This is a genomic window from Streptomyces kanamyceticus (genome assembly GCF_008704495.1).
Lineage (GTDB): Bacteria > Actinomycetota > Actinomycetes > Streptomycetales > Streptomycetaceae > Streptomyces > Streptomyces kanamyceticus.
The window spans coordinates 8561575-8676917 of record NZ_CP023699.1 but is presented as its reverse complement, the minus strand read 5'-3'; the positions used below and the strand labels follow the sequence as shown (position 1 = coordinate 8676917).

Sequence of the window (115343 nt, the reverse complement as noted above, 5' to 3'; positions counted from 1 at the left end):
CGTCGCGGCGGGCGCCGTCGTGGTCGCCGCGGGCGTGACGGGGTTCCTGGTGCTCGGCGGCGACAAGGACGACACCGCGAAGCCGGACCCGACGCGGTCCGCGTCCGGCGAGCCTTCGGCGGACGCCTCCGACCATTCCAACCCCCGGACCGGGGACGACGGCGAACCCGAGCCGACCGTGCCCGGCTGGAAGGTCGTCATCAATCCGAAGCGCGGCCTCGCCTTCGACGTGCCTCCGGGGTGGGCCCTGGAGTCGAGGGACTGGGCGGGCGGCGTCGTGAAGGAGGGCGACGAGACGGAGACGTACCTCGCCGCCTTCGCCGCCCCCGCGTTCTACCAGCGGAAGTGGTGCGCGACCGACGAGGACAAGGACGGCAGGCCCGACTACACGTCGCTCGCCTCCGCGGGCACCAGGGGCAACAGGGGCGTCAAGAGCACCGAGCAGGCCGCGCGGAACGACGCGACCATGTGGGTCTACGGGGCGTACACGCAGCCCGACAAGGAGAAGGTCACGACCGGCGCCGTCGAGTCGTACACCACCAAGTCGGGCCTCAAGGGCAGCCTGGCGAGCGCCAGTTCGGCCGGTGTGGACAAGCAGGCCAAGTGCGCGTCGGACGGCAAGGCCACCGTGTTCGCCTTCAAGGACTCGGGCGGCGAGTTCGCCTCCTGGTCCTTCCACGGCGCCAAGGGCGTCAAGGACGAGGTGCCCGACGCGACCGTGCGGAAGATCCTCTCGACGGTACGCGAGTACGACGTCCGCAAGGACTGAGCGCGGGCCCCGGGAGCTGTCGTCCGGGGTGGCTGTGATCTTGGGCGTGGCGCACCCGTATCGTGGCCCGCCATGTGGCCAGGACAGCAGCCGCCCGGGGGCGAGCAGAACCCGCGGGACCAGAGTCAGAACCCGTACCAGCAGCCGGGCTACCAGCAGCCGAATCCCTATCAGCAGCCGGGATACCAGCAGCCGGGATACCAGCAGCCGGGCCATCAGGCACCGAGTCCGTACCAGCAGCCCGCGCCGGGCGACGGCGGCCAGGGCGCGGGAGACGGCGGGCAGGGCGGGCCCGGCGACCGCGGCAGATCCAAGGTCATCCCCATCGTGGCCGCTGCCGCCGTGCTCGTGGCCGCGGGCGTGACCGGATTCCTGGTCCTCGGCGGCGACAAGGACGACGAGGACACCAAGGCCGACTCCCCCGCGGGATCCGCGGCCAAGAAGCCAGACTCCACGCCGGGCACCGATGGCGGCGGCAGCGACGGCAGCGACGGCAGCGACGGCGACAGCGAGCGCGGTACGGACAACGGCCTCAAGCCGACCGTCAAGGGCTGGCGCGTCGTGGTGAACCCCAAGTGGGGCACCGCCTTCGACGTACCGCCGGAGTGGGACGTGCAGAATCCCGGTTCGGCGATCGCCTTGGAGGACCACAAGACCGGCAAGCCGCTCATGACCATGTCGGCTCCCGCGTACCTGAAGCCCAAGTGGTGCGTCGCCGACGACAACAAGGACGGCAAGACCGAGGACCACGAGCTCGCCGCCGTGGGCACCAAGGGCGCCAACGGCGCGAAGAACACCGACGAGGTCGCGGTCAACCAGGTCTCGTGGTGGATCTACGGCGTCTACACGCAGCCCGACAAGAAGAGCCTCGGCCCCGAGGAGAAGCCGGTGCCGTACACCACGAAGTCCGGCATCAAGGGCAGCATCTCCCGCGCCAAGTCCGTCAACACCCCCATGAAGGGCAAGTGCGCGACGGACGGCAAGGCGATCAGCTTCGGCTTCAAGAACGCCGCCGGTGAGTACGTCGTGTGGAGCCTCTACGGCGCCACCGGGGTGAAGGACGAGATTCCCGAGGAGACGGTGATGAAGATCCTCAGCACCGTGCGCACCCAAGGCGACCCCACGGAATCCTGACGTTTTCCACCCCTTCCTCCCGTCTCCGGAGCCCGTCCCGAGGCCCGTCCCGGGGCCCCGTGTCCGCCCCACCGGGGGCGCCCATGGCACAGGGGCCCCACCCCCCTCTATGGTTACTGGCCATGTGGCCAGAACAGCAGCCGCCCGGGGGCGAGCAGAACCCGCAGGACCAGAGTCAGAACCCGTACCAGCAGCCGGGGTACCAGCAGCCGAACCCGTATCAGCAGCCGGGATACCAGCAGCAACCGCCGCAGCAGCCGGGTGGCTATCCGCCGCCTCCCGCGCAGCCGCAGCAGCAGCCGCCGCAGCCGGGCGCCTTCTCGCAGCCCGAGCAGTCGCACTGGGCGGCCCCGACGCCGCCCCCGATGCCGACCGTGCAGCAGGGCGGCGCCGGTGGCGGCAACGGCGGCGGTGACAAGAAGACGAAGGTCACCGCGATCGTCGCCTCGCTCGCCGTGCTCGCCGCGGCCGGCGTCACGGCGTTCTTCGTCCTCGGCGACGACAAGGACGACAAGGTCGACAGCGCGGGGCCCGCGAAGCCCTCGAAGTCCGCGACCAAGGACCCGAGCCCGAAGCCGAGCGGCGACAACGAACGCAACGCGGAGGGCGACAAGCCGACCGTCGACGGCTGGCAGGTCGTGGTGAACCCCAAGTGGGGCACCGCCTACGACGTACCCGCCGACTGGAAGGTGGAGACGCCCGACACCCTCATCGGCTTCGAGGACGAGAAGAAGGGCGACGGCAGCGCCCTGATCATCATGTCCGCGCCCGCCGTCCTCAAGGAAAAGTGGTGCACGTCGGACAGCAACAAGGACGGCAAGGAGGACGACACGTCCCTCGCCGTCGTCGGCACCAAGGGTCAGAACGGCGCGAAGGACACCAAGGACGTCGCGCGCAACGACTCGGCCTGGTGGGTGTTCGCCGGGTACACCGACCAGAAGAAGGCGGACAAGAAGAAGATCAAGATCGGCAAGATCGAGGACTACACCACCAAGGCCGGCATCAAGGGCAGCCTCGTCACCACCGTCACCGAGGGCGCCGCCGGATCCGGCAAGTGCGACACGGAGGGCAAGGCCACCACCTTCTCCTTCAAGAACGAGTCCGGTGAATACGTGGCCTGGACCCTCTACGGCGCCAAGGGCGTCAAGGACGAGGTCCCCGACGCCACGGTGAAGAAGGTCCTCAACACCGTCCGGTGGAGCAAGGGCAGCGACGAGTCCTGAGCCCCGGGGCGCGGGGCCCGGTTCCGAGCCACCTGGGCGGGCCCTCCTGGGCAGGCTCTCCTGGGCAGGCTCTCCTGGGCAGGCCGCAACTACACGCCGCTGACCGCCGCTGACCGCCGCCGCGATCGTGACGAACCTCGGAAGCCACGGGGCGTTGATCGCGGCGGCGTTCGCGGTTCTCGACGCCGGTGGCGACGCGGGGACGTCGGACTCGCCTCAGCCGACGCTGAAAGCCCCGTCGGGCGGCTCGGGTGAGGCGACCGCGTCCTCGTCGCGCACGGGCTTCGCGTCACCGATCAGGCGCCGCAGCGCCGCCCCGTGCTCGACCCTGGCGGGAAAGGCGTCGGACGCCGCGCGCCGGGTCAGGGCCGCGATGTCGAGCGGTTCGTGCGAGGCCACGAGCACCGCGTTCCCGAAGCGGCGGCCGCGCAGCACGGACGGCTCGGCGATCAGCGCGAGCTCTTCGAAGACCTCGGCGAAGGTGGCCAGTTGGGAGCGGAGGAAGGTGAAGGGCGAGCCGTCGGCGAGGTTCGCGGCGTAGTGTCCGTCCGGCCTCAGGACGCGGGCCGCCTGCCTGGCGTAGGCGACGGTGGTCAGGTGCGCGGGCACCCGTGAACCGCCGAAGACGTCGGCGACGACGATGTCCGCGCTGTCGTCCGGCGCCCGGTCGAGCCACGCCCTGGCATCCGCGCCGTGCACGGTGACCCCGGCGCCCTCGGCCAACGGCAGGTGCTCGGCGACCAGTTCCAGCAGGGCGCGGTCCGCCTCGACGACGTCCTGCCGGGATCCCGGCCGGGTGGCCGCGACGTAGCGGGGCAGGGTGAGCGCGCCACCGCCGAGGTGGAGGACGTCGAGCGGCAGGCCGGGTTCGCCGGTGGTGTCCAGGACGTGCGCCAGCCGCCGCGCGTACTCGAACTCCAGGTGCGTGGGCGCGTCCAGGTCGACGTACGACTGCGGGGCCCCGTCCACCGTGAGCAGCCAGGCCCTGGCCCTGTCTACGTCGGGCATCAGCTTGGCGGTGCCGTGATCGACGTCCCGGGTCACCGGAATCGCCTCGTCACCGGCTCCGCCCTCGAACTCGTGCTCGTCCACCCGCCCATTGTGCCCGTCCGTCGTCAGCCCTTGCCCCCGGCCGTCGGCGGGCCCGGGGGAATCTCGGCCTCGATCTGGGCGAGCTGAGCGGCGAGGATCTCTTCGAACGCGGCGCCGCGTTCGACCCCGAGGGGGCGGACGTCGCGGGCGAAGTGGGCCAGGGCGGGGAAGCGTTCGGGGTCGGCGCCCAGCGCCGCGACGCGGAACAGCTCCATGCCCTGCTCGTACTCCTCGGGCGTGATGCTGCTGACCGCGGCCTCGGAGGAGATCAACGCGACGATGAGGACCACGATCCGGTGGTAGCGCGCCGGGATCTCCGCGTCGGGCAGTCCGGACGCGCGCAGCGCCTGAAGGAGCTCCTCCATGGCCAGCCGGGAACCGGTGCCGCCCGATGCGTAGCGCCCCCAGACCGCGGCGAGTTGGGGCTGCTGCCCGAAGGCCTCTCTCGCCCGCAGGGCCAGGGCGGTGACCCGCTGCTTCCAGTCGCCCTCGGGCCGGTGGTCGGCCATCGCGGTCAGCAGTATCCGGTCGGCGACCGCGCGCAGCAGCTCGGTCTTGCTGCGGAAGTGCCGGTAGAGGCTGGAGGAGTCGGTCCCGAGGGCCGCGGCGAGCTTGCGCACGCTGAACGAGTCCGCGTCGCTCGTGCGCAGCAACTCCGCCGCCGCATCCAGGATCTCTTCGGTCGACCAACGCCTGCGGCCTGCCATGTTGCTCCTCTCGCCGGGACCCAGCGTACCTATGCACTTGGTGTTGCACGCACCGCGTGCATAATGAGGACATGAGGCTGCCGGTCGGACCGGCATGCCGCTCGTGCCCTGTTGTCCGGCTCGGGTGCCCCCCTTGCGGCGCCCGCCCCGGGGAAGACGAAAGGACGCATGACGTGAAGAACTCGCCGAATTCCACGGAGCTGAACTCCGCGGAGCTGAATTCCACGGGGCTGAACTCCGCGGAGCTGGACTCGGCCATCGAGAACGTCCACCGCGCCGGTGTGCCGGGCCTGTTCGCCGAGGTACGGGACGGTGACGACGTCTGGCGCGGCGCCGCGGGCGTCGCCGATGTCGCCACCGGCCGCCCCGTCACCGCCGACATGCGCCACCGCGTCGGCAGCGTCACCAAGACCTTCACCGCCGCCGCGGTCCTGCGGGAGGTCGAGGCCGGTCGGATCGGTCTCGACGCACCGATCGGCCGGTACCTCCCGAAGCTGGTGCCCGGCGAACGCGGTGACGCGATCACGGTCCGGATGCTGATCAACCACACCAGCGGCCTCGCCGAGTACCTGCCGTACGCCTACCCCTCCCTCAAGGCGTTCCCCGATTTCGCCGCCACCGGGCCTGAGAGCCTGGACGACCACCGGTTCACCCGGTTCGATCCCACCGCCCTGATCGAGATGGGGGCCTCCGCACCCGCCGTCGGCGTCCCCGGCGGCGCTCCGGGCTTGTACTCCAACACCAACTACCTGCTCCTCGCCCAGCTCCTCGAACAGGTGACCGACACCCCGACCGAGCAGCACATCACCCGGAACGTCATCGAGCGCGCCGGGCTCCGGGACACCGGATTCCCCACCGGACCACACGTCGAGGGGCCGCACTCGCTGCTCTACGAGTCATGGCTCGGCAAGATCGACCCGCCGCGCGACTACAGCGTCTTCGACATGTCGTTCGCGGGCCCTTCGGCCTCGCTGATATCAACCGTCTCGGACCTCAACCGCTTCTACGGCCTGCTCCTGTCCGGCCAGATCGTCAGCCACTCGTCGCTGGCGCAGATGCGACGCACCGTCCAGATCGTCTCCCAGGAGCAGAAGACGATCGACTACGGCCTCGGCCTGTACCCGACCGAGGGCCCCGGCCAGAGCGTCTTCTGGGGCCACGGCGGCACGGTCTGGGGTGGCGGGACGCTGGCCATGACCCGCGCCGACGGCAAGCGGCAGCTGGCGGTCGCGGTGAACCTGCAGCGGTGGAACAAGCTCGATTCCGCGGGCAGGCCCGAGCCCCACCCCATCGACGAGGCGCTCGCGACGCTGTACCGCGTCGCGATGACGTAGGCGTACTCCTCGCCGGGGCGTGGGCCGGGGCGTGCGCACGAGTGCGTACACCCCGACCCTCCGGGCGGGCGCGCCCGGGCACGCCCCGTCAGGCGACCTCCGTGACCGTGCCCGCCCCGACGGTGCGGCCGCCCTCCCGGATCGCGAAGCCGAGGCCCGTCTCCAACGGCACGTCGCGGCCCAGCTCGACCGTCATCGTGACCGTGTCGCCGGGCCGGGCGACCGCCGCGTCACCGAGGTCGACGTCGCCGACCACGTCCGCGGTGCGGAGGTAGAACTGCGGCCGGTAGCCCGTGGCGATCGCGGTCCTGCGGCCGCCCTCGCGCGCCGAGAGGACGTACACCTGCGCGGTGAAGCGCCTGCTCGGAACGACACTGCCGGGCGCCGCCACGACATGACCGCGGCGTACGGCGTCGCGTGGCAGACCGCGGAGCAACAGCGCCACGTTGTCCCCCGCCTGCGCCTCCTCCATCGGCTTGCCGAACGTCTCCAGGCCCGTGACCACCGTCTCCGTGTCGGCGCCGAGCACCTCCACGCGGTCACCGACGCGCACCGTGCCGCGCTCGACGGCGCCGGTGACCACGGTGCCACGCCCGGTGGGGGTGGTCATCTGGGGTTCCTGAACGGCGCGAATCGCCAAGCGGGGATCGATCCGCCCTTCCACGAGCAGTGGCGGGAGTGGCCGGGAGTGCGGCACCGGTGTGGATTCCGCATCGGAAAGCCGTGAGCACCGGCACTCGTCGCGACCGATTCCGGAACCACGCGGTCACCGAGCAGTCACCTGTGCGCGACCGCGCCACTGCATGGGCACAGGTCACCCGGACATGCAAAAGGCGGTGAACAGGATCGGTGCCATCACGGGTGACCTCCACGGTCATCGCGGCTGGGACACGATCAGGACACCGGCAACTCCGGAAGAGCGGACCACCCCTCTCACGAGGACTTTCGAGCACTTTCACCGCCCCATTACCAATGGGGGTCGAGGCGGCCCGCCCTCTGAGACCTATTACGTGCCCTTGTCCAATGCAGCCCTTGCCCATGAGGTTGCAGGCCCCCGCGCACCGGCTTGGACAGCAGGCGCCAATTGCTAGTTGAGCAGAGCGTATTCCCGGTTGAGCCGTGTGCGTTGGTGGAACCAACATGATCGGGCTTGGCGAGGGGGCGGGACGTGCGCCACAGACTGCCGACTGTTGCTCACAGGTTAAGCAAGGGCCGCATGTTTGCGTTTCCGGGTTTCTTCTCCCCCGCCTGCCTACCTTGCGACGACCGGGCCAGCTGGCAGCACGATGGAGCGGATGGACAGGGTGGACGTGAGGGCCGCCAGGATGCGCCACTACGGCGGGACACACAGGGGGCGACGCAGTCGGTCCCCGCGAATGCGGCGAACCCGGTCGCGCCGAGAGCCTCATTCACAGCCCGCAGAGACAGCTCAGGAGCCTCGGGCGCCCCATCCTCACCGACCGCCGGTTGCACCCCCACCTAATGATGAGCCCACCCCTCGGCCGCGCCCACATCGGCGTCACCGCCGACGTTTACGCCCACGCCCCGATTCCACCTCCAACGCGACGCCATCGACCTCCTCGGCCACGCCCTCCGCAACCCCTCCGAGATCACTGGCAAGCCCGACGACGAACCATCGCTCTGCGCGGTCCCCGCCCGCTGGCCTTGCCGTCAACTACTGCCGTCACACCACGATGGAGCCCCGCCAGGCGCTGCTGACGGGGCTCCATATTCGCTAACGCACACTTACCAGCGAACCCTCAAAGGTCCTGGAGAACCCAATCGCGGGCGGCCGCAAGGCAGGGTTCGAGATCATCAAGCGCCGTCAGGCGGCCGCTCCGCGTGCGAACTTGGCCCGTTTCCGAGTTCGCTAGATCTTCCTCGAATTCCCCGGTATCCCACAGCACCACCTGAGCCATGAAGTTGCCGCCATCAAGGATCCAGCTCACTGACGTCAGCTCACCCTCATTAGGGGACGTCTCAATCTCTGAAATATCCCGCAGAGCCTCTGTCTTGTGGATTTCCTGTCGGATCCACTCCTGAGCCCGCTCCAGCAGCACACTACCTAGGGACATCCCCATCCTCCCAGCTTGATGTTCTTGGCCTCGGGAAGTTGAGGAACAGGGTTCCCCTTCTTCTGCGCCAGACGAGCAAAGATGGTGTCGGAATCTGACATCTTGAAGTCCCCCGACCTGCCGCCAGGAATGAGTGAAGACTTCGGCACGTCGAATTCCGCGTACACGGATCCCGGGCGTGCCGATATATATGCGTCTCGGCTTGCTGGGTACACCACGTAGGTGAAACCACCCCCACCACGTTGAACCATTCCGGTCTCCATCATCGCCTGATGCTCTGCCCCAGACATCCAACGGCCAACAGTGACCATCCCGTCGTCTGGGGTGTGGCCTCCGCTGTTGTGTACGAGTACCGGCGTTTCTCCCGCGACCACATAGTACGTGTGGACGCCTTCGACGGTGAGATTGTAGGTGCGCTGCCGTTCCTGATAATGCCGGACAAACCTGACCTTGACCGTCTCGCCCTTGTCGGTACGCAGGGTGATGCCTGCTTCGAGGTCGTTCGCTTCGAGCCAGAGCTTCAGCGAGGGGACCCAGAAGGGGTGTTCACCGGTGGCGGTGAGGGATCCGGTGCCGTCCTTGGCGGAGATCGTCAGGTCGACGAACTCCCTGTCCTTGTCTGTGACGATCTTGTTCGTGACCTTGCGGGCCGTGGTCTTGCCGGTCTCCGGGTCGGTGGCAAGGACCTTGTCACCGACCTCGACGTCCTTGATGTCCTTATGTGTGTCGTTGGCCATCAGGACGGGGGTGCCGGCCACGAAGCAGGTGCAGCCTCCAGGGTTCCTGAGACCCTTGGAACCCTTGACACCCGCGGCTGCTCTGGCGCCCGCCACCATCGAGATGAGTTCGGAGGTGCGGTAGGACGACTGCCGGAGATCGCACTTCAACTTGCTATCACTGGGCGAGCACAAGAACGAGAGGTCTTGCTTCGGCGCTGGGGCGGCATTGTCATGATGCTTCCAGTTGGGGTTAGTACCCATGCCATAGATGCTTGAGTCCGGCGCCGCGACACGTTTGGGCTCGGGCTTGCGGATCTTGGATACGCCGCTGTTGGAGAGGCTGTAGCCGGAGTTGCGGTTGTAGTGCAGCCAACTGGTCGAGCTGTAGCGGTAGTTACCGGAGGTCCAACGCGAGGTGCTGCTGGCGGACCAGCCCCAGGACCAGCTGCCTCTGCTGGTGTAGGTCCAGGTTTCCCACTTCGGCTTCTTCTTGCTGCCGACGTTGCAGGGGCCGCCGTGGTCGCAGGCTCCCATCGGGCGCAGGCCGTCGGGGTCGGAGAGGGTGGCGGGGTTGTTGTTGCCGTAGGTGTAGCCCTGCATCTGCTGCGGGTCGGTCGGGTCCATCAATGGGTCGACCGAGATGAACCGTCCGGTGGCCGGGTCGTATTCGCGGGCCCCGAGGTGGGTCAGGCCGGTGGCTTTGGTGTCGTCGGTGCCGCCGACGAAGCCCTTGGTGCCGGGCCACTCCTTGGGGGCGTCACCACGCGGTCCGCCGAAGGGGAGCGTGCGCTTCTGACTGAGGGCCAGGTCGGCTGCGTTAATCGCGAGTTGGCCGGTGCCGTGGTGGTCGGCGATAGTGAAGTCGAAGGTACCGTCGTCGTTGCGGATCGCCTGGTGGCTGCCGCCGAGCGTGATGTAGCGCGTGGCTTTCGCCTTGGTCGCACCCTTGGCGAGGGTGAGTTCGGTGTGGCCGAGGTAGAGGGTGGTGTCCGCGTCGGTGCGGCCGATGAGGCGGTTGCCGTCGGCGTCGTACACGTACTCGGTGACCTTGTCGGCCTCGGTGACCTTGGCGAGGTGCCCCTCGGCGTCCCAGGTGAGCTTCTGGCCGTCGCCACTCACCTTGCGGGTGATGGTGTTGCCGGTGTCGTCGTACTCGAAGATCGACTTGCTGGTGCCGGTCGGCCCTGAGGTACTGACATCAGTCAGGGTGTGCGGCTGGGAGCTTCCGGGAGTGGGATAGGTGTAGGTGCGCTTGGTGTCCTTGGTGCTGTCACCCGCCGGATTGTGCAGGGTTTCGGTCTGCCGGTTGCCGACCTTGTCGTAGGTGTAGGAATGCCAGTACGGGGCCGGTCCGCCGACCTTGTCACCGGCCGGGTCTGTAGCGCACGTCGCGGTGTTCTGTGTCCACGCCTCGGTGAGCCGGGCCAGGTAGTCGTAGGTGAAGCACTGGTTGTCGGTGCCGGTCCGGGAGACGTCGGCCATGGAGCGGACGTTGCCGACCTCGTCGTAGCCGTAGGTGACGTGGCGGTCGACGCCGACTTGGTCCGTGCGGTCGACCCGGGAGGTGGCCAGACGCTGCGTGCCCGCCTCGTAGGTGTTGGTGACCCGGGTGATCTTCGCGTTGCCCGTCAGTCCTAGGTCGTACTGCAGGGGCTTGCCGGTGTAGCTGTACTTGGTGCTGCTCGTCATGCCTTGGCCGAAGACCGAGATGGGGCGCAGCGTCTTGTCTTCGTAGTCGTAGTTGAACGAGCCTGCGGGCAGGGAACCGGCCGCCGAGTAGCTGACCGTGGCGGTCAGGCCGGAGGGCTTGTAGGTGGTGCCGCTCTGGTAGGCGCCTTGGAGGCTTCCTTCCTTGGCGGGGATGACGACGGCGGTCTTCGTGGCCCGGTAGAGCTTGTCGTACGCCGTGACCTTGCTGGTGTAAGCGTCGTCGCCGATGTAGCGGGTGGACTCGGCGAGTTGCCCCTTGGCGCCGGTGACCGTGTCGTAGACCCACTTGGCGCGCAAGGGGCCAGAGTCGGTCCCCTCTCGCAGTTCGGTCTTGCGACCCAGGTTGTCGTAGACGTTGACCAAGGTCACTTTGCGGGCGTCCGTGCTGGTGGTCAGCTGGCCCCGGTCGTCATAGTCACTGATGGATTTGCCCCGGTCGGGGTCGGTCGTCTCGGTCTGGCGGCCGAGCTGGTCGTAGGTGTAGGTCCAGCTGTTGCCGGCCGGGTCGGTGACCTTGGACAGTTCGCCGCGCGGCGTGTGCGTGTAGAGCGTGGTGTCGTATGCCGCGTCGGCCTTGCGCTCGTGGTGCTGGCGCAGTTCGGTCGTGTTGCCGCGGGCGTCGGTGAGGGTGGTGGTGGCGGTGCCGCCCTCGGGCGGGATCACCGTGGCGCGGTCTCCGCCGTACACGGTGGTGGTGGTGTTCAGGACCTTCGCGCCGTCGACATGAGCGCCCAGCTGCTGGTTCTCGACCTCGCGGCCCAGACCGTCGTAGGTGGTGCGGTTCTGGGTCTCCACCGTCCTGATGTCGTTGGGCTCGAAGAGGGTGGTGGTGGGTGCGCCGGTTGTGTAGTAGGGGGCGAAGGTCTTTGTTGCCAGGCCCCGTTCGTCGTAGAAGACGTCAGTGAGGATGCGTCCGGACTCGGGCCCGGGGCCTGGGTCTGGCGCTCACGCAGGAAGCCGTCGTAGAGCGCGTACGAGGTGATCTGGCCGCCGCTGTTGTCGAGGGTCTTGGTGGCGACGGTCGACGGTTTCCCCTCCGTGACGGCGTAGACGAACTCGTAATTGGGGGTCTGGCTGGTCTCGCGATTCGCAAGCCACACCTTGGCCGAGCGCCCCAGAGCGTCATGCGCGTATGCGGTGACGTTGCCGTTGGTGTCGGTCTGCTTGACCGGGAGGCCGCTGACCGCGTCGAGTTCTGTGGTGGTGGTCTGGGCTGTGGCGGGGTCGAGCAACGTGGCGGGCGGCGTGGTGACCTTGGTCTGCGTGGGCCGGCCGGTAGCGGGGGTGTAGGACGTGGTGGTGGTACGGCCGTCCTTGCGCGCGGCGCGGACCGGGTCCTTGCCTTCCTCCGCGGTGACGTCGGCCGTCAGGTCGGTGGTGGTCAGTTCGCGTCCGTAGCCGTCGTAGGAGGCGCCGGACTCCAGGTAGGTGGCCTTGGTGCCGTTGTGACTCTTCAAGGTCGCCGTGGTCGTCGCGTCGCCCTTGGTCGGTGCCGCGCCGTAGACGCCACCGTCGTAGGCGGTGCGGGTGTCGGAGATGACGTCTTTGGTCCGGTCTACGGCCGTGTCGCAGGCCTTGGCGACGGTCTCCACCCGGGAGGGCATGTTGAGGATGTTGTCGGCGGTGTTGGTGGCGAAGGTGGTGCGGGTGCACTGGTTGTCATCGGCGGTCGAGCCATCGCCTCGGTCGTCGACCTGGGTGGCCCGCCCGGCCACGGTGTCGAGCGTGGTGGTGCTGGAGGTGGTGCGCCATTTGCTGCCGACGCCGTTGTCGAGCGAGGTCCACTCCTTGGTACTGCCAGTACCAGTGAGGTTCGCGGTGACGGTCCCCCAGCTGCGTTCCTTCTTGGCCGTCTCGTGACGCCAGGGCCGGTTCACCGACTTGGTCAGGACCTTGCCGCCGGGCTTGTCGAAGGCGACCGCCTTGTACTCGAAGCCCGCGGCCGACTCATGGTCGGTGATCGCGTCTCCTTCGCCCTCACCGAGGGGGACGCTGACGGACTTGGTACCGCCCGAACTGTCCTTGCGGTCGCCGTCCATGCCGCGCAGGAAGTAGCGCTCCTCCTGCGACTTCATAGCGTCGGCTCCGCCTTCGCCTCCGGTCTTGACCCGGACGTGGCCATAGCCGCGCCACTGGGACCAGGTCTTGTGCTTCTCCTTGGTCAGGCCGTCGTCATCGTCGAAGTGCCACGCCGCATCTCCCAGGTACTCGTACTTGGTGACCTGGTCGGGTGCCCCGCCCGTGCGGTCGGAGGAGGTGACGGAGGTGGTGACGTACTTGTTGAACCAGTGCCGTTCGGGGTCGGTGGTGCTGTCGCCTCCGATGTACTGCGGGAAGCAGCGGGTGGTGTTCGACTGCGGGGTCGGCAGCTTGTCGAAGTCACAGACGGGATCCGAGTAGTTGGCCGTGACCTGGCCGCCGTACTCGTCCGCGACATCCGAGAGGCGTGCCTTGATGAAGGGCGCGTAGCCGTCCCCGATCTTGTCGAGCCGGTTGGCGTGCTGGGTGTACGCGAAGGTGGTCTTCGGTAGCGTGACGGCCGGTGAGGCGGAGTGACCGGTGTGCTGAATGCTGTCGAGCAGTAGCTGATAATCGGTGTCGGCCATGCCCAGCGGTGGGCCAGCTTCCAGGAGTCGACCTCGGCATAGGTGCCATCGGCCTTGAGGACCTTCGTGGTGACGTCCGTCAGGCGCTTGCGGGTCCAGAAGGACGGGCCCAGGCGGCCCTCGTCACACTTGGTGCCAGCCTTGCAGTTCAGATCCCACGGCGTGTCGTACCAGTAGAACGACTTGTCATCGATGGAGTCGGCAGCACAGGTCACCCCATCCTTCGGGAGGCAGCGTTCAGCGTTGTCGAAGACAACCTGGGCCTGCGGCTTGCTGAACATGCTGGAGGACTTCAGGCCGTAGTCGATCCGCTTGAGGTAACCGCCCCGGGTGTAGGGAGTGTCGTCCTCCGCCTTCAGATTGCGGCCATAGGAGTTGCTCTCCTTGGCGTAGTGGTACGAGATGGCGTTGCCGTGCGGATCGACGACGTAGTCAAGATTCCATCGCCAGGCCTGCTGGCACCAGGATGCCGCGAAGGTGTCCTTGTGGCACTCCTCTCCGCTGTTGTTACCGAAGACCGGCGTCGTCCAGGTGGAGTTGGTGGCGTCCTTGCCTTCCGCCCAGCCGGGCAGGCGGTTGTAGCCGAAGTAGTAGCGCGTGCCATCTGGCGTGGTGACGCGCCAATACTCCCCGTCGTTGTCACCGTTGCCGCGGTCGGTCGACCTCAGCCGCTTGATCTTGGTGCCGTCGTCGCTCTTCAGCTTGAACTCGTCATTGCCCGCAGAGACGAGTTCACCGCCCTTGCCATTGAACGTCAGAGTGGCGTTGTCGTACGCCCAGCACTGGTCGCCGGGCTTGCTGCCGTCGGAGTTCTTCTCACCGTCATCAGCGCAGGACTTGTAACGCCGCTCGATGGAACCGGGCCACAGATCGAAACCGTCGCCGACCCACGAGCCCTGGTTGTTCGTACCGCCAGTACGACCGTCGATGGAGCCCGAGGAGTAAGACAGCCCCACACTCGGACTCAGCGACCCGGGCACCTCAGGTACCGGCATCTCGTACGACCAGGAGAAGTCGCCGGTGTTCAGGTCCGTGCTCCAGGCTGACGAGGCCGACAGCGCGGTGGCCTTGTAGTCGCCCTTGATTCCTTCGGTGTCCGCGGCGGCCGCTAGCACCGTCGCGCCACCGGACTTCAGGTGCACCGAGTCAGCGGTCAAGGTGCGCTTCTCGGTGTTGTTCTCGGCCGCGACGGGCTTGCCGGTTCGGCAGGTGTCCTTCGTCGGCGTGGTGACCGCGCAGGCGGGGAGCTCGACCAGCCGCAGGCGCGATGCGTAACCGCCGCCGAAGGCTTCGGCGAAGTCCGTGTAGTCGACTGTGACCGCCACCGCGGCGTCGGCCGCCCTGGCCGTACGGCTCATCGACTTGGGCTCGGTCTGGGGCGCTTCCGTCGGAGTCAGGGCGAACAACAAGCCCTGTACCCCCGCGCGTTCGGCCCGCGTGCGATCCAGGACTCGGGTCTCGATACGGTGCGGCGCCGTGCCCTCGGCCTTCTTGCCGCGGGCGGTCCGTGCCAAAGCGACACCGATGGGCTGCCCCTTGGCTGCGAGGAACTTGTCGGCCCCCTTAGCGGAGGAGTCAGGCAGGATGACGTCGGCCGTGCCGCCCTTGGGCCAGGACTTCTTGGGAGTCCGGCTGGGTGTCCTGGGGCCTTTGGAGAGAATGCGTGGCTCGGCCTTGGGGTCGTTCTTGCCCGCTACCGGCCTTTCGGACTTCGGGAGGCCGGGTAGGTTACTGCCTTCGGCTACGGCGGTCGGCGCTGCTGCGGCCTGCAGCAGCGTGCCGACCAGGACCGCGGACAGAGCCAGGGACATGCGCCGCCGGAATGTGGGGCCAGAACGCCGTTGGAACTTGGGTCTCATACGTGTCGCATCCGTCGCTGCCAGGCGCCTGGTCCGTCAAGGCGGACCGGCGCGAAACTTTGAAGAGCAAGAGGTGTGGGTAAGCCCGGGTGCGCGACCGAGCGGAACTCGGACGCGCACCCGGGGGCCGGGTCAGCTGCCGGCGGGTACGTCGGTGGGAAGGCCGAACAAGGAACCGGCCAGCTCGCTGACCTGGCTGTCGTTCAGGGCGCCTTGGAAGGTCCACACGTCGTCCACGGAACCGGCGAAGTACGAACCCGCGGCATCGCCCTTGGCCCTGCCGACCTGCAGGGACTTGGTGGCCTTGAAGGTCAGGGCGTTGTCGGCCCAGGCGATCAGGTCCTGGCAAGCGGCGTCGTCCGCGTCCCCGTTGCCGTCCGCGTCCCCGCACGCGACTTCCTGCAGGATCCCGTTGACGTAGAGGCGGGCTTCCTTGGCGAAGCCGTCGTAGACCACTGTGAGGTGGTTCCACACGCGGGCATCATCGAACTCAGTGCTGCCCACCTGGGTAACTACGGCGTCCGTACCATCCTTGGCTGGCAGAGTGAGCTCCCAACGACCAAGTCCTTCTGGGTCCTTGGCATCCGGGACGAAGCGGACCTCGAAGGCACTGCGGCTACTGCCCTCTCCACTGACCAAGGCCACGTCATGATCCGGTGTCGCCGCGGCCCGAGCCCAGGCCGCGACGGTGAAGCTGCCGCTGGTGTCGACGGGCATCGCGGAAGTGGCCGCGTACGCATCGGTGCCGTTCAGTTCCAGCCCCTGCAGGTCGATCATGCCCTCGCCGAGCCGCGCACCACCGTGCAGGCTCATCGGGCGCTTCTCGGACGAGGAGTCCGGCGTAGTGGCCGGGCTGCTCACGCTGCTCTCCTCGAAGTTCCAGCGGCCCTTGACCAGCGGACGCTGCTTGAACATCTGCTGGACTTCCTCGGCCGACACCGGCCGGTCAAGGAGACGCACGTCGTCAATGCTGCCCGGGAAGTGGTTCTTCACCTGGCCGCTGTAGCTGCCCGCGCCCAGGTACATGGACTGGTCCGCGTAGAACGCCCCGGCCAGCGGAACCGATCCAGCCTTGGCCCCGTTGACGTACAGCGTCAGGGTGTTGGCGACCGTGTCGTGCACACCCACCAGCTGCGCCCACTCCCCCACATAGGCGCTGGCGCCGTCCGGTTGCATGGCACGGATCGGGGTAGCGTCCGCCGCGTCAGCAGAGTACTGGTTGACCGCCCACCGGTTATAGGTGGAGGAGTAGTACAGCTCGAAGCCGGGGCGCTCTTTGCCCGCCTGCGCGGTGATGATCGCCGCGCCGTCTGGCTTCTTGTCCAGCTTGGCCCAGGCAGAGACGGTGAAGCTGCGTGAAGTGTTCAGGTGCGGACCGCTGGTCTGGCCGATCTTCGCGTAGCCGTCGGTGCCGTTGAACGTGGTGGCCTTGCCCGCGATGCCGGGGATGCCGGTGGTGACGCCGCCGTGGTACTTGGCAGGCAGCACCCCACCGTGTCCACCGATCTCAGTGGCATCCGCCGGCTCGTCCAGGTCGAAGACTGCCAGCGCGGGACGGCCCGGGTCGCCGATCGTCTGCTGCGCGTGCAACTTGTCGACCTCGTCCTGGGCCAGCGGCTTGTCGAACAGCTGCACCGCGTCGACCGCGCCCGGGAAGAAGGCCGCGGGGGCACCGCTGTACGAGGCGGCCCCAAGCTGCAGACCGCGACGAGCCTCCCACGGGCTGTCGTAAGCGGTCTGGCCGACCAGCTTGCCGTCGACGAACAGCTCCAGCACGTCGCGCGCCGAGTCGTAGGAGCCGATCAGGTGCGTCCACTTGTCGGCGACCACGCCGCCGGGCTTGTCCGCCATCGCGCGGGCGATCCCGGCGTCCGCGGTATCGGACTTGTACTGATTGAACGCCCAGCGGTCGTACGTCTTGGAGTAGTACAGCTCGAAACCCGGGCTGTGGTTGCCCGGCTGGGTGGCGATGACCGCCGCGCCCTCAGGCACCTTCGACAGCTTCACCCACGCTGAGACGGCGAACCCGCCACTGGTATTGACCACCGGTATGTCGGTCGAGGCGTAGCCGTCCGTGCCGTTGAACACCACAGCCGTATCCTTCACACCGGCCACGCCCGGCGTAGCGCCGCCGTGCAGCTGTGCGGTGCGAGACGGCGTCGATCCCTTGGCCTCACTCGCACCCTCGCCCTCATCCAGCTGCCAGGTCGCCCGCTCCGGCTGCCCCGCTTTGACCCGGTACTGGTAGGTGCGGATCTCACTCGGGTTGCCTGCTGAGTCAAAGGCCCTGACCGTGATGAAGTTCAGGCCTGGCTGCGATGGCAGCACCTTGGCGATCTTCGCCGCACCACCAGTTGTAGTGATCTTGTTCTTCGAGGTGGGGTCGTTGTTGATGCCGTACCAGTACGACGTCACGTCCTTGTCGGCGGCCTTCAGCTCGAATGACCCGTACTTGCCTACTCCGTCGTACCAGGGATCACTCGGATTCTCGGGGTCCGATGCCGGGTACTCACCTGAAGCAATTGAGGGCGCTTTGGGCACTTTGGTGTCGTAGATGAAGTAGCAGGCCTCCGGATTCCCGGCGTACGACCATGGCGAGTACTGCGCGCCGTCGTAGACACGCGCATACCAGTTGACCAGCTTGTTCACCGGAATCTTCGACGCTGGCAGGCTGATCGCAAAGCTGGAGCCGGACTTCTTCGCAGAGGAACGCTCCGGCTTCCAACTGCCGCCGTCCCACTTGGCCTGGAACTGGACCGACACACTGTCGCCGTCCGGGTCCTTCACGTCATTGGCGTAAATAGCCCCCATCGTGCTGACCCTCGCAGCGTTACCCGAGGCCTTGCACGTGCCGCCGAACTGCATCTTCAGCTGCGAGCTCTTGAGCTGCGCGGGCGCACGATTGTACTTCACCCGCAAAAATGCCTTGTCAGAGAACCGCTTCCAGGCATCGCGGTCAGTCTCGCTGGCAGCCTGGAGCCCGAAGGTCATCGTCTTGTCCCGGCTGTCCGCTGCATCCTGCACAGCCGACTTCACCGAGAACTCGGCGTCCTTCGCTGCGCAGCCCGAGTAGCCATGGGCGAACGACTCCGACTTCAGCTTCTTGGTCCAGAATCCGGAGGCGTTCTGCGAGTTCCATGTCGTGGACGACGAGATGTCCTTGGTCTGCCACAGCTCCACCGTGCGAGCCGAGCAGGATGCGGACCAGGTGTTACGGACCACGAACTCGGCCGACAGGATCGACTTGCCCGCGAATTTTGAGACCGGGATGCGGTAGAAGAGCCGCTTGGTGTCGTGCGGCTGGCAATAGTCCCAGTTGCAGTAGCCCATGCCCGCGTCACGGTCGCCATTGAACTTCCACTGCGGCGAGCCCGCCCAGTGCTTCGACGCCATCGTCCACGCCGACGCTCGCGGCGAATACCACTGCGGATCAATGAAGACCGGATACGTAGTGTCCTTGCCCTTCAGTACATCCGCGTCCGGCGTCAGCACCAGCTCTTTCCCGCCGTCAGGAACGTCCACCTCGACGGGCGCCAGCTTGCCGGACTCGCCCGCCGCAGGCTCATCCCCGGTCAGCGAGGCGCCCTTCCCGACGGCCGCGGCGGCACGGCCCTGCGCAGACTCCACACTCGGCGCCCCGTTGGCGCCCGTGCTGGAGTCCCACATCATCGGCTTCGGCGCCTCGAACACCGCGCCCCGAGCACCCTTGTCGACCGCCTGGAGCTCGCCCTGCGCCGTCTCCTTCACATCCATGCCGTCAGCCGCCAGCTTGAGCCGCAGCTCGGACAACTCCGAACTCTCAGCAGCCTTGGCCGACTTGACCACAAGCAGCTGCGTAAAGCCGTCCTCCTGGGCCCCCATCCGCAGATCGACGTCCGGAAGTACGTCGGCATAGGTTGCGGTCGCGCCGTCCAATTGCGGAGCGGGCAGCTTGCTGGGCCAGGACAACGCCAGCTTCCGGCCCGCCTTCGTCATGCGCACCAGCGGCTCGTCACCGCCACCGGAGAACTCAAGACCTACTGTGGCCGCCTTCGGCATAACTGCTCCATCGGCGGACTTCACCAGATCGGTGTCGACCGGCTTCCACTGGTCACCCACCCGGGTCCGCACCGGACGCAGGTATTCCCGCGCCTCTAGATTTCCGTCCGCCGTGGCGTAGGTGTCGCTGCTCTCGCTGCGCAGCGACGTCACCTCGACCGGATCACCCGTGCGCTTGGCTTCCGCCAATGCCGCCTCGGCACTTGCCTTTTCAACGGGGGACCCCCCGTCCGCAGACTTCACCGACGATGGCGTCGTCGGTGAACCAGCCGTTGCGGTCGCTGCGGAGACAAGTCCTCCCACGAGCGCCACACTCACCAGCCCTGCCGCAACCCCGACCCCGCCGCGCGAACGCTGGCGCCACCACATATCCCACCCTGGCCCATCACGAAGATGAAGATTCCCTTAATGAGGGAACCAAGTGGGGACTGTATGTAGCTGCCAAGTGGAGGACCAGGAGGACCACTTAGGGCATGCGGCACAAAACACACGCTGCAGTTGTGACTTCAGACACGGTTGCATCTGATGCCGCATCAACTTGATAACGTTCGGGATCGATTGGAATTCTCTAATAAGGCTGCATATTTGCGGGTAGCCGCTCCGCCTTCACGTCGACTCCCTCGCCAACCAACGCCCTTACTCATCGACGGATGCCTCCCGCCCACCGGCCTGCTCGCAGAAGGCGACACGGTCAAGCCACCGGACACCATGATTTCAGTCTCAGTAAGCGACTGTCTGTCGACGTACACCTTGCAGATCAGCTCCTGGACGGTGCCCCACAGACATACCGCGTCTGCCGATCCATCCGGATCCTCATCTCGCACCACCACACTGTGGTGCGGGTGCCCTCTCTGCCCGGGGCCGGGCGTCACCGCTGCCCCGGACGTGGACATCACGCCTCACCCCAACTCGCATAACCAGTCCGCAGCCCTCTGGACACCCTCTCGAAGCGACACACATCCAACTTCGGGAAAGGCAGTACGGAGACGCACAGAACTCGCCTGGGAATGCACGACATCGCCAGCACGAGGCGCCAGCCGCTCGGTGACTGTTCTGACACCGAGCGCAGTCTCAATCTCGGAGAGCAGCTCAAGGAGCGAGACCCGGGCACCGAAGGCGAGGTTCATCGGTCTGAAGGCAGTCACCCGCCGAAGAACGGCCTCAGTGAGGATGTCGCAGACCGTGCCGACGTACGTGAAGTCACGGGTCTGGGTGCCGTCGCCATGCAGTGGGATGGGTCGGCCCGCGAGTGCGGCGCTGATCCACTTCGGGATGACGGCGGCGTACGGATGGTCCGCACGCTGGCCGGGCCCGTAGACGTTGAAGAGACGGAAGGGCAGAACGGGCAAGCCGAAGCTGTGCTGGTAGGCGCCTAAGTAGGCCTCCGTTGTGAGCTTGCTGGCGGCGTACGGGCTCAGTGGGGCGGTCGGGAGGCCCTCGTGCTTGGGCAGGTTGGGGGTTGCCCCGTAAACCGAGGACGACGAGGCGGCGATCACGTGAAGGTCGCCGGCACGCCGGGCGGCTTCGAGTACGTGGAGGGTGCCGGTGGCGTTCGCATGATGGGTGGAGAGTGGGTCCTTGAGCGAGCGAGGGACTGAGGGCAGAGCGGCGAGGTGGACGGCCGCGTCGGCGCCCTGGAAGGCCTCGTCGAGAAGGTCGGGGTCCTGGACGTCGCCTTCGAAGAAGCGGACGGAGAGGTTGGTCAGGTTGTCCTTGTAGCCCGTGGACAGGTTGTCGATGATGCGGACTTCGGCAACCTCGGAGTGCCGGGTCAGCGAGCGGGCAAGGTTGCTGCCGATGAAGCCGGCGCCGCCAGTGATGACGATCTTCATGTACGTCTCCTTCACGGAGTTCGGGGGAATCGGGGGATCAGAGCGATTCGGTGTTGGCTCCGGTGAGCCGACGGCGACAGTCCAGGACGTACGGGGCGTGGGCGGTGATCGCGGAGTAGTCGAAGGCGTCGTGATCGGCCAGAAGGATCACCGCGTCGGATGACTTGAGGCACTCGGGGGTTACCTCGACACGCTGGACCGCTGTGAATCCGAACGGGTGTTGATAGGCGGGCACGTGCGGGTCCGCCGCCTTTACGTCCGCGCCCATGCTTATGAGCAGTTCCGCGACCCGTCTCGCCGGGGATTCCCGGATGTCGCCCGTATCGGCTTTGTACGCGAGGCCGAGCAGCAGGATGCGTGCGCCGTTGACCGGTGTTCTGCGCTCGTTGAGTCCTGCGGTCACTCGCTGGACCACATGGTCCGGCATGTGGTTGTTGACGTCGTTCGCAAGCTCGACGAACCGGATGGTACGGCCCAGCGTTCGCTGCACTCTCCACGAAAGGTACGAAGGGTCGATGGGCAGGCAGTGACCGCCGACACCCGGGCCTGGAGTGAAGGGCATGAACCCGAAGGGCTTCGTCGCCGCGGCATCGATGGCCGCCCAAATGTCGATGCCCAAGTCGTGGGAGAGCACCGCCAGTTCGTTGACCAGCGCGATGTTCACGTGGCGGAAGGTGTTCTCCAGCAGTTTTGTCAGCTCGGCCACTCGGCAGTCGGCGACGGGCACCACGGTCTCCACGAGGGAGGCGTAGAAGTGGTGCACTGCGGCCCGTGAGGCGGTGTCCACGCCCGAGACGACCTTGGGGGTGTTCTCCAGGGTCCAGGTGCGGTTCCCCGGGTCGATCCGCTCGGGGCTGTAGCCCAGGTGGAAGTCGGCCCCGGCCGTCAGACCGGAGACCCGCTCCAGGAGCGGCGCGAGGAGTTCCTCCGTCGTGCCGGGGTACGTGGTGGATTCCAGGACGACCGTCGCGCCCCGCCTGAGGTGGCGACCGAGCAGGCGGGCCGCGTCCTCGACATGTGACAGGTCCGGGGTCCCGTCCCGTAAGGGAGTGGGGACGGTGATCACGGCCACGTCGAAGTGGGCGCAGTCCGATGTCTCCACACTCGGGCAGTAGGCACCCGATGCCAGGAGGGGACGAAGGCGGCTCTCGGGGATGTCCTCGACGTACGACTCACCGATCATGAGCCGCTTGACGCGGTCCGCGTCGATGTCGTAGCCGACGACGAGGTGTCCGGCCTCGGCGGCGCGGACTGCGAGAGGGAGGCCGACGTATCCCTGGCCGACGACGACTACCCGCCGTGGTCGCAGGTCGGCATGTGCGGTTTCGAGTTCACGCATGATGATCGCCTTTCCGTCATGAGGTGGGTGCGAAGCGTGAGGACGAGAGGGTGCGGCGGAGTCGTAGAATGGGCTCCGCTTGGCCGTACGGGACTCGCTTGGCCGCCTGTCCTGTGCGGCCAAGCGTCTATTCGCAGGTGCTCGCGGTGCGGGAAAGCGCACGGCGAGAGGGCTTACCGCAGTTCGATACGATGACGACGGCCTGCAGACCGTTACGCCACGTTGCGTGACGCCCGGTGCGACCTCGGTGGCCGCGCCGGCTCAGGCCTCCCGACTTGGGCCCGCCGTGGCAGCGTCACCGGCGCCGTACGTACGAAATGGAGCATCCCAGGATGGCTCGACACCTGATCACCAGCGCGCTTCCCTACATCAACGGGATCAAGCACCTGGGCAACATGGTCGGGTCGATGCTTCCGGCGGATGTGTACTCCCGGTACCTCCGCCAGCGCGGCCACGACGTCCTCTACATCTGCGCCACCGACGAGCACGGCACGCCCGCCGAGCTGGCCGCCAAGGAGCGGGGGCTGCCGGTCGCCGAGTTCTGCGCGCAGGCGCACGACGCGCAGAAGGCCGTGTACGACGGCTTCGAGCTGGCCTTCGACTACTTCGGCCGCAGCTCCAGCCAGCAGAACCTGGAGATCACCCAGCACTTCGCGCGGAAGCTGAACGAGAACGGCTTCATCGAGGAGCGGGCGATCCGGCAGGTGTACTCCCCCGCCGACGGCCGCTTCCTCCCCGACCGCTATGTCGAGGGCACCTGCCCGCACTGCGGCTACGACAAGGCGCGCGGCGACCAGTGCGAAAACTGCACCCGCGTCCTCGACCCGACCGACCTGATCGACCCGCGGTCGGCCATCAGCGGCTCCACCGAGCTTGAGGTCCGCGAGACCAAGCACCTCTTCCTGCTGCAGTCGAAGTTGCAGGGCGAAGTCGAGGCGTGGATCGACGAGGTCGGTGACGAGTGGCCGCAGCTCTCCTCGTCCATCGCCCGCAAGTGGCTCACCGAAGGCCTCCACGACCGCGCGATCACCCGCGACCTGGACTGGGGCGTGCCGGTACCGGCCGACACCTGGCCCGAGCTCGCGGCCGATGGCAAGGTCTTCTACGTCTGGTTTGACGCCCCGATCGAGTACATCGGTGCGACGAAGGAATGGTCGGACGCCGCCTCGGACGGTGAGACCCGGGACTGGAAGTCGTGGTGGTACGAGGCCGACGACGTCCGGTACACGGAGTTCATGGCGAAGGACAACGTCCCCTTCCACACGGTGATGTTCCCGGCCACCCAGCTCGGTGTACGCGAGCCGTGGAAGAGGGTCGACTTCGTCAAGGGCTTCAACTGGCTGACGTACTACGGCGGCAAGTTCTCCACCTCCCAGAAGCGCGGCGTGTTCACCGACCAGGCCCTGGAGACCCTGCCCGCCGACTACTGGCGCTACTTCCTCATCGCCAACGCCCCCGAGTCCGACGACTCCTCCTTCACCTGGGAGCACTTCGCCGCCACGGTCAACAAGGACCTGGCCGACACCCTCGGCAACTTCGTCAACCGCGTGCTGTCCTTCTCCCGGAAGCGCTTCGGCGACGAGGTCCCGGCCGGGCACACGGCCGGGGAGGCGGAGGCGAAGCTGGGCGAGGAGATCGCGCGGCTGCTCACCGAGTACGAGGCGCAGATGGAGGCCCTCCAGTTCCGCAAGGCCGCGGCCGCGCTGCGAGCCCTGTGGTCGGCGGGCAACTCCTACCTGGAGGAGAAGGCCCCGTGGCTGGAGATCAAGACCGACCCTGACGGCGCCGCGCTGACCCTGCGTACGGCGATGAACCTCATCCACCTGTACGCGGTCATCTCCGAGCCGTTCATCCCGGCGTCCGCGAAGGCCATGCGCTCGGCCTTCGCTCTGGACGGCGACACCGCGACCTGGGTGAGTGCCGAGCAGGCCAAGGCCTTGGACACGGTTCCGGCCGGTACCGCCTTCACGGTTCCCCCGGTCCTCTTCGCAAAGATCAGCGAGGAAGACCTGGAGTCCTACCGCGAGCGCTTCGGCGGCGAGGCATCCGCCTGACCTACGTCTCTGTGCCCGTGCCGCCCGTTTCCTCATCGGGCGGCACGGTCCGTGAGCTGCCCGAGCAACTGGTTCGGGGCAGTGTTCATGCAGCGGATGTGCGGAATGCCGTCGATCACTTCGACCCACGTCGTGTCGGCCGATCCCGGCACGAGGTCGAGGTAGCGGTCGAAGCTGTGCCCGGTGAGGTGCAGCAGGAGGCAGGCGATGCCGCCTCCGTGGCCCACAAGGACCGTGGTCTGGGCGGAAGTTGAAGCGATCTCCCTCCACAGGTTCACGTAGCGGGCCTGTACGTCCTCCGAGGATTCCCCGTTCGGTGTGCGGAGTTGATGGACGGGTACGCCGACGCGCGCGGCTTCTGCCATCGCCGTCTCGCGTGGCTGGCCACCTAGGTGGCCGCTGTCCTTGGCCGCGAGTCGCCGGTCTGTGCGGGTGCTGAATGGCGCGACTGTCTGGGACAGGACATCGGCGGATGCTCGGCATCGCGGCATGGGGCTGACAAGCATCTGGTCCGCCACGATGCGGGATTCGGCAAAGGCCGTACCGACCTGGCGAAGGTCGTGGGCGCCGCGCTGACTCAACGTTCCGCCGACGGCCTGCCCTTGGTGAATGCCGAGGCGGTTCTCCTCGGTCTCTCCGTGCTTGATCAAGAAGATGTGCTGGACTCGCATGGCGGTCGCTCCTCCCGGCTGCGTCAGTCCCAGTCGCGCACGTCAGTGTGGGCGGACACGGCATCGACGAGCTTGTCGTGGTCGGTCCGCCGCATCGCGGGAAAGCGGTCGTGGTGCCACTCGACGTACAGGGTCGAGATCAGTCCGACGGTGCCGTCGGCGAGCATTTTGGTGAGCACGGGGTACTCGGCGCCCTCGATGTCCATCTTCACGACGACGTGATCGTCAGGGGTCGCGGTGCGGCGCAGCCAAGCGCTGAAGTCGAGTGCGGGCACCTGCACCGGGGCGTCGTAGTCGATCTGCTGGTCGTAGACGGGAGGAACGACCTTGCCGGGCATCACGGTGGAGCTCTCGTGGTGGCCGAGATAGAGGTCGATCGTTCCGTTGTGAGTCCAGGCCGCCGAGTTCAAGATCTCGACGGGAGCCGTGCTCTGGGTGCTCGCCACCTGGTCGTGGATGAACGGGATCAGTTCCGCGTTGGGTTCGAGGGCGTAGAAGGCGTAGTCCGGAAGGTCACGGATGAAGCGGCCGAGGATGACTCCGAGGTTGGCTCCGCAGTCGATGAAGATGTTCCGCATGGGTGGCTTCCTTGGGTGGAGGTCGGTGGAGTGGGGTCTACTTCGATCTCCTGCACGACGCGGTCGGCGAGCAGGGCGAAGTCGCTCGTGGAGGAGCGGTAGCAGCGCTCCTGGTAGCGGATCGTGATGCGGCGGACCGTTTCTTCACCGCGGTACGGCGGGAGATCGCCCCAGTAGTAGAGCTGGCCGCCGGGCGCCTTGAAGCAGCGCAGCCAACGCGGCAATGGCCCCTTGGGCACACCTGAGTTGAGGCGGTTGAACATGGCCGCGAGGAAGGTGGCGTGGCGGCGCGCCAAGCGCTCGTCCTTCTGCTTCGTGCCGTACTGCTGCTTGAGTACGCGCAACTCCCCTTGGTCGCCATCCGCCTTCGCGAGACGATCCCGCAGGGTGCCGTCCCAGACGATGCCGAGGTGGCCGTGGAGTACGGGCTCCTTGGTGAGGAAGTAGCCCTCCACACGGCCGAATTCGCGTTCGTAGGGGCACATGAAGTTGTTGTAGATGCCTCGTCGCGCACCGGAGGCCGTCTCGACCTCCCAGTGCACGCGCGCCGTGAAGGGCGTGTCCCACCAGGCCAGATGCCAGGGCTGCCACAGCAGGTCGGTCACGCTCAGGACAATGACGAGCGACGCGAACGCGGCGACCGGCCATCCGAAAGCCGGGATGTACGTGCTGGGCAGCGTGGAGACGACGATCGCGAAGGCCGCGTTGCTGGCGATGTTCTCCCAGAAGAGGATCCCGCTGCCCACAGCGACAGCGAGGTTGAACAGCACGGTGGCTGCCAGCGCAGCGACGAGCAGTCGCCGGTCGAGGAAAGCGATCAAGCCTGCCGCCTCGACGGCGAGGGTGAGGAAGTTGAGTGGACGGTTCAGCTTGGATACCGGGCCGAGCAGGCGTTCCACGGTCTCGGCGCGAAGGAACCGGGCCCAGCCCCAGCAGTACGCCGAAGCCATAAGGTAGTGGGTGTGGTTCTCCCACGCCCAAGACCAAGGTCGTGGGCCGAGTCGGAGCTTGCTCCAGGCTGGCTTCACGTAGTGCGAGAGGGAGACGCATCCGAGCACGAGCAGCAGGGCGCTGCGGCTCACCGCCGGGGCGAAGGCCATGCTCGCGGGCAGCCATGCGACGTATGCCTTGATCAGTCTCAGGGGCATCATCGCGTGGTGCTTCCAACCACGTAGGCGCCCGCAGTACTGCGCAAGCCAGAGCAGAAGCACCGGAGACCACAGCCCGGCCAGGAGTGCCAACGCGAGGAGGACGAGCTTGTCGCGACGCTGGGGCGGGATGGGCTGGGTGACGTCGTAGTCGCTGGTGGAGCCCTGCCAGGTGAGGAGTACGACGGCCGTCGTCACAACCCATCCGAGCGGACCAGGCCCCAAGAACTTATGCCCCAGGACCACAGGCACCAGAACGATGCCGACGGCAGTTGCGTACCGCCATGGCGTGGGCCGGGCCGACAGTCCACGGACGGTGGGCGAGACCACGTACCGGTAGCAGAGCAGGGTGGTGGCCAGGGCTGCGGCTAGGCGTATGGAGTCGGTGTGCCGCGATATACCCACGGCCGACTACCGCACGGCCGCGAGGGGAGTCGGTCTCTCGTCCGGAGCGTGTGATTCGAGGTAGGTGGCGATGCGCTCGCGTGGATCGCTCCGGAGGTGGGCGTCGCGGTGGCGTTCCACGTTGTCCCGGAGTTCACCGATGCGGTTGAGGAAGTCGAGGACTTGGCCGGGCTCGATGTGGGGCGCGGTGGTGCCGAGTTCCGCCTGGTCGACCGTGGTGGCGCACCAGTGCTGGTCGTAGGTCGGCAGGGGCACCAGGTGCACGGGCTTCCCCAGCGCGAATGCCTCACTGATGAGGTTGAACCCGGCGTTGGAGAAGACGGCTTCGGAACGTGCCAGGTCGGCCAGGAATGCCTCCCGGCCGAAGGGACGGATCTCGATGCTGTCGTCAGCGAACGGGCGCAGGTTGCTGATCTCGGAGGGTTGGGCGTACACGCGCAGCGTTCGTTCCGGGATGTGATCGCGGAAGGTCTGTGCGAGGACGCGGACGCTGTCCTCCGGGCCATGGCCGAAGTAGCGGGAGAAGTACGCCGTGGCCAGCGGTTCGGTGCGGACTAGGGCCCGTCGCACTGCATCTGGCACCACCGGGGCGATGAACTCCAGGGCCGGATCCTCAGTGTGCAGCGGTGTGAAGGAGCAGATGAAGGAGCGGTCGGCGCGGGGCGTGAAGTAGCGCAGGCGCTGTTCCTCGGCTGTGCGGGCCAAGTGGCCCAGGCGTGGCAGGTCGAGGTGACGGTACTTGCTCTGCTGGTCTATGGAGATCAGCGGTCTGCCGAAGTGGTACGCGAGGCGTGAGGAGTTGGGCTCGTAGTCGGTGATGAAGACGTCCGGCACGCCGTCGGCCTCGATGGCTCGGCGAAGGCGCAGATGCTGGGCCAGACCGCCTGGCAGGCGCGACAAGTTGGTGCGGATCGCGTCGGTGGGGTGGATGCGGTCGCCGCGAGCCAGCAGCGCGGGCATCCAGGCATCCGCGGCGCGAAAGCCCAGATCGCGGAAGTACGCGACTCGCTCGGGACCGTTTGTGACGATGCGTATCTCGTGGCCCCGGTCGCGTAAGTACTGGGCGATGACGCTTTGCCTTACGGAGTGGCCCATGCCGATGCCGTTGACGCCGATGAGGATGCGGAGCGGACGGTAGGAAATGGACATGCCGGTCCCTTCTGTATTCCGGGGAACTGTGCTCAAGGAGCTTCCGCACTCAGGAGAGGCGGCGGAGGACGTTGCGAGTGATCGCCGCGATGGTGGGGTTCGTGGCGAGACCCCGTGCCCAGTCCGTCGTGGCCGCGGTGAACACCGTGCCGCGGCTGCTGTAGAGGCCGAGCGTGGCCGCGCGGGGGCTGGCGGTCGGTTCACGGGCGGCGACGTTCCAGGTGTCGTCGGGGAGTTGGGCGATCCCGAGGATGCTGAAGTTCCGCGGGGTACCGTCCTCGCCCGTCGGATGAGGCCGCCCCCGAGCGTCGGTCGTGTACGCCGCGCCGTCGCATTCGTATCCGACGAGCGCGTCGTCGATACCGAACACGTCGCCACGCTTGAGCCCTGTCCCGTCAAATATCCAGTGGCTGGGGTCCATGACGGTGAATCCGAGCGGCTCGCGGTGCCCGTCCCAGTGGCCGCCTCCGCCTCGGTAGCTGACGCCGAGGAGCGTGTTCTCGGGGTCGGTCTCCCACCAGTGGTCCGGGCATCCGTGTGCGCTGTCCGGGTCGACGCCATGTTGGACCGCCGCTGGTGGGAACTTGTCACAGGCGAGAGCCGTGGCCTCGTCGGTGAGCCTCACACGCCACCAGCAGGTGTTCGCGCCGAAGTTGGCGATGTTGCCGCCCGCGTCACGGAAGGCGGTGATGCGGCTACGGGTCTCGGCGGTCCAGTACTCGTCGTGTCCCGCGGACAGCAGGAGTCGATGTCCGTGGTCGAGGTGGCGGCCTTCGTGCAGATCCAGGTCCGTGCAGAAGTCCGCCTCGAAGCCGTTCTGCTCCATCCAGGCGATGAAGCGCGCGTCCCAGTGGGCGAAGGTCTGCCGGGGAGAGTGGGGGTCGTATGGGTCGGGCAGTCCCTTGACCGGGCCGCCCACGCCTCCTCCCGGTCGTCGCAGCGTGACCTGTCCTGAGCTGTAGAGGCTGCCGCCACCTGCGGTGTTGTACGCCTGATAGGTGAAGGTGGGGATCTTGTACAGGATGCCGCGGCCCGTCGGAGTCCCCGGAGTGACGACGAACAGCAGCCTGCCCTCGCGGGCGTCCAGGGCCGACGCTCCGTCGTCGCAGGGTTGAGCCCGAAGCACAGCCACGTACACACCAGAGGGCCAGTCCGACGGAATCGGGAAGTCGTACGCGGGCCACCTCCAATCCGCGCCGTGCTGACCCGGCGGGGCCGCGGCGCCAGTCCAGGCCGCGCTGCCCGCGTGCTGGATGGATCCGCCCCAGCGATAGAAGTCGACGTACACGCGCGGGGTCGAGGAGGCGATATGGAGGCGGATCGCTTCTCCTGCCCGGACGCTGGAGCGCGCCGGGTAGCCATGGATAGCAGTCATGTCTGCCCTGCTCCTACCGTTCCTACCGCTCCTACGGGATGGGCGACGCCACAGAAGTGGTACGAGTCGAGATCGCGGATCACGGACTCCCAGCCGAGGGAGTGCAGTTGACCGACCAGGTCGGAGGCTTCGTAGAACACCTTGACCGCTGTGTGCTCCGTCCCGTCGGCCAGACGCCGCCGCACGGTCGGCACCCCGGGGTGGGATTGCGTTCGTTCCTCGATCGCGGCTTTCGCGAGGGAGTCGTCGAGGAAGACGGCGCGGCCGCCCGGCTTCAGCGCGGAGCGCACCATGCCCCAGAACGCCGCGAAGCGCGGAGGCGGCACATGGCTGAGCCAGAAGGCGAAGAAGACCGTGTCGTACTGGTCCTCGGGCGCCCAGTCGAAGAGGTCCGCCGTGATGAAGCGCGTGTCGACTTCCGACACCCTGGACCGGGCGATGGCGATCATCTCCGGCGCGGCGTCCACTGCCGTGACCGTGCGTGCCCGGTCGACGAGCTGCTGGGTCCACTGGCCCGTACCACAGGCCAGCTCCAGCACATCGCCGTGGATGGGCAGTTGAGCGATCGATCGGGAGAGATGAGGCATGGGCATGCGGTCGGCGTATGTGTCGTCGTACTCGCTCGCGCGTGCTCTGTAGTACGTGACCTGCTGCTGGGAACAGTCGTCCCCAGGGTCGGGAGTCTTGGTGGTCTGCGGTTGGTGCATGCAGCTCTCCTCGGTATGGCGGTTCAGTGGTTCCGCTGTATGGCGGTTCAGTAGTTCCGTGCTTCGTGCCGGGTGGTCTCGGCGGCTTGGATCGGCGCGCGGAGCCCGGCTCTCCCCCGGTGGGGGTGCGAAGGCATCACTCGACTCATCCGGCTCATCCGGCACTTCCGCCCACACCGTCTTGGCCGATTCGCCGATGAAGGTCACTCCCCAGTCCCGGGCCAGCGCCTTGACGATCCACAGTCCGCGGCCGGTCATGTCTTCCTCCACGGGCTCACGCACACGTGGCATGTCACCGCCGCTCCCGCCCTGGTCACTGATCTCCACTCGAACGACAGCCCCCGCGCGATACAGACCCACGCGGATCGGCCCGCGCCCATGGACCAGGGCGTTACCTACGAGCTCCGCGACCACGGACACCACGTCCGAAGCCGGGGCGCCCCATCCCTCCAGGGCCTTGCGCACCAGACGGCGGGCCGCCGCGCTGGACTCAAGCTGAGCGGGGAGCTCCCATTCGTGGCCTTGGCGTGCCGGATCTGCTCGGCGGCCACTACGGCCGCCGCCCGCCGCGCCGTACGGCTCGGAACTGACGACGGAACCTCTCATCAGGGACTCGTAGTACTTCACCGTCGTGCTCCTCTCCGAACCGCACGGCCGCCTCCCGGGTGGCCGGCGACAAGGTCGTGCTTCGTGGGGTGCACGACAGAGTGGCGATCGGCTGGCGCTCGCGCACATCTCCGCGCGAATAAAGGGAGTTGCGCTGCAATATGGCGGCCGCAATGCCAGCATGAACGGGGAGATCACCCTCTCGTCAACGGAGCCGAAAGGGGCTGCGACGTGGTGAGCGAGCGCCGGTGCCGCACCTGCGAATGCCTGCTCAGCCGCTACAACACCGGCGCGGTTGATCTCTGCGGCCCCTGCGCCCGCGAGCATCCGCCCGCCGCAGCCGAAGCCCCCTCCGTACCAGCGCACGTCTGGTCGGACAGCGGCATCCAAGAGGCCCTGAATGCCCTGGACTTCGGGCGCCTCAGTCAGCTCGTACGACGACGCTCGGGATTACGCCAGGACGACCTCGCTCGCATCACCGGCCTGAGTCAGGGCTACCTCTCCCAACTCGAATCCGGCACCCGCAGGCTGACCCACCTGGACAAGTCGCAGGCGTTCCTGGAGGCCTTGAACGTCCCGACGGCCCTCCGCCCCATCGCCGCACCCGAAACCGTCAACGGCGCACATCGCGCGACCGAAACCACAAGTCACCAGCGGACCGCCCCTGACCCGGCTCCCGATCTGAACGCCCTGGCCGCGGACGCCGCAGCCACCTCAGGCGCCTTCGCCGACCTGATCGCCCCCACCAACATCGATGCGAACGCCCTCGAAGAACTCAGCTTCACGCTGGCCCGGATAGCGACCGACTACGTACACGCGCCGCTCTTCCCGCTCTTCACCGAGCTGATCTCTGTACGGGACCAGCTCTTCTCGAAGCTCCAGGGGCGTCAACGCCCCCAACAGAGCCGCGAGTTGTTCATGCTCGCCGGCACGACCTGCCTGCTACTGGCCCACGCCTCCCAGAACCTCGGGGACCAAGCTTCGGCAATGACGCAGATCCGCACCGCCCGAACCTGCGCGGAGCAGGCCGACCACACCGGTCTGCTCGCCTGGACCCTGGGCACCGCCGCCCTGATCACGGAGTGGTCCCCGCAGGGCCGCATGTCACTCAGACTCGCGGAACAGGCCGCCACGCTCGCCCCACCGGGAGAGTCCCGCATCCGCATAGCCGCCATCGAGGCCCGCACCGCGGCGCGCATCGGAGACCACGAACGCGCCCGCACCGCGCTCGACCGCATGCGGCGCGCCATGGACGAGCCGCCGCGCGATGACGACCTCGTGCAGTACGGCGGCCTGCTGACGTTCCCGCGAGCCAAGCAGGACTACTACCTCGGCGGCACCTACACACTCCTCGGCGAGCACCAGCAGGCCCAGCAGCACGCCGCGACAGCGATTGAGGCCTACCGCACGGGTCCACACGAGGAACGTTCGTACGGCGACGAAGCCCTGGCCCAACTGGACCTGATCACGATCGGCATCCACCAAGGCGACCTAGACGAAGCCCTCGCCGGACTGCACCACATCCTGAACCTGCCGCCCGAGATGCGCATTCGCCAACTCGGCAACGCCATGGATCGGCTCGGCACTCTCGTGCGCCGCCCCGAGCTGAAGCGCAGCCGAGCGGCAGGCGAACTCGCTGACCTGATTCGCGGCTACCAAGTCATCGACGGAGGAACCGCGCTACCGTCGGGGCGATGACCACGACATCTCTCGCCACCGAAGATGCCGCCCGGCAGGCCTGCGCCAAGCTGGACCTGCCCGCACGAGGCCTCACCCCCGTACGGGCCCACGCCACCTCCGTCTACGCCCTGCCCGCCGCCCAGGCAATCATCCGAGTCAGCCGGGCGGACCAGCACGAACACATATCCCGAGCTGTCACCCTGACCCGCTGGCTGGACGAGCACGACGTCCCCGTCACACAGCCCCTCGACGTCCCCCAGCCCGTCACCGTGCACGGCTTCACGGTCAGCTTCTGGCACCACTACCCGCAGCCGGTTGGCGCCCCAGCACCGCACCCCGAACACCTGGCACGGATCCTCCGCCGAGTCCACGCCTTGCCGCCACCGCCCTGCACACTGCCCGTGTACGAGCCGCTGTCGTCCCTGCGGACGACGGTCCGCGCCAGCACATCGCTCTCCCCCGACGACCGCTCCTGGCTGCTCGACCGCGCCGAGGAGCTGTTGGCGACGTACGCGGATCTGAACTTCCCGCTGGGCCACGGCTTGATCCACGGGGACGCCTACCCCGGCAACACCCTGTGGGACGACAAGGACTCACTGGCACGCCTCGGCGACTGGGACGAGGCCGCCTACGGTCCGCGCGAGCTGGACCTCGCGAACACCTTCCAGGGGGTGCGCTTCGGCCGCACTGCCGCCCAGCTCCGAGCGTTCTCGGCGGCGTACGGCTACGGCCTCGCCCAGTGGCCTGGCACCGCCACGCTGGTCGCAATCCGGGACCTGCATACTCTGGGGTCCTTCGTTCGCCGGGCAGATCGTGGGGATGCGGAAGCGTCGGCTCAACTTGCCTACCGGCTGCGCACGTTGCGGACGGAAGATGCAGCGGCCAGCTGGGACAGTCATTGAACTGAAGGCATCAGAGCTCCTGGGAGTGCCCCCAGCCGCTCGGCCCGGTCCGGCTCCCGCGACGCCTCCCAACGTGGCGCCAACTCAACAACCAGCTCGGCGAAGTGTGAGCGTGTCACACCAGTGAAGGCAGGATGGGACAGGGCGACACGATCCAGGGCAACAGTCACGTCTCCCGATCGTGCCACCCGACCCTGACATTGCGTCAGTTCCGCTCAGAAGCCGTGCGCTACGAGCTTCAGTCGCAGCCGGACGTAGTCATGGTCCAGCGGTCCTGGACGGCGCGCTCCATCCGGCCGCCACCCGTTTCGGGCGTAGAAGCGCTGCGCACGGGTGTTGGACGCCCAGCACTCCAGCACGCCTTCGGCGCAGCCTGCGGCCGTAGCCAACGCGACGAACTCCCGCTGCAGGGCCCCACCCACCCCGCGCCCCCAGGCATGAGCTAGTACCCCGATCTGGTACAGCTCGTAGCACATTGAGGCGTCCAGGTCTTCGTGGTGCGGTGGCCCGGCAGTGAGCAGCCCGACCACCGCCCCGTCCAAGCCCTCCACGACCAGCGTGGCGCGCGCCGGCGCGGCCAGCACCCGCGCCCAGGCATCGCGCCGTTCTCCGCATGCACTCGGGTCGTCGAGTTCCTCCTCGGGCATGCCGCCCGCGGTATAGTACGCGGTCCGGGTCCGGGTGTGCACGTCGGCAAGGACGTCGGCGTCCTCGGCGGTCGCCTCACGCAGTCGGAAGCCTTGATCCATGCCCCTCTGGACGCCTGCACCCGCTCGACTGGTTCCCCCACGGGTCTCCATAAGCGCCAGGCCTGACTCGTGGTGGTGGACCCGCCGCGATCCTCACCACGAGACACCAGGCTGCCATCCCGACAGCAAGATCGGTCAGAGGGCATGACTCACCTCCCGCCAGGATCGCCCCAGCCGCGTAAGCGGCCTGTCACCGTTGGCGACGCAGTGAGATCCGTACGTTCTTGTCGTCGTCACGGGTAAGGAAGAGACCTGAGCCGTTCACGCTGGTTTGGAAGGGAACGTCGGCGCCGACACCGAGGGCCTTCGGCTTGCCGGTGGGAGTGGTGAGGTCGGCCTGGGCAATGACCGGCTCGGCATCGCTGGTCGCGGAGTCCTCGTCGACCACGCCGTAGGCGGTGCCGTCGTCCTGGATGGAGCTGAGCAGGATCGTCTTGCGGTCGCCGTCGCTCTGCAGGCAGATTCCCTTCTTCCGCTTCAGGTCGAAGGCGACGGGCCCTGCGGCGAGGTAGCGGCCGGAGGGCGAGGTGATCACCGGGTAGTCACGGGTGGCGCCGGATTCGAGTACGCCGGAGTCCGTCGTGCCCTTGTACGCGCAAGCCATGCTGGCCTTCAACTCGCCCGTACGCAGATCATGCACCGACCACATCGGGGCGACGTCCGCTCCGTACGTCCCGCCCCGCTCCCACGTGGCCAGGAAGAAGCCGTCGGTGACGCCGTACACCTCACCATTGGGCGAGTCGAGGACACCGGTCTCCGCCGCGACCCCGGCAGGGCGCACGTCGTCGCTGAACCAACGCCTCGGCACTCCGAAACCGCCCCCGCCCATCGCCACCAGTGGCCCATCCGCGCCGACCGCCATGACCCGGCTGTTGGAGCAACCCACCGCTTCCTCGCACTGGGGCAGCAGCTGGCCGGGTTCCTTATAAGCGGTGACCTTCCCAGTGACCACATCCACCGCGTGCGAAGACTCCGGGTACATGCCCTCCTCGCCCCAGCCGACCAGCAACCGTCCACCGTGCGAGCCGACTTGGACCTCACCAGGGTCGGCGGACACCGGCACGTCGATCTCCCGCAGCGGCTTCACCGCGGAGCCCGAGGCGCCCGCCGCATACACCGCGAGACGGACCACCTCCGCGCCCTCGTGCAGGTCGTCCTTGCCACGCATCCCGTGCGCATACGCAACGACATAGCCGCGCCCGTCCTGCTCCACGCCCACCACATCGGGGATCTCCGCGGCCTCCCCGGCGTCCGGGTCACCCGCGGCACCCTCCACCGGGGTCGGCGGGTTCCACGGGGCCGAACTCCATCGCACCTGACCGCTGCGGGCGTCCCTGGCCTTCACCGTGTAGCCGTCGGACGCCGCGTACATCATGGCAACGGACTCCGAACGCGGCACCACCGTCACGGGCAGCGTACCCACCGAATCCGGCACCCAGTTCAAGGTCTCGTCCCAGCCCTTGGCCCCGTCGTACGCCGCCGGTACGGACAGCTTGGCCAGCGGCTTCGCCGCGGAGTTCACCTCAGGGCCGCCACTTTTATCCTTGCCGTCAGAGCTGCCCGAGTCTGTGCAGCCAGCCACCAAGGTGGCCGCCACCACGACCCCGAGCATCGTTCTTGCCGCCCGCATCTCCCGCACCCCTCCCCGACGATCAACGTGTGCGGAGGTTATCAACTGCCACGCCTGGCCCAGGAGTTGCGACGGGTGCCTTCACCTTCGCCGTTGGGCTCACGCCCTCGCGCACCGCCGGGTCGTGGCACATGGTTCCGGCCAGCTCACAGACCGGGACGCGTCCGCCTCTCCGCCGTCACCCCGCGCCATGGCCGGACCGGTCCAGGTCGGCTGGACTTCCGGCTGCACGGATCCCAACGGTCGTGGGCTGAATCACGCCACGTAGCCGCCAATCATGTTGCGCCTGCAACGCATTAAGGGAGAATATGTTCGATACACTACGTGGCGTGAGTGGCGTATGTGGTTTCCGTGATGAGGGAACTTCCGCCGCGTACAACACAATTCGGGGTTTCGGGGTGGGTTCATGAAGTTCGACATGGGGGACACGACTCTCGCGGTGCTGGGGAAGAGCACGGTGGGGTCGAGTGACGATCTCGGCACGCTGATCCATCTGCTGGTCCAGGCGGCCGAGCCGCTGGAGGGCAAGTTCAACGGGTCCGGTAAGGCGACCTTCGACTCGTTCAAGCTGCGTGCGGACGAGATCACCGCGGATCTGAACGGGGCGCTGTCCTCGATCCTGGGCGGACAGGCCGGCATGGACACCGCGTTCGGCTCCGGCGATCAGGAACAGGCCGACAACGCCCACCAGAACATGGGCGCCGCCAACTTCGAGACCGCCCGCTTCTCCGGCTGACCCGGCCGTTCCCACACGTTTCCCAGTTTTCCGTTTCAGGGGGCTTCTCGTCATGGCAGGAAACCAGGACCGCCGTTCCTACGACACCGGCGCCTCGTCCGACGTACAAGGCGGACTGCAGATCATCATCGGCCAGCTGGAGCGCGTCCTCGGCGACCGCGACCGCGCCGTGAAGGCCGCGATGGCCGACTACCAGGCCGACGGTGTCTCGGATGAGTACCACGGCAAGGAAGTCCGCTGGAACAAGGCCGCGGGCGAGGTCCGCGACATCATCCGGCTCGTGCGCGACACGTTGGAGAAGAACGACGGCACCGCGCAGACGACGGTCGCCAGGGCGCGGGCCGCGGTCGACAACATCGGCTGACAGGCGCCACGAGGGCGGCAGTTGCGAAGCAACGGGGATTGGTAGGGGGTTTGGCATGCCTGCGTGGGACATCTCACCGTCCGGCGTGGATTCGGTGACGTCGCTGGTGGGGCTCGCGATGGACGACGTGGCCAAGGACGTCAAGGCGTACGGGACCGATGTGGAGAGCGCGGCGTCCTCGGCCGGCACCATCAGTTCCGGATACTGCGGAGCGGCTCCCGTCGGCCCGGTCGGCGCGGCGCTTGCGCTGTTCGTGGAAAGGACCGCGGGTGACGTCCTCTTCCTCCGGGCACGGGCCGCCAAGTCGGTCAACGGCGCGATCGAGGCGACCAACCACTACGTGGCCGGGGACCTGGAACAGGCGGCGAACGCGCAGGAACAGGCCGAGAAGGCACCTGACGTGAAGGCCCTGCTGGCAGCGGCCCGCAAGAAGGGCGCCGACAAGTGAAGATGATCGAGCCCGGCGGGATACCGCAGTTCACCGGCAACTTCGAGCAACTCGACAAGGACATCTCCGGGCTGCGCAGTGACGCCATCGGAATCCGTAACGGCGGCGCCGATGTGCACTCCCGCTTCCAGATGCTGGGCGCCTACTACACCGCGCCGGAAGCCGAGGACCTGTTCGCCACCACCCAGCCGGTGATGGACAAGGCCGACACCTTCGCCACCGACCTGGAGACGGTGGCCGACGCCCTGGACACCTTCGCTGCCGAGGCGCGTCCGCTCGCCAAGAAGCTGGAGACGTTGAGAGACGACGCCCGCACGTTCGCCGACAGTGTCGAGGGCGACGACGACTGGACGTACGACGGAGACAAGACCGACCGGAACAACGAGCTCGTCGACGGTGTGGCGGAGGCGGAGAGTGCCTTCCGCGCCGCCGAGCGCCGGGCCGCCAGCAAGATCTCGGCGATCGTGGGCGGTCCGAACTTCATCGAGGACGACGGCAGTCACAAGTCGACCAAGAAGACCGTGATGTACGGCTTCGACGCCGACGTCCTCAAGCAGGCCAAGGAACTGCCCTGGGGCAGCCACGTCAGCGAGTCCATCCACGCGTGGGAGATCCACCGGCACGTCAAGCACTACGTGTGGGACGGCTTCATCGTCGACGGCGCGGGAGGCACTCTCAAGGGCCTGGGCACCCTGGTCGGCATCGGTGGCTCGGCCAAGGACGCCTGGAGCAATCTCGGGGACGTCCTAAGCGGCATCGGCCAGTACACAATGACCCCGATCGACTGGGCCCTGGACCACACCATCGGCCCGGACGACAGTTCCGGGGACAACAAGCAGAAGGCTGCCGCCCGCGAGTTCGGCAAGTCCCTGGTGGCCTGGGACCAATGGGAGGAGAACCCGGTCCAGGCCGCGGGAACCACCACCTTCAACGTCCTCACACTGGGTGCCGGGCCGCTGGGCGCGGCAGCCAAGGGCGGCGCCGCAGGCAAGGCAGGCATGGGCGCCAAGGCCGCCAGCGTCGGAGCGAAGATCGGCACCTACGCCGACCCACTCTCGGCCGGCCTCACGGTGGGCGGCAAGGCCATCAGCAAACTCCCGACCGTCGCCGACCTCACCGCACGGGTCCGCACCGGGTCCGGCGCCACACCCGATCTGCAGCGCGTACACAGCACCCTCGACTTCGAGGGCTCCAAGGTCCGCATCGAAGACGGCAAGTTCATCCGGGTCGACGCCGAGGGCAACCCGATCAACGACACCGCTCCCAACGAGAAGTCTGCCGCCGAACGGGCAACTCCCGGGGAGGCACCGTCCCAGCGGGAGGGTGACCTGGTCGGGGCTGGCGCCCGGTCGCCGGGGGCCACCGCGCACGCGGGTGGGAACCTTCCGCCGCAGGCCAGACACGATGCCCCTACCGGGGGCGGCAGCGACACTCCTCGCGCTCCGGACGAGGCGCCGGGCAGGGCTAGCGACGTACACACGCCGCCGCAACGTGGGAACGCACAAGGCGAGTCCACGACCGCAGCTGGTGGCCACTCCGACAGACCGGGCGGCCGTGATCCAGCCGAGGCGAACGGCGGCGAACGGCCGGAGGATGGGCAGCACGGCAGCGAGTCCGATGGCACGCCGAGCGCACAGGACGGTGGTGGCGGGCATGGAGAGGCAGACTTCTCACGCCCCACACTTCCCCCGGGGCAAGCTGACCTGACGCTGGACCAAGTGCGGAAACTGCGCGACAAGAAGACTCGATGGTCCACTGCCGAGGACTACTTCCGGCAACTGTACGGAGGTGGAGCCGAGCGGCACTTCCCAGTGCCGACAAATCGTCATCCACTGTATCCGGTCGAGAGTGTCGGCGGCCGGAAGGTCGATGTGCCGGTGGATCTGCCGGACGGCCGGACGCTGGCCGTGGAGGTAAAGACCTACCAGGAGTACCGGACTATCAAGCTCGACGGCGGAGCGAAGCAGACCATCAAGGTGGAAGTTCCACTCAGCAAGCACATCAAGGAACAGATCCACAAGGATCTCGCGCTACGACGGATCAACCCCGGCTACGATCCCCGGTGGGTGTTCACACACGCGGGTCCATCGACGGACCTGCGCAACTACCTCATACAGGCACGTATCATATTCATCGAATATGGGCCTGCCCCGAAACTCAAGTGAAATAGTCGCTCAGGAAGGAAAAACATGCCCCGGGAGGGAGATTCCCAAGACCCCAGTTCGGGACTCCAGCAGTGGAGTAAAGAATGCCGACTGAATGCTCTAGAGCTCACCAAAATGCTCGGAGTCCCTACCGATGCGTATATGCGGGACCCACTGACCCTCGCTCCGACGCTACAAAACTACGTATCGCGACTCCCTTTGGAACAGTTTGAGCAATCAGACTGGGCCACCTTGCACAGTGATCTGACATCCTTCCTTGCCGACGTCCTCGTACGTCGCCACGGCGCTACTTGGCAGATCGCCAACGACCCTGACGGACCGCTGGGGTTCCGTTACGTCATTGAGGCTCAGGGACTGGACGGAAGCCCTCATCGAGTGGATCCAGCCGATGTCGTCTTGGTCGAGTTCCGGGAGCTCCCCATCGAGATCATCCGCATGCTGGCCAATGCGGAGCTGACCCTGAAACTAACCCGTAAAATCGAGGAAGAATAGCCGTACTCAATCTGTCAGCGGCTCCTCAGCCTCCCATCCCCGCAGTGCGAATTGAACGAGTGCACCATTCCGCTTGCACAACAGGTCCGGCATCTCATTCTCATGGAATCGAACCTGCCCAATGAGCCCTTCCTGCGTCACATGATGAACGAGCCGTTCGACAAGGCTCTTGAGATCCGGGAGATCCTCAGCGTGAATTTCCTGCCGTACGCTCAGCGACCAACCCCGGCTCCCCTGGACGAGTGACCCCCACAGGGCGCCACCGATCCGATGGGAGGCTCCGCGGGCAGCCCACAGAGGGAAGGTGTCCAGCTCGTCATCATCTGACGAGGTTCCATCCGGGCTCTGCTCCTGCCCCAAGTGCCATCGAACTGTGGTGAGTACATCTTGAGGAGTCGACTCCGGGAGATCGAGTGCAAGGTCGAACGCGTAGATATCACTCATGGGCTCATGATAGAGCTCGCTCGCGTAGCTCATCGTCAGAGCGAGTGGCATGCATGTTTCAGAACGACTAGACAAGAGAGCGGAGTTCACGGCGTGAAAGAGGCCGCACACGCGATATTCGTCCAGCACCAGTCAGTTGGCTGACAGCCATGGCAGCCCAGGATTACGACAGCCAACTCCTGGAGTCGGTATCCGTCCGACGTCGGCGGCTGCGTGACGCCCTGCTCTTCGGTGCGCAGCGCCAGCGCCGTTCTGTGGATGAGCGGTTGGGGAAGGTGTTCGCGGGGGTCGTGATCGCCGCGGTGTTGTGTGCCGGGTGTGTGGGGTGGTCGTTCATTTCGCATCGGCTCATCGGGAAGAGTCCGTACAGCTCTTCGGTGCCTTCGACCTCGCCGTCCGCACCGGCTTCCTCGCCCTCCATAACCCCTTCTTCTCGATGATAGGTTCGAACGCGTGATATCTGCGGGGCCGCTGAGCCGCACGAGCGGTACGAGTCGTACGGCCTTGAGCCGGGTCACCTTGGTCGGTGAGCAGCGCCGGGTCGACCTCGTGCTCCCCTCTCAGGAGCCGATCGGGCTGTTGCTTCCCGAAGTGCTGCGCCTGCTGGGCGATCAGGTCGGGGCGAAGCCGATGCTGCGGCACCTGGTCACCGCGGACGGCTCGGCGCTTGCGCACGACAGCACGTTGGAGTCGGCCGGTGTGCCGGACGGTGCGGTGTTGCGGCTGGTGCGGGCGGAGGACGCGCCGTCGACGCCCGTGGTGCATGACGTCACCGATGAGGCCGCCGGTGATCTGGACGTACGGGCATGGCGGTGGCGGCCTGCCGTCCGGCGAGTGGTGGCCGGGCTGACCACCGTGCTGTGGGCCCTCGTCGCAGGCGTGCTGGCCCGTGGTGAGTTCGGGCCGGAGGCCGTGGGCAACTCGCTGCTCGGTGTCGGCACGGCGTTGGGCCTCGTCGGCATTGTGTTGGGGCGGGCCCGGCGGCTCGGCCTGGCTGCCACTCTGATCGTGACGGCCGGGGGCCTGGGCGTACTGGGCACGTGGACGCTCGGTGAGGCTCATGCCTGGTCGGGGGCAGCGCTGCTGGCGGGTACCGCTGTGAGTGTCGCGGTGGCGCTCCTGCTGCTTGGATGGTTTTCCCCACTGGGGCGTGGCGCGTTGATCGGTGCCGGCGCCCTCGCGGGATGCCTCGTGGCCTGGGAAGCGGTCATTGCCCTGCAGGTCGGCGCCCGGACGGAGACCGGACAGGCACGGGTGGGCGCGGTCCTCGTTGTCGTGTCGGTGGTGGTTCTCGGTGTGCTGCCGCGGCTGGCGCTGATGGCTTCGGGGCTGTCGGGTCTTGATGACCGGCGTGCGGGTGGAGCATCGGTGAGCCGGTATCGGGTGGGTACCGCGCTGACCGCCACGCATCGTGGACTGGCGATCGCCACCGTGGTGCTGGCCGTCTCGGCGGCTGCGGCCGGTGTGCTGGTGCTGCGTGCCCCGACCGTGTGGACCGTGCTCCTCGCGGTCGTCGCCGCGCTGGTTCTGGCGTTGCGGGCCCGGGCCTTCCCGCTGGTCACCGAGGTGACCGGGCTCTTTGCCACCGCCGCGGTCGTCACGGTCGCGTTGATGGTGGTGTGGCTCGGTCGGTCGGCTGCCGTGGGGCCGCTGGCCGTGATGGTGGCCCTGGCTCTGATTCCCCTGGTGGTCCTTGCGGTTGAGCCCGCCGAGCACGTACGAGTGCGGCTTCGCCGGATGGGGGACGTACTGGAGTCGGTGGGTGTGATCGCGATGCTGCCGCTGGCCATCGGGGTCTTCGGTGTGTACGGGCGACTGCTCGACACCTTCGCGTAGGGGGTGCGGCATGGCTCAAGGCAGTGGTCAGGGAAGTGACTGGCAGCGGGACGTACTGCGGGAGTTGGGCGCGAGCGGCGCCCCGGCGCTCGAACCGACGGCGGTACTACGGGTCACGGACTCGAACGCAACCCCGGCCCCGGCTCCGACTCCGGCTCCGGCTCCCGCTCCGGCCCCAACCGTGGCCCCTGAAGCCCAGCGTCCGAACCCATCTCAGCCCAGACCCGGCCCCGCACCCGGCAGCGCCCACGACCCCCGCATCCCCATGCCGACCCCCGAATCCGTACCCACCATCGATCCGCGCCTGGCCCACGCGCTCGGCCGCCCCCAGCACGGCGATTCCACCGTCCGGCGCACCGGACGCTCCTTGCGCAGGCTGACCACGTCGGCCGGGCAGGAGGTGACCGAGCAGACGCGGCTCGCCCGCGAGGTGCAGCAGCCGGTGACCACCGGCCGCGTCATCGCCGTGACATCGATCCGTGGCGGAGTGGGCAAGTCCACGGTCTCCGCACTCCTCGCCCGCACGTTCAACCACTACCGCCACGACCCCGTACTCGCCCTGGAGGCCGACGCCGCCCTCGGTACGCTGCCGGTGCGCCTCGGTGCGGAGTCGGTGCGCTGGGCGTGCGCGGATCTGGCCCAGCTCCTCAGCCCCGCGATGCAGCTCACCGATGTCACCGGCTACCTGGTGCCGGTCGCGGACGGCGGATGGCTGCTCCCCGCGGGACAGGGCCGAGTCGGCGCCCCGCTCGACGTCCCCACCTACCGGACCGTCACCCTCGCCCTGCGCCGCTACTTCGCGGTGACGGTGGTGGACTGCGAGACGCTGCCGGGCGAGGTGGCCAGGACCGCGATGGACACCGCCCACGCGCGCGTGGTGGTCGCCCCGATGACCGCTGAGGGCGTGAACGGCACCCGGGTGGTCCTGGACTGGCTGGCCCGGCTTCCGCATTCGGCGCTGGCCACCACGGTCGTCGCGTTGAGCGCGAACTCTCCTGATACGACACTCGATTTGAAGACGGCCGCCGCGCACCTGCGCGAGACGGGAGTGGCCGTGGTGCCTCTCCCCTACGACCGTCATCTGGCCCAAGGAGGCCCCATCCACACCGGCATGCTCGGCCAGGGTTCCAGCGAGGCGGCCGTCCACCTGGCCGCCGAAGCGATGCGGCGGGCGGTGCGGGTGCGATGACCAGGCGCCTCATCCACCGCCCGGCCCGCAGCACCCGGCCGCTCGCCGCCGCCCCGGAGCGCACCATCGAGCCGCCGCCCAACCTGCCCGAGGGCAAGATGGGCAACGCAGCGACCGCCCTCCTTCCCATGGCCGGTGTCATGGGCTCGGTCGTCATGATGACGGTCATCCGCAACAGCCAGTTCGCCGCCGTCGGCGCGATCGTCCTCGTCTTCGCGCTGCTCGGCGCGGTGGCGCTCTTCCTGTCCCAGCGCGGCAAAGCCCAGCGCACCCGACGCGTCCAGCGCGAACGCTATCTGGAGTACGTGGAGGAACAGCGCGAGGAACTGGGCGCTGTGGAGTGGGAGTTGCGGCGGCAGGCGCGGGTGCTCAATCCGCCTCCCGCGGCGCTGTACGACCTGGTACGCGATCCGGCCCGGCTGTGGGAGCGGCGCCGTCTGGACGCGGATTTCCTGCGGGTGCGGCTCGGCACCGGCGACGTACCCGTGCAGGATCTGGCAATCGGGCAGAGCTCGGCCAGTGGCGTACTGACTCCGCCCGACCCGTTCATGCTGAACGAAGCGCGGGCCCTGCAGCACCGGTTCGCCACCGCGAGTGACTTCCCGCTGATGGCGCCGCTGGACCGGGCAGGCAACGTCAGCGTCGTCGGTGACAGGGAGGGCGTGCTGCGGGTGGCCCGCGCCCTGCTGGTCCAGACAGCGGTGACGCACGCGCCGGACGACGTCGCCATCGCCCTGGGAGTGCCGGGCGATCGGCTGCCCGAGTGGGAGTGGGCGAAGTGGCTGCCCCACGTCCTCGACACACAACAGGACGACGGTCCTGTCGCCGCCCGGCGCATCGCGCCGGACCTCGACCAGCTGGCCCGGCAGTGCGCCCCCGACCTACGGCGCCGCGCCTCCTACGCCGCCGAGGTACGCCGCGGACTCTCCGACCGGCACGCACTGCGACTGTCCGACCGACTGCTCGCCGTCAGCGACTGCCACGGCGGCACCGCCACCGAACTCCCCCGCCCGGACACGGCCGTTGACCTCACGGGCATGGGTGTCACCGTGCTGCATCTGCTGGAGCGGCAAGTGCACGAGCCCGACCAGGTCAGCGTCCGCATCACCGTCGACGGCGACCGGGTGAGCGTCGAGGACCTCCGCGTCCCCGACGCGCCGCCCGGCCACGGCACCGCCGACGCGATGAGCATTGCGAGCGCCGAAGGCCTTGCGCGGATGCTCGCCCCGCTGCGCCTTTCGGCCGAGTCCGCCGCCGACGGCACCCCGATCTCCGGCCCTGTGGACTTCCCCGAGCTGCTCGGCATCCCCGACCCGGCCGCTCTCGACCTGACGAAGCTGTGGGCCCGGCGCGGCGAGCGCGACTTCCTGCGCGTACCCATCGGCCTGAACGACCGTCACGAGCCGGTGCTCCTGGACCTGAAGGAATCCTCCGAACTCGGCATGGGCCCGCACGGGTTGTGCGTGGGCGCGACCGGCTCCGGCAAGAGCGAGCTGCTGCGCACCCTGGTCCTCGCTCTCACCGCCACGCACGCACCGGAGGATCTGGCGCTCGTCCTGGTCGACTACAAGGGCGGCGCCACCTTCGCCCCGTTCACCGAACTCCCGCACGTGGCCGGGGTCATCACCAACCTGGAGAACCAGGCCGGGCTCGTCGAACGCGTCCACACCAGCCTGGCCGGCGAGGTCAAGCGCCGTCAGCAGGTCCTCAAGGACGCCGGGAACATCGCCGACATCGGCCATTACGCCGCCCTGCGCGAGACGCGCCCCGACCTTGAGGCCCTCCCCCACCTCTTCGTCGTCATCGACGAATTCGGTGAACTCCTCACCGCCAAACCGGACTTCATCGACCTGTTCCTCTCCATCGGCCGCATCGGCCGCTCCATCGGCGTACACCTGCTGCTGTCCAGCCAGCGCATCGAGTCCGGCAAGCTCAAGGGCCTGGAGACGTACCTCTCCTACCGGCTCGGCCTGCGCACCTTCTCCGCCGACGAGTCGCGCACCGTGCTCGACACCGTGGACGCCTTCCAACTGCCACCGCTGCCGGGCTTCGGCTATCTCAAGGTCGATACATCGACGTACGAACGCTTCAAAGCGGGTTACGTCTCCGGCGCCTACCGCGGCCCTGCCCTCCGCGAGCGGACGGACGACGAGCCCCTCGCCTTGACCTACCCCACCTACAACGGAACGCCTGACCCGGGAGACACCGCGCCCGAGGAACCCGGCATGCGCGAGCGGGAGACCGGCCCCACCGTCCTGTCCACCATGGTCGACCAGCTCTGCACCGCCGCCCCGCCGGTCCGCCGCATCTGGCTCCCCCCGCTGCCCGACGCGATCACCCTCACCGCCGCAGCTGGGCCCGTCGAGGCGTCCGAACGCGGCCTGCACCTCGCCCGCCGGGGCGGCGCGATGCACGTACCCCTGGGCGTCCTCGACGACCCGGCCAAGCAGTGGCAGGCCCCTTGGATCCTCGACCTCACCGTCGCAGGCGGACACACCGCCGTCATCGGTGGCCCGCAGTCCGGCAAGACCACCCTGCTGCGCACCCTCGCCCTCTCCCTGGCACTGACCCACACCCCGGCCGACGTCGCCGTCTACGGCCTCGACCTGGTCGGCGGCGGCCTGTCCGCCCTTTCAGGACTGCCGCACGTCGGCGGCATCGCGGGCCGCGCCGACCACGAGCGCGCCGCCCGTACCGTGGCCGAGGTCCGCACCCAGCTCGCCCTGCGCGAAGAGCTCTTCCGCGCCCACGGCATCGACTCCGTCGATCAGCTGCGGCACCTGCGCGCCCGGGGCGAGCTGTCCGAGCTCGGGTCCACCGACATCGTGCTGCTCATCGACGGATTCGGCGCGCTGCGGGACGAGTTCGCCGAGCTCGACGACACCGTCGCCGACCTCCTCAAGCGCGGCAGTGGCTACGGCATCCACATCGTGGCGGGCATGCTGCGCTGGAACGACGTGCGCATCGCCACCCAGTCCATGTTCGGCACCCGCGTCGAACTGCGCCTGAACGACCCCTCCGACTCCTCCATCGACCGCAAACTGTCCGAGACGCTCTCCGCCGACACCCCGGGCCGCGTCCTCACCGACGGGAAGCTCTTCGCGCAGGTGGCGCTGCCGCGCATCGACAACGTTCCCGCCACGGACGACCTCGGTCCGGCCCTGGAACGTGCCGCGCGTACGCTCCGGGCCAGCTGGCACGGCGAACTCGCCGCCCCCGTACGGGTACTGCCCACCGCACTGCCCTGCGCGGAGCTGCCCTCACCCGCCGCCGAACCGACCCGCATCCCACTCGGCGTCGACCAGGACGCCCTCGCCCCAGCCTTGCTCGACCTGTTCGAGGACGATCAGCACCTGCTCGTCCTCGGCGACAACGAATGCGGCAAGACCAACCTGCTCAAGCTGATGTCCCAGCAGCTCATCGCCCGCTACGGCGACAAGGAACTGGTCTTCGGCGTCTTCGACCCGCGCCGCGGCCTGCGCGGTCACATTCCCGAGCCCTATCGCGGCGGCTACGCCCACAACGCCAAGCTGGCCGCGGCGCTCGCCACCGGCATCGCGGGCGAGCTGGAGAAGCGGCTGCCGGAGACCGCCGACCCGGACGCCGCCGACGACGGCCCCGCCTTCACCGGGCCGCGCATCGTCATCCTCGTCGACGACTACGACATCCTCACCACCGCGGGCCAACAGCCCCTGACCCCCTTCCTCCCCTACATCTCCTCCGCCCAGGACATCCGCCTGCACTTCGTCGTCACCCGCCGAGTCGCCGGATCCGCCCGCGCCCTGTACGAACCCTTCCTCACCACCCTGCGCGAAACCGGCACCACCGCCCTCCTCATGACCGGCGACCGCACCGAAGGCCAACTCTTCCCCGGCCTCTACGCCTCCCCGCAGCCACCGGGCCGCGGCACCCTGGTCCGCCGGGGGCGGCGGCACCAGCTCATCCAGACCGCGCTGGCCGACGAGGCCCCCACTCCGGAGAAGCCGCACCAATGACCACGGACGTCATCGCCTTCACCCCGAAGATGCCCGACATCAAGGCCGTGCTCGCCGGGCTGTTCGCGGGCGGCCCCGGTCTGGGTGTACGCAACGTGGCCGAGGGGGCCGTCGTCCAGCTCTGCGCAGCCGACGGCCGCCCTCTGGTATCCGTCGAGGCACCGCTCCTGGTGCATGTCCCCGGCGAACTGCAGCGCCTCCTGGGCCCTGAAGTACCCGCGCCCGACGGGCCGTTCTGGTGGACCGAGGCCCGCGCATCCACCAGAGCCGAGGAGGGTGAGCGGCTCGCGGGTTCCTTCGCCGGACGCCTTGCCGCGATCCTCGAGGGCGGCGTCTGGCCCCCGGAGGTCGCCCATACGGAGGTCGTCCCCGTCGCCTCCGGCCCCCTCACCGCACTCACCGCCCCGGCTGCCGCGCCCCCTGCCGTCGACGTCCTCACCGACAAGGCTGCGGTCATCATCCAGGACCGCCCCGTGGTCCCCATGTCGAGCTGGCTCGCCGATGCACTGCGCGTGGCCACCGAGGAGGATCTGGCTCTGCAGATCGTCACTCCGCCCCACACCAGGCTCACCCTGCCCACCCGCGCCGCCCTGCACGGCCACCCCAATCGCTGGGTGGTCCAAGATCCTGACTGCGGCTACTACGACGGCCTCTCTGGGGTCCGAGTCGAATGGCACGAGGGCCACTTCACGCCGGTCAGGACCAAGGACGGCAACACCCGGGTGGCAGAAGCCTTCAAGCCCCAACCCACCCCAGACGCTCTGGGCGCGCGCCAGCTGGCCCTCTCCGTTCACACCACTCATCCTGCCGATGAACACCTCCTGCTTGGCGGCGCCTTGGAAGCGGCCTGGCGGACCCTCACCGGTGCCCCACCGGCGGGATGGTCCACCGCCGAACCCATCTGCCTGCCCTGGTCCCCGCGCCAGCTGACCGAACTGGCCCGCACCCGCGCCCGAAAGTCCGCTCCCACCTGGCTGACAACCGTCGGCACCCCGGACCGGCCAGCCATCGCCACCACCCGCATAACCCGCACCCCGGCAGGCGTCGAGGAGCACATCACCCTCGCCCTCGGATACGGCGCCCACGAAGCCCCACCCCTGGATACGATCGCCCCGCTGGCCGAGACCCTCGCCACCCAGCACGGCCTGACCACCATGCTCACCACACTCCGCGCCGCAGACCGGGACCTCACCGTCCCACCCCGGCTCGAAGCCCCGCCGATCCCCCTCTCCTTCACCCTGGGCGCAGACGCCGTGCACACCGTCGGCCGCACCCACGCCCAGCACCCACCAGGCAACCTCCACCCCACCCAACTCGGCGCCACAGCACGCCCCGCACTCCACTACGCCCTGGGCGACGGCACCGACGCCGCTACCTGGACCACCCTCCAGCAACTCACCGATCACCTCCAGACCGCGACAGAAGACTCCTCACCCACCCAAGATGCATACCAATCCGGATGACTCCCCCTGCTCCACAGAGTGTCAACGGGCTTGCGTTCCAGAAGAGCATGATGAGCGCGGCTCGAACCTCGATCGCCGTGCCCCGGCATGCGAACGTACTCGCACGGAGCCTCGGAGACACTCGACATACTGATCGGCCACCTCAGTGAATTCGCCTGGCCGGTGAAACGGTTGTGCGTAGCCGCGGGCATCCCGTGTTCCCTAGCGTGCCCGCCATGTCGATCTTGGATATGCTTCCCGGCACTACGGGCCGCGGAAGTACCCAACGGGAATCCGAAGTTCTCCTGACCCTCGTGGCCTCCGGCCTGGTGGGTCTCTCCAGCTGGCAGGGGGAGGTGAATCTCCGCCGCCCCTACGACGACCGGTTGCAGCTGGGTCTTGACCGGTTGGCCGTCGCGTGTGCTCGCACTGACAGCTCCACTCTCCCGACCGGGATCGCGGATCTCGTATGGGAGTGGTGTGCTACCAAGCCGATGCGGGACTGGCCGTTGGTGTTCGATCCGGACGCGGAGGCTGACGGCGAGTTGTTGCTCGTCGACGGTGAGCCGAGTGAGTTCTGCCGGGAGTGGGTGCGAGCCACTCCCGATGTCGTCGGCGATGTGCACGAGAGTGCTCTGGTCCGTCAGGTCAAGGACGTCGCGAAGGCTCTCGGGCGTCCCGAGCTGTATGCCCACTGGCGGCTGGAGCTGACGCGCAACACTCTGCTGTCGCCCGCCGAGTTGATCCGGCTCAAGAATCGGTTTCTGGATGCGGCGCCGTGGGCCGAGTGGATCGATGAGTCCTACGAGCCCGTGCCGAGCGAAGGGATGGTCGACGGGCAGATCGCGGTCTGCCGCGGCTGTCGGCAATGGATGACCGCAGAACGCGACGCATCGTGGAAGTGCCCGAGCTGGCGATGCGCGCAAGGCCGATTCGCGGACGATCCCGAGTTCCGGTCGGCGCAGGGGGCATTCCGGCTCAGGGCCGAGCTGGTGCGGTACATCGCACTGCCGGGTCTGCCCGAGCTGGAGCTGGCCGAGGCACTGGCTCGCCTCGGGGCCCGCGTGGTGCTGTATCCGGGGCTTGACGCACTCGACGTAGTAGCAATCTGGCCATCGGGCTTCGCGATCGGTGTCGATGTCAAGGACTGGCGCAACCCCTATCTGCTGGCCCGCTCGATCAAGCGGTTCCCGGAGTGGACGGGCGCCCATCCCTACGCCTACTCCCAGGGCTACATCGCCGTGCCGACGGACCGCACCCGCGGCAAGGACAGGTACCTGCGGATTCTGGGACGGCACAGCTCGGCGCTGAGCACGCAGCCGCAGCTGCAGGCCGTGACGATCGATGAGCTGATCAGCCGGTGCCCGGATGAGGGCGTACGAGGCGAGGTGACCTGTGGTCCGTGACCGTAGAGCCTGGCAGCAGGATGCGGCGAAGCTGCTCAAGGAGGCGAGCGCTCAGGCCGGGGTGGCCAAACAGGAACTTCGCGAGGCCCTGGAGATGGAGTTCGCGCTTTATGCGCTGTCCGTCTGGGAACCGCAGGCAGCCGCCCGCGACGGCTGGGCGCTGCTGCGGGGATTCGACTTTCGTCCGCACAGCGGCGATACGCCCGAGACGAACGGATCGGTGCGCTGGCTCCTCAGTTCGTCGAAGAAGGAAGAGGACTGGCAGGAGCGGCTCGCCACGTACGCGGAGTTCCCTGAGCATCTGCGGCTCTTCGAGGTGAAGGAACCCGCCGAACCGCCGGTCATGCGTGAGCTGTCCCTGTGCCGGGAGCGGCATTCCCTCTACGCCAAGGCCCTCGCAGGGATTCCCGCACACAAGACGAAGCAGGCGACACTGGCGGCTGCGGACGTCGCGTACACGTTCACCGCGGGTGGCACTACCCACAGAGTGCGGCTACCGGAATCGATCATCCCCTCCCCTGGGCTGCAGCACACGCCGCGGCAGCGGCGCCGCATGCGGCCCGACTGGCCCGCCCTACTGGCCACCGCCAAGGACATGGACGCCCTCAATCTCAAACAGGGCCGCAAGCCCTGCAACTGGTACGGACGCATCCGCGACCTCCAGCTGCATCTGCGCGGCCCACACGGTCTGCGCCGGGCACAGCGATTGCAGATCAAGGAGCTCGTGCACCTCGCAGGCATGCCGGCAGTGGGCAAAACGAGCGTCCTGACGGTGCTCGCGGTGTGGGCCGCCCAGCACGGACACACCATGACGCTGGTCCTGGGCGATGTGATCGCCGTGCTCAACATGGTCGGTGACCTGAACCGGTACGTACCCGAAGCCGCGGCTCCGATCCTGGGAGCTTCCACTCGTGGCCAGCATCTGCGAAAGCTGCACCGTCCGCCGAATCCAAGGACGCGAGGGGTGCAGTTGCTGCGGGACGAGCGGCTGCGCTGGGTGTCCACCGCATGCACGGTGCAGGGCGCGATGCCAGACCTCACCACCCCCTTCCCCCTCGGGGACGCGCCGTGTTCTCGGAAGCTGCAGCGGGTTGCCGAGTCCCCGGACGGTGCGGCCGAGGGCAAGCAAGCGCAGGCGTACGCGGAGCTCTGCGCGTGCCCGATGTTCTTCAGCTGTGGGCGTCATGAGGCGGCGCGCGCTTTGGTGGACGCGCCCATCTGGGTTGCCACGGCGCCGGGCCTGGTGCACTGCCGCGTTCCAGCTCAGCTGATGGACCGGGACATGCGGTACCTGGAGCTGGCCTGGGAGCGCAGCGACGTCATCGCCTTCGACGAGGCGGACAATGTGCAGATTCAGCTGGACCGTGCCTTCAGCCCGTCTCAGACGCTGGCGGGGCCAGGCAAGGACGCCTATGTGGACGAGGTCCGCCCCTTGTTCGAGCAGCACACCCGCTCCACGCACTGTCAGCATCTGACGACGAGTTCGACCGTCCGGCAGTGGTCTCTCGCGGTCAACTCGGCCGGCATGCTCGTGGCTCGGCTGCGGGCCCTTCTCGGCGAGCATCATCATGTACGTGAGTGGCTTCGCACCGAGTACTTCAACGAGTGGCGACTTGCCGCGCAGCTCGCTCACGAGATCTCGCTGCGCCCGCCGCCGGACGCGGATGCCAACGTCGAGCGCAAGCGGTGGTGCAAGGACGAGGACGTCTATCAGCGCTGGTGGACGACGCTGAAGACCTGGCTCTTCGATCCCGCAGGCCGCTACCGCGGCAAGGACAAACGTGTCGGCGCGCTGCGAGGCTTCGCGGCCCGGGGATACGACGACACGGTCCGGGCCACACGGGAACTGGCCTACTGGCTGGAAGATGACCCCGACATCGTCGTCGGCTCGACCGCGGCCCGCAAACGTCTCGCCATCCGTTTCCAGGTGGTCATGACCGTCGCTCTGCTGACGCGGCAGCTGGACCATCTGACCCGCTACAGCTGGGAAGTTGAGGCGGAGACCGGCGCGGAGGGGATGTCCTCCAGTCTGGTGCACCGTCCGCCAGCGGAGTATCTGCCTCTGGTGCCCGAGAGCCCTATGGGCAACATGCTGGGCTTTCAGTACCGTGAGGACGAGGACGCCCCTGCGGACCGTCTGGGCACCATCAGCTTCTTCCGCTGCTCGGGTATCGGTCGGTCACTGCTGCTCGACCTGCCCCGTCTGTTCACTTCCGCCGCCAACAATGGCGCCGATGAGCCGGTCGGCCCGGGGGTTCTGCTTCTGTCCGCGACCAGTTGGGCGGGCAACTCCCCCCGCTACGACGTCCAGGCCCCCGTCACCGGCATCCTCACCTCACGCGCCGCAGAATCCGTCCCCGTAACCGAACGCATCACCTGCGAGTACCTCCCCTCCCGGGGCACCGGACCCGACGGGCAGCCCTACGACCGCACCGTCTCCGGCAAACAGGGAGAAGAGCGCACCGCCGCGCTCACCGACCTCGTCGCCGACCTGTGCACCGCGCAGGTGAGCCTGCGCGGTGCTCGCCCCAGTTCGCTGGAGGCCATCCGCGGCGAGCTTGAACCAGGACGTCAGCGGCTCATGCTCCTGGTGGGCAACTATCAGGAGGCCAAGGCAGTACACCGCAAGCTGGTCGAACTGCGCCCCGAATGGGCGGGGCAGATCATGCACATGGTGCCCGACGACGAACGCGGTACCCATCACTGGCAGGGCGCACTCGCTCGTAGCCGGGTCTCCACGCTCGCCTCCCACGAGGACGTCTGGATCCTCATCACGCCGATGCTCGCCATCGAGCGGGGCCACAACATCCTCAACGACGACCACGTGGCCGCCCTCGGCGCAGCCCTGTATTTGGTACGCCCGCACCTGCACCCCGAGGACCTCAGCTACGACATCGAGTTCATGAACCGGTGGGGCATCGAACAGATCCGCGCTGGACTTCCCGCGGCCGGGCCAGCCAGTGCTCCCTTGGGCGAACGGGCCAAGGCGTTCCAGAACTACGCACACCGCCTGTGGATCGCCCGCCTCGAACAGTCCCTGCGCTACACCGACACCCTGCCCGGTTCGCTGGAGCGGAGGGGCCTGGACTGGACGGGCATCCCCCCGCTCAACCAGATCGCGGGCCGCATGCTGCGCGGCGCGGCACGCGCCCGCATCTACTTCTGCGACGGCGCCTTCGCGCCACACAGCGACGACAGCATCCTCCTGGGCATGTACCGCGCCCTGGAGGAGGCGATGTCCGGACCGCACGCGGACATCGCACGTCCCCTCTATCTGCCCTTGATGCACGGCCTGCACAACCTCCTGGAGAAGTACCGTGGCGACGTATGACCGACTGCAGCGCATGTCCCTCATCCTGCGCGCCTGCCTGGATGAGCCTCTGGGCTCCTACGAGAGATTCGAGTTTCCTCAGCGCCTGGCCCGCCAGCTGCGCTCACACGTCTTCCGCCGCTACGACGCCGACGGGGAGGAGCAGCTGCACGGGATCCCGCTGTGGGCCGTGTCCCACGGCATCGCCGGGCTCCTCCCCGATGGGCTGGTCACCGACAGCTCAGGGAAGCCCGGTAAGACCTGGCTGGCGTGGAACCGTCAGTTCGGCGCGCCGAGGCCCGACAAGGAGCTCATCGTCGAGCTGGTGCGCAGCGGACTGGTCGTGGCGGCCGAAGAGCGGAACAAGAAAGCCCGCCTGCGCGGCCGCCCCGAGCCCGTGGACATGGGTGAACTCGCCGCAGTCCTCGCCGACTTCGATGCCGACGACCTGCGCAGCGAGGTCCGCCGCCTCACCGTCAAGCCCAACCAGGCCCTCCAGGGCGAGGAGTACCGCGTGCTGCCGCACCTCGTGGCCGCGCACCTCGTCTCATCCAACTGGCAGGTAGAACACGTCGGCTGGAAGCGCGATGCGGAAGACGGGCCGCACCTCCCCTGGCGGTACGGCACTTCCCGATGGCGGCGTGTCGCCTGCGACGAGGGCGCCGAGCTCATCTCCTGGCCGCCGCAGACGTACGTGAGCGACGGCGGGACGGTCTATCCCTGGTCGTACACGTTGAGGCTCACCGCCCAGAACCACGCTCTGGGTCAGTCCCCCGAGAGTCTGCTGCACGCCAGGGTAGGGATCAGGCGCTGGGCTCGCAGCAACGTCTGGGACGGACAACGCGCCATCACCGCCTACCTCTTCACCCCGTCCCCCTGGTCCAACGACACCAGCCCGTTCGGCAGGGCCTCCCTTCGCTGGCAGCCGGGCCCGCCGGGCAAGCGTGAGGGCAAGATGGTCTGGGACGATGTCTTGGCCGCGACGCTGGCCCGCTGCACCTCACAGCGCTACCTGCCCTCCGCCCCCGAACTGGCCGCCGATCCTCAGCAGTTCCTCCGGCCCGCTGAGGACGTCCTCGTCTCCGGAGTGGTCTTCCGTGACGGTCTTGGCCAGTACGCCAAGCACTCCGTGGGCACCGGAGCATCAGCCCGCGACCGATGGCAGATCTTCCGCCAGTTGCAAGCCGCTCTCTCCCGCATGGCCACGCCCGAGGAGCCCCTGCACCGCCTCCCCGTCCCCGTACGTCCCCGCCCGCCAGCCGATCAACTGCTGAACATCGACCTCGCGGCACTCGCTCAGGCAACAGGCCGCAGCATCGTGGTGGATGTTCTGGCCGACACCATCACCATGCGGGACGAGGTGCTCGCAACCCTCCACAAAGCCCTCGGACAGCCAGCACCCACTCCCCAGGCCGCAACGCGCCCGCCCCTCACACCTACACGCTGCGCACCCCCCACCTCGACGTCATCATCCGCACCCAGCCGGTGGGCGAGCTCGCCGATCGACTCCCCGTCGACTACACCATCAAGAACCCCAAGGACCGTGCCCGCAAGGCGGCCGCCGAACGCCGCGCCCAGACCATCGCGCGCCTCCAGTCCCCGGAACTGACCGGCCTCCCGCGCTTCGCCATCATCGAGATGGCCGACGCCGGCGCCTATCCCACCCCCGAGCACGACCCCAAAGAGGCGGTCAAAGCGGCGGCCGCCTCCCTCGGCATCCTCGTGCAGAACATCACCCCGCCGAAATCGGCCAACACCGACACGGGCAAGGAAACCGCGGCCACCCGCGGCCAGCGCATCGGCAAGTCCGTCATGGACCTCCTAGCCCGCCAGACCGGGCTGCTCACTCACCCCGAGAAGCCCGGCACGACGGCGAACCCGCTCCGCGACGTCACCACCGTCGGCCTGTGGGTCCTACGCCGCAACAAGAGCGTGAACGCCCTGCTCCCCCTCGCTGTCGCCCACACGCCCGACGAGCCCTTCGCCCGCATCCGGATGCCTCACACCGACACCTGGCTCCCCTTCCACCAGGGCCTGCTCACGCTGTCCGATATCGACTGCGAACGATGGCTACCCGACCAGCGGATCAGGGAGTTCTTCGGGCAGGTCGTCGAGGAGATCTGCGACGGCTCGGACATCGCGCTGGTGAGCCTGGCCCAGAACCTGCGCTCAAGCTGCCCCGCCCTCACCAATGGGCTCCTGCAACCCGACATCCTCGCTTTCGACGCCGCACACCCCATCCCACCCGAGCGCCGCAAGGGCCTACGCCACATCCGACTGCGCACCAACCTCCGCGACGAAACCGCCCAGCACTACAGCTACACCGAAGGCGCAGAAGACGGCGACGTCGGCGTCGGCTCCCACTTCTGGACGGACCCCCGCCGCCCCCGCCACTTCTTCAGCACCGCCAAGAAGCCCGCGACCGCAGGCAACGGCTCGCCCCAGGGATCACGCGTCGAGGCCCACTGGGGCTGCACCGGCAAGGACGACGACGGCAACAAGACCTACGGCCAGAAGCACGACACCCGCCAGAACGTCTGGAACCCCCAACTCCTCGAACTCCTCGTCGCCGCCCACGCCCCCGACGACGACCCTGCAGCCTGGGCCGCGCTCATTCACCAACAGCGCTACGAAGCCTCACACTTCTCCGACCCGCTGGCCCTCCCCACAGTCCTGCACCTGGCACACACCGTCGCCAAGCACATCCTCCCCGACCACCTGATCGAACCGATCACGGCCTCCGAGACATAGCGCCAGAGGGCCGTCACACGTGCCGTTACCCCTTACGCGCTCCCGCCCCCGCTCATCTCAACAGCCCCTTCCCTCGCCGGAACCACCAAGCCGATCGCCCGTCGGTCACCGGCAGGAAGGGGCACCAGGAGATTGGATCTTCACCACCACAGCCCCAGACCGACTGGCACGAGCCACGCCCACACCTCCACCCGACGCTTCTCACTTGAGCCGCACCACGGTCTGAACCACCAACACACCGACCCCACGCCGCACTGTCCGCTGTTCGCATGTTCCGAGTGCCCCGCCGGGGCCTCGAACCTGCGGCCAACCCGACTACGCCAAGTCATGCGTGGCGGCGATCGTGACCTGCCCACTGCAAACCCGCAAGCGGGGACGATCAAGTGGCCGTTGACAGCACGGTGGGAACGTCTTGTCCCCGTATGGCAGCCGAGGCCGGACGAAGGCACCGGTCACCCTGCTGTCCGCGGAGACGGCCAATGCCTTCGTCACGTCCCGGTCCCGGTTTCCTGGTCAGCCCGCGTATGTCAGACCCATGCAGTACACCTGAGTACATGGCGACCGATGACGCGTATGGGATGAACGAAGATGAGACCTGCCGGACCTATATCCTTCCGGCCCTCGACCGGTCCGGGTGGACGACTGATCAGATCCGCCCCCAGTTCCAGATCAACGGCGGTCGCCTGACGCCCACCCCGAAGCGCCACATGCGGGACGACCCGCTCGTCGCCGACTATGTACTGGAGTACACGCCGGATCTGCCCATCGGAGTCATCGAGGCGAAGCGGTATCGCATCGACGCCCAGGACGGGGTGGAGCAGGTCCGGCGCTACGCGAAGAAGCTCCGCCTCCCCTTCGCCTATGCGACGAACGGCCGGGAGATCATCGAGCTGGACCTGCGCGGCACCTCCCCTTCCATCCGGGAGATCGACCGGTTCCCCACCCCAGAGGAACTCTGGTCTCGTTTTCTCGACGCGGAGCAGGCCGATTCCGCCCTCGGTCGTGAACTCCTCACCACGCCGAACAACCACTCGTTGCGGAACTCGGACAACACCATCAAGCGGCCCCGCTACTACCAGCGGATCGCGGTCAACCGCACGCTGGCAGCCATCGCCCAAGGCCAGGAGCGCATTCTGCTCGTCCTCGCCACCGGTACGGGCAAGACGATGGTCGCCCTGCAGACCGTCGCCAAGCTGTACAACTCACAGTGGACCCCCGGCCGCAAACCCAGAGTGCTCTACCTGTCCGACCGCAACATGCTGGTCGACAACCCGAAGGACGAGTACTTCCTCAAGGCGTTCGGCGTCGACGACGTGACCAAGCTCGGCGGCGGCAAGGTCGTGAAAGGCCGCAAGGTCTACTTCGCGCTGTACCAGTCCCTGGAACAGCGGGATCAGGTCGAGGGCAAACCCTTGTACGAGCGCTACGAGCGCGACTACTTCGACCTTGTCATCGTGGACGAATGCCATCGGGGCAGCGCACGCGACGACTCGCAGTGGCGCCGAATCCTCGAACACTTCTCCCCGGCCACACAGATCGGGCTGACCGCGACACCCATCAGCCGCAAGGACGCGGACTCGGTCGACTACTTCGGCGACCCGGTCTACACGTATTCCTTGGCGGACGGCATCGGCGACGGATTCCTGGCCCCCTACCGGGTGCGCAGGGTACGCCTCAACGTGGACGTCGAGGGTTACGCACCGGATCCCGGCCAGCGCGACAAGTACGACAACGAGATCCCCGAGGGTGTGTACGGCCCCAAGGACTACGAACGCGTGATGGTCATCCTTGAGCGCACCGAGGCCGCGGCCCAGTACGTTATCGACTATCTGCGGTCCACCGCCGAGGACGGCAAACACGGCAAGACGATCGTGTTCTGCGAGAACAACAACCATGCAGGACGCATGCGCAACGCGCTCTACAACGCCGCGTCCCAGGAGGTGAACAGGCACCGCGACTACGTGGTCCGCATCACCGACGCCGACCGCGACGTCGGTATGGCGCACCTCGACGAGTTCCGCAAAGACGACTCCGACGAGCCCGTGATCGCTGTGACGTCGAAACTGCTGAACACCGGCATTGACCTGCCGGCGGTCCGCAACATCGTGCTGTTCCGGCGCATCGCGTCGATGCCCGAGTTCAAGCAGACCATCGGCCGCGGCACCCGGCTGTGCCCCGAGATCGGCAAGGCATCGTTCGACATCATCGACTTCGTGGAAGCGACCCGCCTCTTCGACGATCCCAACTTCGACGGCCCTCCGCTGCGCGTGGTGCGGGACACGGCGGACGAGCAGGGCCACGTCATCGACACGGTGGGGGAGACCCCGGACGGGCAGGAGATCGACCCGGAAACGGTCGCCGAGCCGGACTCCGCGTACGAGCAACAGGACGGTGGGGCGTTCGACTCAGCGTCCCAGGCCGGGGTCATCGACGACCCAGACGAGATCGACCGCATCCGCGCGCGTGGTCGCAAGTACGTGGTGGACGGCATCGAGGTCTACAAGTGGGGCGAGAGCCGCTATCAGCTCGACTCCGACGGCCGGACGATGCGCCTGGTCTCCATCCGGCAGTGGGTCCGGGGCCGTGTGCTCGAACTCGACCTGGCCCCAGCCTCGTTGCGCTCCCAGTGGGCCTCGGCCAAGTCCCGCGGCGCCCTAATGTCCATCCTCAAGAAGGCCGACGTGGACGCCGAGGAGCTCCCCGACGCCTTCGACGTCCCTGACGTGGATCCGGTGGATCTGCTCCTCAACGTGGCGTGGGGCTTGCCCCTGGTCAGCAGGGAGGAGCGGTTCAACCGCTTCCTGCACGAGCACCAGGAGTTCCTGAAGTCCTTCCAACCGCAGGCCCGCGAGGTGCTGGAGGAGATGCTGCTCAAGTTCGTCGAGCACGGGTCGACGCAGCTGAAGCCGGAGACGCTACAGGTTCAGCCGTTCACGAAGATGGGCTCGGTCCTCGAGCTCACGGGCCGGTTCGGTGGCAACGGGTTGCCCCTGCACACCGCCATCGATGAGCTGGGACGGCGGTTGCTGGAGGCTTCGTAGGGTGCGGCTGTGGAGGCTCGGTCGGATGTGATAGCGGCCCCTGTCACATCCGACGGGGGCCGCGTACGTGGATGCACTCCGGGGTTGCGAGGGGAACTTCCCCCTTGACGGCCACGACGAATCGGTCCAGCCGGTTGCGGGGCTGAGCAGGGCGGAGCCGCGGGAGCGGAGTCGCGGGCACGGGCACGGCGGGAGCGGGGAAGACTTCGAGGCAGCTGCCCTGGTCGGCTCCGCTGCAGCTGGACTTACGTCAGCCGCGCAGCTCGGAAACACAGGGTTTCCAGGTCTGCTTTAGTTTGACGCGCTGACCCTTGCATCAAACTAAAGCGGACTTTGAGGACTGTGCATTTGCTAAGGTGACCCCGTGCTCACAGACCGTACGGACACCCGGGCCACCCTGTGGCGCGTGGCGAGCGGCCAGCACGGCTACTTCACCGCTGCCCAGGCCCTGAAAGCTGGATACTCCTACCAGGCGCAGCGCTACCACGCGCAGCGCGGGAACTGGCTGCCGGTCGACCGGGGTATCTACCGGTTCCGTGAGTTCACGGACCTGCCCGCCAGCGAGGATGCCCACCTGGTGCGCTGGTGCCTGTGGAGCAGAGGCCGGGCGGTCGCCTCGCACACCACCGCCCTGTCCATCCACGACCTGGGCATAGCGAACCCCTCCCAGATCCACCTCACGGTGCCGCGTAACTTCCGCCAGAAGGACGCAGCGGTGATCCTGCACCGCGCTGAACTCACCCCCGATGAGATCGAGGACCGCTCGGGCTACCGCGTGACGGCCCCGGTCCGGGCCATCGCCGAGTGCGCCGCGGCGGGAACCGAACAGGACGTATTGGACTCGGCAGTCGCGGAAGCGCTGGAACGCGGTGTGGCCACGAAGCGCCAACTCCTTCACGCAGTAGAGACTTTGGGCCCTAAAGCCGAACTCGGGGTAGAGCGCGCCCTTGCGACCCGCATGAAGCACGGCGTCCACGACACCGGCAACCCCTCCAACTCCCGTACAACGAAAGAACACTGACATGCCCCCCCGCAAGAAGAAGCAAGAGCAGTCCACCCCCTCTGGGAGGAGAAGGAGGCGGACAAGAAGCAAACTGCCGCCCAGTCCCGGGCCAAGCTCCAGTCGCTGGTGAAATCCGCGCGGGACATCATGCGCAAGGACGCGGGGCTCAACGGAGACCTCGACCGGCTCCCCCAACTGTCGTGGCTGCTGTTCCTCAAGGCATTCGATGAGCGCGTCGAGCAGACCGGCGCGGCACTCGACCCTGACTACCGCCCCGCGATCGAGAAGCCGTACCGCTGGCAGGACTGGGCACCGAAACGCGACTACAGCGGAGACGACCTGCGTGCGTTCATCAACGGCGACCTCATCCCCCACCTCTCGGGACTTGAGGGAAGCGGCGCCGACGACCCCCGGAACATCCTCTCGGCAGTCTTCGCGGACGTCACCAACCGCATGATGTCCGGCACACTCCTTCGCGACCTGGTGGACGTGGTCGACCAGATCCACTTCACGTCGTCGGACGACATCCACACCATGGCGTTCGTCTACGAGTCGATCCTCAAGGAAATGCGGGATGCGGCCGGTGACTCTGGCGAGTTCTACACCCCTCGACCGGTCAACCGGTTCATGGTTCAGCAGTCGTTCCTCGAACTCGGCGAGTCAATCCTCGACCCGGCCTGCGGCACGGGTGGCTTCCTCGTTCAGGCTTACGAGGATCTGAAGGACAAGGTCGAGACCGACGAGCAGCGCAAGCAGCTGGCCGGCGACCTTCGAGGTATCGAGAAGAAGTCCCAGCCGTACCTGCTGGCCAGCATGAACCTGCTGCTCCACGGTATCGACGCGCCTCAGCTCGTCCACGACAACGCCCTCAAGCGCATGCGTCAGTCCACCGCGGCCGAGCGTGTAAACGTCGTCCTCACCAATCCTCCCTTCGGCGGGGAGGAAGAGCAATCAATCGTCAAGCAGTTCCCGTCGGGGTACCAAACCCAGGAAACTGCTTGGCTCTTCGTTCACGCAATCCTCGACCAGTTGCAGAAGGGCGGGCGGTGCGCGGTTGTCCTACCCAACGGCAGTCTGTTCGCGGGTGGAGTGGGCGCCCGTATCAAGGAGAAGCTGATGAAGGAGTGCAACCTGCACACCATCGTCCGCCTCCCCCAGGGTGTCTTCGCGCCGTACACCCAGATCCCGTCGAACCTCCTGTTCTTCGAGAAGACCGGACCGACGGAGGAAACGTGGTTCTACGAGATCCCTTTGCCTGAAGGGCGACGCGGCTACGCCAAGACAAAGCCGATGCGGGTCGAGGAGTTCGAGCCGTGTGTCGAGTGGTGGGGCGGCAAAAAGCGGGAAGGGCGCGAGGGTGGCCCGCAGGCGTGGATGGTCCCAGCCGAAGACATCAAGAAGGCGGGCTACAACCTTGACATCGCGAATCCGCATGTGGGCGACGGCCTAGAGCAGCGGACGCCGGAGGAGCTGGTGGACGAGCTGATCAAGGTGGAAGGCGAGATTCTCGGGTTGCTGACGAGTCTGCGCGAAGGGCTGGCCAGCAAGTGAGCAGATACCCACAGCGCGAACTCGGTGAAGTCCTCTACGAAGACGCGCAGATGGTCACCTTGGAAGACGACAGCAAGTACGCGATCACAGGTATCTATAGCTTCGGCCGTGGACTCATCGAGCGCCCTCGGATCATGGGAGGCGAAACAGCATACGAGCGCATGGCCCGAATTCGAACAAATCAAGTCGTGATGAGCAAACTCAACGCCTGGGAAGGCGCACTCGCTGTGGTCGACCCACGCTTCAACGAGACTTACGCCTCTCCTGAGTACCCCGTGTTCTCCGTCGACAACGCGCACGCCGACCCCAGGTACATCAAGCACCTCATCGCATGGCCCGAACTGTGGGAGCGTCTCACGCCTCGAGGGTCCATGGTCCGGCGAAAAAGGACAACGCCACGGACCTTCCTTGCCACAGAGGTCCCGCTTCCAGACCTCGCCGAACAAGGCCGCATTGCCGACAAACTAGACGCCATGCTGGCAACAGTCGCAACCACCGCCACCGCAGCCCCGCAACAGGAGTCAGCCCGGCTCCTCGCCATCGGCGGCCTAGACCGCGCCCTAACTCGCTGGTCACAGGGCACCGTTCGCGTTGACGCCACATGTAAGCAGATCAACGACACAGTCCACCCTGGCGACGATCCAAGCCCGGCAAAGGAATTCGTCGGCCTTGAGCACATCGCCCCACACTTTGGACAGCGCATCGGAGCCCGCCCTCTCGGCGACGAGAAGGGCCGCAAGTTCCGCTTCCAGCCTGGTGACGTCCTCTATGGCTACCTGCGCCCGTATCTCAACAAGGTCTGGGTGGCTGACCGCCACGGGTTGTGCAGCGTAGAGCAATATGTGCTTCGCCCCAACGGACACATGCCCGCCGAGCTGATTGCCGCAGGGCTACGTGCCAAGGCGACGCTAGACACCGTCAAGGAGCACACACACAACCTCCAACTCCCGCGCCTCCGGTCGGGCCTGCTCATGGCCATGGAGATTCCGGACATCCCACAGGAGCACCACGAAGCAGCTTTGCTCAATGTCCGCGCCTGGGAACAGAAGGCACATGCCCTCAACTCCCTTCAGCGGCAGCGCGACGACCTTCTGGCCACCCTCGGCCCCACCCTCCTCAACGCAGCCTTCTCAGGTCAGCTGTAATCCACCCTCCCCCACTGCCCCTCCCCCACCACCACATGATCAAGAAACCGCACCCCGACCGCCTCCGCCCCCACTGCCAGCCGGGCCGTGGCGAGGCGGTCGGGCTCGCTCGGGGTCACACGCCCCGAGGGGTGGTTGTGGGCAACCCCGAACGCCGCGCCCCCGCTCGCCAGGACCAGTGCCAGCACATCCCGCACCGGCAACAGACACCGATCCGACGCCCCCTCCGTCAACACTGCCGTACGCAGCACCCGGCCTCCCGCGTCGCAGACCACCACCACGACCCGCTCATGCCGCAACCCGCGCAACAGTGGCCCCGCGATCATTGCCAAGTCCCTTGATCCAACCACCCGTTGGACCTCAGACCGCTCCACCCCCACCCTGCGCCCAAGCTCGAACGCCGCCGCCACCCGCGCCGCCTTCGCCGGACCCACTCCACCTATGTTCACGGCCAGTTCACAAGCATCGGCCCGTGACAGAGCACTCAACCCGCCGTGCCGCGCGATCAACCGCCCGGCCAACTCCACCGCGTCGCATCCACCCGTCCCCGAGCCGAGTAGCAAGGCCAGCAACTCGCGGTCCGAAAGCACCTCCGCGCCCCGCGCAAGCAGCCGTTCACGCGGCCGGTCCTCGACTGGGACTTCCCTGATCCTCATCCCGATCCGCCCCTCGTCCAGACGCCCAAGAACAACCAAAACCGCCCCGTCAGTCCGCCGAATCCCGATCCAGCGGCTCATCCGCCCCCTCCGGCTCCTGAGAGTCGGATTCGTCGTCAACGCTCCCCACCATCGAAGCCAGCGCGGCGGGCGCGACCGCCGGCCCTCCCGCCGCCGTACCGATCAGCTGCATCAGCCGCCGGTGCAGCGTCTCGGACCTGGCCAGCAGGAAGCCCTCGTAGTCGTCCCGCAGTGCCGCCTGATACGCGTCCTCCTCCACCAGGCAGGACTGCAGCCGCTTGCGGAGCGCATCCTCACCTTCAAGGTCTCGCAGGTCGCGGAGATAGCGGGACGGCGACCGGTCCGAGATCCAGATGTTCGTGTTCGAGGTGATCATGACCAGGTTGCCGCAGACGTTCGCCCCCTTGATCCCCTGGTCGCGCAGGAAGGCGCGAGGGAAGAAGTGGTGGAACTCCTTGTCGTTCTGCCAGGAGAGAGCTTTTCCCGCGTCGACGCGCCGACCGGTCAGCAGGTCCAGCGGGTTCTCGTACGAAAGCAGGAGGCCGAGAAGCTTGCTCGGCGCGTTCCTCTTCGAGAACGGGCTGCGACGCCAGAGAGTGCTGCGAGGCAGAGCCGCGCCGGTATCGATCTCTTCCGTCTCGCCCCGGGCGAACGCGGAGACAGCCGCCAGGTCGGGACCCATCTGGCTCTCGCTCCAGTTCTTGAAGTACTCGCCGCTCGCGGTCAGCCAGAACCACCGCTCAAGAGCCTCGTACTGCGCAGCACTTGGCTTGGACAGCTGTCGGAAGATCTCCACCAGGACCGCGAACTGGTTGTAGTAGGGCAACGCCTCCGCCCGTGGCGTACGGATCTGGGTGCAGAGGAAGTCCACGGCCCGCTCGGCCGCCTTCCCTGCCTCGGCTCCCGCCTCCCTCAACTCGTCTTTGCTCAGATCCCGCAAGCGGTTGATATCGCTGCGGGAGAAGCCGAAGCGGGCCGAGGCCGCGATGGTCCGCAGCATCGTCTTTGTGTCGACCCGGCCGTAATTCTTCGCGTCGAGGACACCGAGCAGCTTCTCGATCTCCTCCTTCAGGTCGAAGTCCGGGCTCCACGTGGCCGCCCTCATCAGGTCGACGATGTTCATCGCGGTGCCCGTGCTGTTGATCCGCTCGAAGATCCTCGAAGAATCGGATTCAGTCAGCTCGTGCAGGGTCACGACCGGGATCTGGTAGTTGGTGAACTGCTCATACAACACCTCCATGCGGTCGCGCAGTTCAGGCCGCAAGTCGGCTACCTGGCCGAACAGCGACGCCGCCGATCCCACCCGACGCATAGGGATCACGTAGGCCGGTATCGGTGTGTCGTCCGGCAGCTCATCAAGGTGGAGGAAGCGCTCCTCCTCCAAGTCGTACCCGAACTGCCAGCCCTGGCTGTCACCGTGGAGCGCCCCGACAAGGCTCGCGATGCGCTGCTGCCCGTCGATGATGTAGTTAACGGGGTAGCCGCGCCTGGGCTCATCGACGTCGAGACCGGCCACCTCACTCTCACTGCCGAGTTCCTGCGTCGTCTGCCACAGCAGCAGGCTGCCGATCGGATAGTTGCGGTGAACCGAATCGAGCAGATACAGGACCTGCTGCCTGGTCCACACGAACCCCCGCTGGTACTTCGGCAGCACGATGTCCCCGCACAGCACCCGGTCCGCCAGCCTCGTCACCGGAACAGCCGTCGGCTCCGGCCCCGGAACCCGCCGCCCCGAAACTGGTGACTTCACCACGTCCGCCCCCTCGTGTCGCTGCCACGTACAACCTCAGAACCGATCGTAAGTGGCACCACTGACAACGCGGTTCGGCCGGACAGAGGAGGAGAGCCCGATCGCACAGGACACAGTATGTGCACGGGTCTTGGGTGCGGCCTGGGATCGAAAGATGGCTATCGAAGTTCCCCAGGACTTGCTGGATGCTGAGACTGAGGCGTGGGAGCACATCCAGGCCGGGGCGCTGACCGCCGAGATGGCTGTTGCGGTGCACGAGAAGATCGTGGTGTTCGCCGAGCGTCCGGCGCATCTCGCATAGAAGGTCCAGGCGGCTGCAAGTTCCCTGGTTGTGTGGTGAGTTCGGGTTGTGGCTGGTGGAGGTGGACAGCATTGCAGGCACGAGCTTCGTGATCATCGCGGTGTCTTACGCCGTTGATCATGAGGTGCCGTGCCTTCTGCTGCATCTTCCGCCATCCCTGCTGTCCTGCTGAAGCTGGGGCCGCTGGACGCCGATCGGGTCGCTGACGTGCGCCCGTACCTCGATGCCCACCAGGCCGACCCGGTCGAGCTGGCCACCGTGATCCGCGGGCACTGAACAGTAGAGGCCCTGCATCACATTCGAGACCGGACCTTCGCCAAGGACGCCTCCGCCATCCACGTCGACACCACACCCCGCGCTATGGCCAGCTCCGTAACCTCGCCATCGGCACGCTGAAGACCCTCGGAGCCAACAACATCACCAAGACCACCCGCGCCACCCGCCACCAACCCGAACAAGCACTCCGGATCCTGGACATCACCGACGAGCCAGACCTCAACGGAACTTGATCACGCCCTGACCTCTCCTGCCCTCGAAAACCGGCCTGGTCGATTCCCGCAAGCGCACCCGCCCTTGCAACAGACGCCATTGGCGCTGCGGCGCGGCGAGTCCGCGTGGTAGAAGTCTGATGCTGCCTCCACACTCTGCCTGCTTCCGCCGACCAGCCGCCCCCGGACATTAGGAGCACTTGGCTGTGCCACCCACTCTGTACCGCGACACGGGTTACACACTTCGGCACCTGATCGAGAACATCGAAGGCGGACGGATCGGGCTCCCCGATATCCAGCGACCATTCGTATGGTCCGCGGCGAAGACCCGAGACCTCTTCGACTCGATGTATCGCGGCTACCCGATCGGCACCCTGATGTTCTGGGAGACCGGCGCCGAGGTGGGGACGCGGCAGATCGGGACGGAAGCCAGCGATCGGGCACCCCAGCTGTTGGTCGTTGACGGGCAGCAGCGGCTCACCGCCCTCTTCGCCGTCCTGACCGGGCGCAAGATCGTGACCAAGTCCTTTGACGAGATCAACGTGCGCATCGCATTTCATCCGGAGGACCAGACGTTCGAGGTCACGGACGCGGCGATAGAGCGTGACGCCCACTTCATCCCGGATATCACCGCACTCTGGGCCCGAGGCGGCTACAAGCCCACCGTCCGGAAGTTCTTCCAACGGCTGGAACATGCAAGCGGACAGGCCCTGTCAGACGCCGCCAAGGATGAACTCGAAGAACGAATAGACCGAGTCCGGGACCTGCACGAGTTTCGCTTCCAGGTAGTGGAACTGGGCGCTTCGGCCGACGAGGAGCAGGTGGCCGACATCTTCGTTCGCATCAACTCCGAAGGCGTGAAGCTCAACCAGTCCGACTTCATCCTCACCCTGATGTCGGTGCACTGGGAGAAGGGTCGGCGCCAGCTCGAGGACTTCAGCCGGGCCGCGGTGATCGCGGGACTCCCCGGCCCGAGCCCTCGCAACGCCTTTCTGGATCCCAGGCCGGACCAACTCCTGCGCGTCGCGGTCGCCGTCGCCTTCAGGCGAGCCCGACTGCAGCATGTCTACAGCGTTCTACGGGGCAAGGACCTCGAAACCGGCAAGGTCACCGTCGCACGGCGACAGGAGCAGTTCGACCGGCTGGCCCAAGCGCATACGAAGGTCCTGGACCCGACCAGCTGGCACGAGTTCTTCCAGTGCGTCACAACGGCCGGCTTCCGAAGCCGCAAGATGATCACCTCCGACAACGCCCTGCTGTACAGCTATACGATCTGGCTGATCGGGCGCCACGACTTCGGCTTGTCGGCCGACGAACTGCGTCCGGTGATCGCTCGGTGGTTCTTCATGGCGCACACCACCGGCCGGTACTCCAACTCTCCTGAGTCACAGATGGAGTTCGATCTGGGGCGGATCGGCAGTCTGCCGCACGGCGACGGCCGAGCCTTCGCCGCGGAACTCGACCGGATCATCGCAGCGAACTTCACTGGCGACTACTGGGATATTTCGCTGCCGAACCGGCTGGACACCTCCTCGTCGCGTTCACCGGTGTTGTTTGCCTATCAGGCAGCCCTGAACATCCTCGACGCCGAAATGCTCTGCGGCAACCAACGAATCCGTGAGCTTCTGGACCCCTCGGTCAAACCCGCCAAGGGCATCGATCGAGACAACCTGTTCCACCCCAAGACGCTCGCCGGGCTGGGCATCACCGACCGGCGCCAAGTCAACGCCATCGCCAACATGGCCTACGTGACGTGGCCGGCAACTGAGATGGCCAACACCGACGCACCACACGACTACTGGCCGAGGATCACCGACGCGATGGACCCGGCGGTACTCGAGCGACAAGTACGGTGGCACGCGCTTCCGGTCGGCTGGGAACAGCTTGACTACCCGACCTTCCTGGAACGGCGCCGCCAACTGATAGCCCGGGTGGTGCGGGAAGCGTTCGAGAGCCTTACCGAGGAACAGCCTGCGTATATCCCCACCGCCCCGGCTGACATCATCGCCGCAGGCGAGTCCCAAAGCACCGAGTTCAAGGCCAGCGCCCGCTGGAACGTATACACCCAGCAAGCCGACAAATCCCTACGGAACAACATCGTCAAGGCTGTCTGTGGTTTCCTGAACGGCGAAGGCGGCAATCTGTTCATCGGTGTCGCCGACGACTCGACCGTCCTCGGCATCGAGAACGATCTCACCACCCTTGAGCGGCAGGCCAGCGTCGACGGGTATGAGCTTTTCGTGCGCCAACTCCTCGACAGCAGCCTGTCCACCCCGACAGCAAGCACCGTCCGCGTCCGCTTCCCCGAAGTCTCCGCCCGCATCGTCTGTCAGATCAGTGTTGCCGCGGCGGGTCGGCCGGTGTTCGCCAAGCCCACGAAGGGCGGCAACGAGGCAACCGACTTCTGGGTCCGGGTCGGCAACGCCACCAAGCAACTCCACGGCGACGACCTCCTGCGCTACCAGGAGGAACATTGGGGGTGAGCGTCTGTGCCCTTCGAGGAAAGCCCCAGTTCACACCCGTTCCTATCCGCATCACGCGCCGTCGAGGACTCGAACCTGCGGCAGCTTCCCGGGCCCCGCGAAGGATTGGCCCTGCCCGGCCATGGCCACACACCCGCCCCGCCAACGCACACTCAACGCCTCTGGGAAACGCCAGATCAGCCCGCCCGCCGGGTTCGGAACGACACTGCCGCCGTGAGTACCAGCACCCCGCCCCGGGCTGGGGAAAATCCCGCTTCCCATGTTCTGTGGCTCCCGCCAGGGACTCGGACCTGCGGCCAACCCAACTACGCCAAGTCATACACAGCAGTGATCGTGACCCGCCCACCGCAAACCCGCACGTCACGCCCGTTCCCATCTGTTGGCGACCCCGTCGAGGGTTCGAACCCGCGCCTCCCGTCTCGGTGCCCCACCCAACAAGCCACAACGCTCCCGCCCACCGATCCCCCATTGCACATCCGTTGTACAAACACGCGGGAACTCCCGGGAACCCCCAGGTCAGCCGGGCACACCCGCCACGACACCGAATGGCCCTGCCCCCGGGAAAACCCCAGTTCAGGGCCGTAAAAGCAGACGAGCCGAGCTATACGCCGGGTTCAGAACGACACAGTCCCCGCGACTACGACTCGCACCCGGACTTCTTCGTCCGCAAGGCGATCGGCTGGTGTCTGCGGGAGTACGCCAAGACCGATCCGGCGGCCGTACGCGCCTTCGTCGAGCGGGAGCGGGACCGGCTCGCGCCGCTGTCCGTGCGGGAAGCGTTGAAGAACCTCTGAGCAACTCGGCTCGCGGAACGCGTCGTTCGGGATAAAACCATTCGACGTGGGCGCCTCCTTCGGTGAGGATCAGTGCCATGTTCCGGTACGCCTTCCTCGCAGCAACGCCCGCAGTCGCGGGCGCTGCGAAGGCTGCCGTACTCGCATCTGACGTCCTCGCACCTGACGTCCTCGTATTGGCCGTCCTCGCACCTGACGCCTTTGACGGCGCCCGAAGCTGACCCTCCCCGGACACTCCGGCGGACCCCCTAGGGGGAGGGTCGGTCAGGCCCCGGGGTCCCCGTCCCGACCGTGCGCCGAGCGCCGGTCAGGGACAACAGCTTCGAGTTCCGGAGAAGGAACAGCCATGTCCAAGACGGCATACGTGCGCACCAAGCCGCACCTCAACATCGGCACCATGGGCCACGTCGACCACGGCAAGACCACCCTGACCGCCGCCATCACCAAGGTCCTCAGCGAGCGCGGCACCGGCACGTTCGTGCCCTTCGAACGGATCGACCGGGCCCCGGAGGAGGCGCAGCGCGGCATCACCATCAACATCGCGCACGTCGAGTACGAGACCGACACCCGGCACTACGCGCACGTCGACATGCCAGGACACGCCGACTACGTCAAGAACATGGTCACCGGAGCCGCGCAGCTCGACGGGGCGATCCTCGTCGTCTCCGCGCTCGACGGGATCATGCCGCAGACCGCGGAGCACGTGCTGCTCGCCCGGCAGGTCGGCGTCGACCACATCGTCGTCGCCCTCAACAAGGCCGACGCCGTCGACGACGGTGAGGACGCTGAGCTCACCGACCTCGTCGAGCTCGAGGTCCGCGACCTGCTCTCCGCACACGGGTACGGCGGGGACTGTGTCCCTGTCGTACGCGTATCCGGGCTCAAGGCCCTGGAGGGCGACCCGCGGTGGACGGCCTCCATCGAGGCGCTGCTCGACGCCGTCGACACCTATGTGCCGATGCCCGAGAGGTATCTCGACGCGCCCTTCCTGCTGCCCGTCGAGAACACCTTCACGATCACTGGTCGCGGCACCGTCGTCACCGGCGCCGTCGAGCGCGGCAGCGTCAAGGTCGGCGACCGCGTGGAGGTGCTCGGCGCGGACACGGAGACGGTCGTTACCGGCCTAGAGACCTTCGGTAAGCCTATGGACTCCGCGCAGGCCGGGGACAACGTCGCGCTGCTGCTGCGCGGCGTGCCCCGCGACGCGGTGCGCCGCGGGCACATCGTCGCGGCGCCCGGCAGCGCCACGCCGAGCCGTCGCTTCTCCGCGCAGGTGTACGTCCTGTCGGCGGGCGAGGGCGGCCGCTCGACGCCCGTCACGACCGGGTACCGGCCGCAGTTCTACATCCGCACCGCAGACGTGGTCGGCGACGTCGACCTCGGCGAAACGGCCGTCGCCCGCCCCGGCGACACCGTCACGATGACCGTCGAGCTCGGCCGTGAGCTGCCCCTGGAGCCGGGCCTCGGCTTCGCGATCCGCGAGGGCGGACGCACCGTCGGCGCGGGCACCGTGACCGAGGTCTTCAGCTAGACCGACCGTCGCACCTCACGAAACCGGCACCCCGGTACTGCATGAGAGTGCAAGACCACTGCCGGTGGGTCAGAACCTGATGGTCCTGGCCCACCGGCGGTGCGGGGACACTGAGAAAGCTCGTTCCGTACTTGATCTATTGATCGTCGCTGGTCAGGTACGAAATCCACTCGCCAGCAGGAGAGTCGGGGGCGCTGCTCGTACCGTTCGCATAGGTGGTAGCCATTCCGTCGGCGCTTGACCTGCTCCGATGACCTGACCGTGGTGGCGGTTCGGGAATCTTGTCGCAGAGCCTTTGCTTGGCCAGCTCTACCAGGATCTCCGCGTCACTTCTGCGGGCGGTGAGGGCTCCTAGGCATCGCCTGGCCGACGACGTCCATGATGTCTAAGGTGACCGTGGAGAGACTGATGTCGATGTCTTTCAGCTCCAGACTCGGATGCCACCCGCGGCGTTCGGGTGACGGCAGTGTGGACTCAGGTCAGATCCCGCAATTCGAGGAGGGCCTGCCCATGCCATCGGTGCCGAAACAGTTGGTCAGGCAGCAAGATGCTTCGCATCACTGCCCCAAGAGCCGCACCGCAATCGAAACGTAAACCCACCCCTCTCCCCCACCCCGGTGATGGTGAGCACGTTCTCGACCGGGAGCAGGAAGGGCGCGTCGAGGTACCTCTCGGGCATCGGCACATACGTGTCGACGGCGTCGAGCAGCGCCTCGATGGAGGCCGTCCACCGCTCGTCGCCCTCCAGGGCCTTGAGCCCGGATACGCGTACGACAGGGACACAGTCCCCGCCGTACCCGTGCGTGGAGAGCAGGTCGCGGACCTCGAGCTCGACGAGGTCGGTGAGCTCAGCGTCCTCACCGTCGTCGACGGCGTCGGCCTTGTTGAGGGCGACGACGATGTGGTCGACGCCGACCTGCCGGGCGAGCAGCACGTGCTCCGCGGTCTGCGGCATGATCCCGTCGAGCGCGGAGACGACGAGGATCGCCCCGTCGAGCTGCGCGGCTCCGGTGACCATGTTCTTGACGTAGTCGGCGTGTCCTGGCATGTCGACGTGCGCGTAGTGCCGGGTGTCGGTCTCGTACTCGACGTGCGCGATGTTGATGGTGATGCCGCGCTGCGCCTCCTCCGGGGCCCGGTCGATCCGTTCGAAGGGCACGAACGTGCCGGTGCCGCGCTCGCTGAGGACCTTGGTGATGGCGGCGGTCAGGGTGGTCTTGCCGTGGTCGACGTGGCCCATGGTGCCGATGTTGAGGTGCGGCTTGGTGCGCACGTATGCCGTCTTGGACATGGCTGTTCCTTCTCCGGAACTCGAAGCTGTTGTCCCTGACCGGCGCTCGGCGCACGGTCGGGACGGGGACCCCGGGGCCTGACCGACCCTCCCCCTAGGGGGTCCGCCGGAGTGTCCGGGGAGGGTCAGCTTCGGGCGCCGTCAAAGGCGTCAGGTGCGAGGACGGCCAATACGAGGACGTCAGGTGCGAGGACGTCAGATGCGAGTACGGCAGCCTTCGCAGCGCCCGCGACTGCGGGCGTTGCTGCGAGGAAGGCGTACCGGAACATGGCACTGATCCTCACCGAAGGAGGCGCCCACGTCGAATGGTTTTATCCCGAACGACGCGTTCCGCGAGCCGAGTTGCTCAGAGGTTCTTCAACGCTTCCCGCACGGACAGCGGCGCGAGCCGGTCCCGCTCCCGCTCGACGAAGGCGCGTACGGCCGCCGGATCGGTCTTGGCGTACTCCCGCAGACACCAGCCGATCGCCTTGCGGACGAAGAAGTCGGGGTGTCCCGACTGCCGCACGCAGTAGGCGAAGAGGCGCTCGGTGTCCGTCGCCGACTTGTATCGGAGCTGGTGGAGGAGGGCGGTGCGGGCCACCCACAGGTCCTCGTCCTCGATCCACTCGTCCATGGCCGTCCGCAGCGCGGGATCGGCCGCGACCAGAGCGCCGACGACATGTGCGGCGAGCGCGTCGACCGTGTCCCACCAAGAGCGCGTCGTCACGAGGTGCCTGGCCACGGGCAGGAAGCCGGACGAACAGCGCTGCACGTGACGGCGCAGATAGTCCGCCGCGAAGTAGGCGTACTCGCGCTCGGGCAGCTCCCAGCAGCGCAGGGCGAGCGCCGCGCAGTCCGCCTCGTCGGGGCGCGGGGTCCCCGCGAGCACGGCGCGGGACAGCTCGCGGCGCACCGGCGAGGTCAGTCCGAGGAAGGGCGCGACGTCCTTCATGTACGCGCGCATCCGCGCGGCCCGTGCCGGATCGGCCGCCGCCGGATAGGCCGCGACGAGCCGTTCGACGACGGTTTCCGCAAGATCGCTTCGCGGTACGGGCATCGGGACTGTGACGCTCATGAGACGCACCATACGGCGATCAGACACATGAGCCGGTTACTCTTCCCGGATGCTCGAGACCGTCACCACCCGACCGCAGGGCCTCGCCGTGCGCTGCACCAGGGCGTTGCTCTCGCCGTGGTCGCGGCTGTCCCTGCTGGTGGTGCTGCTCGCCGCGGCCGGTACGTGCGTCCTGCTCTTCGAACCGCAGCGGCTGCTCTCCGACGGCTGGCCCGCCCAGCTCGGCGGCGCCGCGGCGGTGACCCTGTTCGCCGTGGCGTACGGAGCCTGCACCGCCGCGTTCGTGCCCCGGCCGCTCCTGAACCTCGCGGCGGGCGCCCTCTTCGGTACGGCGGCGGGGCTCGGCGCGGCGATCGCCGGCACCGTGCTCGGCGCCGGGATCGCCTTCGGCCTCGGCAGGATCCTCGGCCAGGACGCGCTGCGGCCGCTGCTGCGGGGCAAGTGGCTGAAGGCCGCGGACGGCCAGCTCAGCAGCCACGGCTTCCGTTCCATGCTGGCGGTGCGGCTCTTCCCCGGCGTGCCGTTCGCCGCGGCCAACTACTGTGCGGCGGTCTCCCGCATGGGCTGGTTGCCGTTCCTTCTGGCCACGGGCATCGGCTCGGTTCCCAACACCGCGGCGTACGTCGTCGCGGGCGCCCGCGCGTCGACGCCGACGTCGCCGGTGTTCCTGATCGCGATGGGGTTCATCGCGGTGACCGGGCTCGGCGGGGCGCTGGTGGCGTGGTTCAAACGACACCACCTGCGCGGCCACTGACTCCGGATCCTTGTTCGCCGGGACCCCCTGTTTGCCGGGCCCCCTGTTCGCCGGAATCCCTGTTCGCCGAGACCCCTCAGAGCGCTTCGAGGATCGTCGCGTTGGCGAGGCCGCCCGCCTCGCACATGGTCTGGAGCGCGTAGCGGGCGCCGCGGGCGCGCATGGCGTGGACGAGGGTGGTCATCAGCCGGGTGCCGCTGGCTCCCAGGGGATGGCCGAGCGCGAGGGCACCACCGTGCACATTCACCTTCTCCGGGTCCGCGCCGGTCTCCCGCAGCCAGGCGAGCACGACGCTGGCGAAGGCTTCGTTGACCTCGAAGAGGTCGATGTCGTCGAGGGTCAGTGAGGCTTTGCGCAGGACCTTCTCGGTGGCGGGCAGGACGCCGGTCAGCATCAGGATCGGGTCGGACCCGGTGACGGCGAAGCTGTGCAGCCTGGCGAGCGGGCGCAGGCCGAGTCGGGCGGCGTTCTCGCCGGTGGTGATGAGGACGGCGGACGCCCCGTCGTTGATGGGGCTGCTGTTGCCCGCGGTGACGTTCCAGTCGATCTGCGGGAAGCGCTCGCCGAAGGCCGGGTCGTAGTAGGCGGGCTTGAGGCCCGCGAGGACCTCGGGGGTGGTGGCGGGGCGGACGGACTCGTCGCGCGTCAGACCGGCGATCGGCTCGGTCTCCGCGTCGAAGAGACCGGCGTCCCAGGCGCGCGCGGCCCGCTGGTGCGAGGTCGTCGCGAAGGCGTCCATGCGCTCGCGCCCGATGGCCCACTTGGCGGCGATGAGCTCGGCGCTGATGCCTTGCGGGACGAGACCGTCCGGATAGCGCTCGGCGACGCCGGGGCCGAACGGGTCGGCGCCCGCAGGCACGTTCGACCACATCGGTACGCGGCTCATCGACTCCACCCCGCAGGCCACCACCATGTCGTACGCGCCCGATATGACGCCCTGCGCCGCGAAGTGCACGGCCTGCTGCGAGGAGCCGCACTGCCGGTCGACGGTGGTCGCGGGTACGGACTCGGGGAACCCGGCCGAAAGGACGGCGTAGCGGGTGGTGTTCATGGCCTGCTCGGCGACCTGGTCGACGGTGCCGCCGATCACGTCGTCGACGAGGGCGGGGTCGATGCCGCTGCGGCGGACGAGGGCGCGCAGCGTGTGGGCGAGGAGGTCGACCGGGTGCACATCGGCGAGGGCGCCGTTGGGCTTGCCCTTGCCCACGGGCGTGCGTACGGCTTCGACGATGACGGCGTCACGCATGAGCGGTCCTCTTTCGGCGACGAGTCCAACCACCAGTGAGTAGGAGATCCAAACTCACCATAGCGAGGTAAGTTGGAAAATCAAACCCACTCTCACAGTCCCTCTAAACTGCCCGCATGAAGGATCCGCGCCCCTGCTCCATCGCCGACGCACTCGCCCTGGTCGGCGAGAAGTACTCCCTGCTCGTCCTTCGCGAGGTGTGCCTCGGCAACGAGCGCTTCGACCAGCTGGTGCGCAACATCGGCGCCCCCCGGGACATCCTCGCGACGCGGCTGCGCCGCCTGGTGGAGGCGGGCGTCCTGGAGAAGACCGCCTACAGTGAGCGCCCGCAGCGCTTCCTGTACCGGCCCACCCCGGCGGGCCTCGAACTGGAGCCCGTCCTGATGACCCTCATGGCCTGGGGCGACCGCCATCTACGCGGCGCCGAAGGACCCCCGATGGTCCTGGAGCACTCCTGCGGCCACGAACTGGTCCCCGTCGTGACGTGTTCCGCCTGCGGCGACGCGGTCCACCACGACGACCTGGCCGCGCATCCGCAGACGCCGGGCTGGTCGACGACGGGCCCGACGGCGCCCTGATCCGGGGTCCACGCCACACCGGAGGGCACCCCTCCCCCGCCGCCCACACGCCGCACGGCGGCCCTCAGAGCCCCCCGTTCACCCAAGGCGGTTACGCTGCCCCCGACGAGGGGGAGTGACCGCCCCTCGCGCCCCGGCGTTCCCGCCGCAGCACCGCCTCTCGTTGACCGCTATCACCGCACCCGCATCCACCCGCGGCCTGATGATCAGTACTTGGACGGCGCAGTTTTCATGTCTTGGCTTGAATCCTTCATCCTCGGGCTCGTCCAGGGGCTGACCGAGTTCCTCCCGATCTCCTCCAGCGCGCACCTGCGGCTCACCGCGGCGTTCGCGGGCTGGCACGATCCCGGGGCCGCGTTCACGGCGATCACCCAGATCGGCACGGAGGCCGCCGTGCTCATCTACTTCCGCAAGGACATCGCGCGGATCCTGTCGGCATGGTTCGGCTCGCTGTTCGGCAAGGTGCCGCGCTCCGACCACGACGCGCAGATGGGCTGGCTGGTCATCGTCGGCTCGATCCCGATCGGCGTCCTCGGCGTGACGTTCAAGGACCAGATCGAGGGCCCCTTCCGCGACCTCCGCCTGATCGCCACGACGCTCATCGTGATGGGCATCGTCCTCGGCATCGCCGACCGCCTCGCAGCCCGCGACGAAACGGGCGGCAAGCACCGCGCCGTACGCCGCCGCAAGGACCTCAAGGAACTCGGCGTCAAGGACGGCCTGATCTTCGGCTTCTGCCAGGCGATGGCCCTGATCCCGGGCGTCTCCCGCTCGGGCGCCACGATCAGCGGCGGCCTCCTGATGGGCTACACCCGCGAGTCCGCGGCCCGCTACTCCTTCCTCCTCGCCATCCCCGCCGTCCTGGCCTCCGGCGTCTTCGAACTGAAGGACGCGGGCGAGGGCCACGTCGCCTGGGGCCCCACGATCTTCGCCACGATCGTGGCGTTCGTGGTCGGCTACGCGGTGATCGCCTGGTTCATGAAGTTCATTACGACGAAGAGCTTCATGCCGTTCGTCTACTACCGGGTGCTGCTGGGCATTGTGCTGATCGTGCTGGTCGGCATGGGGGTTTTGAGCCCGCACGCGGGCGAGTCGGCGGGGTGACGGAGAAGGGGACCGCCGGTCGGGTCAGGCTGCCAGGCAGATGAGTACGGCCGTGGGCAGGAGCGTTCCCAGGCCGCTGAGCAGCCAGTATTGGGGCTGGCTGAGGCGGGTTCGGCGGGCGAGCGAGCGGTTGGCCGCCCACCAGAGGAATCCGCAGGCGGCGGCGACCGACCCGAAGCCCACGACGACAACGGCCAGGCCGTCGTTCTCGGTCGGTTCCGGGTCCTTCCAGGTGGCTGCGATGTAGTAGAGCATCCAGATCGGAATGACGGCCGGAACTCCCAGCACCACGTTGAGGCCCAGAGCCGTGTACCACCGTCCGCGCATGCCCCACCCCTTGATCACGGCGAGCAGGGTATCCCGGTGATCCACGGTCGAGCCGAGCCCTCAGCTCCGCGCTCTGCCCCGCCACTGGTTGGCGGCGCCCACTCCGGGGCACCGCACCCGTGGTCGTCGGCGCCTTGCCGTTATCGACGCGTGACAGCACCGACAAGGGCCGCCGACGCGGCGATCCAGTCGGGGCTCATTCCCGCGTACGCGCGGCCTGGTTGGGAAGCCGGAAAATCCCGCGCCGAGGGTTTCGGCCTCGGGCTTACCTTGCCTAGGCCGAGTCGAGGATCCACACGGTGGAGAAGGCTACGGCTCCGGTGGCGCGCCGCCGTCCATGCCCGGTCGGCGTCGGTGATCTCGTCGTCGACCCAGGCGAAGGGGCGTCCGGCCGCCCAGTCCAGGAGGGGGCGGGTCTTCCAGTGGAGGCCACGAGGGCGAGCGTGTACGGCAGCGCGAGCAGCCGGTCGCCGAGCGCCGGGTCGAGTCGTGTGATGAGCGGGTTGGCGTCGGCTGCCTCCGCCGCGCCACGCCCTTTCCCGTATGCCGGATATCCGTCGGGGAGTTGTTCCCGCGTCGCCCCGAAGGGGATCCAAGGGGCCATCGACGTCCAGAAACAGCAGAGGGAGCGCGTTACCGGTCACGACGGCACGGTAGTGGGCGAGATCGGCGAAGCACTCGTAGAGCGCCGACCTTGACACAGGGGTGAGTACTCACTCACCATAAGTGCGGACAGGGGTGAGTGAGTACTCACCCACACCCAAAGTCGCACTGAACCGACAGCGAGAGGAAGTGCCGAAGATGGCCACGTTGCAGAGCCTGGACCCGAGTACGCCGATGTTCGCGCAGTTCGAGGAGAAGACCGGGCCCATCGTCCTGGCCAACACCTTCGTCGTTCCGAAGGAGAGGACCGACGCGTTCCTGAGCCTCTTTCGGAGGCAGGCGGAGTTCATGAAGGCTCAGCCGGGATTCGTCTCCCTGCAGATGCACAAGGGAACGGCAGGCAGCCAGCTACTGATGAACGTCGCGGTCTGGGAGTCGACCGAGGCACTCGCCACCGCGCTCGGCAGCCCGGAGTTCCAGCGCATGGCGGCTGATTTCCCCGACGACATCGTCTCGTATCCGCACATCTTCGAGCGCATCGACGCATGACCGCCGCGCACCGCGGATGTCGATCGAGCCACGAAGCTCACCCAGCTGACGAAGACTCGTAAGGAAAAGGACCCATGTCGCTGAAGAAGATCAATACCGTCCTGGCCGCCGCCTTCATCCTCTTCATCCTCTGGTTCGGGATGGAGTTCATCGTGCGCCCGGAGACGACGGCGCCGGACTTCGGCCTGCCCAGCTGGCCGTCCGGCGACGGCGGTGGCTTCCTGATCGTCAAGGGAATCCGCGACGTCGTCCTGGCCCTGGTCCTGGGCATCCTGCTGCTGACGGGCCACCGTCGGGCACTGGGCTGGGCGCTGCTGGTGGAGGCCCTCGCCGCGTACGGCGACATGAGCACCGTGCTGGCCCACCACGGCTCCGTGGCCACCGCCCTCGGCGTCCACGGTCTGACCGCGACAGCGATGGTGGTCAACGGTCTGCTGATCATGCACGAGACCCGCAAGGCCGAGGTCGCGGCCATTCCGGCGAGGCCCGTCCCGCAGCCCGCCTGACACCGCCTTCGCGCCACCTTGGCCCCTGCCAGACTTCCCCGATGACCACAGACCCCTACGTACGCCAGGCCCGCCCCGCCGACGCTCCCGCTCTGGCCCGACTGCGCTGGGCCTTCAAGCAAGAGGACTACGAATACGAAGGGGATCTCCCCTCACCGGCTCGACCCGTGGACCAGGCCGAGCAGTGGATCCGGCAGCGGCTCGACGGCGGGCGATGGCTGGCCTGGGTCCTCGACATCGAGGAAGAGATCTGCGGCCACGTCTTCCTCCACCTCGTCGAGCGCGTCCCGGAGCCTTACGCGGAGAACACTCCCGTCGGCTACGTCACGAACTTCTACGTCGTCCCCTCCCAGCGCAACCGAGGGTCCGGGACCGCCCTGCTCGAGGCGCTGAAACTGCACGCCCGGAGCCTGGGCATGGACGACCTCATCGTCTGGCCGTCCGAGCGCAGCGACCCTCTCTACCGACGGGCCGGATTTCAACCTTCGGCCGAGTTGCTGGAAAGCATCATGGACTGAGGTGACCGCCCGTCCCGCCGACAAGCCTCAGGCCCGCGCCCGGGCCGCCTCCCCGGCATCCCGCCCCACCCCGTCGTCCTCCGCCACGACAGGTCGTACCGCCGGAATCATCGCGGCCACCGCCGCCGCGGCCAGCGCGACGCCGCAGCCGATCAACAGGCCGACGCGGAAGCCGTTCTCGGAGGGCAGCACATGGCCGCCCATCGTGATGGTGAGCTGGGCGAGGACCACACCGGCCACCGCGGCGGAGAACGAGGTGCCCAGCGAGCGCATCAGGGTGTTGAAGCTGTTCGCCGCCGCGGTCTCGGACCTGGGCACCGCGCTCATGATGAGCGCGGGCATCGCCCCGTACGCCAGGCCCACACCGCTGTTGGCGACCAGGGACACGACGAGCAGGCCCCAGGTGGAGCCCATCAGCGGCATCGCGAGCCCGTATCCGACCGAGATCACCAGAGCGCCCGTGACCAACGTGAACTTGGGGCCCCGCGCAACGGTCAGCTTTCCGCCGATCGGCGACACCACCATCATCATCAGACCCGCCGGAGCCATCCACATGCCCATGGCGAACATCGACTGCCCGAGCCCGTAACCAGTGTCCTCAGGCAACTGCAACAGCTGAGGAAGGATCAGCGCCTGCGCGTACATGCCGAATCCGACGAGGACCGATGCCACGTTGGTCAGCAGGACGCGGGGGCGGGCCGTGGTGCGCAGGTCCACCAGCGGGTCGCGGGAGCGCAGTTCCCACCAGCCCCAGACGAGCAGCACCAGCACCGCGGCGCCGAGCAGGCCGAGCGTGGTGCCCGAACTCCAGCCCCAGTCGGCCCCCTTGGATACGCCGAGGAGCAGACAGACGAGCCCGGCACCCAGGCCGAGGGCGCCGACGAAGTCGAAGCGCTGACCCTGGGCGCCCGCGGGAGTGGCGGGCACCAGGAACCAGATCATCGCGCCGATCAGCAGCGCGAGGGCAGCCGCGCCCCAGAAGAGCACCCGCCAGCTCGCGTACTCGGCGATGCCCGCCGATATCGGCAGACCGAGTCCGCCGCCGATCCCCATCGACGCGCTGACCAGCGCGATGGACGAGCTGAGCTTCTCCGGCGGGACCACGTCGCGCAGCAGGCTGATGCCGAGCGGCACCACCCCCATGCCCATGCCCTGCAGTCCACGGCCCACGATCATCGGGCCGACCGAGGAGGTCAGGGCGCAGACCACGGAGCCGATCAGCAGCGGCACGCAGGACACGAGCAGCATCCGGCGCTTGCCGTAGAGGTCGCCGAGCCGACCGCTGACCGGGGTGAAGACGGCCGCCGAGAGCAGCGTCGCGGTGATCACCCAGGACGCGTTGGACGAACTGGTGTCCAGGATCCGCGGCAGCTCGCCGATGAGCGGGGTCACCAGGGTCTGCATGACCGCGGCGACGGTGCCGGCCAGCGCGAGCGTGGCGACGATGCCGCGCGGGCTGCTGGAGGTCGGCTTGGGGCCGTCCATGACGGGGCTCCTCTACGGGTTCGACCGCGCGTACGAGTTCGACTGTTTCGACTGCGCGCGTACGGGTTCGACTGCGCGAGCCCGCCGATGCCGCGGCACCGGGCGGACGCGATGGATGTGCATCGTACACATCTCATGCATCGAACACATCGAATGGCGTGTGCACACAGCATGACCCATGCATGCCGTGTGGTAGAGATGGCTGGTACCAGCTACGGGGACGAACAGGACGGCGGAGGAAGAAACACATGGGCAGGGCCACGCACCGGGTCGAGTACGAGCAGATGCTGCTCGGCCGCTACCTGCACCTGCACAAGTCGAAGGGGCGGCGGGCCGACAGCACCCTGGACCGCAGCGCGTACATCCTGCTCAGCCGCATCCGCATGCAGGGCCCGATGACCATCGGCCAGCTCGGCGACGCGTTCGGCCTCGACACCTCCACGCTCAACCGGCAGACCGCCGCGGCCGTCCGGGGCGGGCTCATCGACCGCATCCCGGACCCGGACGGCGGCATGGCCCGCAAGTTCCGCATCACCGCCGAGGGCGAGCGGCGCCTGGACGCGGAACGCGAAGGGATCACCCAGAGCCTGGATCGCATCATGGCCGAGTGGGGCGACGAGGACATCGAGGCCTTCGCCGGTTACCTCAAGCGCTTCAACACGGACATCGAACGCATCGAAGGGCGGCCGTGGCCACGTCCGTGACCCCGACCGCCCTGACGCGCGCCCGCGCGCTCCTCAAGACTGCGGACGGCTCCCGTGATTGGCCGCGTGCTTACGGCGGGCCTTCTTCTTCCTGCGTCGCTTCGAGGACATCGCGCCACCTTCTACGTCGTTCATTCAGACTTGACCGCTTCCTACCGTTCCATACCGGTCTGCGCACGGCGACCCGACGCCGACCATGGCGTCACCGACCGACATGACGATCACTTGGCGCAGGTGTGCGGTAGCTGACAGTTCCGATTGTCGTAGCCATCCCCTAGGGTTGACTCCATGTCCTTAACCCCACCACCCCATGGTTCCGCGCGGTCGTCCGGCGAACTGAACGAACGGATCCGCGGCCTGTGGCTGCGCGCAGGCGGGCGCCTCTCCGCCGAACAGCGCCGGGAGTACGAGCAGTTGGTGACCGAATGGGCCACCGCTGTTCGCGAGGAGATCGTGAAAGCTGCCTAGATGAGGCCGTTCGGCATCGACCGCGACGTCGAGGTGCCCGTGCCCGGCGAGGGTGAGACCTGGGCCGTCGGCGCGGTGATCCTCAACGAGCGGGGCGAGGCGTTCGCACAGAAGCGCGGGCCCGACCGCCTCCTCTTCCCCGACTGCTGGGACGTCGTCGGCGGCCACGTCGAACCCGGCGAAGGCCTCCTCGACGCCTTGGCACGCGAGATCGAGGAGGAGACCGGCTGGCAGCTGCGGCGCGTGCGGCGGTTCCTGGGCGTCGCCGTCTGGCAGGGAGACGACGGCGGCGGCGTGCGGCACGAGGCCGACTACGTCGTCGAAGTCACCGGCGATCTGGCCCACCCGGCCATCGAGTGGTCCCGGCACAGCGCGTACGCCTGGTTCGGCCCCGCCGAACTCCCCCTGCTCAAGGAGAACCGCGCACCCGGCGAGTTCCTGATCCACGACCTGATCAGCCGTGCGCTCCCCCGCCACGGGACAGGACACGGGACAGGGCGCGGCCCGTCGGCCTAGACCGACGCGACCCCGGCGGCTCTTGCCCCCTGCACACCCCTTGGCTCCCCACCTCCCGTACCCAACACTGAGCCGATGACGCAGCGCGTGGAACTCGCCGCAGTAATGGACCGGTTGGCCATCGACGCCCTCATCACCGAATACGCCGTGACCGTCGACGACGGTGACTGGAACGCCTACCGCCGGCTCTTCGCCCCCGGCGGGCGCGCCGACTACCGCTCCGCCGGTGGCATCGAGGGCGCGGCCACCGATGTCGCCACCTGGATGACCGAGACGCTGCGGATGTTCTCGATGCGCCAGCACCTGATCGTGAACCGGAGACTGGAGTTCGGGACGCTCGATCAGGACATCGGGGACACCGCGCGCGTGCGCGCCGACTATGTGAACCCCATGGCGTTCGTGGGAGAAGGGACGGAGGGGGCAGACGTGGCGGACGGGGCAGACGGGGCAGACGGGGCGGCGAAGGGGACCCCCGCGCCGGACTTCGTCTGCGGCGGCCGCTACTCCTTCGGACTGCTCCGTACGCACAGCGGCTGGCGGCTCCGCGAAGTCGTCGTCGCGGAGAAGTGGCGCAGGATCACGCAGCACCCGGGCTAGGAACCAGGCGACGTAGGCCCCCGGCCCGACCCTTCACACCACGGTGAACGCCCACTGTCGTAGATCGTCCGGGGCGCGCACACTGGAACGTACGACCGGGCGTCGGGGACAGAGGGAGGCGCTGCATGGATCTGATCGGCGACGGCCGGTGGGAGCGGGCCGGGCGGCGCGGCCGACGGATGCTCGCCTCGCGCTGGTGGCGCGGCGGTGCGGCCGTCCTCGCCGGGGCACTGCCCGCCCTGGCGTTCCCCGCCCCCGCGGTGTGGTGGTTCGCGTACGTCGCCCTCGTGCCCTGGATCCTGCTGGCCAGGTCGGCCCCGACCGGGCGCCGCGCCGCGCTCGACGGCTGGCTCGGTGGCCTCGGTTTCATGGTGGCCGTCCACCACTGGCTGCTCCCGAGCCTGCATGTCTTCACGGTCGTCATCGCCGCGCTGCTCGGCCTGCTGTGGGCGCCGTGGGGCTGGCTGGTGCGGCGGCTGCTCGGTGAGGCGCCGCCGACCGGACGGGCCTCGGTCGCGCTCCTGGCGCTGCCCTCGGCCTGGCTGATGGTCGAACTGGTCAGGTCCTGGGAGGGGTTGGGCGGCCCGTGGGGTCTGCTCGGGTCGAGCCAGTGGCAGGTCGCGCCCGCGCTGCGGCTCGCTTCCGTGGGCGGGGTGTGGCTGGTCAGCGCGCTGGTCGTGGTGGTGAACACGGCGGTCGCGCTGCTCGTGATCGCGCTGACCGCGCGGGGCTCCGCCCGGGCTGCACGAGTCTCCACCCCCGCTACACCAGGCTCCGCCCTGCCCGCACGAGTATCCACCCCGACTGCGCCAGGCTCCGCACGGACCGCACATGGGCCCACCCCGGCCGCACGGAGCGGATCCACCCCGTTCCGCACCTCCCCCGGCACCCCCGCCATCGCCGGAATCGTCGCCGTCGCCGCCGTGACCACCGCCGCCTGGGCCTGGGCGCCCCGCCCGGAGCCCGCGGGCGGCGTCCGCGTCGCCGTCGTGCAGCCCGGTGTCATCGACGGCATCGCGGGTCCGGAGAAGCGCCTGGCCCGCGAGGAGGCGCTGACCCGCACCCTGGCGGGCCGGGACGTCGACCTCGTCGTATGGGGCGAGAGCAGCGTCGGATTCGACCTCGCCGACCGGCCCGACGTCGCCCGCCGGATCGCCGCGCTCTCCCGCGAGATCGGCGCGGACATCCTGGTGAACGTCGACGCGCGCCGCTCCGACAAGGCCGGCATCTTCAAGAGTTCCGTCCTGGTGGGACCGCAGGGCCCGACCGGCGACCGCTACGACAAGATGCGTCTGGTGCCCTTCGGCGAGTACGTACCGGCCCGCGGCCTGCTCGGCTGGGCGACGTCGGTCGGCAAGGCCGCGGGTGAGGACCGCAGGCGCGGCGACCGGCAGGTGGTGATGGACGTGGGGCACGGTCTGCGGGTCGGTCCGCTGGTCTGCTTCGAGTCGGCGTTCCCCGACATGAGCCGTCAGCTCACCCGCGACGGCGCGCGGCTGCTGCTCGCGCAGTCCGCCACCTCGTCGTTCCAGCACAGCTGGGCTCCCCAGCAGCACGCCTCGCTCGCCGCGGTGCGCGCGGCCGAGACGGGCCGCCCCATGGTGCACGCGACCCTCACCGGTGTCTCCGCGGTCTACGGCCCGGACGGCTCACGCGTCGGTTCGCCGCTCGGCACATCGGCCAGCGCCACCGCGGTCTACGAGGTGCCGCTGGCCACGGGCGTGACGGCGTACGTCAGGTGGGGCGACTGGCCCGTACACGCCGCCCTGATCTTCCTGGTGCTGCTGTGCCTCGCCGAGGGTGCGCGGACGCTCAGGCGGCCTGCTCCTGAGCTTCCCGCACCACCCGCTCGCACAGTTCATGGGTCGCCAGCGCATCACGGGCACTGAGCACCTTGCCCGCGCGCACGGCGTCGAGGAAGGCGAGCACCACCTGTTCGATGCCGCGCTGGCGGGCCACCGGCACCCAGTCGCCGCGCCGCCGCACCGTCGGCTGGCCCTTGTGGTCGATGACCTCGGCGAGGTTGAGCACCTGCCGCTTGGTGTCCTGACCGGAGACCTCCAGGATCTCCTCGGTCGAACCGCTCAGCCGGTTCATCACGCCGAGCGCCGTGAAGCCGTCGCCCGCGAGCTGCAGCACCACGTGCTCCATGAGCCCGTCCTTGACCCGGGCGCGTACCCCGACGTGGTCGATGGCGCCGGGCGCGAGGAAGCGCAGCGTGTCCACGACGTGGATGAAGTCGTCGAGGACGAGCGTGCGCGGGTCCTCGGGCAGGCCGACGCGGTTCTTCTGCATCAGGATCAGCTCGCGCGGGTGCTCGGCGCACTGGGCGTAGCCGGGCGCGAAGCGGCGGTTGAAGCCGACTGCGAGGCTGACGCCGCGCTCCTCGGCGAGCCGTACGAGCCGCTCGGATTCGGCGAGTTCGTACGCGATGGGCTTGTCCACGTACGTCGGCACGCCCGCTTCGAGCAGCCGCGTGACGATCTCCGGGTGCACGGCGGTCGGCGCGTGCACGAAGGCGGCGTCGAGGTCTTGGGCGAGCAGCGCGTCCAGGTCGGTGTGGAGCCGCTCATCGGGGACGTGGTGCACCTCCGCGACCCGGGCGAGGGTGGCGGGCGTACGCGTCTGCAGGTGCAGTTCGACCCCCGGCTGGGTGGTGAGGACAGGCAGGTACGCCTTCTGCGCGATGTCACCGAGTCCGATGCAGCCGACCTTCACCACTGTCTCCCCACTCCCGCTTTCTACTGCCGCTGTCTACTGCCGTTGTCCCGCCGTTCCCGCAGCATACGGGGCCTGCGGAGGACGCCAGTCGGCGATGGAGGCGAAACCGCGCAGGATGAAGTTCGGGCCGAGCCGCGACGCCGTCGAGACCAGGGCGTCGCGTACGGCGATGAGCGGGGCGCTCGTCGGGTGCGTGACCCGCGACGCGCGCGCGGCCCGCCGGACGATCTCGGTGGTGCGCGGGACGCGGGCCGCGCTGTGGGCGGCCAGTCCCGCGAAGAGGTCGGCGCCCGCCGCCGCGTGGTGGGCCAGGACGACCCCGTCCTCGATGGCCTGGTTGCCGCCCTGCCCGAGGCTCGGCGTCATGGCGTGCGCGGCGTCGCCGACCAGGACGACGCGGCCGCGGTGGTGCTCGGCGAGCGGCGTGGCGAGGTGGCGGACGTCGTTGCGCAGGATGTCGGCGGGCCGCGCGGCGGCGACGATGGCCGGGATCGGGTCGTGCCAGTCGGCGAAGCGGCGCGCCAGTTCGGCCTGCTCGCCGTCGGGCGCCGCGCCTCCCTCGGGCACGCGGGCCGTGGCGTACACGTACACCCTGCCGTCCTTCAGCGGCTGGGTGCCCCAGACCCCGCCGCGCCCCCAGGTCTCGTGCGGGGCGAAGGGCTCGCCCGGTGCGGGGATCACGAATCGCCAGGCGGTGAACCCGGCGTAGACGGGCCCGGGGTGGCCGGGGAAGAGGACGTCGCGCACGGCCGAGTTGATGCCGTCCGCGCCGACGACGAGGTCCGCCTCGATGTCGCCGTCCTCGGTGGCGACGACGGCCGGGCGGTCCGCGGCGCCGGTATCCGTGAGGCGGGCGCTCGTCCCGGTGCGCAGCGCGCCCTCGGGCAGTTCGGCGACGAGCAGGTCGACGAGGGTCGCGCGGTGCAGCATCACCAGGCTTCCGCCGTACGCCCCTTCGGCCTCGGCGGCACTCGTGCGCACCAGCCACCGGCCGTTCTGCGCGCGCATGCCGCCGACTCCCTGCCAGGCCGCGAGCGCGCGGACCCGGTCGCCGAGGCCGAGGACGTCGAGTGCGCGCTGGGCGTTGGGCGCGAGGCCGATGCCCGCGCCGACGGGTTCCAGTGCGGCGGCGCGCTCCAGGACGGTGACGCGCCACCCCGTGCGGTGCAGGCCGATGGCGGCCGTGAGTCCACCGATGCCGCCGCCGATGACGACCGCGTGGGGCTGCTTCATGGCTACTCCTCCGTAGTGCTTCGTCGTGCCCACCCACGCTCAACTACACCTGTAGTGAGCGACATGAGGAACGTACTACAGGTGTAGTCAGTGGCGGTAGGGTTCCCTCATGTCCGTACGCAGCGCGGGGGCATCCCGCACCGAACTGATCGCCGACGCGGCACTCGCCCTCCTCGCCGAGCGCGGCATGCGCGGCCTCACGCACCGGGCCGTCGACGAGGCGGCGGGACTTCCGCAGGGCTCCACGTCGAATCACGCGCGCACCCGCCTCGCCCTCCTGGAGACGGCGGTGCGCCGTCAGGCGGAACGCGAGGCGGCGATCCTGACCCCGACCGAAATGCCGGACCCGGCCGACGGCCGCGCCGCCCTGACCGGCGCCCTCGCCCTGGCCCTGCACCGCTACTTGACCGGCGACTCGCGCGAACTCCTCGTATCCCGCTACGAGTTGGCCCTGGAGGCGACGCGCAGGCCGGAGCTCCGCGCGTACTACGACGCGGCGGGGAGGCAGTTCAGAGAGCCCCTGGAAGCCCTGCTCCGGGCGGCGGGCTCACCGGCTCCCGAACGGCACACGCTCTCCTTGGTGGCCTGGTGCGACGGCCTGATGTTCTCGTGCGTGGCGGGCTCGTTCCACGCGGCGGTCCCGACGGAGGAGGAGGTGCGGGCGGGGCTCGATGAGTTGTTGCGGGGGATGCTGGAGGGGTGAGGGCGGCGCGCCAGCGCAAGTCCAGCGCCCACGCGAGTCCGGCGCCCGCGCAAGTCCAGCGCCCACGCGAGTCCAGCACCCACGCGAGTCCGGCACCCATGGAGCCCGAGCACCTCATGGGCCCGGCCCTCGCCCCGTCACCCGTGCGGGGCAACCTGCCCCGTTCGCACCCCGATCGGCCGCGCGCGCCGCAGAGTTGGGCGGGTGCATCGACCGACGACCACCGCCGCGCTCCTGCTCACCGTGGCCGTTTCGGCCACTGTCACCGGGTGCGTGAGCGTCGCGCGGCCCGCCCCCACCGAACCGGCAGGGGCGACCGCACAGCCGAGCGCGGCACGGACCGACGGCAGGAGCCGTCCGCAGATCGTGCAGGCCCCTGCCAGAGAGGCGCTGGAGCGCATGGGCCCTCCCCCGTCCCCACAGCCACACCCGCGCGCAGCGGCGGAGGAGGAGCCCGGGGCCAACACCCCCGCTGCCGCGCCGTCCCGCACGCCCCGCCCCGCACGCCCGGCGCCGGTCCCGGTGCGCGGGCCTGCCTCGGCCCGGCCCGACGCGAGCGCCACCCGCCCCACTCCCGCGACCCGACCCGCCGCGCCGGGTGCGGACACGTGCACGCTCGGCGAGACCTACGGCGGCTGGGACCCGGACAGCCCCCAGGCGGTCATCTGCCGTGAGACGTACGGTCGGTGACGGACCGTCATAGAACTGCACTGCCGATGACGGACCGTCACAGACCTACGCCGCCGCCGGTCACTCCTCCTCGCTCCCCTCCCCCACCTCCCGCTCAAGCCGCGCGATGGCCGTCTTGATGCCGTTCCCGTACTCGTCGTCCCCCAGGGCGCCGACCCCTCCGCGCGCCCGGCGCAGATGGCTGCGCGCCGCACCCGGCCGCCCGAGCTTCACGTAGTCCGCGGCCAGATTGAGGTGCAGGGAGGGGTAGAACCCGCGCACGGCGAGCGAGTGGTGGTGTTCGTTCAGCCGCGCGTCGGTCAGCTCGTCCGCCGCCGACAACGCCCGCAGGTCCCACGCCAGTTCGGCCGAGGGGTCCTCCTGCGTGTCCGCCATGTAGTGCGCGAGCGTGCAGCGGTGCAGCGGGTCGCCTTCCTCGCCGATCTCCCCCCACAGGACGAGGAAACGGCCCTGTGCCTCCTCGCGGTCACCGCCGTGATGCAGCATGACCGCCTGCCCGATGCGCGTCATCATGGCGTCCTCCGCCGTCTGCTCCCGCTGTTCCGTCACCGCGTCCTCCGCACTCGTCCGCCCGTCGTCCACGACGCTAGCCGCAGCCACTGACAATCGCGGTCAGGCACGTTCGCGGGCGGGGCTCTCACGCGTACCGCTGGGCCAGCCCGGTGACGCACCTCGTCATTTCCGCGCGCAGTTCCGGCGGCCCGAGCACTTCGGCTTCGAGGCCGAGGCGGAGGACGTCGGCCACCGCGACCCGCAACTCCTCCACGTCGAGGTCCACCTCGGCCCAGCCGTCCGCGTCCGCGTCGGCGTAGGTCGCCCCGGCCACGGCCCTGTCCCCCGCCGCCCCGAACAGCGCGGGCAGCAGCCGAAGACCCGCGGGCGAGACCCTGAGCCGCGCCGTGCCGCGCAGCACCCGCGCCTCCAGGCCGCGCGACGCCTCCGTCCAGTACGTCGCGAGGTCGAAGCCTTCGGGGCGCTCGGCGGACTCCTCCTCCGTCACGGTCAGTTCCAGGAACCGCGACACCCGATACGTCCGTACGACGCCGTCGGCGGACGCGGACGCCACCAAGTACCAGTTGCCCGCCTTGAGGACGAGGCCCAGGGGATGCAGCACGCGCTGGGTCTCGCCGCCCCAGCGCCGGTAGTGCGCCCGCAGCAGCCGCCTGCGCCACACGGCGTCGGCGACCCGGTCGAGCAGCGGCGCGGGTTCCGCGGTGCGGAACCACGCGGTCGCGTCGAGGTGGAAGCGCTCCTGGATGCGCCGGGAGCGCTCGCTGAGGCCCGCGGGCAGCGCGGCGGCCAACTTCAGCTGGGCGGTGGCCAGTTCCGCACCGAGTCCGAGCTCGGCCGCGGCCGTCGGCATACCGGCGAGGGCGAGGGAGTCGGCCTCGTCGTCCGTGAGCCCGGTCAGCCGTGTGCGGTAGCCGTCCATGAGCCGGAAGCCGCCCGCGGGGCCGCGCTCCGCGTACACGGGCACTCCGGAGGCGGCGAGCGCCTCGGCGTCCCGGTAGACGGTCCTGACCGAGACCTCCAGCTCCTCGGCGAGTTCGGGTGCGCTCATGCGCCCGCGGTTCTGGAGCAGCAGGAGGAGGGCGAGAAGCCGGTCGGCACGCATGCGCCAAGTCTGCACCGGTACCTGACAGAAGGTGTCAGGTACAGCCGCGAGGATCTTCCTCAGAGCGGCCCGCCAGGGGCCCTCCGCACCGAGAGGACACCATGTCCACGCAGCTCACCGGCACTTTCACCTTCGCCCAGTGGGACGAGAAGCCCGTCGCCGGAGCGGACGGCGGCGCCCGCATCGCGCACGCCGCCGTCACCAATGACTACGCGGGCGGCATCTCGGCCGCGGGCACCTCGTGCGAGTACACCATCGCGTACACGAGCGAGACGGTCGGCACCTTCGTCGGCTACGAGTTCATCGACGGCACGCTCGACGGCCGCACGGGGTCGTTCGTCATCGAGCAGCGCGGCGCCTTCCGTGCCGACGGCAGCATCGACTGCGCCTTCACCGTGCTTTCGGACTCAGCGACCGGCGAGCTGAGGGGGCTCACCGGCGCCGGTTCATTCACCGCACAGGGCGGGCGGCCCACTTCCCCGTACTCCTTCGACTACGCCCTTGAGGGCTGAGCTCAGCCGATGTCGGGGATCCGCCAGTCGATCGGCTCGTGCCCCTGCGCGGCCACCGCTTCGTCGATCTGCGTGAAGGGGTGCGAGCCGAAGAACTTCTTCGCGGAGAGCGGCGAGGGGTGCGCGCCCTTCACGACCACGTGCTTCTCCTCGTCGATGAGGGGGAGCTTCTTCTGGGCGTAGTTCCCCCAGAGCACGAAGACGGCCGGGTCGGGGCGCTCGGCCACCGCGCGGATCACCGCGTCCGTGAACTTCTCCCAGCCCTTGCCCTTGTGGGAATTGGCCTCTCCGGAGCGGACCGTGAGCACCGCGTTCAGGAGCAGGACGCCCTGCTGGGCCCACGGCATCAGATAGCCGTTGTCCGGCACGGGGTGGCCGAGCTCCTCCTTCATCTCCTTGTAGATGTTGCGCAGGGAGGGCGGGGTCTTCACACCGGGGCGCACGGAGAAGCAGAGGCCGTGCCCCTGGCCCTCGCCGTGGTACGGGTCCTGGCCGAGGACCAGGACCTTCACCTGGTCGTACGGCGTCGCGTCGAGGGCGGCGAAGACCTCGTCACGCGGAGGGAAGACGGGACCCTTCGCCCGCTCCTCCTCGACGAACTCGGTGAGCTCCTTGAAGTAGGGCTTCTGCAGCTCCTCGCCGAGGACTCCGCGCCAGGACGCGGGCAGCATGGCGATGTCGGTCACGTCAACAACCTCCGGTGTGCGGTCACTTCTCACCACAGAACCTACCGGCGCCCACTGACAATCGACCCGCTGCCCCGAACGGCCAGGCCCGTCGCGCGTCGCCCGCCCGCCCGCCGCCTACCAGCTGGTCTTCCGCTGCAGCTCCCACATCATCATGATCGCCGAGGGGTCCAGGGCCCGCTCGCCGCCCGCGATCTCCTCGCTGGACATGATGTACTGCTTGCCCTGCCACAGCGGGAGCAGCCGCACGTCGTCGACGAGGATCTCCTGCGCCCGTTCGAAGTCGCCGATCACGGCGCCGCGGTCGGCCTCCCTGCGTTCGCGCGGCAGCAGCTGATCGGTGATCTCTCGGGACGGGTAGGGCGTGTTGAGCACGTTCTTGGGGCCGACGAACGGTGCGATGTAGTTGTCCGCGTCGGGGAAGTCGGGGAACCAGCCGCGGCCGAAGACGGGGTACTCGCCCTTGCTGTAGCCCTCCTGGAACTCGGTCCAGGGGCGGTTCTTGAGCGTGATCTCGAAGAGCCCCGACGCCTCCAGCTGCCGCTTCAGCTCGGCGAACTCCTTCGCGGTCGCGGAGCCGTAGCGGTCGGAGGTGTACCAGAGGGTGAGCGGGACGGGTTCGTTGATGCCCGCCTGGGTGAGGATCCGCTTGGCCTTGGCGGCGCTGGGGTTCCCGTATTCGTCGAAGAACCCGGTGGCGTGCCCGGTGAGTCCCCTGGGGACCATCGAGTACAGCGGCTCGACGGTGTCCTGGTAGATGTTGTGGGCGATCGCCCCGCGGTCGACGAGCTGCGCGAAGGCCCGGCGCACGGGCAGCTTCCTGGCCCACGGGTCCTTCGTGTTGAACACCAGGTAGCGGATCTCGGTGCCCGCGCCCTCGACCAGCTCGATGTCCTGCTCGCGCCGGCCCTTGCCCTGCATGGTGACGATGTCCCGCGAGTCGAGTCCGCGGAACGTCACGTCGATCTGCTTCGCCTTGAGGGCGTCGACCATCGCGGACGACTTCTGGAAGTAGCGGATGGTGACGGCGTCGTTCTTGATGTCGGCCGCGCCCTTGTAGCTGTCGTTCTTGACCAGCACGGCCTTCTCGTTGCGCGCGTACGCCTGGAGCGTGTACGGGCCGGATCCGGTGACCTCGTTGCCCTCGCGAAGACGGTCCGCCGGATATTCCTGCGGATCGACGATCGACATGGCCGGTGTGGCGAGCACGAACGGGAAGGTGGCGTCCGGCTTCTTCAGCCGGAAGATGACCGTCCGCTTCCCCTTGGTCTCGACCTTGTCGAGCGAGCCGAGCAGTCCCATGGGACCGCCCTTGACGATCTTCTTCTCGTCGAGGACGCGCATGCGGTCGAAGGAGTACTTCACGGCCGCCGCGTCCAGCTCGTCGCCGTCGGAGAACCGCAGTCCCTCGCGGAGTTCGCAGGTGAAGACCGTACTGGCGGAGTCCTTGAACCCGCAGGACTCGGCCGCGTCCGGCTCCGGCTCGGTGGCTCCCGAGGGGAAACTGAGGAGGGTTTGAAAAACGTTTCTGTACAGCTCCCAGGAGCTGTCCCACGCCTTCGCCGGGTCGAGCGTGCTGGGCGCGCTCATCGTGCCGACCGTGATCTGCTCCTCCTCGTCGGACCCTTCGGAGGACAGCACGCCACATCCCGCAAGCAGGGATATGGACATGAGCGCCGCCACGTGGCGCCGACCCCTCTTCCACTTCGCAAGGGGAGTTTCACTGAACACGCGCACGCTCCTCGGTCGGCCATGTCAGGGGGTCGGGAGACAATATCGCAGTGCCCCGCCGGGCCAACTCCGGGCGCCGACGGGGCACTTGATGCGCGTGTACGTCGCTTTTGGCGGCGTACTCACCCCTTGTGCGGGCTTCGTCAGCCGACGCCCGCATTGAGGAAGATGCCGCCATCGACCACGAGTGTCTGGCCCGTGATCCAGTCGGACTGCGCGGAGGTGAGGAACGCGGCGGCGCCGCCGATGTCCTCCGGCACGCCGAGCCTGCCGAGCGGGTAGGCGGCCGCCGCCTCTTCCTCACGGCCCTCGTAGAGCGCCTGGGCGAACTTGGTCTTGACGACCGCGGGCGCGATGGAGTTCACGCGCACCTTCGGCGCGAACTCGTGCGCGAGCTGAAGGGTGAGGTTGACCATGGCGGCCTTGCTCATTCCGTACGCCCCGATGAAGGGCGAGGGGGAGACACCGGCGACGGAGGCGATGTTCACGATCGCGCCCCCGTGCTCGCTCTGCCAGGCCCTCCAGGTCTGCTGCGCGAAGCCGAGCGCGGAGATGACGTTGGTCTCGAAGACCTTGCGCGCCACGTTGAGGTCCATGTCGGCCATCGGCCCGAACACCGGATTCGTACCGGCGTTGTTGACCAGGAAGTCGACCCGGCCGAACGCCTCCATGGCGCGCTCGACGGCGACCGCCTGGTGCGCCTCGTCATGGGCCTTGCCCACGACGCCGATGACCCGGTCGGAGCCGAGCCGCTCGACGGCCTCCTTCAGGGTGTCCTCGTTGCGCCCGGTGATGCAGACCCGGTCTCCGCGGGCGACCAGCGCCTCGGCGATGCCGTATCCGATGCCGCGGCTCGCACCCGTGATGAGTGCGGCCTTCCCACTGTCCTGCACTGCCATGATCTCTGCCTTCCAGGTCAGTTGAGCGGGCCACCGGCAACGTACATGACCTGCCCCGAGACGAAGCCCGCCGCGTCACCCGTGAAGAAGGCGATGGCGTTGGCGATGTCCTCGGGGCGGCCGACGCGCTGCACCGGGATCTGGGTGGCGGCCGCGACCTGGAACTCCTCGAAGTCCATGCCGACGCGGTCGGCGGTGGCCTTGGTCATCTCGGTGACGATGAAGCCGGGGGCCACGGAGTTGGCGGTGACGCCGAACTTGCCGAGCTCCTTGGCGAGGGTCTTGGTGAAGCCCTGCAGACCGGCCTTGGCCGCCGCGTAGTTGACCTGGCCCCGGTTGCCGAGCGCCGAGGACGAGGAGAGGTTGACGATCCGGCCGAACGTGGCGTCCACCATGTGCTTCTGGACGGCGCGGGACATCAGGAACGCGCCGCGCAGGTGCACGTTCATGACCGTGTCCCAGTCGCCCGCGCTCATCTTGAAGAGGAGGTTGTCGCGGAGCACGCCGGCGTTGTTGACGAGGATCGTGGGTGCGCCGAGCTCCGCGGCGATGCGGGCGACGGCCGCCTCGACCTGGGCCTCGTCGGACACGTCGCAGCCGACGGCGAGCGCCTTGCCACCGGCCGCGGTGATCTGCGCGACGGTGTCCTTGCAGGCGGCCTCGTCGAGGTCGATGACGGCCACGGCACGGCCCTCGGCGGCGAGCCGTACGGCGGTCGCCGCGCCGATGCCTCGTGCGGCTCCGGTCACGATCGCGACGCGCTGCTCAGTGCTGGACATGCTGGTTCTCCTCGCCCTTGGGGTGCGGCTCCACGGTACGCCCCGATGGTGAGCGACCGCTTAGTACCTTCAGCAGGACGAGACGCTAGAAGCCCTGGCACCGGGTGTCAACGGCTCACAGGAGGCTGTGATTCATGCTGTGCTTCTTTACCTGCCGCGCGGGTCCGCGCTCACCTGACGAGCGGGCGCGAGATCACCTGACGAGCAGGTCGAGGAGGCGGTCCGCCTCGGCCGTGGGATCCGCCGTGAGACCGGTGTGCACGGGGCCCGGCTGGACCACCGTGGAGCGCGGTGCGATCAGCCAGCGGAAGCGGCGGCCCGCCTCGTCGCGCTCGGCCTGCCCGGCCGCTTCGCCGCCCGCGCAGATCCGCTCGACGGCGCCGAGCGCCGCCCGGATGCCGTCCGCGTCGGCCTCGGGGTCCAGGACGCGCAGCTTGGCCTCGTCCAGGTGCGTGCGGACGCCGACGTAGGACTTGGCGCGGCAGTACACCACCACGCCCGCGTTGAACTGCTCGCCGCGCTCCACCCGCGGCACCACGCGCACCAGCGCGTACTCGAAGACGTGCCGTTCGGGCGCGCTCTGCTCGGTCACTTCGTGGCGTCCTTCAGGTCGGTCCCCGGCAGGATGATCCGCTCGTGGACGGTCTTGGCGCGCGGCAGCAGCGTCGCCGCGTAGGCGCGGCGCACGTCGTCGGGCGTTTCGAAGCCGGGCTCGTCCACCAGCCACGCGTCGGGCACCTGAGCGGTGACCTCGGCGAGCAGTTCCTCGGTGACCAGCGGCGCGAGCCGCTCGGCGGCCGCCGCCACATCGGGCCCGAAGGGGGTGAGGACGTGGTCGGACGCGTCGTACGCCTTGGCCGCGGCGGTCTCCGCGGTGCGCCAGTTGTGGTGCCAGATCATGCTCGCGCCGTGGTCGATGAGCCACAGGTCGCCCTGCCAGCGGAGCAGGTTGGGGTTGCGCCAGGACCGGTCCACGTTGTTGATCAGGGCGTCGAACCAGAGCACCCGGCCCGCCTCCACCGGATCCACGTCGAAGGCGAGCGGGTCGAAGCCGAGCGCGCCCGACAGGAACTCCATGCCGAGGTTGAGCCCGCCGCTGGCCTTGAGCAGCTCCTGCACCTGCTCGTCGGGCTCCCCGAGGCCGATCACCGGGTCGAGTGCGATCTGGACGAGCCGCGGCATGCGCAGCCCCAGCCCGCGCGCGAGCTCCCCGCAGATCACCTCGGCGACGAGCGTCTTGCGCCCCTGCCCCGCGCCGGTGAACTTCATGACGTACGTCCCGTACGCGCCCTGGTCGTCAGCGGCCTCGACGACTCCGGGCAGCGATCCGCCCTCCCGCAGGGGGGTGACGTAGCGGACCGCGGTGAGTTCGGTGAGCATGCGCTCAGATTACTGCCGGATGCATGCTGTTCGATCACACGGCCCGCTGCCTACAGTGCCCGGCATGGACTCCCCCGATCTTCCTCGCCAGTTCGCCCGCACCCGACGGTTCTCGCTCGGCGTCCCGCGGGGGTTCACGGTCTCCCCCGACGGCGAGCGGGTCCTTTTCGTACGCTCCACGGCGGGCGACGATCCGGTCAGCAGGCTGTGGGTGTTCGAGGACGGCAACGAGCGGATGCTCGCGGATCCGCTGGGCCTCGGCGAGGCGGGCCCGGTGCCCGAGGCCGAGCGCGTACGCAGGGAGCGCGCGCGGGAAGCGTCACAAGGAGTGGTGGCTTTCGCGACCGACCTCCACGCGCGCGTGGCCGCCTTCGCGCTGGGCGGTGCCCTCTGGGTAGTGGAAACGTCCGGCGGCGCACCGCGCAGGATCCGCACGGCGGGGCCCGTGGTCGACCCGCGCCCCTCGCCCGACGGGACGCTCGTCGCGTACGTCACCGGGGGCGCGCTGCGGGTGGTCGGCATCGACGGGACGGGCGACCGGGCGCTCGCCGAACCGGAACACGCGGAGATCACGTACGGCCTCGCCGACCATGTCGCCGCGGAGTCCATGGACAGGCAGCGGGGGTTCTGGTGGTCACCGGGGAGCGACGCGCTGCTCGTCGCGCGCGTGGACACCTCCTCCGTACAGCGCTGGTGGCTGTCGGACCCCGCCCACCCCGAGCTGCCGCCGCGCGCGATCCGGTACCCGGCGGCGGGCACGGCCAACGCCGAGACGTCGCTGCACGTGATGCGCATGGACGGCACACGCGTCGAGGTGCGCACTCCGGAGCGGGTGTCGGAGGAGTACCACATCACCGAGGAGTGGACGGACGGCGCCTTCGAGTACGTCCCCACGGCGCACTGGGACGCCCATGGCCCGCTGATCACCGTCCAGACCCGCGACCAGCGCTCGCTGTACGTCCTGGAGGTCGATCCGGAGAGCGGCGAGACGCAGATGGTTTCGCACCGACGGGACCACGCGTGGCTGGACTTGATGCCGGGCACGCCTCTTCGCCTGGAGAGCGGCCGTCCCGTGCAACCCTGGCACCCGCGCGACCAGACGCGCGGCCTGCGGGTGGGCAGCACGCTGACGCCGTCCGGCCTCCACGTGCACGAGGTCCTCGGCAGCACGGACGAGCGAGTGTGGTTCACGGCGTCGTACGAGCCCACGGAGATCCACGTCTGGTCGTTCGACCACGCGGACGACGAACCCGATGTCCGGCGCCGCACCGGGTCCCTGCGACAGGTCAGCGAAGGACCCGGCGTACACACGGCCGCCGTCGGGGGCGACACCGTGGTCCTGGACAGCAGGACGCCCGAGGGGCAGACGGTGACCGTGCTGCGCGGGGGCGAGCGGGTGGGGCGGATCGCGGTGCTCGCCGAGGAACCCGTCGTGACGCCCCGGCCCCGGCACCTCGCCCTTGGGGAGCGGGATTTGCGCAGCACGCTGTACCTGCCGTCCTGGCACGCGCCAGGATCCGCGAAGCTGCCCGTGCTGCTCTGCCCCTACGCGGGTCCAGGAGTCCAACTCGTGGTCCACGCGCGCGGGTGGTGGACGATCGTGGCGCAGTGGTTCGCGGAGCAGGGCTACGCGGTGCTGATCACGGACGGGCGCGGCACGCCGGGGCGCGGGCACGCCTGGGAGAAGGCGGTGCACGGCGACCAGCTGACCCCGGTGCTCGACGACCAGGTGGACGCGCTGCACGCCGCCGCCGAGCTCTTCCCCGACGATCTCGACCTGGCGCGGGTGGGCATCCGCGGCTGGTCCTTCGGCGGGTTCCTCGCGGCGGGCGCGGTGCTGCACCGCCCGGACGTCTTCCACACGGCGGTGGCGGGCGCGGCCCCCACGGATCTGCGCCTCTACGACACGCACTGGAAGGAGCGCTACCTCGGGCACCCCGACATCCAGGCGTCCGCGTACGAGAAGTGCTCACTGGTCGCGCACGCGCACCGCCTGGAGCGGCCGCTGATGCTGGTGCACGGTCTGTCCGACGACAACGTGCTGCCGGTCCACATGCTGCGCTTCTCCGCGGCGCTGCTGGCCGCCGGACGGCCGCACACCGTGCTGCCGCTGCCCGGGGCGGGTCATCTGGTGACCCAGGAGGACGTGGCGGCGAACCTGCTGCGGCTCGAACTGGACTTCCTGGGAAAGACCTTGAACGTGTGAACAAAGCGGCACGCGGCCGCGTACCACTGGGCATGACGACTCACGACATGCCCACCTCCGGTCACGCCACGTCCCCCTCGGGACCGTGCCGCCGCACCGTCGTGGCCACGCTCGGCGCCGCGGGGCTCGCCGCCGCGCTCACCGCGTGCGGCGACGGCTCCGGGGATTCTGGGGATTCCGGGGACTCCACAGAGCCCACGGGTGCGAACGCGCCCCAGAAGGGCGGTGCCGGGGGGACCGTGCTCGCCAGGACCTCGGACATCCCCGTGGGCGGCGGCAAGATCTTCAAGGCTGAGGGCGTGGTGGTCACCCAGCCCGCCAAGGGTGAATTCAAGGCGTTCTCGAACCGCTGCACGCACAAAGGGTGCCCGGTGACGAGCGTCGAGGGCGGCACCATCAACTGCCCGTGCCACGGCAGCAAGTTCGACATCTCGGACGGCAGCGTGAAGCACCCGCCCGCGCCGAGTCCGCTGCCGCCCGCGGACATCTCCGTGGACGGCGACTCGATCAAGCTGGCCTGACCCGCGTGCGCGTACGGGGCTCAGCGCGGCCGCTTCCACGCGCCGAGCACGTCCTCGGTGGTGGTGACGGTGGCGACCAGGGCGAGGGTGTTGCGGACCAGCATCGGTGTGTAGTCGGCGGGCACTCCCGCGATGGCGTCGGCGGGCACGACGGCGCTGTAGCCCAGGTTCACCGCGTCGAACACTGCGTTCGGGATGGCGACATTGGCCGAGACCCCGGTGACGATGAGCGTGCGGCAGCCCAGATTGCGCAGCAGCGGGTCGACATCGGTGCCCGCGATGGGCGAAAGACCGTGCAGTCGGCGTACGACGAGGTCCTCGTCCGCCACCTCGATCGGCGGGACGATCCGGACGGCCTTCGTCCCGGACAGCTGCTGTACGGGAAGGCGCGCCGCGGCGCGGAAGAGCCGGGCGTTGTGGCTGGCGCCACGCCCGTCGGGCCGCCGCTCGGCGACCGCGTGCAGCACCTGTACGCCGCTCTGGTGAGCCCCTGCCACCAGGCGCGCGACGTTGCCGAGGGCCCCGGATGTCCTTGCCTGCTCGGCGAGTTCCGGCAGCGCGCTCTCCGTGCCGACGACGCCCTGCTGGCACTCGACGGTCAACAGGGCCGTGCCGGCCGGGTCGAGGAGTTCCCTGAGCTGTTCGTACGACGGCATGGCTTCCCCTGTCGCGTGTCGCGGACGTCCGGGACGTCCGGCGCCCGGAATCCGCGCGAGGCTAACGGCCATTGCGCCACGAAGGAAGAGCCCGCATGATTTCCTGACACACAGTCAGATACCTCATCGGGAGGACGACGCATGGCTGTCACACAGCGCCGGGGCCGCCGCATCATGATGACGCCGGACGAGCTCGACGAGTTCCTCAGCACGGAGCGCACCTGCCGGGTGGCGACGGTGTCCCCCGACGGCGCGCCGCACGTCAGCACGCTCTGGTTCGTCTGGGACGGCGCGTCCCTGTGGCTGTACTCGGTCACCCGCAGCAAGCGCTGGTCCGATCTCCGCCACGACCAGCGGATCGCCGTGGTGATCGACACGGGGGTGAGGTACGACGAGCTGCGCGGCGTCGAGCTCTCGGGCACGGTGGAGTTCGTCGGCGAGTCCCCGCGCAGCGGCGAGCCGTGCCCCGAACTCGACGCCCCGGAGCGGCTGTTCGCCCAGCGAGTGTTCGGCCTCGACGCGATGCCGCACGACGGCCGCCACGCCTGGATCCGCCTCACGCCGGACGCGGTCGCCTCCTGGGACTTCAGGAAACTGGCGGACCTGTGAGGCGGAGCCGCCGGGCTACCGCAACCCCGCCCCCGCCGCCCGCAGCGCCTCCACCGCCGCCCTGATCGACGGGCGGCGGTCGGCGTCCGCGCGCCACACCACGTACACATGGCGCCGCACCCGATGGCGCACCGGAACCGTCCGCACGCCCGCGGGCATCGGGTCGCGCCCCAACTGCGGTGCCACGCACACTCCGAGGCCCGCCGCGACCAGCGCGAGCTGGGTGTGGTGCTCCTCCGCGCGGTGCGCGATACGGGGCTCCACGCCCTTGCCGCGCAGCGTGAACATGAGCCACTCGTGGCAGAACTCGCCCTCCGCCCAGGTGATCCACTCGTCGTTCGCGAACTCCTCCAGGTCCACCTCGGCACGGTCCGCGAGCGGGTGCGCCGCGGGCATCGCGACATCGGCGGGATCGTCCAGGAGCGGGGCCTTGACGAGGCCGTCCGGAATCGGCATCGGCTTGTTGTACCAGTCGAGGACGACGGCCAGGTCGATGTCGCCGCGCACCACGGCGGCGACCGCGGGCAGCGGCTCCATCTCGTGGCAGCCGACGCGCAGCCCCGGGTGGTCGGCGCGCAGGGCGGACAGCGTGGCGGGCATCAGGCCGCGCATGGCCGTCGGGAAGGCCGACATGCGCAGCTCGCCGACCGCCTTGCCGCGCTGCTCCTCCAGGTCCGCCTGGGCGAGCTCGACCTGCGAGAGGATCCGCGCGGCATGCTCGGCGAGCAGGCTCCCGGCGTCGGTCAGGCGCACCCCTCTGCCGTTCTTGGCGAGGAGCTGCTGGCCCACCTCGCGCTCCAGCTTGGTCATCTGCTGGGAGACCGCCGACGTCGTGACATGGAGGCCCGCGGCGGCTCCGCTCACCGAGCCGTGCCGGGCCAGGGCGTCGAGGGTGCGCAGCCTCTCCAGATTCAACATATAAGCGATGCTACGCGATACCAGGCAAGAAATCTCGATTGTGCTACGAGATTGTCGGGCGCATCGTGTGACGCATGAGCACCGTCACCCCGCCGTCCCAACCGATCGCCCCGGCCCCCTCGACTCCCTCGGCCCCCTCGACTGCCCCGACTCCCCCGGCCCTCGCAGTCACCGGCCGCGAGACCGTCACCCCCGGTTCCACGACGCCGGGGCGCCGCGCCCTCGACTGGCGGATCCGCTTCGGCACCCTCTCGCTGATCTGGGGCTTCAGCTTCCTGCTCATCAAGGTCGGCACGGACGGGTACGCACCCTTCCAAGTGACCCTGGGGCGACTCGCGTTCGGCACCGTCGTGATCGCCGCAGTGCTCGTCGTGAAGCGCGAGCGGCTGCCGCGCGGCGCGCGGACCTGGGGGCATCTGGCCGTCGCCGCCTTCCTCCTCAACGCCCTGCCGTTCTCGCTCTTCGCGTACGCGGAGCTGACGATTCCGTCCACCCTCGCGGGGATCTGCAACGCCACCTCGCCGCTCTGGGGCATGGCGCTCTCCCTGGTCGCGCTCTCCGAGGACCGGCCCACGCGGCGCCGGGTCGCCGGTCTCGGCATCGGCTTCTTCGGGGTGCTCACCGTGCTCGGCGCCTGGCAGGGCTTCAGCGGGCTCGACCCGCGCGGCACAGCGATGGCGCTGCTCGCCTCGCTCAGCTACCCGATCGGCTGGATCTACGTGCGCCGCACCCTCGCGAGGTCGGGGCACTCAACTCTCTCCCTGTCCGGGGCCCAGTTGCTCGTCGCGACGGCAGAACTGGCCGTGGTGACACCGCTGTTCACCTCGATGCCGACGCACTTCCCCGTCGTACCGCTGCTGGCGATCGTGGCTCTCGGCGCCATCGGCACGGGGCTCGCCTTCCTGCTCCAGTACGCCCTGGTCGCCGAGATCGGCCCGACCACCGCCCAAATGGTCACGTACTTCATCCCGGTCATCGCGACCGCCGCGGGCGTCGCCGTGCTCGGCGAGTCCCTGAGCTGGTCGACACCGGTCGGCGCGGTGATCGTCCTGGCAGGCGCGGCACTCACCCAGTCCCGGCCGCGCACCACACCGACCGCACGCCGTCGGCCGTGACATCGCGCCCTGCCCCGTAGCGCCACGCCGTCAGTCGTAACGCCGCGCCGGAGCGGGCCCCGTGGCCGCGGCGACGGCCTCCGCCACCACCGGAACGTCCTCGTCGGCGAGCGCCGCCACGGTGATCCGCACACCGGGCGGCGCGCTCAGCCGGAAGCGCGCCCCCGGGGCGACCGCCCACCCGGAGTGCAGCAGCCTGGCGACCGCCCCGGTCTCGTCCGGCACCGGGATCCACACGTTCATGCCGCTGCGCCCGTACGCCGGGATGCCCCGCTCGGCGAGCGCCACGATCAGCGCGTCCCTGCGCCGCCCGTACGAGGCGGCCACCACGCGCGCGTCCACGGCGCCGCTGGCCCACAGCCGCACGACGGCGCGCTGCTGCACCAGGCTCACCCAGCCGGGCCCGAGCCGCTGGCGCCCCTGCAGTCGGTCGACCGTGACACGGTCCCCCGTGAGGACAGCGAGCCGCAGGTCGGGGCCGTACGCCTTGGCGGTGGAGCGGACCAGGGCCCAGCTGCGGGTGACGCCTGCCAGCGGATGCAGCGGCAGGTCGACGATGCCGTGACCGTGGTCGTCCTCGATGAGCAGCACGTCCTCGTGCGCGGCGAACACCTCGCGCAGGGCACGCGCGCGTGCGGTGCCGACGGCGGCCCCGGTGGGGTTCTGGGCGCGGTCCGTCACGATCGCCGCGCGGGCGCCGCCCGCAAGGGCCCGTTCCACGTCGGCCGGGAGCGGCCCCTCGTCGTCCACGCCGACCGGGACCGCGCGCAGCCCGAGGGCCGACACGAGGTCGAGCAGGCTGCCCCAGCCCGGGTCCTCCACGGCCACCGCGTCGCCGGGCTTGAGGTGGGCGGCGAGCACCCGCTCGATGGCGTCGAGCGATCCGGAGGTGACGGCGACGGGACCGTCCGGGACGCCGTCGGCGTCGAAGGCCACGCGCGCGTGGCGGGCGAGGTCCGCGTCCACGGCGTCCTCTCCGTAGAGCACGGGTTCCTTGTCGCCCTGTGCCGCGGCCGCCGCGAACGCGTCGGCGAGCGCGGGCAGCAGCCGGGGATCGGGGTTGCCCTGGGAGACGTTCCGCACGCCGGGCGGCGCGTCCACCCGGATCGCCTCACGGGCGGTCGTGGCGGGCTTGGGACGGATGCGGCTGCCGCGCCGCCCCGAGGTCTCGATCACTCCCCGCTCGCGCAGGGTGCGATAGGCGGCCGCCACGGTATTGGGATTGACGCCGAGCCGATCGGCCAACTCCCGCATGGGAGGCAGCAGTTGCCCCGGCTCCAGGCCGCCGTCACCCACGGCGGTCTCCACACTGGCAGCGATTTCAGCTGCGCGCCGACCTCTGATCGGATACTCTCCTAGCACAAACCACATTATGCACTAGTGCAATCGAAGTGCCAAGTCGACGCACTGGAGCAGCGGACCACGGCGAACACGCGGCACAGCACGCGCAGCAAGCAGTACAGGGAGAGCCATGCAGACGACGCAGACCACCACGGACACCACTTCGCAGGACAGCGCCGCCTACGCACCGACCGACCGCACGGTCCCCACCCGCTCGAAGGAACGCGCTTCGTACGACAAGGAGTCGGTCCACCGGATACTCGACGAGGCCTACGTGTGCCATCTCGGCTTCGTACGCGATGGGGCACCCGTCGTCCTGCCCACGCTCTACGGACGCGTGGGCGACCGCCTCTATGTGCACGGTTCGACGGGATCGCGGCCGCTGCGCATGGCGGGTGCCGGTCAGGAGCAGGCGGACCCGGGCCTTAAGGTCTGCCTGACGGTGACGCATGTCGACGGCCTCGTCCTGGCCCGTTCCGCCTTCCACCACTCGATCAACTACCGCTCCGTAGTGGTGCACGGGACCGCCTACCAGGTCACGGACCCCGAGGAGAAGCGGGCCGCGCTCGACTCGCTGGTCGACCACGTGGTGCCGGGCCGGACCGCCGACTCGCGCCCCGCCAACGCCAAGGAGCTCGCGGCGACCGCCGTGCTCCGGCTCGACCTCGACGAGGTCTCGGCGAAGGCGCGCACCGGCGGCCCGAACGACGAGCCGGAGGACATGGACCTCTCCCACTGGGCCGGAGTCGTCCCGCTGCGCAAGGGCTACGACGCCCTGATCCCCTCCGCCGACCTCGCCCCCGGCATCGAGGTGCCGGACTACCTGGCCTGATGGCGCAGCCCGGGGCCGGGCCGCCGCACGTACGGAAGATCCGTACGGAGAACCTGGCCCCGGACGTGTCGACCGACTACACCGGCGCCACGACCCGCCGCGCGGCCACGGCCCCCCGCGCCTCCGCGACGGCGAGCCCCGTCACCGCGGCCAGCATCAGCACCGTGCCCGCCACGGTCGCCACCGTCAGGTCCTCGCCGAGCAGCGCGACCGCGATGGCCGCGGCGCTCACCGGTTCGAGGAGCATGATCACGGAGACGGTCGCGGAGCGGACGACGGCCGCGCCCGCGAAGTACAGCGCGTACGCGACCGCTGTCGGGACGGCCGCGATGTACAGCAAGTAGACGCCCACGCGCGCGGGTTCCGCGGTGTGCGGCACGAGGCCCTCGGCCGCGGCGAGCGGCAGCAGGCAGAGCGAGACGACGGCGAACGCCCAGACCGTGGTGTCGGACGAGTCGGCGCCGCCGTCCCGCCCCCACCACCGGGTGACCAGCGTCATCGCCGCGTAGGCGGCTCCGGAGGCGAGCCCCCACACCACGCCGACGGGCCGCACGGCCGCGTCACCACCGCCGAGCACGAGCACCACCAGACCGGCGAGGGCGCCCACGACGGCGACCACTCCGCCGCGTCCGAGCCGCTCCCCCATGGCGATTCGGGCACCGAGCGCGATGAGCACGGGCCCCGATCCCATGGTGACGACGGTGCCGACCGCGAGGCCGGTCTCCCGCACGGCCGCGAAGTAGGCGGTCTGGAACACCGCGAGGGCCACGCCCGTCACGGCGATCCGCCGGATCCTGCGACCCAGCGGCTCACGCGCAGCAGCGTCGTACGACCTGGTCCCGCGCGACCGCACCGTACGCGCGGCGAGCAGCAGCACGAAGCCGCCCGCGCAGCGCCAGAAGGAGAGGCTCACCGGCCCCATGTCGCTGTCCCGGAAGACCAGCGACGCGGCGGCACCCGCGGTGCCCCAGGCGATTCCGGCGACGATCAGAGAGAGGAGGCCACGCCCGACGGGCAGGCCGGGAACGGCAATGGCATTCGACACGAGAAGTTCTCCGCAGAAGAGATGGGCTCTGGGCTCCGTCTGCGGGCAGCACCGTTCCGCCCGGCCACCGGCCTGGGCGTGATCCGTGAGTGCCCCGCGCTAGGCGGCGGGGGGCGGAAGAACGAGCGCTCGTGCGTGCATGAGCCGCACCCTAGGAGGTGGTGCCACTGCGCGACAACTCCGTTTCGGATGCCGGAACTCCACCCGCCTCCGAAGACTCCGAAGACCCTGAGGACCCTGAGGACCCTGAGGACCCTGAAGACCCTGAAGACTCCGCAGGCTGCGAAGGCTCCGCGGCTCGTACGGGCTTCGCCGGTGCCGAGACCTGGGCGATGAACGCTCCCACGAGGACGACCGCGCCCCCGACGATCTGCGGCGCGGAGAGGTGTTCGCCGAGCACGATCCAGGCCAGGGCCGTCGCGACGACGGCTTCGAGGCAGGCCACCACGCCCGCGACCTGCGGCGAGAGCCTGCGCACGGACAGCACCCCGGTGACGTAGGCGATGACCGTGGCGACGAGCACGATCCAGCCGAGCAGCAGCCAGGCGGGGACGGCCGTGCCGTTCAGGTCGGCGCGTCCCGTGAGCACCGACCAGTCCATGCCCCACGGGCGCGCGACGACGGTCAGCACGACGGTGCCGACGAGCAGGCCGTACGCGATGACGCCCAGCGGGTCGGGGGCGTCGTCGCCCGCGTCGCTGCCCTGGTCGGAGAGGATGAAGTAGCCGACCTGGCAGCAGGCGGCGCCGAGCGCGAGCAGCAGTCCCACGGCGTCGAAGCTCAGCCCTGACCACACCTCCACGACGCAGGCGAGCCCGCCGACCGCGAGCACCACACCGAGGGCGGCCGCGCGCGTCACGGGCCGCCGCTGCACGAAGCGCACCCAGCCGAGGACGAGCGCCGGGGCGAGGTATTCGACGAGCAGCGCGACACCGACGGGGATCCGCGAAAGGGCGGCGAAGTAGCAGGCCTGGACGCCCGCGACGGCGAGGAGGCCGAACCCGGCGAGCAGGGCGGGCCTGCTCCGCAGGAGGCCGCGGTGGCGCCACGCCACGGGCAGCATCACCAGGGCGGCGCCCGCCACCCGCAGCCACACCACGTGGAGCGGGTCGAGACCCGCTTCGATCAGCGGTTTCGCCGCGACGCCCGAGCCGCCGAAGGCGACCGCCGCCACCAGGGCGAGCCCCAGGCCGACGCCCCTCCCCCGGTTCTCCGCTGTCCCCTGAGTCCCCTGAGCCTCTTGCACCGGCACATCATGGCAGGAGGCGTCATGAGCGTCACCCCTTGTGGCGCCTGTCTCAATCGGCGGACGCGCACGCCTTTGACGGGACGTACACGCTTCGTAGAGGGCGTGGAAGAGCGGGAAGCGGGAGGGTCAGGAGCCCGTGCCGTATTCCTCGGCGTACTCCTGGCATTCGGCGTCCACCCGGACCAGCAGGCGCGGCACGTCGACCCCCGCACGCCCGAGGACCTCGACCGCACGGCACTCCGGGTCGGTGACGAGACCCGCGAGCAGGTCCATGCCGAGGGCGCGCGGATCGCCGCGCAGTTCGGCGCGGTCCAGGGCCGTCTCCATCGCGGTGGCGGCGGCGGGCGACCAGCCCGCCTCCTTCACCGAGGTGACCAACGGCACCGCTCCGGAATCCTCGACGGTGCCCTGCCACTGGAGGCCGTAGCCGATGCTGCGCTGCACGAGATAGCCGAGGAGCCGCACCACCTGTCCGCCGTCACCGAAGACGGCACGGACCGCGGGGTCGGATTCGAGCAGAGAGTGCAGGAGGTGCGCGGTGTCGATCTGCCGGTCCCCGTCACGCACCGCGCGTCGGCGCGCGCCGGCCACCACCGACGTCAGCTCAGCACTGAGCAAGGAGTCGAGTTCTGCGCGGGTGGAGCCGGGCTCGGCGCCCGGCGGGGTACGACTTTGCACTCTCCCACCACATCAACCCCCGGGGGCATATGCATCGGCGGCGGGGAGCATCTTCGCGTCCGACACAAGTTGGGCACGCCCGCGTCGGTTGTCCTCCTTACGGATGAGATCCGCCCGATCTTCGCGCAGGAGCGCGAGCCGCCTTGTCTCGCGCCCGTCGCGCAACCATCGTGCGGCGGCACTCGTCCCATAAGCATGGAGAGCAGGTGCTGGATGGTCGCCCTGCCGGCGATCGACGGCAGGCAGTACGTGTACCGGGTGTACGCACCCGACGACGCACTGCCCGCCGACCTGTTCTGGGAGGCCTGGCACTGCCACGACGAGGGCCCGTTCCCGAGGGCGTCGGACCTCTTCGACGCGGCGCTGATACGACGGGTCGGCTGAGGGCCGCCTCGCCGGAGGTCAGCCGAGGACCACCTCACCAGGTGTCGGCTAGGGCCGCGTGCCGACGACCACCGTCGCGTACAGCTCCTCGTCCTCGACCACCCGCGCCACCAGCCCGGCACGCTCGACGGCCGCGCGCGCCGCCGCCACCTGGCTCTCGCTCGTCTCGAACAGCAGATGGCCGCCGGGCGCCAGCCACTCGGCCGCCTCCGCGGTCACCCGGCGCAGCACGTCAAGACCGTCCCTGCCGCCGTCGAGCGCCACCCGCGCCTCGTGGACGCGCGCCTCGGCGGGCAGCAGGCCGACCTCTTCGGTGGGGACGTACGGGACGTTGGCCAGCAGGATGCCGACGCGGCCGCGGAGCGCGGCGGGCAGCGGATCGTAGAGGTCGCCCACATAGACCGTGCCCCCGACGGCCGCGACGTTGCGGCGGGCGCAGCGCACCGCCGCGGGGTCGATGTCGGCGGCATGCAGCTCGACGGGCCCGAGGGCGGCGGCGAGCGCGGCGCCGAGAGCGCCAGAGCCGCAGCACAGATCGACGACGACGGGTACGGCTCCGGGACCGGACGCGGCGAGCGCGATGGCCCGCTCGACGAGGAACTCGGTACGGCGGCGCGGCACGAAGACCCCGGGGTCCACCGCGATCCGCAGTCCGCGGAACCCGGCCCAGCCGAGGACGTGTTCGAGGGGCAATCCGCTCGCCCTGCGCTCCACCAAGGCGGCCAGTTCGGCCGGGGTGCGCGCCGCGGAGAGGAGCAGTTCCGCCTCGTCCTCGGCGAAGACGCACCCTGCGGCGCGCAACGCGGCGACGACGGAGGGGAAGGACGGCGACGAACTGGGTACGGCCAGAGCCACGGCCGAAACCGGAGAAGACCCTGAAGCCGGAGAAGACCCTGAGACCGGGGAAGAATCTGAAACGGGAGAAGACTCAGAAACCGACATGCGAAGAAAACCTTCCGGGATCCCGATGGGGCTCCCTCGGTCACCTATGCCGGGTGAACCGCGCGGTCGCGAGAGGAGAGCACCCGACCAACTACTGCGGTAATGGGTCTCACCTCCCAGAGCCGTCGTCCGCGTCCGTCGCGGAGCAAGGGAACAGTACCCCAACCCCTCGCCGCACGGATCTGACGGTTCATCAGTATTGAATGTTCCAGGCCCTGCCGCTACGTTCCGCGACACCGTAGCTGCGGCCGTCGCAGCACCCGACGGGAAGAGGTGCCGCATGGCCGAAGTCAGCGCGGAAGCACGGATCGACGCCCCCGCCGAGAAGGTCTGGGCCCAACTCACCGACTTCTCCTCGTACGGCGAGTGGAACTCCACGCACACGAGCTTCCCCCAGGGCGGCCCGGCCACCCTGGAGGTGGGCGGCACCTTCGCGGAGAACATGAAACTGATGGGCTTCCCCGCCGAGGTGAACTGGACCGTCGAGGAGCTGGAGACCGCCCGCACCCTGGCCATCAGGGGCAAGGGGCCGATGGGCGTCAACGTCGGCACCCGCCACACGCTCTCCCCCGACGGGACGGCCACGGTGGTCCGCATCGAGGGCGAGTTCACCGGCGCGGCCGTCTCCCTCATGGCGGGCAAGCTCAAGGACTCGGCGACCGCCGCGCTCGACGAGTCGCTGCGCAAACTGCGGGGCCTTGTCACCTGACGCACGCGCACCACGGCGAAGCACCAGCACGACGCACCACGGCGAAACACCACCACGAAGCACCACGACGAAGCACCACGACGAAGCGCCCCACACGATGCGTGCGGGGCGCCTCATCTGTGGTGGGGGCCGTCGGCCCCGACCACCTCAGTCCTCATCGGCGAGGATCAGGTACAGCTTCTTGCGGGCGTCATTGATGACCGTGAGCGCCTTCTCGCGCTGCTCCTTGCTGCCGGTCTTCCAGACCTGGCCGAACGCCTCCATCAGACCGAAACCGGCCTGCCGGATCTCGTTCAGCGTGTCCCAGTCGACCCCGCGCCCGGCTTCCTCCCAGGGCGCTTCGGGCCCCTCTTCGGCGGCCTCGGTCCCGGCCTCGGTGAGCGAGAAGAGCTTCTTGCCGCCCTCACTCGCGCTGCTGATCAGGCCCTCGTCCTCCAGGAGCTGGAGGGTCGGGTAGACCGAACCCGGGCTGGGCTTCCACGCCCCGCCGCTGCGCTCGGCGATCTCCTGGATCATTTCGTAGCCGTGCATGGGGCGGTCCTTCAGAAGGGCCAGGATCGACGCGCGCACGTCGCCGCGCCTCGCCCTGCCCCGCGGACCGCCGCGCCCGCCCCGGCCGCCGCCCCAAGGACCACCGGGGCCCCCGAAGCCGGGACCGAACGGGCCGAACGCCCCGCGCCGTCCTTCGAATCCTTCTCGGCCGAAGCCTTCGCGGCCCTGATGGCCGCCGTGGCGGCCACGTCCTTGCTCGTGTTCAAAACCGTGGGAACGCATAGCGATCACTCCTTGATTCTCTGCTTGATCCACTTGATCTACCGACAGTGGAAGTTCGATCTTTGATCAGTCGCGAATCTGTCGCGATGCCTCAACGATATATCGGAAGACTTCGACTGACAACCCCTTTCAGGAGACGCACGTCACACTCGCCCGTGTCACAACCGGCCAGGCCCGCTCCGTCTACCAGGCGTACGCACCGCGAACCGCACTACCGACACCCCAGGAGCGCAGCATGGAAGCCCGTCTGAACCCCCTCGCGAGCCCGCACATGGCCAAGGCCCTCAAGCACTTCATCGCGGCCCACGGCGCGCTCACGGAATCGACGCTGCCCGCCGCCACGCAGGAGCTGGTGAAGATCCGCGCCAGCCAGATCAACGGCTGCGCGGGCTGCATCGACATGCACACCAAGGAGGCCGCGCACGCCGGGGAGACCGCGTTGCGCCTCAACCTGGTCGCCGTCTGGCGCGAGGCCACCGTGTTCACCGAGGCCGAGCGCGCCGCCCTGGAACTGGCCGAGCAGGGCACACGCATCGCGGACGCGGCCGGTGGCGTGACCGACGAGGCGTGGGCGAACGCCGCCAAGCACTACGACGAGGACGAACTCACCGCCCTGGTCGGCGTCATCGCCCTCATCAACGCCTTCAACCGCCTGAACGTCATCACCCAGCAGCCCGCGGGCGACTACAAGGTGGGCCAGCACGGCTGAGGGACGAGAGAGGGGGAGGCGCCCTGGGCGCCTCCCCCTCCCAAAACAAGTCCACTAACCCAGAATTGGCCTTGGCTCCACGCCCATTGGCCTCCTACCGTCGACACCATGCCGACAGATTCCCACCGCATCCGCGTAGTCGACGCCTTCACCGACCGCCCCTTCGCGGGCAATCCGGCCGGGGTACTCCTCCTCGACGCCTTCCCGGACGACGCCTGGCTGCAGCACGTGGCCAGGGAGGTCAACCACGCCGAGACCGCCTTCGCCCACCCCCTCCCCGAGGGCGGCGACGCGGACTGGGCGCTGCGCTGGTTCACGCCCGCCACCGAAGTGGACATGTGTGGCCATGCCACTTTGGCCACGGCTCACGTCCTCCACACCACGGGTGCCACCAGCGCCGCCAACTCCGCGGCCACCCCGGACACCACCACCCCCCGCCCGGTCCGCTTCGCCACCCGCAGCGGCATCCTCACCGCGACGGCCCACGAGGACGGCTCCCTCACCCTCGACTTCCCCACCGCGACGCTCGTCGCGACCGACGCACCCGACGGCGTCGCACAAGCGCTCGGCGCGGAGCCGCTCTCCGTGTACGACACCGGCCCCCTCATCGGCGACCTGCTCGTCGAGGTCGCCGACGAGAAGACGGTCCGGGCGCTCACCCCCGACCACAAGGCGCTCGTGCACCACTCCGAGCGCGGCATCATCGTCACGGCGCGGGCCGAGGACCCCTCGCGCGGCTACGACTTCGTCTCCCGCGGCTTCTTCCCGCGCGTCGGCATCGACGAGGACCCGGTGACGGGCAGCGCCCACACGGCCCTCGCCCCGTTCTGGTCCGAGCGCCTCGGCCGTACGGACCTGACGGGTCTGCAAGCCTCGGCCCGCACCGGCCTGGTCCGCACCCGGCTGCGCGGCGACCGGACCCTGCTGACCGGCCGCGCGGTCACGGTCATCGAGGGCGAGCTCTTCGCCTGACCCCCATGGAGAACCGGGCGGCGCTGCCTACGGCGGCGTAGGCAGCCACCCCACCTTCCCCGCGAACAGCGCGTATCCGACGAACGCCCCGATGTCGAGCAGGGAGTGCGCGACCACCAGCGGCCCCACCCGCCCCCACCTGCGGTAGAGCAGCGCGAAGACCACGCCCATCGCCACGTTCCCGATGAACCCGCCGATGCCCTGATACAGGTGGTACGAGCCGCGCAGCACCGAACTGCCCACCAGGGCGGCCATCGGCGTCCACCCCAACTGCCCGAGCCTGCGCAGCAGATAGCCGACCACGATGACCTCTTCGAGGACCGCGTTCTGCACCGCGGAGAGCACCAGGACGGGGTACTTCCACCACACCTCGGGCAGCGCCTCCGGCACCACCGTGAGGTTGAAGCCGAGCCCGCGGGCCGCCAGGTAGAAGGCGATCCCGATGCTGCCGATCACCGCGGCGATCGCGGTGCCGCGCCCCAGGTCCGGCCACGGCCGCGTCCGGTCGAACCCGATCGCCCGAAAACCGCTCCCCTCGCGCAGCAGGAAGTGCGCGACGAGTGCGACCGGCACCAACGCGGTGGCGATGCCGAACAACTGCCACGCGAGATCAAGCCATGGACGCCCCGGCGCCGCCGAGGCGTTCATGGTGGCCGCCTGGTCCTTGAGACCGCCCGGTTTGGTGACCGATCCGACAAAGCTGATCAGCGCGGACAAGCCGCTCGCGCCGAGTGAGAGCGCCAGGACGAGCAGCGTCTCGTCCCTGAGGGTCCGTCGCGAGGGCCCACCCGTGGGAAAAGAACCGGCCATCGGCCCCGGCTCCGCTTGCACTTACGCCTCCAGTTGAGTAATCCCGCCTCATCCCCATCCTCGTCCCGCTAGGGTCTCGAAAGAAGTTACGAAGATCGTGCGCGACAGGCCGAGGGGGATGGACGCCGATTTCGGGCGTACCACCCCCTCTTTCCTTGCTTCATCATTCAAGGAGGGGCACCACCGCCATGGGACGTCACAGCTTGCCCGATGAGGACGGGACGGGTGCGCCCGGCCCCCGACCGCGCACGCGCGGGCGCACGGTCGCCATCGCCACGGCCCTCGTTCTCGTGGTGGCAGGCGGCACGGCGGTGGCGGCGCGCAGCGGCCTGCTGTCCTTCGGCGGCTCCTGCGACGACGACGCGGTGCGCCTGAACGTCGTCGCCGCGCCCGATGTGACCCCCGCCCTCCGCGAGGCCGCCGACGACGCCCGCGAGAACGAGATCACCTCCGACGGACACTGCATCGACGTGCGGGTGAGGGCCCGCGACTCGTTCGAGGTCGCCGAGGAACTCCGCGCGGGCAAGGGCGATCCCGCGTACGACGTGTGGGTGCCCGACTCCGACGTGTGGATGCAGCGCGTCGGCCTCGGCACCAAGCAGACCAAGGTCTCGCCCGCGGGCAACATCGCCTCTTCGCCCATCGGCATCGGCATGGTGCCGTCCGCCGCCGAGACCCTGGGCTGGCCCAAGAAGACGTACGCCTGGCCGGAGTTGACCACCGCCGCCATGAAGAGCGACAAGCTGCGCCTGGGCGCCGCCGACCCCGCGCGCAGCGCGACCGGGCTGCTCGCCCTCTCCAAGATCGGCGCGTCGGCGAAGAAGCAGGGCGGCAAGGAGGGCGACACCCAGGCCGCCGCGCTGGCCAAGGCGCTCTCCACCCGCACCACCGACAGCGAGGGCCAGCTCCTCGACACCCTGGCCCGAGACGGCTCAGGAGCCGAGAAGGGCAACCCCCGCCGCAATCAGGCGCTGGTCGTCTCCGAGCAGGCCGCGTTCGCGCACAACGCGTCGGCGGGCGAGGAGAACAGCCTCGACCTCTTCTACCCCAAGGACGGCTCGCCCCGCCTCGACTACCCGTACGCACTGGTGGACGACGCCGGGATGTCCACGGACCTGAGCCGCGCGGCCCTGCGCTTCATGACCATGTTCAGCGACGAGGACGGAGAGCGGATCCTGGCGAAGCACGGCTTCAGGACCGACCCCGACAAGCCCTCGGACGAGCTGGTCACGGGGGCGGGCGGCCGTACCCCGCAGCCCTACGCCGACGAGGCGAGCGAGCCGCCGTCGGACAAGGAGATCCAGGAGACCCTGGGCATGTGGACGATCACGGTCCAGAGTGCCAGGCTCAACACGGTCGTCGACGCGTCGGAGTCGATGCGCCAACTGGTGCCGGGGCGCGCCCAGTCCCGTATGGAGGTCACCAAGTCCTCGCTGCTCCAGGCGCTCGCGGGCTTCACGGACGAGGACCAGATCGGTCTCTGGGAGTTCGCCACGCGGCTGGACGGCGCGCGGGACTACCGCAAGCTGCAGCCCACCGAGCGGCTCGGCGACCGCAAGGGCGGCGCCACCCACCGTGACAGGCTCTCGGCCTCGTTCAGCGGCCTGCAGCCCGTACCCGGTGGTGCCACCGGCCTGTACGACACCACGCTCGCCGCCTACAAGGACGCGCAGGCGGGCTACGCGCGCGGCAAGTTCAACGCGCTGGTGATCCTGACCGACGGCGCCAACCAGGACCCCGGCAGCATCTCCCGCGGCTCCCTCATCTCCCAGCTCGACGAGCTCTCCGACCCCGAGCGGCCGGTGCCGATCATCGCGATCGCCGTCGGCCCCGACGCGGACAAGGAGGAGGTCCAGCAGATCGCCGAGGCCAGCGGCGGCTCGGGTCACCAGGTCGACGACCCGGCGCAGATCCACGCGGTGATCCTCAAGGCCATCATGGAGGCGGGCAGCAAGCAGGGCTGACGCGATCAGCCGAGCGGCACGGCCGGTTCCCTGAGCCCCACGGGCCAGGTGTGCACGGGCTCGCCCGCGTGCATCAGCTCGCTGTAACGCCGGGTGGTCGCGGCGAGCGCGGCCTCCCTGTCGAGCCCGCGCTCCCGCGCCCGGTGATACGTCGCCGTCTGCCAGGACGCCCCGTTCACGCGGCGCCTGCACCGCTCCTCGATCATCCCGAGGTACAGGTCGCG

General features: G+C 68.8%; 93 protein-coding genes and 10 pseudogenes (2 of these 103 only partly in view). 56 read left to right on the top strand and 47 right to left on the bottom strand.

The genetic code is table 11. The features are described 5' to 3' along the window. The 4 genes and pseudogenes from CP970_RS37670 to CP970_RS45275 form a co-directional block, all read left to right on the top strand. Nucleotides 1–769, top strand: partial view of a hypothetical protein gene (locus tag CP970_RS37670; RefSeq protein WP_055550515.1) — the 3' portion only. Its footprint begins 209 nt before the window's first position; the window shows 769 of its 978 coding nt (coding positions 210–978); its start codon lies off the left edge, out of view; the stop codon is at nt 767–769. A 72-nt stretch (nt 770–841) separates the two neighbouring features. After that, the gene (locus CP970_RS37665) at nt 842–1903 is read left to right on the top strand and encodes a hypothetical protein (RefSeq protein WP_055550517.1); all 1062 of its coding nucleotides are present in this window, start codon (nt 842–844) and stop codon (nt 1901–1903) included. Nucleotides 1904–2025: 122 nt separating this feature from the next. Then, complete coding sequence (locus tag CP970_RS37660) at nt 2026–3126, top strand: hypothetical protein (RefSeq protein ID WP_055550519.1); 1101 nt, start codon at nt 2026–2028, stop codon at nt 3124–3126. A 60-nt stretch (nt 3127–3186) separates the two neighbouring features. Next, a pseudogene (locus CP970_RS45275) lies at nt 3187–3366 on the top strand (MFS transporter); the annotation flags it as partial. Here the strand turns inward: CP970_RS45275 and CP970_RS37650 are convergent. Further along, nucleotides 3343–4134 (bottom strand): spermidine synthase, encoded by a 792-nt coding sequence (locus CP970_RS37650; protein ID WP_055550555.1) that lies wholly within the window; start codon nt 4132–4134, stop codon nt 3343–3345. The pseudogene CP970_RS45275 and the gene CP970_RS37650 sit on opposite strands and share 24 nt — an antisense overlap. A 107-nt stretch (nt 4135–4241) precedes the next feature. After that, nucleotides 4242–4925 carry a TetR/AcrR family transcriptional regulator gene (locus tag CP970_RS37645; RefSeq protein WP_055550521.1) on the bottom strand — a complete coding sequence of 228 codons (684 nt, stop codon included), beginning with the start codon at nt 4923–4925 and terminating at the stop codon, nt 4242–4244. Between the two features lie 211 nt (nt 4926–5136). Here CP970_RS37645 and CP970_RS46070 point away from each other — a divergent pair. Next, a pseudogene (locus CP970_RS46070) lies at nt 5137–5241 on the top strand (hypothetical protein); the annotation flags it as partial. Next, nucleotides 5207–6259 (top strand): serine hydrolase domain-containing protein, encoded by a 1053-nt coding sequence (locus CP970_RS37640; protein WP_224059371.1) that lies wholly within the window; start codon nt 5207–5209, stop codon nt 6257–6259. The pseudogene CP970_RS46070 and the gene CP970_RS37640, both read left to right, overlap by 35 nt. A gap of 88 nt (nt 6260–6347) precedes the next feature. Here CP970_RS37640 and CP970_RS37635 read toward each other — a convergent pair. From CP970_RS37635 to CP970_RS37615, 7 genes and pseudogenes are all read right to left on the bottom strand, one after another. Continuing rightward, a pseudogene (locus CP970_RS37635) lies at nt 6348–6863 on the bottom strand (EF-Tu C-terminal domain-related protein); the annotation flags it as partial. A gap of 1156 nt (nt 6864–8019) precedes the next feature. Beyond that, entirely contained in the window at nt 8020–8319 is a 300-nt protein-coding gene (locus CP970_RS44450) for a hypothetical protein (protein WP_157877743.1), read from the bottom strand. Nucleotides 8320–8324: 5 nt separating this feature from the next. Beyond that, nucleotides 8325–8585 (bottom strand): annotated as a pseudogene (locus CP970_RS46230) (TreTu family toxin); the annotation flags it as partial. A gap of 84 nt (nt 8586–8669) precedes the next feature. Next, nucleotides 8670–15228, bottom strand: a pseudogene (locus tag CP970_RS37630) (polymorphic toxin-type HINT domain-containing protein); the annotation flags it as partial. Nucleotides 15229–15360: 132 nt separating this feature from the next. After that, complete coding sequence (locus CP970_RS37625) at nt 15361–19635, bottom strand: LamG-like jellyroll fold domain-containing protein (protein ID WP_079043706.1); 4275 nt, start codon at nt 19633–19635, stop codon at nt 15361–15363. A 530-nt stretch (nt 19636–20165) separates the two neighbouring features. Beyond that, nucleotides 20166–21098 carry an NAD-dependent epimerase/dehydratase family protein gene (locus tag CP970_RS37620; RefSeq protein WP_055550528.1) on the bottom strand — a complete coding sequence of 311 codons (933 nt, stop codon included), beginning with the start codon at nt 21096–21098 and terminating at the stop codon, nt 20166–20168. A 37-nt stretch (nt 21099–21135) separates the two neighbouring features. Further along, nucleotides 21136–22437, bottom strand: coding sequence for a nucleotide sugar dehydrogenase (locus CP970_RS37615; protein ID WP_055550530.1), 1302 nt, complete (start codon nt 22435–22437; stop codon nt 21136–21138). Between the two features lie 332 nt (nt 22438–22769). On the opposite strand from CP970_RS37615, the gene metG reads away from it, so the two are divergent. Beyond that, entirely contained in the window at nt 22770–24491 is a 1722-nt protein-coding gene (gene metG / locus CP970_RS37610; RefSeq protein WP_055550532.1) for a methionine--tRNA ligase, read from the top strand. A gap of 32 nt (nt 24492–24523) precedes the next feature. Here the strand turns inward: metG and CP970_RS37605 are convergent, their stop codons facing one another. The 7 genes and pseudogenes from CP970_RS37605 to CP970_RS46065 form a co-directional block, all read right to left on the bottom strand. Then, the gene (locus tag CP970_RS37605) at nt 24524–25162 is read right to left on the bottom strand and encodes a histidine phosphatase family protein (RefSeq protein ID WP_055550534.1); all 639 of its coding nucleotides are present in this window, start codon (nt 25160–25162) and stop codon (nt 24524–24526) included. Between the two features lie 23 nt (nt 25163–25185). Next, nucleotides 25186–25740: an FkbM family methyltransferase gene (locus tag CP970_RS37600; RefSeq protein ID WP_055550536.1), complete on the bottom strand. Its 555-nt coding sequence runs from the start codon at nt 25738–25740 to the stop codon at nt 25186–25188. Continuing rightward, nucleotides 25629–27086, bottom strand: coding sequence for a hypothetical protein (locus tag CP970_RS37595; protein ID WP_063806149.1), 1458 nt, complete (start codon nt 27084–27086; stop codon nt 25629–25631). The genes CP970_RS37600 and CP970_RS37595 overlap by 112 nt, the downstream gene beginning before the upstream one ends. Before the next feature lie 213 nt (nt 27087–27299). After that, nucleotides 27300–28442, bottom strand: coding sequence for a glycosyltransferase family protein (locus tag CP970_RS37590; protein WP_055550538.1), 1143 nt, complete (start codon nt 28440–28442; stop codon nt 27300–27302). 49 nt (nt 28443–28491) lie between these two features. Continuing rightward, entirely contained in the window at nt 28492–29817 is a 1326-nt protein-coding gene (locus tag CP970_RS37585) for a N,N-dimethylformamidase beta subunit family domain-containing protein (protein ID WP_055550540.1), read from the bottom strand. After that, on the bottom strand, nt 29814–30524 hold the full coding sequence (locus tag CP970_RS45265; RefSeq protein WP_055550542.1) for a class I SAM-dependent methyltransferase: 711 nt from the start codon (nt 30522–30524) through the stop codon (nt 29814–29816). Before CP970_RS45265 ends, CP970_RS37585 begins: the two co-directional genes overlap by 4 nt. Nucleotides 30525–30695: 171 nt before the next feature. Then, nucleotides 30696–31130 (bottom strand): annotated as a pseudogene (locus CP970_RS46065) (ATP-binding protein); the annotation flags it as partial. A 234-nt stretch (nt 31131–31364) separates the two neighbouring features. Between CP970_RS46065 and CP970_RS37575 the strand changes: the two are divergent. Both CP970_RS37575 and CP970_RS37570 read left to right on the top strand, forming a co-directional pair. Beyond that, nucleotides 31365–32828 (top strand): helix-turn-helix domain-containing protein, encoded by a 1464-nt coding sequence (locus CP970_RS37575; protein ID WP_224058933.1) that lies wholly within the window; start codon nt 31365–31367, stop codon nt 32826–32828. Beyond that, on the top strand, nt 32825–33712 hold the full coding sequence (locus CP970_RS37570; RefSeq protein ID WP_055550546.1) for a phosphotransferase family protein: 888 nt from the start codon (nt 32825–32827) through the stop codon (nt 33710–33712). Before CP970_RS37575 ends, CP970_RS37570 begins: the two co-directional genes overlap by 4 nt. A gap of 215 nt (nt 33713–33927) precedes the next feature. Here CP970_RS37570 and CP970_RS37565 read toward each other — a convergent pair whose 3' ends face one another. Both CP970_RS37565 and CP970_RS37560 read right to left on the bottom strand, forming a co-directional pair. After that, nucleotides 33928–34461 (bottom strand): GNAT family N-acetyltransferase, encoded by a 534-nt coding sequence (locus CP970_RS37565; protein WP_191095000.1) that lies wholly within the window; start codon nt 34459–34461, stop codon nt 33928–33930. Between the two features lie 190 nt (nt 34462–34651). Beyond that, a complete protein-coding gene (locus CP970_RS37560) occupies nt 34652–35983 on the bottom strand; it encodes a hypothetical protein (protein WP_055555519.1) in 1332 nt (443 codons plus the stop codon). A 514-nt stretch (nt 35984–36497) separates the two neighbouring features. Between CP970_RS37560 and CP970_RS37555 the strand changes: the two genes are divergently transcribed. The 5 genes from CP970_RS37555 (at nt 36498) to CP970_RS37535 (ending at nt 40296) form a co-directional block, all read left to right on the top strand. Next, complete coding sequence (locus CP970_RS37555) at nt 36498–36827, top strand: hypothetical protein (protein WP_055555516.1); 330 nt, start codon at nt 36498–36500, stop codon at nt 36825–36827. 52 nt (nt 36828–36879) lie between these two features. Next, nucleotides 36880–37191, top strand: a complete 312-nt coding sequence (locus CP970_RS37550; RefSeq protein WP_055555514.1) for a pore-forming ESAT-6 family protein — start codon at nt 36880–36882, stop codon at nt 37189–37191. A gap of 55 nt (nt 37192–37246) precedes the next feature. After that, complete coding sequence (locus CP970_RS37545; RefSeq protein ID WP_055555512.1) at nt 37247–37639, top strand: DUF6507 family protein; 393 nt, start codon at nt 37247–37249, stop codon at nt 37637–37639. Beyond that, the gene (locus tag CP970_RS37540; RefSeq protein ID WP_055555511.1) at nt 37636–39804 is read left to right on the top strand and encodes a hypothetical protein; all 2169 of its coding nucleotides are present in this window, start codon (nt 37636–37638) and stop codon (nt 39802–39804) included. Before CP970_RS37545 ends, CP970_RS37540 begins: the two co-directional genes overlap by 4 nt. Nucleotides 39805–39945: 141 nt before the next feature. Next, nucleotides 39946–40296 carry a hypothetical protein gene (locus CP970_RS37535; RefSeq protein WP_224058931.1) on the top strand — a complete coding sequence of 117 codons (351 nt, stop codon included), beginning with the start codon at nt 39946–39948 and terminating at the stop codon, nt 40294–40296. A gap of 6 nt (nt 40297–40302) precedes the next feature. On the opposite strand, the gene CP970_RS37530 is transcribed toward CP970_RS37535, so the two are convergent. Further along, nucleotides 40303–40740, bottom strand: coding sequence for a hypothetical protein (locus CP970_RS37530; protein WP_150494482.1), 438 nt, complete (start codon nt 40738–40740; stop codon nt 40303–40305). Nucleotides 40741–40889: 149 nt separating this feature from the next. Here CP970_RS37530 and CP970_RS45255 point away from each other — a divergent pair, with 149 nt between their 5' ends. The 13 genes and pseudogenes from CP970_RS45255 (at nt 40890) to CP970_RS37470 (ending at nt 63409) form a co-directional block, all read left to right on the top strand. Continuing rightward, nucleotides 40890–41180 carry a hypothetical protein gene (locus CP970_RS45255; RefSeq protein WP_079043997.1) on the top strand — a complete coding sequence of 97 codons (291 nt, stop codon included), beginning with the start codon at nt 40890–40892 and terminating at the stop codon, nt 41178–41180. 64 nt (nt 41181–41244) lie between these two features. Further along, nucleotides 41245–42576 (top strand): type VII secretion integral membrane protein EccD, encoded by a 1332-nt coding sequence (gene eccD, locus CP970_RS37520; RefSeq protein WP_224058929.1) that lies wholly within the window; start codon nt 41245–41247, stop codon nt 42574–42576. Nucleotides 42577–42841: 265 nt separating this feature from the next. Further along, entirely contained in the window at nt 42842–43765 is a 924-nt protein-coding gene (locus CP970_RS44445; RefSeq protein WP_317987175.1) for a type VII secretion protein, read from the top strand. Further along, nucleotides 43762–47760, top strand: coding sequence for a type VII secretion protein EccCa (eccCa, locus tag CP970_RS37510; RefSeq protein ID WP_055556504.1), 3999 nt, complete (start codon nt 43762–43764; stop codon nt 47758–47760). The genes CP970_RS44445 and eccCa overlap by 4 nt, the downstream gene beginning before the upstream one ends. Next, the gene (locus tag CP970_RS37505; RefSeq protein ID WP_191094998.1) at nt 47757–49223 is read left to right on the top strand and encodes a DUF6177 family protein; all 1467 of its coding nucleotides are present in this window, start codon (nt 47757–47759) and stop codon (nt 49221–49223) included. The genes eccCa and CP970_RS37505 overlap by 4 nt, the downstream gene beginning before the upstream one ends. A 215-nt stretch (nt 49224–49438) precedes the next feature. Continuing rightward, nucleotides 49439–50608 carry a pPIWI_RE_Y domain-containing protein gene (locus CP970_RS37500; RefSeq protein WP_150494481.1) on the top strand — a complete coding sequence of 390 codons (1170 nt, stop codon included), beginning with the start codon at nt 49439–49441 and terminating at the stop codon, nt 50606–50608. Then, nucleotides 50598–53939 (top strand): pPIWI_RE_Z domain-containing protein, encoded by a 3342-nt coding sequence (locus tag CP970_RS37495; RefSeq protein ID WP_055553134.1) that lies wholly within the window; start codon nt 50598–50600, stop codon nt 53937–53939. The genes CP970_RS37500 and CP970_RS37495 overlap by 11 nt, the downstream gene beginning before the upstream one ends. Nucleotides 53940–53952: 13 nt before the next feature. Next, nucleotides 53953–55143 (top strand): annotated as a pseudogene (locus tag CP970_RS45250) (pPIWI_RE module domain-containing protein); the annotation flags it as partial. A gap of 260 nt (nt 55144–55403) precedes the next feature. Beyond that, nucleotides 55404–56669 carry an RNaseH domain-containing protein gene (locus CP970_RS37490; protein ID WP_191094997.1) on the top strand — a complete coding sequence of 422 codons (1266 nt, stop codon included), beginning with the start codon at nt 55404–55406 and terminating at the stop codon, nt 56667–56669. A 554-nt stretch (nt 56670–57223) separates the two neighbouring features. Further along, a complete protein-coding gene (gene hsdR / locus CP970_RS37485) occupies nt 57224–59710 on the top strand; it encodes an EcoAI/FtnUII family type I restriction enzme subunit R (protein ID WP_169801277.1) in 2487 nt (828 codons plus the stop codon). 364 nt (nt 59711–60074) lie between these two features. Further along, a complete protein-coding gene (locus CP970_RS37480; protein WP_224058927.1) occupies nt 60075–60731 on the top strand; it encodes a type IV toxin-antitoxin system AbiEi family antitoxin domain-containing protein in 657 nt (218 codons plus the stop codon). A gap of 105 nt (nt 60732–60836) precedes the next feature. Continuing rightward, the gene (locus CP970_RS37475; protein WP_450262769.1) at nt 60837–62264 is read left to right on the top strand and encodes an N-6 DNA methylase; all 1428 of its coding nucleotides are present in this window, start codon (nt 60837–60839) and stop codon (nt 62262–62264) included. Further along, nucleotides 62261–63409 (top strand): restriction endonuclease subunit S domain-containing protein, encoded by a 1149-nt coding sequence (locus tag CP970_RS37470; RefSeq protein ID WP_055553142.1) that lies wholly within the window; start codon nt 62261–62263, stop codon nt 63407–63409. Before CP970_RS37475 ends, CP970_RS37470 begins: the two co-directional genes overlap by 4 nt. On the opposite strand, the gene CP970_RS37465 is transcribed toward CP970_RS37470, so the two are convergent. Together CP970_RS37465 and CP970_RS37460 are read right to left on the bottom strand one after the other, a co-directional pair. Continuing rightward, complete coding sequence (locus tag CP970_RS37465; protein WP_224058922.1) at nt 63400–64146, bottom strand: JAB domain-containing protein; 747 nt, start codon at nt 64144–64146, stop codon at nt 63400–63402. The genes CP970_RS37470 and CP970_RS37465 overlap by 10 nt on opposite strands. Next, entirely contained in the window at nt 64115–65779 is a 1665-nt protein-coding gene (locus CP970_RS37460; RefSeq protein ID WP_055555150.1) for a DUF262 domain-containing protein, read from the bottom strand. The genes CP970_RS37465 and CP970_RS37460 overlap by 32 nt, the downstream gene beginning before the upstream one ends. 211 nt (nt 65780–65990) lie before the next feature. Between CP970_RS37460 and CP970_RS44440 the strand changes: the two genes are divergently transcribed. From CP970_RS44440 to tuf, 5 genes and pseudogenes are all read left to right on the top strand, one after another. Then, on the top strand, nt 65991–66137 hold the full coding sequence (locus CP970_RS44440; RefSeq protein WP_157877826.1) for a hypothetical protein: 147 nt from the start codon (nt 65991–65993) through the stop codon (nt 66135–66137). A gap of 129 nt (nt 66138–66266) precedes the next feature. Further along, the gene (locus tag CP970_RS45850) at nt 66267–66413 is read left to right on the top strand and encodes a hypothetical protein (protein WP_157877825.1); all 147 of its coding nucleotides are present in this window, start codon (nt 66267–66269) and stop codon (nt 66411–66413) included. Between the two features lie 418 nt (nt 66414–66831). Further along, on the top strand, nt 66832–69108 hold the full coding sequence (locus CP970_RS37455; RefSeq protein WP_055555148.1) for a GmrSD restriction endonuclease domain-containing protein: 2277 nt from the start codon (nt 66832–66834) through the stop codon (nt 69106–69108). 647 nt (nt 69109–69755) lie between these two features. Then, a pseudogene (locus CP970_RS37450) lies at nt 69756–69902 on the top strand (DNA alkylation repair protein); the annotation flags it as partial. 346 nt (nt 69903–70248) lie between these two features. After that, nucleotides 70249–71433 carry an elongation factor Tu gene (gene tuf, locus CP970_RS37445; RefSeq protein WP_150494475.1) on the top strand — a complete coding sequence of 395 codons (1185 nt, stop codon included), beginning with the start codon at nt 70249–70251 and terminating at the stop codon, nt 71431–71433. A 607-nt stretch (nt 71434–72040) separates the two neighbouring features. Here tuf and CP970_RS37440 read toward each other — a convergent pair. Both CP970_RS37440 and CP970_RS37435 read right to left on the bottom strand, forming a co-directional pair. Next, nucleotides 72041–72724: pseudogene (locus CP970_RS37440) on the bottom strand (GTP-binding protein); the annotation flags it as partial. Nucleotides 72725–73070: 346 nt separating this feature from the next. After that, a complete protein-coding gene (locus CP970_RS37435; protein WP_055555063.1) occupies nt 73071–73781 on the bottom strand; it encodes a DNA alkylation repair protein in 711 nt (236 codons plus the stop codon). A 49-nt stretch (nt 73782–73830) separates the two neighbouring features. Between CP970_RS37435 and CP970_RS37430 the strand changes: the two genes are divergently transcribed. Continuing rightward, on the top strand, nt 73831–74535 hold the full coding sequence (locus CP970_RS37430; RefSeq protein WP_055555059.1) for a TVP38/TMEM64 family protein: 705 nt from the start codon (nt 73831–73833) through the stop codon (nt 74533–74535). A gap of 76 nt (nt 74536–74611) precedes the next feature. Here CP970_RS37430 and CP970_RS37425 read toward each other — a convergent pair whose 3' ends face one another. Next, nucleotides 74612–75781: a thiolase family protein gene (locus tag CP970_RS37425; protein ID WP_055555057.1), complete on the bottom strand. Its 1170-nt coding sequence runs from the start codon at nt 75779–75781 to the stop codon at nt 74612–74614. A gap of 116 nt (nt 75782–75897) precedes the next feature. Here CP970_RS37425 and CP970_RS37420 point away from each other — a divergent pair, with 116 nt between their 5' ends. Both CP970_RS37420 and CP970_RS37415 read left to right on the top strand, forming a co-directional pair. Continuing rightward, nucleotides 75898–76359 carry a winged helix-turn-helix transcriptional regulator gene (locus CP970_RS37420; RefSeq protein WP_055555055.1) on the top strand — a complete coding sequence of 154 codons (462 nt, stop codon included), beginning with the start codon at nt 75898–75900 and terminating at the stop codon, nt 76357–76359. A gap of 231 nt (nt 76360–76590) precedes the next feature. Further along, nucleotides 76591–77463 carry an undecaprenyl-diphosphate phosphatase gene (locus CP970_RS37415; RefSeq protein ID WP_055555053.1) on the top strand — a complete coding sequence of 291 codons (873 nt, stop codon included), beginning with the start codon at nt 76591–76593 and terminating at the stop codon, nt 77461–77463. A 24-nt stretch (nt 77464–77487) separates the two neighbouring features. On the opposite strand, the gene CP970_RS37410 is transcribed toward CP970_RS37415, so the two are convergent. Together CP970_RS37410 and CP970_RS45235 are read right to left on the bottom strand one after the other, a co-directional pair. Then, nucleotides 77488–77790: a hypothetical protein gene (locus CP970_RS37410; protein ID WP_055555061.1), complete on the bottom strand. Its 303-nt coding sequence runs from the start codon at nt 77788–77790 to the stop codon at nt 77488–77490. Between the two features lie 140 nt (nt 77791–77930). Further along, nucleotides 77931–78434: pseudogene (locus tag CP970_RS45235) on the bottom strand (hypothetical protein). Between the two features lie 157 nt (nt 78435–78591). Here CP970_RS45235 and CP970_RS37400 point away from each other — a divergent pair. The 3 genes from CP970_RS37400 (at nt 78592) to CP970_RS37390 (ending at nt 79966) form a co-directional block, all read left to right on the top strand. Then, nucleotides 78592–78942: an antibiotic biosynthesis monooxygenase family protein gene (locus CP970_RS37400; protein WP_055555051.1), complete on the top strand. Its 351-nt coding sequence runs from the start codon at nt 78592–78594 to the stop codon at nt 78940–78942. A 74-nt stretch (nt 78943–79016) separates the two neighbouring features. Further along, nucleotides 79017–79448 (top strand): DUF4267 domain-containing protein, encoded by a 432-nt coding sequence (locus CP970_RS37395; protein WP_055555050.1) that lies wholly within the window; start codon nt 79017–79019, stop codon nt 79446–79448. A gap of 41 nt (nt 79449–79489) precedes the next feature. Beyond that, complete coding sequence (locus tag CP970_RS37390; protein ID WP_055555048.1) at nt 79490–79966, top strand: GNAT family N-acetyltransferase; 477 nt, start codon at nt 79490–79492, stop codon at nt 79964–79966. Nucleotides 79967–79993: 27 nt separating this feature from the next. Here the strand turns inward: CP970_RS37390 and CP970_RS37385 are convergent, their stop codons facing one another. After that, nucleotides 79994–81451: an MFS transporter gene (locus tag CP970_RS37385; RefSeq protein ID WP_055555046.1), complete on the bottom strand. Its 1458-nt coding sequence runs from the start codon at nt 81449–81451 to the stop codon at nt 79994–79996. Nucleotides 81452–81699: 248 nt separating this feature from the next. Between CP970_RS37385 and CP970_RS37380 the strand changes: the two genes are divergently transcribed. The 5 genes from CP970_RS37380 to lnt all read left to right on the top strand — a co-directional run bounded on the left by CP970_RS37380 (nt 81700) and on the right by lnt (nt 85625). Then, nucleotides 81700–82155, top strand: a complete 456-nt coding sequence (locus tag CP970_RS37380) for a MarR family winged helix-turn-helix transcriptional regulator (protein ID WP_055555044.1) — start codon at nt 81700–81702, stop codon at nt 82153–82155. Nucleotides 82156–82443: 288 nt separating this feature from the next. Further along, nucleotides 82444–82623, top strand: a complete 180-nt coding sequence (locus CP970_RS37375) for a hypothetical protein (protein WP_079043972.1) — start codon at nt 82444–82446, stop codon at nt 82621–82623. Beyond that, nucleotides 82624–83139 (top strand): NUDIX hydrolase, encoded by a 516-nt coding sequence (locus CP970_RS37370; RefSeq protein WP_055555042.1) that lies wholly within the window; start codon nt 82624–82626, stop codon nt 83137–83139. Nucleotides 83140–83214: 75 nt separating this feature from the next. Continuing rightward, on the top strand, nt 83215–83736 hold the full coding sequence (locus CP970_RS37365; protein ID WP_055555040.1) for a nuclear transport factor 2 family protein: 522 nt from the start codon (nt 83215–83217) through the stop codon (nt 83734–83736). Nucleotides 83737–83861: 125 nt separating this feature from the next. After that, complete coding sequence (gene lnt / locus CP970_RS37360) at nt 83862–85625, top strand: apolipoprotein N-acyltransferase (protein WP_055555038.1); 1764 nt, start codon at nt 83862–83864, stop codon at nt 85623–85625. Here the strand turns inward: lnt and CP970_RS37355 are convergent. After that, complete coding sequence (locus CP970_RS37355; RefSeq protein WP_055555036.1) at nt 85549–86454, bottom strand: Gfo/Idh/MocA family protein; 906 nt, start codon at nt 86452–86454, stop codon at nt 85549–85551. The two genes, lnt and CP970_RS37355, sit on opposite strands and share 77 nt — an antisense overlap. Nucleotides 86455–86490: 36 nt before the next feature. Continuing rightward, the gene (locus CP970_RS37350; protein WP_055555034.1) at nt 86491–87690 is read right to left on the bottom strand and encodes an FAD-dependent monooxygenase; all 1200 of its coding nucleotides are present in this window, start codon (nt 87688–87690) and stop codon (nt 86491–86493) included. Nucleotides 87691–87799: 109 nt separating this feature from the next. Here CP970_RS37350 and CP970_RS37345 point away from each other — a divergent pair, with 109 nt between their 5' ends. Next, a complete protein-coding gene (locus CP970_RS37345; protein ID WP_055555032.1) occupies nt 87800–88393 on the top strand; it encodes a TetR/AcrR family transcriptional regulator in 594 nt (197 codons plus the stop codon). 204 nt (nt 88394–88597) lie between these two features. Then, a complete protein-coding gene (locus tag CP970_RS37340; protein ID WP_150494473.1) occupies nt 88598–89083 on the top strand; it encodes a flagellar biosynthesis protein FlhF in 486 nt (161 codons plus the stop codon). Between the two features lie 60 nt (nt 89084–89143). On the opposite strand, the gene CP970_RS37335 is transcribed toward CP970_RS37340, so the two are convergent. Both CP970_RS37335 and CP970_RS37330 read right to left on the bottom strand, forming a co-directional pair. Continuing rightward, nucleotides 89144–89632 (bottom strand): tetratricopeptide repeat protein, encoded by a 489-nt coding sequence (locus CP970_RS37335; protein WP_055555781.1) that lies wholly within the window; start codon nt 89630–89632, stop codon nt 89144–89146. Nucleotides 89633–89720: 88 nt separating this feature from the next. After that, complete coding sequence (locus CP970_RS37330; protein WP_055555774.1) at nt 89721–90698, bottom strand: helix-turn-helix transcriptional regulator; 978 nt, start codon at nt 90696–90698, stop codon at nt 89721–89723. A gap of 101 nt (nt 90699–90799) precedes the next feature. Between CP970_RS37330 and CP970_RS37325 the strand changes: the two genes are divergently transcribed. After that, a complete protein-coding gene (locus CP970_RS37325) occupies nt 90800–91210 on the top strand; it encodes a DUF3224 domain-containing protein (protein ID WP_055555772.1) in 411 nt (136 codons plus the stop codon). 2 nt (nt 91211–91212) lie between these two features. Here the strand turns inward: CP970_RS37325 and ung are convergent, their stop codons facing one another. The 6 genes from ung to CP970_RS37295 form a co-directional block, all read right to left on the bottom strand. Next, nucleotides 91213–91896 (bottom strand): uracil-DNA glycosylase, encoded by a 684-nt coding sequence (gene ung / locus CP970_RS37320; RefSeq protein WP_055555770.1) that lies wholly within the window; start codon nt 91894–91896, stop codon nt 91213–91215. A 117-nt stretch (nt 91897–92013) separates the two neighbouring features. Next, nucleotides 92014–93567 carry an ABC transporter substrate-binding protein gene (locus tag CP970_RS37315; protein ID WP_055555779.1) on the bottom strand — a complete coding sequence of 518 codons (1554 nt, stop codon included), beginning with the start codon at nt 93565–93567 and terminating at the stop codon, nt 92014–92016. A gap of 203 nt (nt 93568–93770) precedes the next feature. Then, nucleotides 93771–94526 carry an SDR family oxidoreductase gene (locus tag CP970_RS37310; RefSeq protein WP_055555768.1) on the bottom strand — a complete coding sequence of 252 codons (756 nt, stop codon included), beginning with the start codon at nt 94524–94526 and terminating at the stop codon, nt 93771–93773. 17 nt (nt 94527–94543) lie between these two features. Beyond that, a complete protein-coding gene (gene fabG / locus CP970_RS37305) occupies nt 94544–95305 on the bottom strand; it encodes a 3-oxoacyl-ACP reductase FabG (RefSeq protein WP_055555766.1) in 762 nt (253 codons plus the stop codon). Nucleotides 95306–95498: 193 nt separating this feature from the next. After that, nucleotides 95499–95897, bottom strand: coding sequence for a DUF3037 domain-containing protein (locus CP970_RS37300; RefSeq protein ID WP_055555764.1), 399 nt, complete (start codon nt 95895–95897; stop codon nt 95499–95501). Next, entirely contained in the window at nt 95894–96685 is a 792-nt protein-coding gene (locus CP970_RS37295; RefSeq protein ID WP_055555762.1) for a HipA family kinase, read from the bottom strand. The genes CP970_RS37300 and CP970_RS37295 overlap by 4 nt, the downstream gene beginning before the upstream one ends. Before the next feature lie 64 nt (nt 96686–96749). Here CP970_RS37295 and CP970_RS37290 point away from each other — a divergent pair, with 64 nt between their 5' ends. Both CP970_RS37290 and CP970_RS37285 read left to right on the top strand, forming a co-directional pair. Continuing rightward, nucleotides 96750–98891 carry a S9 family peptidase gene (locus CP970_RS37290; protein ID WP_055555776.1) on the top strand — a complete coding sequence of 714 codons (2142 nt, stop codon included), beginning with the start codon at nt 96750–96752 and terminating at the stop codon, nt 98889–98891. Between the two features lie 32 nt (nt 98892–98923). Beyond that, nucleotides 98924–99412 carry a Rieske (2Fe-2S) protein gene (locus CP970_RS37285; RefSeq protein WP_224058920.1) on the top strand — a complete coding sequence of 163 codons (489 nt, stop codon included), beginning with the start codon at nt 98924–98926 and terminating at the stop codon, nt 99410–99412. Between the two features lie 20 nt (nt 99413–99432). Here the strand turns inward: CP970_RS37285 and CP970_RS37280 are convergent, their stop codons facing one another. Next, nucleotides 99433–100068 (bottom strand): cysteine hydrolase, encoded by a 636-nt coding sequence (locus CP970_RS37280; RefSeq protein ID WP_055555757.1) that lies wholly within the window; start codon nt 100066–100068, stop codon nt 99433–99435. Nucleotides 100069–100209: 141 nt separating this feature from the next. Here CP970_RS37280 and CP970_RS37275 point away from each other — a divergent pair, with 141 nt between their 5' ends. After that, the gene (locus CP970_RS37275; RefSeq protein WP_055555755.1) at nt 100210–100677 is read left to right on the top strand and encodes a pyridoxamine 5'-phosphate oxidase family protein; all 468 of its coding nucleotides are present in this window, start codon (nt 100210–100212) and stop codon (nt 100675–100677) included. Between the two features lie 15 nt (nt 100678–100692). Here CP970_RS37275 and CP970_RS37270 read toward each other — a convergent pair whose 3' ends face one another. Next, the gene (locus CP970_RS37270) at nt 100693–101595 is read right to left on the bottom strand and encodes a LysR family transcriptional regulator (RefSeq protein WP_150494471.1); all 903 of its coding nucleotides are present in this window, start codon (nt 101593–101595) and stop codon (nt 100693–100695) included. Between the two features lie 74 nt (nt 101596–101669). Here CP970_RS37270 and CP970_RS37265 point away from each other — a divergent pair, with 74 nt between their 5' ends. Next, nucleotides 101670–102710, top strand: coding sequence for a DMT family transporter (locus CP970_RS37265; protein ID WP_150494470.1), 1041 nt, complete (start codon nt 101670–101672; stop codon nt 102708–102710). A gap of 30 nt (nt 102711–102740) precedes the next feature. On the opposite strand, the gene CP970_RS37260 is transcribed toward CP970_RS37265, so the two are convergent. Next, on the bottom strand, nt 102741–104072 hold the full coding sequence (locus CP970_RS37260; RefSeq protein ID WP_055549225.1) for an aminotransferase class I/II-fold pyridoxal phosphate-dependent enzyme: 1332 nt from the start codon (nt 104070–104072) through the stop codon (nt 102741–102743). Between the two features lie 109 nt (nt 104073–104181). Between CP970_RS37260 and CP970_RS37255 the strand changes: the two genes are divergently transcribed. Continuing rightward, nucleotides 104182–104883: a pyridoxamine 5'-phosphate oxidase family protein gene (locus CP970_RS37255; RefSeq protein WP_055549227.1), complete on the top strand. Its 702-nt coding sequence runs from the start codon at nt 104182–104184 to the stop codon at nt 104881–104883. Between the two features lie 76 nt (nt 104884–104959). Here CP970_RS37255 and CP970_RS37250 read toward each other — a convergent pair whose 3' ends face one another. The 3 genes from CP970_RS37250 to CP970_RS37240 form a co-directional block, all read right to left on the bottom strand. Then, nucleotides 104960–105928, bottom strand: a complete 969-nt coding sequence (locus CP970_RS37250; protein WP_055549229.1) for a DMT family transporter — start codon at nt 105926–105928, stop codon at nt 104960–104962. 151 nt (nt 105929–106079) lie between these two features. Continuing rightward, a complete protein-coding gene (locus CP970_RS37245; RefSeq protein ID WP_107098974.1) occupies nt 106080–107174 on the bottom strand; it encodes an EamA family transporter in 1095 nt (364 codons plus the stop codon). A 129-nt stretch (nt 107175–107303) separates the two neighbouring features. Then, a complete protein-coding gene (locus CP970_RS37240; protein WP_055549231.1) occupies nt 107304–107855 on the bottom strand; it encodes a Clp protease N-terminal domain-containing protein in 552 nt (183 codons plus the stop codon). 195 nt (nt 107856–108050) lie between these two features. On the opposite strand from CP970_RS37240, the gene CP970_RS44430 reads away from it, so the two are divergent. Beyond that, nucleotides 108051–108239, top strand: a complete 189-nt coding sequence (locus tag CP970_RS44430; RefSeq protein WP_191094996.1) for a hypothetical protein — start codon at nt 108051–108053, stop codon at nt 108237–108239. 48 nt (nt 108240–108287) lie between these two features. On the opposite strand, the gene CP970_RS37235 is transcribed toward CP970_RS44430, so the two are convergent. After that, nucleotides 108288–109181, bottom strand: coding sequence for a putative protein N(5)-glutamine methyltransferase (locus CP970_RS37235; protein WP_079043629.1), 894 nt, complete (start codon nt 109179–109181; stop codon nt 108288–108290). Nucleotides 109182–109461: 280 nt separating this feature from the next. Between CP970_RS37235 and CP970_RS37230 the strand changes: the two genes are divergently transcribed. Next, nucleotides 109462–109890, top strand: a complete 429-nt coding sequence (locus CP970_RS37230; RefSeq protein ID WP_055549233.1) for a type II toxin-antitoxin system Rv0910 family toxin — start codon at nt 109462–109464, stop codon at nt 109888–109890. A gap of 147 nt (nt 109891–110037) precedes the next feature. Here the strand turns inward: CP970_RS37230 and CP970_RS37225 are convergent, their stop codons facing one another. After that, on the bottom strand, nt 110038–110664 hold the full coding sequence (locus CP970_RS37225; RefSeq protein ID WP_079043630.1) for a PadR family transcriptional regulator: 627 nt from the start codon (nt 110662–110664) through the stop codon (nt 110038–110040). A gap of 235 nt (nt 110665–110899) precedes the next feature. Between CP970_RS37225 and CP970_RS37220 the strand changes: the two genes are divergently transcribed. Both CP970_RS37220 and CP970_RS37215 read left to right on the top strand, forming a co-directional pair. Beyond that, the gene (locus CP970_RS37220; RefSeq protein WP_055549239.1) at nt 110900–111373 is read left to right on the top strand and encodes a carboxymuconolactone decarboxylase family protein; all 474 of its coding nucleotides are present in this window, start codon (nt 110900–110902) and stop codon (nt 111371–111373) included. 108 nt (nt 111374–111481) lie between these two features. Next, nucleotides 111482–112345 (top strand): PhzF family phenazine biosynthesis protein, encoded by an 864-nt coding sequence (locus CP970_RS37215; RefSeq protein WP_055549241.1) that lies wholly within the window; start codon nt 111482–111484, stop codon nt 112343–112345. A 27-nt stretch (nt 112346–112372) separates the two neighbouring features. On the opposite strand, the gene CP970_RS37210 is transcribed toward CP970_RS37215, so the two are convergent. Next, nucleotides 112373–113176: a CPBP family intramembrane glutamic endopeptidase gene (locus CP970_RS37210; protein ID WP_055549243.1), complete on the bottom strand. Its 804-nt coding sequence runs from the start codon at nt 113174–113176 to the stop codon at nt 112373–112375. A 167-nt stretch (nt 113177–113343) separates the two neighbouring features. On the opposite strand from CP970_RS37210, the gene CP970_RS37205 reads away from it, so the two are divergent. Then, on the top strand, nt 113344–115119 hold the full coding sequence (locus tag CP970_RS37205) for a substrate-binding and VWA domain-containing protein (RefSeq protein ID WP_055549245.1): 1776 nt from the start codon (nt 113344–113346) through the stop codon (nt 115117–115119). A 5-nt stretch (nt 115120–115124) separates the two neighbouring features. Here the strand turns inward: CP970_RS37205 and CP970_RS37200 are convergent, their stop codons facing one another. Continuing rightward, nucleotides 115125–115343, bottom strand: partial view of a hypothetical protein gene (locus CP970_RS37200; RefSeq protein ID WP_055549247.1) — the 3' portion only. 1302 nt of this gene lie beyond the right edge of the window; 219 of the gene's 1521 nt are visible here — the last part of the coding sequence; the start codon falls outside the window, past its right edge — the gene reads right to left on this strand; its stop codon occupies nt 115125–115127.

Excerpts from the sequence above, each read along its gene's own strand:
- CP970_RS37535 (WP_224058931.1), top strand. The coding sequence starts at position 39,946 with ATGCGGGACCCACTGACCCTCGCTCCGACGCTACAAAACTACGTATCG.
- CP970_RS37605 (WP_055550534.1), bottom strand. The coding sequence starts at position 25,162 with ATGCGAGTCCAGCACATCTTCTTGATCAAGCACGGAGAGACCGAGGAG.
- CP970_RS37375 (WP_079043972.1), top strand. The coding sequence starts at position 82,444 with ATGTCCTTAACCCCACCACCCCATGGTTCCGCGCGGTCGTCCGGCGAA.
- CP970_RS37400 (WP_055555051.1), top strand. The coding sequence starts at position 78,592 with ATGGCCACGTTGCAGAGCCTGGACCCGAGTACGCCGATGTTCGCGCAG.
- CP970_RS44445 (WP_317987175.1), top strand. The coding sequence starts at position 42,842 with ATGCCGACCCCCGAATCCGTACCCACCATCGATCCGCGCCTGGCCCAC.
- CP970_RS37385 (WP_055555046.1), bottom strand. The coding sequence starts at position 81,451 with ATGGACGGCCCCAAGCCGACCTCCAGCAGCCCGCGCGGCATCGTCGCC.
- CP970_RS37395 (WP_055555050.1), top strand. The coding sequence starts at position 79,017 with ATGTCGCTGAAGAAGATCAATACCGTCCTGGCCGCCGCCTTCATCCTC.
- CP970_RS37230 (WP_055549233.1), top strand. The coding sequence starts at position 109,462 with ATGGCCGAAGTCAGCGCGGAAGCACGGATCGACGCCCCCGCCGAGAAG.
- CP970_RS37660 (WP_055550519.1), top strand. The coding sequence starts at position 2,026 with ATGTGGCCAGAACAGCAGCCGCCCGGGGGCGAGCAGAACCCGCAGGAC.
- fabG (WP_055555766.1), bottom strand. The coding sequence starts at position 95,305 with ATGTCCAGCACTGAGCAGCGCGTCGCGATCGTGACCGGAGCCGCACGA.
- CP970_RS37615 (WP_055550530.1), bottom strand. The coding sequence starts at position 22,437 with ATGCGTGAACTCGAAACCGCACATGCCGACCTGCGACCACGGCGGGTA.
- CP970_RS37220 (WP_055549239.1), top strand. The coding sequence starts at position 110,900 with ATGGAAGCCCGTCTGAACCCCCTCGCGAGCCCGCACATGGCCAAGGCC.
- eccCa (WP_055556504.1), top strand. The coding sequence starts at position 43,762 with ATGACCAGGCGCCTCATCCACCGCCCGGCCCGCAGCACCCGGCCGCTC.
- CP970_RS37380 (WP_055555044.1), top strand. The coding sequence starts at position 81,700 with ATGGGCAGGGCCACGCACCGGGTCGAGTACGAGCAGATGCTGCTCGGC.
- CP970_RS37280 (WP_055555757.1), bottom strand. The coding sequence starts at position 100,068 with ATGCCGTCGTACGAACAGCTCAGGGAACTCCTCGACCCGGCCGGCACG.
- CP970_RS37590 (WP_055550538.1), bottom strand. The coding sequence starts at position 28,442 with ATGTCCATTTCCTACCGTCCGCTCCGCATCCTCATCGGCGTCAACGGC.
- CP970_RS37235 (WP_079043629.1), bottom strand. The coding sequence starts at position 109,181 with ATGTCGGTTTCTGAGTCTTCTCCCGTTTCAGATTCTTCCCCGGTCTCA.
- CP970_RS37425 (WP_055555057.1), bottom strand. The coding sequence starts at position 75,781 with ATGCGTGACGCCGTCATCGTCGAAGCCGTACGCACGCCCGTGGGCAAG.
- CP970_RS37290 (WP_055555776.1), top strand. The coding sequence starts at position 96,750 with ATGGACTCCCCCGATCTTCCTCGCCAGTTCGCCCGCACCCGACGGTTC.
- CP970_RS37270 (WP_150494471.1), bottom strand. The coding sequence starts at position 101,595 with ATGTTGAATCTGGAGAGGCTGCGCACCCTCGACGCCCTGGCCCGGCAC.
- CP970_RS37585 (WP_055550540.1), bottom strand. The coding sequence starts at position 29,817 with ATGACTGCTATCCATGGCTACCCGGCGCGCTCCAGCGTCCGGGCAGGA.
- CP970_RS37505 (WP_191094998.1), top strand. The coding sequence starts at position 47,757 with ATGACCACGGACGTCATCGCCTTCACCCCGAAGATGCCCGACATCAAG.
- CP970_RS37265 (WP_150494470.1), top strand. The coding sequence starts at position 101,670 with ATGAGCACCGTCACCCCGCCGTCCCAACCGATCGCCCCGGCCCCCTCG.
- CP970_RS37555 (WP_055555516.1), top strand. The coding sequence starts at position 36,498 with ATGAAGTTCGACATGGGGGACACGACTCTCGCGGTGCTGGGGAAGAGC.
- CP970_RS37325 (WP_055555772.1), top strand. The coding sequence starts at position 90,800 with ATGTCCACGCAGCTCACCGGCACTTTCACCTTCGCCCAGTGGGACGAG.
- CP970_RS37275 (WP_055555755.1), top strand. The coding sequence starts at position 100,210 with ATGGCTGTCACACAGCGCCGGGGCCGCCGCATCATGATGACGCCGGAC.
- CP970_RS37415 (WP_055555053.1), top strand. The coding sequence starts at position 76,591 with ATGTCTTGGCTTGAATCCTTCATCCTCGGGCTCGTCCAGGGGCTGACC.
- CP970_RS37500 (WP_150494481.1), top strand. The coding sequence starts at position 49,439 with ATGTCGATCTTGGATATGCTTCCCGGCACTACGGGCCGCGGAAGTACC.
- CP970_RS37570 (WP_055550546.1), top strand. The coding sequence starts at position 32,825 with ATGACCACGACATCTCTCGCCACCGAAGATGCCGCCCGGCAGGCCTGC.
- metG (WP_055550532.1), top strand. The coding sequence starts at position 22,770 with ATGGCTCGACACCTGATCACCAGCGCGCTTCCCTACATCAACGGGATC.
- hsdR (WP_169801277.1), top strand. The coding sequence starts at position 57,224 with ATGGCGACCGATGACGCGTATGGGATGAACGAAGATGAGACCTGCCGG.
- CP970_RS37205 (WP_055549245.1), top strand. The coding sequence starts at position 113,344 with ATGGGACGTCACAGCTTGCCCGATGAGGACGGGACGGGTGCGCCCGGC.
- CP970_RS37530 (WP_150494482.1), bottom strand. The coding sequence starts at position 40,740 with ATGAGTGATATCTACGCGTTCGACCTTGCACTCGATCTCCCGGAGTCG.
- CP970_RS37550 (WP_055555514.1), top strand. The coding sequence starts at position 36,880 with ATGGCAGGAAACCAGGACCGCCGTTCCTACGACACCGGCGCCTCGTCC.
- CP970_RS45265 (WP_055550542.1), bottom strand. The coding sequence starts at position 30,524 with ATGCACCAACCGCAGACCACCAAGACTCCCGACCCTGGGGACGACTGT.
- CP970_RS37420 (WP_055555055.1), top strand. The coding sequence starts at position 75,898 with ATGAAGGATCCGCGCCCCTGCTCCATCGCCGACGCACTCGCCCTGGTC.
- CP970_RS37650 (WP_055550555.1), bottom strand. The coding sequence starts at position 4,134 with ATGCCCGACGTAGACAGGGCCAGGGCCTGGCTGCTCACGGTGGACGGG.
- CP970_RS44430 (WP_191094996.1), top strand. The coding sequence starts at position 108,051 with ATGGAGAGCAGGTGCTGGATGGTCGCCCTGCCGGCGATCGACGGCAGG.
- CP970_RS37295 (WP_055555762.1), bottom strand. The coding sequence starts at position 96,685 with ATGCTCACCGAACTCACCGCGGTCCGCTACGTCACCCCCCTGCGGGAG.
- CP970_RS37370 (WP_055555042.1), top strand. The coding sequence starts at position 82,624 with ATGAGGCCGTTCGGCATCGACCGCGACGTCGAGGTGCCCGTGCCCGGC.
- CP970_RS37435 (WP_055555063.1), bottom strand. The coding sequence starts at position 73,781 with ATGAGCGTCACAGTCCCGATGCCCGTACCGCGAAGCGATCTTGCGGAA.
- CP970_RS44440 (WP_157877826.1), top strand. The coding sequence starts at position 65,991 with ATGGCTATCGAAGTTCCCCAGGACTTGCTGGATGCTGAGACTGAGGCG.
- CP970_RS37285 (WP_224058920.1), top strand. The coding sequence starts at position 98,924 with ATGACGACTCACGACATGCCCACCTCCGGTCACGCCACGTCCCCCTCG.
- CP970_RS37565 (WP_191095000.1), bottom strand. The coding sequence starts at position 34,461 with ATGGATCAAGGCTTCCGACTGCGTGAGGCGACCGCCGAGGACGCCGAC.
- CP970_RS37310 (WP_055555768.1), bottom strand. The coding sequence starts at position 94,526 with ATGGCAGTGCAGGACAGTGGGAAGGCCGCACTCATCACGGGTGCGAGC.
- CP970_RS37430 (WP_055555059.1), top strand. The coding sequence starts at position 73,831 with ATGCTCGAGACCGTCACCACCCGACCGCAGGGCCTCGCCGTGCGCTGC.
- CP970_RS37410 (WP_055555061.1), bottom strand. The coding sequence starts at position 77,790 with ATGCGCGGACGGTGGTACACGGCTCTGGGCCTCAACGTGGTGCTGGGA.
- CP970_RS37350 (WP_055555034.1), bottom strand. The coding sequence starts at position 87,690 with ATGAAGCAGCCCCACGCGGTCGTCATCGGCGGCGGCATCGGTGGACTC.
- CP970_RS37225 (WP_079043630.1), bottom strand. The coding sequence starts at position 110,664 with ATGCGTTCCCACGGTTTTGAACACGAGCAAGGACGTGGCCGCCACGGC.
- CP970_RS37600 (WP_055550536.1), bottom strand. The coding sequence starts at position 25,740 with ATGCGGAACATCTTCATCGACTGCGGAGCCAACCTCGGAGTCATCCTC.
- CP970_RS37255 (WP_055549227.1), top strand. The coding sequence starts at position 104,182 with ATGCAGACGACGCAGACCACCACGGACACCACTTCGCAGGACAGCGCC.
- CP970_RS37345 (WP_055555032.1), top strand. The coding sequence starts at position 87,800 with ATGTCCGTACGCAGCGCGGGGGCATCCCGCACCGAACTGATCGCCGAC.
- CP970_RS45255 (WP_079043997.1), top strand. The coding sequence starts at position 40,890 with ATGGCAGCCCAGGATTACGACAGCCAACTCCTGGAGTCGGTATCCGTC.
- CP970_RS37465 (WP_224058922.1), bottom strand. The coding sequence starts at position 64,146 with ATGAGCCGCTGGATCGGGATTCGGCGGACTGACGGGGCGGTTTTGGTT.
- CP970_RS37390 (WP_055555048.1), top strand. The coding sequence starts at position 79,490 with ATGACCACAGACCCCTACGTACGCCAGGCCCGCCCCGCCGACGCTCCC.
- CP970_RS37545 (WP_055555512.1), top strand. The coding sequence starts at position 37,247 with ATGCCTGCGTGGGACATCTCACCGTCCGGCGTGGATTCGGTGACGTCG.
- CP970_RS37645 (WP_055550521.1), bottom strand. The coding sequence starts at position 4,925 with ATGGCAGGCCGCAGGCGTTGGTCGACCGAAGAGATCCTGGATGCGGCG.
- CP970_RS37330 (WP_055555774.1), bottom strand. The coding sequence starts at position 90,698 with ATGCGTGCCGACCGGCTTCTCGCCCTCCTCCTGCTGCTCCAGAACCGC.
- tuf (WP_150494475.1), top strand. The coding sequence starts at position 70,249 with ATGTCCAAGACGGCATACGTGCGCACCAAGCCGCACCTCAACATCGGC.
- CP970_RS37625 (WP_079043706.1), bottom strand. The coding sequence starts at position 19,635 with ATGTGGTGGCGCCAGCGTTCGCGCGGCGGGGTCGGGGTTGCGGCAGGG.
- CP970_RS37215 (WP_055549241.1), top strand. The coding sequence starts at position 111,482 with ATGCCGACAGATTCCCACCGCATCCGCGTAGTCGACGCCTTCACCGAC.
- CP970_RS37620 (WP_055550528.1), bottom strand. The coding sequence starts at position 21,098 with ATGAAGATCGTCATCACTGGCGGCGCCGGCTTCATCGGCAGCAACCTT.
- CP970_RS37665 (WP_055550517.1), top strand. The coding sequence starts at position 842 with ATGTGGCCAGGACAGCAGCCGCCCGGGGGCGAGCAGAACCCGCGGGAC.
- CP970_RS37365 (WP_055555040.1), top strand. The coding sequence starts at position 83,215 with ATGACGCAGCGCGTGGAACTCGCCGCAGTAATGGACCGGTTGGCCATC.
- CP970_RS37315 (WP_055555779.1), bottom strand. The coding sequence starts at position 93,567 with ATGTCCATATCCCTGCTTGCGGGATGTGGCGTGCTGTCCTCCGAAGGG.
- lnt (WP_055555038.1), top strand. The coding sequence starts at position 83,862 with ATGGATCTGATCGGCGACGGCCGGTGGGAGCGGGCCGGGCGGCGCGGC.